This window comes from Paenibacillus sp. LS-5, from assembly GCF_056121505.1.
Map to the genome: position 1 here is coordinate 57,672 of NZ_JBWAVA010000012.1, position 115,343 is coordinate 173,014.

Annotated in this window: 102 protein-coding genes, 1 pseudogene and 2 riboswitches (2 of these 105 cut by a window edge); of the genes and pseudogenes, 67 read left to right on the forward strand and 36 right to left on the reverse strand. The window is 51.4% G+C overall.

All coding sequences use genetic code 11. The annotated features are described in order from the left end of the window. The 3 genes from yicI to AC0MA3_RS17550 all read left to right on the forward strand — a co-directional run. A protein-coding gene (gene yicI / locus AC0MA3_RS17540; protein ID WP_474657138.1) for an alpha-xylosidase crosses the window boundary here: on the forward strand, positions 1–552 show its 3' portion. 1,770 nt of this gene lie to the left of the window's left edge; 552 of the gene's 2,322 nt are visible here — the last part of the coding sequence; its start codon lies beyond the left edge, outside the window; its stop codon occupies positions 550–552. A 225-nt stretch (positions 553–777) separates the two neighbouring features. Next, entirely contained in the window at positions 778–1,944 is a 1,167-nt protein-coding gene (locus AC0MA3_RS17545; RefSeq protein WP_474657139.1) for an SGNH/GDSL hydrolase family protein, read from the forward strand. 72 nt (positions 1,945–2,016) lie between these two features. Continuing rightward, on the forward strand, positions 2,017–2,340 hold the full coding sequence (locus AC0MA3_RS17550) for a hypothetical protein (protein WP_474657140.1): 324 nt from the start codon (positions 2,017–2,019) through the stop codon (positions 2,338–2,340). A gap of 62 nt (positions 2,341–2,402) precedes the next feature. Here AC0MA3_RS17550 and AC0MA3_RS17555 read toward each other — a convergent pair whose 3' ends face one another. From AC0MA3_RS17555 to AC0MA3_RS17565, 3 genes are all read right to left on the reverse strand, one after another. Next, positions 2,403–2,498: a YjcZ family sporulation protein gene (locus AC0MA3_RS17555; protein ID WP_218619217.1), complete on the reverse strand. Its 96-nt coding sequence runs from the start codon at positions 2,496–2,498 to the stop codon at positions 2,403–2,405. A 142-nt stretch (positions 2,499–2,640) separates the two neighbouring features. Then, positions 2,641–4,272 carry a helix-turn-helix domain-containing protein gene (locus AC0MA3_RS17560; protein ID WP_474657141.1) on the reverse strand — a complete coding sequence of 544 codons (1,632 nt, stop codon included), beginning with the start codon at positions 4,270–4,272 and terminating at the stop codon, positions 2,641–2,643. Further along, positions 4,269–6,110 carry a sensor histidine kinase gene (locus AC0MA3_RS17565; RefSeq protein WP_474657142.1) on the reverse strand — a complete coding sequence of 614 codons (1,842 nt, stop codon included), beginning with the start codon at positions 6,108–6,110 and terminating at the stop codon, positions 4,269–4,271. Before AC0MA3_RS17565 ends, AC0MA3_RS17560 begins: the two co-directional genes overlap by 4 nt. A 133-nt stretch (positions 6,111–6,243) precedes the next feature. Here AC0MA3_RS17565 and AC0MA3_RS17570 point away from each other — a divergent pair, with 133 nt between their 5' ends. From AC0MA3_RS17570 to AC0MA3_RS17585, 4 genes are all read left to right on the forward strand, one after another. Continuing rightward, positions 6,244–7,125, forward strand: coding sequence for a carbohydrate ABC transporter permease (locus AC0MA3_RS17570; protein WP_379163604.1), 882 nt, complete (start codon positions 6,244–6,246; stop codon positions 7,123–7,125). Continuing rightward, positions 7,125–7,958, forward strand: a complete 834-nt coding sequence (locus tag AC0MA3_RS17575) for a carbohydrate ABC transporter permease (RefSeq protein WP_379163601.1) — start codon at positions 7,125–7,127, stop codon at positions 7,956–7,958. Before AC0MA3_RS17570 ends, AC0MA3_RS17575 begins: the two co-directional genes overlap by 1 nt. Before the next feature lie 56 nt (positions 7,959–8,014). After that, a complete protein-coding gene (locus tag AC0MA3_RS17580; RefSeq protein ID WP_379163598.1) occupies positions 8,015–9,322 on the forward strand; it encodes an ABC transporter substrate-binding protein in 1,308 nt (435 codons plus the stop codon). A gap of 154 nt (positions 9,323–9,476) precedes the next feature. Beyond that, positions 9,477–11,480 carry a beta-galactosidase gene (locus AC0MA3_RS17585; protein WP_474657143.1) on the forward strand — a complete coding sequence of 668 codons (2,004 nt, stop codon included), beginning with the start codon at positions 9,477–9,479 and terminating at the stop codon, positions 11,478–11,480. Between the two features lie 23 nt (positions 11,481–11,503). Here the strand turns inward: AC0MA3_RS17585 and AC0MA3_RS17590 are convergent, their stop codons facing one another. Continuing rightward, on the reverse strand, positions 11,504–12,340 hold the full coding sequence (locus AC0MA3_RS17590; RefSeq protein WP_474657144.1) for an AraC family transcriptional regulator: 837 nt from the start codon (positions 12,338–12,340) through the stop codon (positions 11,504–11,506). Between the two features lie 119 nt (positions 12,341–12,459). Here AC0MA3_RS17590 and AC0MA3_RS17595 point away from each other — a divergent pair, with 119 nt between their 5' ends. Beyond that, a complete protein-coding gene (locus tag AC0MA3_RS17595) occupies positions 12,460–14,487 on the forward strand; it encodes a beta-galactosidase (protein ID WP_474657145.1) in 2,028 nt (675 codons plus the stop codon). A gap of 164 nt (positions 14,488–14,651) precedes the next feature. Beyond that, positions 14,652–15,209 (forward strand): SLOG family protein, encoded by a 558-nt coding sequence (locus AC0MA3_RS17600; protein WP_379163586.1) that lies wholly within the window; start codon positions 14,652–14,654, stop codon positions 15,207–15,209. Between the two features lie 106 nt (positions 15,210–15,315). On the opposite strand, the gene AC0MA3_RS17605 is transcribed toward AC0MA3_RS17600, so the two are convergent. From AC0MA3_RS17605 to AC0MA3_RS17620, 4 genes are all read right to left on the reverse strand, one after another. Then, positions 15,316–16,773 carry an amidase family protein gene (locus tag AC0MA3_RS17605; RefSeq protein WP_474657146.1) on the reverse strand — a complete coding sequence of 486 codons (1,458 nt, stop codon included), beginning with the start codon at positions 16,771–16,773 and terminating at the stop codon, positions 15,316–15,318. Between the two features lie 198 nt (positions 16,774–16,971). Continuing rightward, the gene (locus tag AC0MA3_RS17610) at positions 16,972–17,460 is read right to left on the reverse strand and encodes a hypothetical protein (RefSeq protein ID WP_379163579.1); all 489 of its coding nucleotides are present in this window, start codon (positions 17,458–17,460) and stop codon (positions 16,972–16,974) included. A gap of 79 nt (positions 17,461–17,539) precedes the next feature. Further along, positions 17,540–18,985: a HAMP domain-containing sensor histidine kinase gene (locus AC0MA3_RS17615; RefSeq protein ID WP_474657147.1), complete on the reverse strand. Its 1,446-nt coding sequence runs from the start codon at positions 18,983–18,985 to the stop codon at positions 17,540–17,542. Then, on the reverse strand, positions 18,973–19,653 hold the full coding sequence (locus AC0MA3_RS17620; protein ID WP_474657215.1) for a response regulator transcription factor: 681 nt from the start codon (positions 19,651–19,653) through the stop codon (positions 18,973–18,975). The genes AC0MA3_RS17615 and AC0MA3_RS17620 overlap by 13 nt, the downstream gene beginning before the upstream one ends. A gap of 164 nt (positions 19,654–19,817) precedes the next feature. Here AC0MA3_RS17620 and AC0MA3_RS17625 point away from each other — a divergent pair, with 164 nt between their 5' ends. The 7 genes from AC0MA3_RS17625 to AC0MA3_RS17655 all read left to right on the forward strand — a co-directional run bounded on the left by AC0MA3_RS17625 (position 19,818) and on the right by AC0MA3_RS17655 (position 24,748). Beyond that, the gene (locus AC0MA3_RS17625; protein WP_379163573.1) at positions 19,818–20,540 is read left to right on the forward strand and encodes a YceI family protein; all 723 of its coding nucleotides are present in this window, start codon (positions 19,818–19,820) and stop codon (positions 20,538–20,540) included. A 147-nt stretch (positions 20,541–20,687) separates the two neighbouring features. After that, positions 20,688–21,074 carry a (deoxy)nucleoside triphosphate pyrophosphohydrolase gene (locus AC0MA3_RS17630; protein WP_474657148.1) on the forward strand — a complete coding sequence of 129 codons (387 nt, stop codon included), beginning with the start codon at positions 20,688–20,690 and terminating at the stop codon, positions 21,072–21,074. A 49-nt stretch (positions 21,075–21,123) separates the two neighbouring features. Continuing rightward, positions 21,124–21,453, forward strand: a complete 330-nt coding sequence (locus tag AC0MA3_RS17635; RefSeq protein WP_474657216.1) for a nucleoside triphosphate pyrophosphohydrolase — start codon at positions 21,124–21,126, stop codon at positions 21,451–21,453. Positions 21,454–21,500: 47 nt separating this feature from the next. Continuing rightward, positions 21,501–21,851, forward strand: a complete 351-nt coding sequence (locus tag AC0MA3_RS17640) for a DUF1648 domain-containing protein (RefSeq protein WP_379163566.1) — start codon at positions 21,501–21,503, stop codon at positions 21,849–21,851. Positions 21,852–21,937: 86 nt separating this feature from the next. Next, a complete protein-coding gene (locus AC0MA3_RS17645) occupies positions 21,938–22,936 on the forward strand; it encodes a Gfo/Idh/MocA family protein (protein WP_474657149.1) in 999 nt (332 codons plus the stop codon). A 103-nt stretch (positions 22,937–23,039) separates the two neighbouring features. After that, complete coding sequence (locus AC0MA3_RS17650; RefSeq protein ID WP_474657150.1) at positions 23,040–23,966, forward strand: ADP-ribosylglycohydrolase family protein; 927 nt, start codon at positions 23,040–23,042, stop codon at positions 23,964–23,966. A gap of 296 nt (positions 23,967–24,262) precedes the next feature. After that, positions 24,263–24,748, forward strand: a complete 486-nt coding sequence (locus AC0MA3_RS17655) for a GNAT family N-acetyltransferase (RefSeq protein WP_474657151.1) — start codon at positions 24,263–24,265, stop codon at positions 24,746–24,748. A gap of 115 nt (positions 24,749–24,863) precedes the next feature. Here the strand turns inward: AC0MA3_RS17655 and AC0MA3_RS17660 are convergent, their stop codons facing one another. The 9 genes from AC0MA3_RS17660 to AC0MA3_RS17700 form a co-directional block, all read right to left on the reverse strand. Further along, complete coding sequence (locus AC0MA3_RS17660; protein ID WP_474657152.1) at positions 24,864–25,673, reverse strand: RnfABCDGE type electron transport complex subunit D; 810 nt, start codon at positions 25,671–25,673, stop codon at positions 24,864–24,866. Continuing rightward, positions 25,660–26,559 (reverse strand): FAD:protein FMN transferase, encoded by a 900-nt coding sequence (locus AC0MA3_RS17665; RefSeq protein ID WP_474657153.1) that lies wholly within the window; start codon positions 26,557–26,559, stop codon positions 25,660–25,662. Before AC0MA3_RS17665 ends, AC0MA3_RS17660 begins: the two co-directional genes overlap by 14 nt. An 11-nt stretch (positions 26,560–26,570) precedes the next feature. Then, positions 26,571–27,116 (reverse strand): FMN-binding protein, encoded by a 546-nt coding sequence (locus tag AC0MA3_RS17670; protein ID WP_474657154.1) that lies wholly within the window; start codon positions 27,114–27,116, stop codon positions 26,571–26,573. A gap of 194 nt (positions 27,117–27,310) precedes the next feature. Next, a complete protein-coding gene (locus tag AC0MA3_RS17675) occupies positions 27,311–28,573 on the reverse strand; it encodes a sensor histidine kinase (RefSeq protein WP_474657155.1) in 1,263 nt (420 codons plus the stop codon). Next, entirely contained in the window at positions 28,563–29,249 is a 687-nt protein-coding gene (locus tag AC0MA3_RS17680; protein ID WP_474657156.1) for a response regulator transcription factor, read from the reverse strand. Before AC0MA3_RS17680 ends, AC0MA3_RS17675 begins: the two co-directional genes overlap by 11 nt. Positions 29,250–29,426: 177 nt before the next feature. Beyond that, positions 29,427–30,179, reverse strand: coding sequence for an SDR family NAD(P)-dependent oxidoreductase (locus AC0MA3_RS17685; protein WP_474657157.1), 753 nt, complete (start codon positions 30,177–30,179; stop codon positions 29,427–29,429). A 173-nt stretch (positions 30,180–30,352) separates the two neighbouring features. Next, entirely contained in the window at positions 30,353–32,047 is a 1,695-nt protein-coding gene (locus AC0MA3_RS17690; protein ID WP_379154270.1) for a type 2 periplasmic-binding domain-containing protein, read from the reverse strand. Positions 32,048–32,151: 104 nt separating this feature from the next. Next, on the reverse strand, positions 32,152–33,762 hold the full coding sequence (locus AC0MA3_RS17695) for a response regulator transcription factor (protein WP_474657158.1): 1,611 nt from the start codon (positions 33,760–33,762) through the stop codon (positions 32,152–32,154). Beyond that, on the reverse strand, positions 33,743–35,578 hold the full coding sequence (locus AC0MA3_RS17700) for a cache domain-containing sensor histidine kinase (RefSeq protein WP_474657159.1): 1,836 nt from the start codon (positions 35,576–35,578) through the stop codon (positions 33,743–33,745). Before AC0MA3_RS17700 ends, AC0MA3_RS17695 begins: the two co-directional genes overlap by 20 nt. A gap of 143 nt (positions 35,579–35,721) precedes the next feature. On the opposite strand from AC0MA3_RS17700, the gene AC0MA3_RS17705 reads away from it, so the two are divergent. Together AC0MA3_RS17705 and AC0MA3_RS17710 are read left to right on the forward strand one after the other, a co-directional pair. Then, positions 35,722–36,672 carry an ABC transporter permease gene (locus AC0MA3_RS17705; RefSeq protein ID WP_379154277.1) on the forward strand — a complete coding sequence of 317 codons (951 nt, stop codon included), beginning with the start codon at positions 35,722–35,724 and terminating at the stop codon, positions 36,670–36,672. Positions 36,673–36,687: 15 nt separating this feature from the next. Then, a complete protein-coding gene (locus tag AC0MA3_RS17710; protein ID WP_474657160.1) occupies positions 36,688–37,560 on the forward strand; it encodes a carbohydrate ABC transporter permease in 873 nt (290 codons plus the stop codon). Between the two features lie 92 nt (positions 37,561–37,652). On the opposite strand, the gene AC0MA3_RS17715 is transcribed toward AC0MA3_RS17710, so the two are convergent. From AC0MA3_RS17715 to AC0MA3_RS17740, 6 genes are all read right to left on the reverse strand, one after another. Continuing rightward, entirely contained in the window at positions 37,653–38,129 is a 477-nt protein-coding gene (locus tag AC0MA3_RS17715) for a DUF2231 domain-containing protein (protein ID WP_379154281.1), read from the reverse strand. A 111-nt stretch (positions 38,130–38,240) separates the two neighbouring features. After that, entirely contained in the window at positions 38,241–39,575 is a 1,335-nt protein-coding gene (locus tag AC0MA3_RS17720) for a sensor histidine kinase (protein ID WP_379154283.1), read from the reverse strand. Continuing rightward, positions 39,565–40,257 (reverse strand): response regulator transcription factor, encoded by a 693-nt coding sequence (locus AC0MA3_RS17725; protein WP_379154285.1) that lies wholly within the window; start codon positions 40,255–40,257, stop codon positions 39,565–39,567. Before AC0MA3_RS17725 ends, AC0MA3_RS17720 begins: the two co-directional genes overlap by 11 nt. Positions 40,258–40,388: 131 nt before the next feature. Then, the gene (locus AC0MA3_RS17730) at positions 40,389–42,164 is read right to left on the reverse strand and encodes a hypothetical protein (protein WP_474657161.1); all 1,776 of its coding nucleotides are present in this window, start codon (positions 42,162–42,164) and stop codon (positions 40,389–40,391) included. Positions 42,165–42,217: 53 nt separating this feature from the next. After that, positions 42,218–43,147 (reverse strand): hypothetical protein, encoded by a 930-nt coding sequence (locus tag AC0MA3_RS17735; protein ID WP_379154289.1) that lies wholly within the window; start codon positions 43,145–43,147, stop codon positions 42,218–42,220. Then, positions 43,134–43,286, reverse strand: a complete 153-nt coding sequence (locus AC0MA3_RS17740; protein ID WP_379154291.1) for a hypothetical protein — start codon at positions 43,284–43,286, stop codon at positions 43,134–43,136. Before AC0MA3_RS17740 ends, AC0MA3_RS17735 begins: the two co-directional genes overlap by 14 nt. 150 nt (positions 43,287–43,436) lie before the next feature. Here AC0MA3_RS17740 and AC0MA3_RS17745 point away from each other — a divergent pair, with 150 nt between their 5' ends. The 13 genes from AC0MA3_RS17745 (at position 43,437) to AC0MA3_RS17805 (ending at position 66,994) form a co-directional block, all read left to right on the forward strand. Further along, positions 43,437–45,254 (forward strand): vWA domain-containing protein, encoded by a 1,818-nt coding sequence (locus AC0MA3_RS17745; RefSeq protein WP_474657162.1) that lies wholly within the window; start codon positions 43,437–43,439, stop codon positions 45,252–45,254. A gap of 12 nt (positions 45,255–45,266) precedes the next feature. After that, positions 45,267–48,656, forward strand: a complete 3,390-nt coding sequence (locus tag AC0MA3_RS17750) for a tubulin-like doman-containing protein (RefSeq protein ID WP_474657163.1) — start codon at positions 45,267–45,269, stop codon at positions 48,654–48,656. A gap of 4 nt (positions 48,657–48,660) precedes the next feature. Beyond that, positions 48,661–51,114, forward strand: a complete 2,454-nt coding sequence (locus tag AC0MA3_RS17755) for an FtsZ/tubulin family protein (protein WP_474657164.1) — start codon at positions 48,661–48,663, stop codon at positions 51,112–51,114. 346 nt (positions 51,115–51,460) lie between these two features. Continuing rightward, complete coding sequence (locus tag AC0MA3_RS17760) at positions 51,461–52,738, forward strand: vWA domain-containing protein (protein WP_474657165.1); 1,278 nt, start codon at positions 51,461–51,463, stop codon at positions 52,736–52,738. A gap of 119 nt (positions 52,739–52,857) precedes the next feature. Next, the gene (locus AC0MA3_RS17765) at positions 52,858–53,493 is read left to right on the forward strand and encodes a beta-mannanase (RefSeq protein WP_474657166.1); all 636 of its coding nucleotides are present in this window, start codon (positions 52,858–52,860) and stop codon (positions 53,491–53,493) included. An 88-nt stretch (positions 53,494–53,581) separates the two neighbouring features. Then, positions 53,582–54,844 carry a hypothetical protein gene (locus tag AC0MA3_RS17770; RefSeq protein ID WP_474657167.1) on the forward strand — a complete coding sequence of 421 codons (1,263 nt, stop codon included), beginning with the start codon at positions 53,582–53,584 and terminating at the stop codon, positions 54,842–54,844. Continuing rightward, on the forward strand, positions 54,841–57,942 hold the full coding sequence (locus AC0MA3_RS17775; protein ID WP_474657168.1) for a GAP1-N2 domain-containing protein: 3,102 nt from the start codon (positions 54,841–54,843) through the stop codon (positions 57,940–57,942). Before AC0MA3_RS17770 ends, AC0MA3_RS17775 begins: the two co-directional genes overlap by 4 nt. 321 nt (positions 57,943–58,263) lie before the next feature. Further along, positions 58,264–58,453, forward strand: a riboswitch (cobalamin riboswitch). A 289-nt stretch (positions 58,454–58,742) separates the two neighbouring features. After that, complete coding sequence (locus AC0MA3_RS17780) at positions 58,743–60,914, forward strand: S-layer homology domain-containing protein (RefSeq protein WP_474657169.1); 2,172 nt, start codon at positions 58,743–58,745, stop codon at positions 60,912–60,914. Between the two features lie 244 nt (positions 60,915–61,158). Beyond that, entirely contained in the window at positions 61,159–62,028 is an 870-nt protein-coding gene (locus tag AC0MA3_RS17785; RefSeq protein WP_474657170.1) for a DUF4430 domain-containing protein, read from the forward strand. Further along, positions 62,025–62,969: an energy-coupling factor transporter transmembrane component T gene (locus AC0MA3_RS17790; protein ID WP_474657171.1), complete on the forward strand. Its 945-nt coding sequence runs from the start codon at positions 62,025–62,027 to the stop codon at positions 62,967–62,969. The genes AC0MA3_RS17785 and AC0MA3_RS17790 overlap by 4 nt, the downstream gene beginning before the upstream one ends. Continuing rightward, positions 62,885–64,552 (forward strand): ABC transporter ATP-binding protein, encoded by a 1,668-nt coding sequence (locus AC0MA3_RS17795; RefSeq protein ID WP_474657172.1) that lies wholly within the window; start codon positions 62,885–62,887, stop codon positions 64,550–64,552. The genes AC0MA3_RS17790 and AC0MA3_RS17795 overlap by 85 nt, the downstream gene beginning before the upstream one ends. After that, entirely contained in the window at positions 64,525–65,211 is a 687-nt protein-coding gene (locus AC0MA3_RS17800; protein ID WP_379154316.1) for an ECF transporter S component, read from the forward strand. The genes AC0MA3_RS17795 and AC0MA3_RS17800 overlap by 28 nt, the downstream gene beginning before the upstream one ends. A gap of 193 nt (positions 65,212–65,404) precedes the next feature. After that, the gene (locus AC0MA3_RS17805) at positions 65,405–66,994 is read left to right on the forward strand and encodes a methyl-accepting chemotaxis protein (RefSeq protein ID WP_474657173.1); all 1,590 of its coding nucleotides are present in this window, start codon (positions 65,405–65,407) and stop codon (positions 66,992–66,994) included. A 140-nt stretch (positions 66,995–67,134) separates the two neighbouring features. Here the strand turns inward: AC0MA3_RS17805 and qoxD are convergent, their stop codons facing one another. From qoxD to qoxA, 4 genes are read right to left on the reverse strand one after another with little or no spacing between them, the layout of a single operon-like run. After that, positions 67,135–67,428, reverse strand: a complete 294-nt coding sequence (gene qoxD, locus AC0MA3_RS17810; protein ID WP_474657174.1) for a cytochrome aa3 quinol oxidase subunit IV — start codon at positions 67,426–67,428, stop codon at positions 67,135–67,137. A 1-nt stretch (position 67,429) separates the two neighbouring features. Then, complete coding sequence (locus tag AC0MA3_RS17815; RefSeq protein WP_474657175.1) at positions 67,430–68,026, reverse strand: cytochrome (ubi)quinol oxidase subunit III; 597 nt, start codon at positions 68,024–68,026, stop codon at positions 67,430–67,432. Beyond that, entirely contained in the window at positions 68,023–69,969 is a 1,947-nt protein-coding gene (gene qoxB / locus AC0MA3_RS17820; protein WP_474657176.1) for a cytochrome aa3 quinol oxidase subunit I, read from the reverse strand. The genes AC0MA3_RS17815 and qoxB overlap by 4 nt, the downstream gene beginning before the upstream one ends. A gap of 39 nt (positions 69,970–70,008) precedes the next feature. After that, positions 70,009–71,028, reverse strand: coding sequence for a cytochrome aa3 quinol oxidase subunit II (gene qoxA, locus AC0MA3_RS17825; RefSeq protein WP_379154326.1), 1,020 nt, complete (start codon positions 71,026–71,028; stop codon positions 70,009–70,011). Between the two features lie 500 nt (positions 71,029–71,528). On the opposite strand from qoxA, the gene AC0MA3_RS17830 reads away from it, so the two are divergent. From AC0MA3_RS17830 to AC0MA3_RS17865, 8 genes are all read left to right on the forward strand, one after another. Further along, positions 71,529–72,665 carry a polysaccharide deacetylase family protein gene (locus AC0MA3_RS17830; RefSeq protein ID WP_474657177.1) on the forward strand — a complete coding sequence of 379 codons (1,137 nt, stop codon included), beginning with the start codon at positions 71,529–71,531 and terminating at the stop codon, positions 72,663–72,665. A gap of 249 nt (positions 72,666–72,914) precedes the next feature. After that, on the forward strand, positions 72,915–73,301 hold the full coding sequence (locus tag AC0MA3_RS17835) for a GntR family transcriptional regulator (protein ID WP_379154330.1): 387 nt from the start codon (positions 72,915–72,917) through the stop codon (positions 73,299–73,301). After that, entirely contained in the window at positions 73,298–74,200 is a 903-nt protein-coding gene (locus AC0MA3_RS17840) for an ABC transporter ATP-binding protein (RefSeq protein WP_474657178.1), read from the forward strand. The genes AC0MA3_RS17835 and AC0MA3_RS17840 overlap by 4 nt, the downstream gene beginning before the upstream one ends. Next, complete coding sequence (locus AC0MA3_RS17845) at positions 74,175–76,238, forward strand: hypothetical protein (protein ID WP_474657179.1); 2,064 nt, start codon at positions 74,175–74,177, stop codon at positions 76,236–76,238. The genes AC0MA3_RS17840 and AC0MA3_RS17845 overlap by 26 nt, the downstream gene beginning before the upstream one ends. 243 nt (positions 76,239–76,481) lie before the next feature. Then, the gene (locus AC0MA3_RS17850; protein ID WP_474657180.1) at positions 76,482–76,622 is read left to right on the forward strand and encodes a hypothetical protein; all 141 of its coding nucleotides are present in this window, start codon (positions 76,482–76,484) and stop codon (positions 76,620–76,622) included. Then, positions 76,622–77,413: a nucleotidyltransferase domain-containing protein gene (locus tag AC0MA3_RS17855; protein WP_474657181.1), complete on the forward strand. Its 792-nt coding sequence runs from the start codon at positions 76,622–76,624 to the stop codon at positions 77,411–77,413. The genes AC0MA3_RS17850 and AC0MA3_RS17855 overlap by 1 nt, the downstream gene beginning before the upstream one ends. Further along, the gene (locus AC0MA3_RS17860; RefSeq protein WP_474657182.1) at positions 77,407–77,964 is read left to right on the forward strand and encodes an RNA 2'-phosphotransferase; all 558 of its coding nucleotides are present in this window, start codon (positions 77,407–77,409) and stop codon (positions 77,962–77,964) included. The genes AC0MA3_RS17855 and AC0MA3_RS17860 overlap by 7 nt, the downstream gene beginning before the upstream one ends. A gap of 40 nt (positions 77,965–78,004) precedes the next feature. Further along, the gene (locus AC0MA3_RS17865; RefSeq protein ID WP_474657183.1) at positions 78,005–78,523 is read left to right on the forward strand and encodes a mismatch-specific DNA-glycosylase; all 519 of its coding nucleotides are present in this window, start codon (positions 78,005–78,007) and stop codon (positions 78,521–78,523) included. A gap of 188 nt (positions 78,524–78,711) precedes the next feature. On the opposite strand, the gene AC0MA3_RS17870 is transcribed toward AC0MA3_RS17865, so the two are convergent. After that, complete coding sequence (locus tag AC0MA3_RS17870) at positions 78,712–79,686, reverse strand: MraY family glycosyltransferase (protein WP_474657184.1); 975 nt, start codon at positions 79,684–79,686, stop codon at positions 78,712–78,714. 89 nt (positions 79,687–79,775) lie between these two features. Here AC0MA3_RS17870 and AC0MA3_RS17875 point away from each other — a divergent pair, with 89 nt between their 5' ends. Beyond that, positions 79,776–80,459 (forward strand): YjjG family noncanonical pyrimidine nucleotidase, encoded by a 684-nt coding sequence (locus tag AC0MA3_RS17875; RefSeq protein ID WP_379155834.1) that lies wholly within the window; start codon positions 79,776–79,778, stop codon positions 80,457–80,459. Positions 80,460–80,564: 105 nt separating this feature from the next. Further along, positions 80,565–81,230 carry a hypothetical protein gene (locus tag AC0MA3_RS17880; protein ID WP_474657185.1) on the forward strand — a complete coding sequence of 222 codons (666 nt, stop codon included), beginning with the start codon at positions 80,565–80,567 and terminating at the stop codon, positions 81,228–81,230. Between the two features lie 64 nt (positions 81,231–81,294). Here the strand turns inward: AC0MA3_RS17880 and AC0MA3_RS17885 are convergent, their stop codons facing one another. Next, positions 81,295–82,278, reverse strand: coding sequence for a ring-cleaving dioxygenase (locus tag AC0MA3_RS17885; RefSeq protein WP_474657186.1), 984 nt, complete (start codon positions 82,276–82,278; stop codon positions 81,295–81,297). A 220-nt stretch (positions 82,279–82,498) separates the two neighbouring features. On the opposite strand from AC0MA3_RS17885, the gene AC0MA3_RS17890 reads away from it, so the two are divergent. From AC0MA3_RS17890 to AC0MA3_RS17925, 8 genes and pseudogenes are all read left to right on the forward strand, one after another. Then, the gene (locus tag AC0MA3_RS17890) at positions 82,499–83,311 is read left to right on the forward strand and encodes an AAC(3) family N-acetyltransferase (RefSeq protein WP_474657187.1); all 813 of its coding nucleotides are present in this window, start codon (positions 82,499–82,501) and stop codon (positions 83,309–83,311) included. A gap of 124 nt (positions 83,312–83,435) precedes the next feature. Then, positions 83,436–84,368, forward strand: a complete 933-nt coding sequence (locus AC0MA3_RS17895; RefSeq protein WP_379154354.1) for a manganese-dependent inorganic pyrophosphatase — start codon at positions 83,436–83,438, stop codon at positions 84,366–84,368. A gap of 183 nt (positions 84,369–84,551) precedes the next feature. Beyond that, positions 84,552–85,124, forward strand: coding sequence for a hypothetical protein (locus tag AC0MA3_RS17900; RefSeq protein ID WP_474657188.1), 573 nt, complete (start codon positions 84,552–84,554; stop codon positions 85,122–85,124). A gap of 96 nt (positions 85,125–85,220) precedes the next feature. Further along, entirely contained in the window at positions 85,221–85,661 is a 441-nt protein-coding gene (locus tag AC0MA3_RS17905; protein ID WP_474657189.1) for an RrF2 family transcriptional regulator, read from the forward strand. Positions 85,662–85,751: 90 nt separating this feature from the next. Continuing rightward, the gene (locus AC0MA3_RS17910; protein ID WP_379154360.1) at positions 85,752–86,399 is read left to right on the forward strand and encodes a nitroreductase family protein; all 648 of its coding nucleotides are present in this window, start codon (positions 85,752–85,754) and stop codon (positions 86,397–86,399) included. Between the two features lie 182 nt (positions 86,400–86,581). Further along, positions 86,582–87,282 (forward strand): annotated as a pseudogene (locus AC0MA3_RS17915) (pirin family protein). A gap of 32 nt (positions 87,283–87,314) precedes the next feature. Further along, the gene (locus tag AC0MA3_RS17920; RefSeq protein WP_474657190.1) at positions 87,315–87,641 is read left to right on the forward strand and encodes a hypothetical protein; all 327 of its coding nucleotides are present in this window, start codon (positions 87,315–87,317) and stop codon (positions 87,639–87,641) included. Positions 87,642–87,826: 185 nt separating this feature from the next. Continuing rightward, complete coding sequence (locus tag AC0MA3_RS17925) at positions 87,827–88,921, forward strand: Glu/Leu/Phe/Val family dehydrogenase (protein ID WP_379155837.1); 1,095 nt, start codon at positions 87,827–87,829, stop codon at positions 88,919–88,921. Positions 88,922–89,020: 99 nt separating this feature from the next. On the opposite strand, the gene AC0MA3_RS17930 is transcribed toward AC0MA3_RS17925, so the two are convergent. Further along, complete coding sequence (locus AC0MA3_RS17930) at positions 89,021–89,710, reverse strand: peptidylprolyl isomerase (RefSeq protein ID WP_379155840.1); 690 nt, start codon at positions 89,708–89,710, stop codon at positions 89,021–89,023. A 211-nt stretch (positions 89,711–89,921) separates the two neighbouring features. Here AC0MA3_RS17930 and AC0MA3_RS17935 point away from each other — a divergent pair, with 211 nt between their 5' ends. Continuing rightward, positions 89,922–91,151 (forward strand): MFS transporter, encoded by a 1,230-nt coding sequence (locus tag AC0MA3_RS17935; protein WP_379154366.1) that lies wholly within the window; start codon positions 89,922–89,924, stop codon positions 91,149–91,151. Positions 91,152–91,203: 52 nt separating this feature from the next. Here the strand turns inward: AC0MA3_RS17935 and AC0MA3_RS17940 are convergent, their stop codons facing one another. From AC0MA3_RS17940 to AC0MA3_RS17950, 3 genes are all read right to left on the reverse strand, one after another. Continuing rightward, positions 91,204–92,538, reverse strand: a complete 1,335-nt coding sequence (locus AC0MA3_RS17940; protein ID WP_474657191.1) for a voltage-gated chloride channel family protein — start codon at positions 92,536–92,538, stop codon at positions 91,204–91,206. A gap of 82 nt (positions 92,539–92,620) precedes the next feature. Further along, positions 92,621–92,683, reverse strand: a riboswitch (Fluoride riboswitch). Positions 92,684–92,737: 54 nt separating this feature from the next. Continuing rightward, entirely contained in the window at positions 92,738–93,253 is a 516-nt protein-coding gene (locus AC0MA3_RS17945; protein WP_474657192.1) for a hypothetical protein, read from the reverse strand. Between the two features lie 6 nt (positions 93,254–93,259). Further along, positions 93,260–93,442: a hypothetical protein gene (locus AC0MA3_RS17950; protein WP_379154372.1), complete on the reverse strand. Its 183-nt coding sequence runs from the start codon at positions 93,440–93,442 to the stop codon at positions 93,260–93,262. A gap of 262 nt (positions 93,443–93,704) precedes the next feature. On the opposite strand from AC0MA3_RS17950, the gene AC0MA3_RS17955 reads away from it, so the two are divergent. Continuing rightward, positions 93,705–95,600: an ATP-binding protein gene (locus AC0MA3_RS17955; protein ID WP_474657193.1), complete on the forward strand. Its 1,896-nt coding sequence runs from the start codon at positions 93,705–93,707 to the stop codon at positions 95,598–95,600. 109 nt (positions 95,601–95,709) lie between these two features. Continuing rightward, a complete protein-coding gene (locus tag AC0MA3_RS17960) occupies positions 95,710–97,644 on the forward strand; it encodes an ATP-binding protein (RefSeq protein WP_474657194.1) in 1,935 nt (644 codons plus the stop codon). A 2-nt stretch (positions 97,645–97,646) separates the two neighbouring features. Here AC0MA3_RS17960 and AC0MA3_RS17965 read toward each other — a convergent pair whose 3' ends face one another. Both AC0MA3_RS17965 and AC0MA3_RS17970 read right to left on the reverse strand, forming a co-directional pair. Continuing rightward, positions 97,647–97,886, reverse strand: coding sequence for an NHLP leader peptide family RiPP precursor (locus tag AC0MA3_RS17965; RefSeq protein WP_379154378.1), 240 nt, complete (start codon positions 97,884–97,886; stop codon positions 97,647–97,649). Between the two features lie 82 nt (positions 97,887–97,968). Beyond that, a complete protein-coding gene (locus tag AC0MA3_RS17970) occupies positions 97,969–98,904 on the reverse strand; it encodes a hypothetical protein (protein WP_474657195.1) in 936 nt (311 codons plus the stop codon). A 130-nt stretch (positions 98,905–99,034) separates the two neighbouring features. On the opposite strand from AC0MA3_RS17970, the gene AC0MA3_RS17975 reads away from it, so the two are divergent. After that, positions 99,035–99,349: a hypothetical protein gene (locus AC0MA3_RS17975; RefSeq protein ID WP_474657196.1), complete on the forward strand. Its 315-nt coding sequence runs from the start codon at positions 99,035–99,037 to the stop codon at positions 99,347–99,349. 46 nt (positions 99,350–99,395) lie between these two features. Further along, entirely contained in the window at positions 99,396–100,472 is a 1,077-nt protein-coding gene (locus tag AC0MA3_RS17980) for a Gfo/Idh/MocA family protein (RefSeq protein WP_474657197.1), read from the forward strand. 122 nt (positions 100,473–100,594) lie between these two features. Here the strand turns inward: AC0MA3_RS17980 and AC0MA3_RS17985 are convergent, their stop codons facing one another. Continuing rightward, the gene (locus AC0MA3_RS17985) at positions 100,595–102,508 is read right to left on the reverse strand and encodes a beta-N-acetylhexosaminidase (protein WP_474657198.1); all 1,914 of its coding nucleotides are present in this window, start codon (positions 102,506–102,508) and stop codon (positions 100,595–100,597) included. A gap of 81 nt (positions 102,509–102,589) precedes the next feature. On the opposite strand from AC0MA3_RS17985, the gene AC0MA3_RS17990 reads away from it, so the two are divergent. From AC0MA3_RS17990 to AC0MA3_RS18050, 13 genes are all read left to right on the forward strand, one after another. After that, positions 102,590–103,447: an AraC family transcriptional regulator gene (locus AC0MA3_RS17990; RefSeq protein WP_474657199.1), complete on the forward strand. Its 858-nt coding sequence runs from the start codon at positions 102,590–102,592 to the stop codon at positions 103,445–103,447. A 145-nt stretch (positions 103,448–103,592) separates the two neighbouring features. Continuing rightward, a complete protein-coding gene (locus AC0MA3_RS17995) occupies positions 103,593–103,763 on the forward strand; it encodes a hypothetical protein (protein WP_379154391.1) in 171 nt (56 codons plus the stop codon). 555 nt (positions 103,764–104,318) lie between these two features. Continuing rightward, the gene (locus AC0MA3_RS18000; protein ID WP_474657200.1) at positions 104,319–105,734 is read left to right on the forward strand and encodes a sensor histidine kinase; all 1,416 of its coding nucleotides are present in this window, start codon (positions 104,319–104,321) and stop codon (positions 105,732–105,734) included. 23 nt (positions 105,735–105,757) lie between these two features. Continuing rightward, the gene (locus tag AC0MA3_RS18005; RefSeq protein WP_379154397.1) at positions 105,758–106,393 is read left to right on the forward strand and encodes a response regulator; all 636 of its coding nucleotides are present in this window, start codon (positions 105,758–105,760) and stop codon (positions 106,391–106,393) included. Between the two features lie 404 nt (positions 106,394–106,797). Further along, entirely contained in the window at positions 106,798–107,538 is a 741-nt protein-coding gene (locus AC0MA3_RS18010) for a YveK family protein (RefSeq protein WP_474657201.1), read from the forward strand. After that, complete coding sequence (locus AC0MA3_RS18015; protein ID WP_474657202.1) at positions 107,522–108,163, forward strand: CpsD/CapB family tyrosine-protein kinase; 642 nt, start codon at positions 107,522–107,524, stop codon at positions 108,161–108,163. Before AC0MA3_RS18010 ends, AC0MA3_RS18015 begins: the two co-directional genes overlap by 17 nt. Before the next feature lie 144 nt (positions 108,164–108,307). Beyond that, on the forward strand, positions 108,308–109,195 hold the full coding sequence (gene galU / locus AC0MA3_RS18020) for a UTP--glucose-1-phosphate uridylyltransferase GalU (RefSeq protein ID WP_379154403.1): 888 nt from the start codon (positions 108,308–108,310) through the stop codon (positions 109,193–109,195). A gap of 54 nt (positions 109,196–109,249) precedes the next feature. Beyond that, complete coding sequence (locus AC0MA3_RS18025) at positions 109,250–109,942, forward strand: sugar transferase (RefSeq protein WP_474657203.1); 693 nt, start codon at positions 109,250–109,252, stop codon at positions 109,940–109,942. A gap of 19 nt (positions 109,943–109,961) precedes the next feature. Next, entirely contained in the window at positions 109,962–110,903 is a 942-nt protein-coding gene (locus tag AC0MA3_RS18030) for a glycosyltransferase (RefSeq protein WP_474657204.1), read from the forward strand. An 8-nt stretch (positions 110,904–110,911) separates the two neighbouring features. Next, positions 110,912–112,258 carry an O-antigen ligase family protein gene (locus tag AC0MA3_RS18035; RefSeq protein WP_474657205.1) on the forward strand — a complete coding sequence of 449 codons (1,347 nt, stop codon included), beginning with the start codon at positions 110,912–110,914 and terminating at the stop codon, positions 112,256–112,258. Then, a complete protein-coding gene (locus AC0MA3_RS18040) occupies positions 112,255–113,028 on the forward strand; it encodes a WecB/TagA/CpsF family glycosyltransferase (RefSeq protein WP_379154412.1) in 774 nt (257 codons plus the stop codon). The genes AC0MA3_RS18035 and AC0MA3_RS18040 overlap by 4 nt, the downstream gene beginning before the upstream one ends. Further along, complete coding sequence (locus AC0MA3_RS18045; protein ID WP_474657206.1) at positions 113,025–114,491, forward strand: O-antigen ligase family protein; 1,467 nt, start codon at positions 113,025–113,027, stop codon at positions 114,489–114,491. The genes AC0MA3_RS18040 and AC0MA3_RS18045 overlap by 4 nt, the downstream gene beginning before the upstream one ends. Continuing rightward, on the forward strand, positions 114,457–115,343 hold the 5' portion of the coding sequence (locus AC0MA3_RS18050) for an oligosaccharide flippase family protein (protein WP_379154418.1). 493 nt of this gene lie beyond the right edge of the window; 887 of the gene's 1,380 nt are visible here — the first part of the coding sequence; its start codon is at positions 114,457–114,459; its stop codon lies beyond the right edge, outside the window. The genes AC0MA3_RS18045 and AC0MA3_RS18050 overlap by 35 nt, the downstream gene beginning before the upstream one ends.

Genomic DNA, 115,343 nt, shown 5'->3' on the forward strand with positions numbered 1-115,343 from the left:
GTAATGGAATTCCCGGAAGATCCTACATGTGAAGTGCTTGACCGTCAATATATGCTCGGCGATAAGCTCCTTGTGGCTCCAATCTTCCAGGAAAACGGCGAAGTGAAATACTACTTGCCGGCTGGACGCTGGACACACCTGCTAAGCGGGGAAACGGTTCAAGGCGGATCTTGGCGCAAAGAAAAACATGATTTCTTCAGCCTGCCGCTGTTCGTACGCCAGAACTCGCTCTTGGCTACAGGCAGTGTGGATACCCGTCCGGATTATGATTTTGCCGATGGCGTGAAATTCGGTCTGTATGCTCTGGAAGACGGGGCAGCAACCACTGCAACTGTCCGTGACATGAGCGGTGCGCCTGAACTGACCGTGAAGGCTGAACGTAAAGGCAGTTCCATCACCGTTACCGCAGAAGGAAGCGGCAAGGCATTCACACTGGCTGTGAAAGACCTGGGTGCTATCGCTTCTGTCGACGGAGCGGAGCAAGCAGACGATACAACAGTGAAAGTGAACGCCGGCGCCAACTCCGTATCGTTCACCATTACCCTGAAATAAGAATAGGATTCTGCACCCTGGCAGAATGACACAGAACCTCTCTGTACGACATGGCTGTGAAGCATCCATGAAGTCAGGGAGGTTTGTGCTGTGAGGGGATCTGCCAGGGGAATCTCATAATCAGAATTGTGTTATAGATCGGCTGTTTCGTATTAGTGTTACGCCGGTAATGTCCGTATACTGTGATTGTTTACAGATTCGTATGAACGAAGGAGCTAATTCACTATGCATAGTCAAGAGAACCAAGCCGGAGTGTTCAGCCAGTCTGAGTATTCCTCGGCCACGGCGCTGTCCACGGCCGCCAATTATATTATGAACTCGCAGGAGCCATTTACTCATACTTACCGGACGTTCATCCGGCTGCGGGAGAATGGAAGCCTGACCCTGAAATTCTGGCACAGCAATGCGGTGGATTCGACCTGGGATATGGGCCTTGAAGCGAGAGGCAGCGAACCGGGAGGTAAGTGGAGTATTGAGGCGGCTTATATTGCCGACGGAGGTCTGGAACCGGATGGTACGGTCGCGGCAGGCACTCAGGTGCCCGTGACCTTCTCGGGAGGAGCAGCGAAGCAGGTTGCCCCAGGCGAAACCTTCTGGAGTGATGAGGCTTCCCTTACACTGCCGGAGGGTCACTATCTTGCTTTTACGTGGACGATTAGAACGGCTTCACCAGGCAAAAGCTTCCCGTACAACGTGGAAGGTATCCTGGTCTCTGCCTACGATGGCCCGGGGAATCTTGCCGCTCAGGAATCAGATGTATCTTTCAGTGTATCGGACAAGCTGCTGGTATTGCCAAGCTACATCGGCTACAAGAAACGAGTATCCAAGAAGCTTGTATTCCTGGGTGATTCCATTACGCAGGGGGTGCGGACGGCAAAGGACGAATATTCCTATTGGGCTGCGCGGATTGCCGAAGGACTGGGAACCGGTTATGGGCTATGGAATCTCGGGTCCGGCTGGGGCAGAGCTTACGATGTGGCAACGAACGGCTCATGGCTGAATAAGGCCAAGCAGGGGGATGAAGTGCTGATTGTGCTGGGTGTGAACGATCTCGATATCGGTAGACGTTCAGCTGCGGAATTGCTTGAAGATCTGGCGCACATTATTGCTTTGATCAGAGAGGCGAATCCCGGAGTGAAGATTATTCTGGGCACTGTGCCGCCGTTTAATTTTGAGGGTGAACGTGAGGAGGCCTGGCGCAGTGTGAATGCACAGATTCTTACGGCTCCCCCTGCAGGGGTCAGCCGCGTATTTGATATCGCGGCCGTACTGTCGATGCCGGCTCCGGCAGACCACCGGGTCCGCGCTGAGTATATGAGCAATAGTGACGACCCGCATCCGAACGGCACAGCCGGCAAGGCGGTGGCGGAGGCTTTTCTGGCGTGGTATTGAGGAAGAAATAAAGAACACCCAAAGCACACTAGGCATACTATGTATTACTTTTATAGGGAGGTAGTGCATACTATGGGTATCCAGATGGGATCACAGCAAAAAGTGTTGTATCAGGCAGATCAACATTATGTCCAAAACTTGAGATCGGTTAGAGATCATTTACACGGCATATGCAGACAACATGTCAATCAGTTTGTTCAAGTGCAAACATTAGACGGTCAAGTGTTCACCGGGAGAATTGTGGGATGTGACAGAGGGTTGTTTTATTTGAAGGTACAGCATCATGAGGGACAGCATCATGGGGGGCAACGCGCTTTTTACGGAAGTAGTATCAATGATACAATATTAACCCTTGTGCTGTATGAAATACTTGTGATCACTCTTTTGTATACTTAAACTTCAAAAAAGAGAACCTACATGTTGGTAGGCTCTCTTTTTTTTGGGGGGTCTGTGGTTGATTAGAATGTCCGGAGAATAATCACCAGCAGAATGTACAGTACCAAGATTGTAGTAGTGGAAGTAACAAGACCTCCAATATTTCCGCAACCGCTCATTGTATTCCCTCCTCCGCAGGATGATCTTACAGATCCATGATATGCACCTTGCCCCATCTCTGTATGGACGTTTGACCAGCATTGGGATGTATATGATCAAAGATGAGGGAAGGTGATGTGCGGGCAACCGGTCCTCTTCGTATCAGGGGGTATTCTGCATCCGGAAATCCTTGGGAGAACTGCCCACCTGTTTTTTGAACACCTTGCTGAAGTATTTAACATCATGAAAGCCGACCATCTCGGAGATCTGCGACAGCTTCAGGTTGGGATTCTGCAGCAGCAGTCTGGCTTTGTCGATTCTGACACTGGTGATATAATCCGAGAAATTAATGCCATACTCCTGCTTGAACTTGCGTGAAATGTATTCGCGGCTAACGTAGAATTTGCCGGCCACCTCCTGCAGTGACAGGTCGGACGGGTAGTTCTGCTCAATATATTTCACAATATCCGTCATTGGATTGCGTTCCTTGACTACTCTGGCGGAAAGCTCCTGCGAGAGCTGCTGCAGCATGGCAAAGGACCAGTCGCGCCAGGCGAACAAGGAGAAGGAATAGCCGCTCGGCAGGGGGGCAGGATTCCGTGTATCCGCCCGCTCAAGCTCTGCCAGTGCACTGTCTGCCTGTCCGCCTAGAACTTCACGTACCAGCCGGGAACGGAAGAGCAGGGCGTCGGCCTTCCATGAATTCAGCATCTCCGGGGTAACCACACCCCGCCGGCTGAGCTCGTGGGTCCAATGCTGTGCTGCGGCTGACAACACCTCAGGGCTGCCGCTGATTACAGCCATTCTCCATTCTTCCTGTACGTCTGCAAAGATCATCGGGGCTCCGTTCCCGGTGTCTACAGCTTCAGAAGGCGAGGAGAAATGGCAGTAATCCTCATGTCTTAACAGATTGCGCCGGAGCAGGGCTTCGGCGGCTTCTGCGCGTTCTGCGGGCAGTCCTCCAGGCAGGCTGCCGACGGAGCTGATGCCAAAGTGCATCCGGAACTGCAGGGTCAGGTAAATTCCCTGGTTGATCCGGTTGACCAGCTCGACAACCGACTCCTGAACATCCCACAGGATCATTGCGATTTCGGGCGGTCCGCCCCAATAACGGAAGGCAATCCCTTTGCCCTGCTGCTGCAGAAATTCATTGCAGATATTGACGATGGCATAATACATCAGCTCGCTGTCTCCGCCAAACCGTTTGATCAGCGGATTGTTGCCGGGATCGGTCTGGACCAGAATCAGCCGTGAGACGGAGGTATTAGGCGGAACCACTCCCTCATCCAAAAGCCTGCGCAGCGTGGCATCCGCATTGAGCGGATCATCGATCAGTGCCGACAGCAGCTTCTCCCCATAGATGGGCTTGATTTCATTCAGTCTTATGCTCTGCTTCTGCCGGTGGCTGCGCTCTTCTTCTTCGGTCCGCCAGGAGGCAACCGCTTTGGATACAGCATTATTGATCATTTCCGGCTCAATGGGTTTGAGAATATAGTCAATCCCGCCGTGACGGACGGTCTGACGGACAAAGTCAAAATCATTATGGCCGCTGACCACAATAAATTTGGTGCCCCCGGCAAATTCATTCACCCAGGTCATGAGCTCGATCCCGTTCCCTGACTCCATCATCATGTCCATAATGACCAGGGCCGGCTTTTCCCTGCGGATCAGCTCTATGGCTTCGTTGCCGTTTCCGGCTTCGAGAATCTCTCCGATCTGATGCGCGTCCCAGTCGACCAGAAGTCTGACCGCCTTGCGTACTCTGGCTTCGTCGTCAACAATCAGCGCCTTCATATCTCTTCACTCTCCACTACAATGTCAAATTCCAATCTGATCACTACTCCGCCTGCTATATGATTATCGGCAGTCATCACAGCACTGTCCCCGCAGACCAGCCTTAGCCGGGCGAGTACGTTGGGCAGGCCGATCCGGGCGCCCGGGGCATCCCTTGTGCTGTCTGCACTGTCTGCGCTGTCCGCATCTTTCAGGGTGTTAATATCCAGCTGGCTGGGATGCTGAAGCTCCTGCTGCAGAGCCTCCAGCCTTGCTGCCGGAATGGAACTGCCGTTGTTATGGATAATGATCTCCATCCGCCCGGAATCCAGCCGGGCGGCCGTAATCTCGATCTGCCCGTCGGTACGGGCGAGATTGAAACCATGCTTGAAGTAATTCTCCACAATGGGCTGGAGGATCATTTTGGGCATCAGCGCCTTCAGCAGCGATTCTTCCATATCGTAGCGGAAAGTGAACTTGTTTTCAAAACGCTCCTTTTGCAGCTCGATGTAGGCTTTGACATGATCCAGCTCATTTTGAACCGTAACAATCTTCTCATCATTGTACATACTATAGCGCATCATCTTGGCGAGTGCGGAGAGCAGGGCGTAGATTTGCGGCACCTTAAGCTCCAAAGCGAGCGTACCGATAATCTGCAGCGTATTGTTCATAAAGTGAGGATTAATCTGCGATTGCAGCGCCCTCAGCTCATTGGTTTTGTTCGACAGCTCCAGCCGGTATTCACGCAGAATCAGATTGTTGATCGTATCCATCATACTGCGGAAGCGCTCAGTGACGAGGCCGATCTCATCCTTGCCGGTTGGTCTGATATCAATCTCCAGATTACCCGTCTGCACCTGATTCATGTACCTTGTCAACTGCTTAATCGGGGCTGTAATCCGGAAGGAGATGAGAATCGTCAGCGCAATAATCATAACCATCAGCAGCACCAGCAGCATGATGTTGATCCGGGCTGATTCGTTGGCTTCACGGTACAGGTAAGAGACCGGAATCTGCTTCACCAGCGTCCAGTTCAGTCCGGAACTTTCTATCCTCTGATAGATAAACACAGCTCCATCCTCTTCAAAATATCCCTGGGACAGCCCGCTTCCCGCGATTTGCTTGTCATACCAAGAGGCATTCAGCGGTTTACCCAAGGTTGCCTCATCATGGCTATATACCACTGTGCCGCTGCCATCCACCAGATAGATATTCTCCTTACCCCGTTCATACAGCTGGTCCATAATATCCGTAAACGCCGTCAGCTTCACATCAATAGAGAGATAGCCAAGCGCATCGGTGGAAGGAATTCTCTCAATCCTTCTGTGCAGGGTGAAGACCGGCTCGGGGCTCAACTGCAGAATCACTGAATTCATACCGTAGCTGTTGCTTATATGTGTGCTCTGAAAAGAGAGGGGATACGGATCCGTGATCCGGGAGTCAGCATAGAGCGGAATTCCCTGCCACCGCTTGGGCGTGGCGTTGTGGGCTACGAGCGTGGCTTTACTGTCTTTGACACGGTATAGATAGACCTGAAAGATGTCAGGCATAGATGTCAAAATATAGTTCAGTGAAGAGTAAATCCGGATGTTGGCCGTCATATCGTCGTAGCCCGCTTCGAGCTGTCTATAGAAGTCCGAGTCCGAGTAGACCGTCAGGGAGAGCCGGTTTACCTCCTGGATCAGGCTGTTGATATTTTTGTAGCCTTGGTATAGCAGATTTTTATTCTCATCCACTGCCCGGGTCCGGAGAGACTTCGTCGTGTAGGAATAGCTGATAAACATCGTCGCCATAATACAAATTAAGGTAGGAAGGAGTAAAAATACAATCAATTTAGTGCGAATACTGTTCCATTTCATCGATTCTTGTCACATCCGATCAATATTTTACACCTTAACGATCACATGAGTAGGTGTAAGCGGTCCTTTGAAAAATAGATAATATGTTTAGATCATAAACAAGTGAGTGAGTAAAAGAAAGGGGGACGGGTGAATGCGCGGTTCGAAGTTGTCCCAATTTGGTCAACAGACTTTTTTTGTGGGTCCGGCTTTATTGTTTTTTACCCTGATTACTATTATTCCATTTCTAATGGGGATGTACTATTCCTTCACGGACTGGAACGGCGTATCGGGTAACGTAAGCTGGGTTGGCATTGATAACTTTAAAGCGATATTTACAAATGATCCGGATTTCTGGTCATCCTTCTGGTTCACCGTGAGATTTACTGTGCTGGGAGTTGTTTTGACCAATGTAGTGGGCTTTTTTCTGGCCTATCTGCTGACAAAACCATTGAAAACACGCAATATGCTCCGTACCATTTTCTTCATGCCGAATGTGATCGGGGGATTGCTGCTCGGGTTTATATGGCAATTTATCTTCATCAAGGGTTTCGCCACGATGGGCGATATCACCGGCTGGTCTTTCTTTAACCTTCCATGGCTGGGTGATGCAACAACCGGTTTCTGGGCCATCGTCATGGTGTTTATCTGGCAGTCTTCCGGTTATCTGATGGTAATCTATATCGCTTCACTCAGTAACGTATCCAAAGAAGTGCTCGAAGCTGCTGAGATTGATGGCGCATCCCGGATGCAGGTGCTTCGCAATATTATCGTTCCTTTAATTATGCCTGCAGTGACCATCGGGCTGTTCCTGGCGATTTCCTGGTCCTTCAAAATGTTCGACCTGAACTTGTCCCTGACCAAAGGCGGACCGTTCAAATCGACGGAGTCTGTGGCCATGAACATCTATAATGAAGCCTTCCTGAACAACCGTTACGGTCTGGGTACGGCCAAAGCGCTGCTCTTCTTCCTGATTGTCGCGATTATCACTATCATTCAGGTCCGTGTGACGAAGAGCAAGGAGGTAGAAGCTTAATGAATGCAAAGTCCAAAAGCAGATGGAATATCGGAATTGAAGTAATCATGATTCTTTTGGCGCTTCTATTCCTCTCGCCTTTCTATTTCCTGCTGGCGAACTCGGTGAAATCCTTCGGGGAGATCCTGAGCGATGCTGCAAGCTGGCCGCAGCACTTCATGTGGTCGAACTACTCGAACGCATGGCGGTTGGCCCGCTTCTCTGAAGCGTTCCGCAACTCGCTGATTGTCACCATCATCAGTGTGGTTCTGATCTCTTTGTTCAGCGCAATGGCTGCTTACCGTATGGTTCGCTCCAATAGCCGGTTCAACCGGGTGCTGCTGCTGCTGTTCGTAGCCGCTATGGTCGTTCCGTTCCAGACCATCATGATTCCAATCCTAAAGGTCGTTAATGTACTAGGAGTGAATAACTCCTTTGTGGGTCTCATTATTTCCAACCTGGGACTCAGTATTCCGATGGCGATCTTCCTGTTCCACGGCTTCATCAAGTCCGTACCTCTTGAGATTGAAGAGGCGGCAACGGTCGACGGCTGTAATCCGATCTCTGCATTCTTCCGGATTGTACTTCCTCTACTGAAGCCGATGCTGATGACCATCATCGTTCTGAATGCTCTGGGAATCTGGAATGACTATCTGCTTCCGTCACTGATTCTACAGGCACCTGGACTGCGGACCATTCCGCTGGCCACCTTCTCGTTCTTCGGCCAATATACGAAGCAATGGGATATGGCGCTCCCGGCACTGACCATCGGGGTTGCTCCAATCGTGATCTTCTATCTGTTCATGCAGCGTTACATTGTTGAGGGAATTGCGGCCGGCTCGGTGAAAGGTTAATACCCGGGCCCCCGTTCCACATATTAATCAGTTAAATTATACAAGGGGGAAATAAAATGTTTAAGAAACGTTCTGCGCTGTTAATGTCATCTGTAATGCTAATGTCAGTAGCACTCGCGGCTTGTGGCGGTAATTCAAATAATGCCGCATCAAATAATGCATCAAGTGGAAACGCTGGCAACAAATCCGGTGAAGTGAAAACGGTTAAAATCTTTCAATTCAAGACTGAAATCGTGGAAGGCCTGAACGAGCTGAAGGTTGAATTCGAGAAAGAATATCCTAACATCAAGCTGGATATCCAGACTGTCGGCGGCGGTGCTGACTATGCGGCAGCCCTGAAGACTAAATTTGCTTCCGGCGATGCTCCTGATATTTTCTCGAACGGCGGTTATGCTGAAATGGCACTATGGGGTGACAAATTGGAAGATCTGTCCGATCAGCCTTGGGTGAAGGATCTGATTCCTTTGGCTGCTGAGCCAATGACCAAAGACGGTAAAACCTACGGAATGCCGATGAACCTTGAAGGTATCGGTTATGTATACAATAAAGACCTGTTTGCCAAAGCAGGCATCAAAGAAACTCCAAAAACCATTTCCGAGCTGGAAGAAGACGCTAAGAAGCTGCAGGCGATCGGTGTAACTCCATTCGGCAATGCCTATCAGGAATGGTGGCTGCTGGGGATTCAGGGGATTAGCGTAGCTTTTGCACAACAGGATAATGTGGATGAGTTCATCAAGGGCCTAAATGCCGGAACTTCCACAATCGTGGGTAACGAGAAGTTCAAGGATTGGAGCAACCTGCTTAATCTGACTGTGAAATACGGACAGAAAAATCCTTTGACTACAGATGCTAATACTCACCTGGCTTTGTTCGCCAAGGGCGAAACAGCTATGATGCAGGAAGGCAACTGGGCACAGACTCTGGTTGACAACATCACTCCTAACATGAACATTGGTATGTTCCCTATGCCAATCAACGACGATGCTGCGATGAACGATAAGCTGTCTGTAGGTGTTCCTGCGAACCTGGTTGTGAACAAGGATTCCGGATCGAAGGAAGAAGCAAAAACCTTCCTGAACTGGCTCGTAACTTCAGACATGGGTAAAGAGTATATCGTGAAAAAATGGAAGTTCATTCCTGCCCTGTCCACCATTCCAGCAACCCCTGAAGATATTGGTCTTCTTGGTGCCGATGTATGGAACTATGTTAAAGAAGGCAAAGTATACGGTTTGCAAGCTTCCAAATTCCCTGATGGTGTAACTCAGGAATTCGCAAGTGTCATCCAAGAGCTGATCGCTGGTAAAACCGACGAAGCCGGCTGGGAAAAAGGCATGCAGGCGGCTTGGGACAAGCTGAAGAAATAATTCGTTAAACAGAGAGTCCGAAGCACGGACCAAATTAGTATTTAGCAGTTGGATAAAGTGGATTAACAAAAGGCGCTCCGTCTATCTCATCTTTGATGTGAGGCGGAGCGCCTTTAATTGTTTTACAATAAGAAAGAAGAAAGGGAGTGGGAGAATGGCCAGAGAAGGTTATGCTAACGTTCAAGTCGGTGTTGATTATTATCCAGAGCACTGGGAGGAATCCATGTGGGAGCCGGATGTTAAGCTAATGAAGGACAGCGGGGTCAAAGTGGTCCGGGTGGCAGAGTTCGCCTGGAGCCGTCTGGAACCGGTGGAAGGGGATTTTCAGTTTGACTGGCTGGACAGGGCGATAGATCTGTTTCACAAGTATGGCCTGCAGGTTGTGATCGGGACGCCCACGGCTACACCGCCGCGCTGGTTGACACAGAACTACCCGGATGTTCTGCCGGTCTTTGCGGACGGGCAGACATTTCATGAAGGGGTGCGGGGGCACCGCTGCTACAACAGTACCTCCCTTCGCCAATTCGGAAACCGTATCATTGAGCGCCTGGCTCATCACTATAGCAGCCATCCGGCTGTAATCGGCTGGCAGACAGATAATGAATTCAGCATGCTGGACTGCTGCTGCGACCGCTGCAATGAAGAATTCCGGGACTGGATACGGGCGAAATATGGGACTCCCCAGCATTTGAACCAGGAATGGGGAACCGTGGTCTGGAGCGGGGAATACAGCAAATGGCAGGAGGTTACGGTACCTTACGGCGGTTCGCCGCATCAGAATCCTTCGCTGCTGCTGGATTACCAGCGGTTCCAGTGGGATTCATGCATCGGCTTCCAGCGATCCCAGGTGGAGATTCTGCGCCGGGTCTGCCCGGAGCATTTCATTACCCATAATTTCCACAGCTATCCGCAGCGGCTGAACATGCATGGGCTGGCCGAGGATCTGGATGTGGCTGCCTTCGATTATTATCCCAATCCGTCCCCGCAGAAGCAGTCAACTGCGCCGTACAGCGGGGCGCTTTCTCTTGATCTGACCCGGGGCATCAAACGCCGGAACTTCTGGATCATGGAGCAGCTTAGCGGGCCTCCGGGCTGCTGGTTCCCGATGTGGCGGACACCGTACCCGGGGCTCATCCGCGCTTATGCCTGGCAGGCGATTGCGCGCGGAGCCGATACGGTCGTGCATTTCCGCTGGCGCAGCGCCGCAGCCGGAGCGGAGCAATTCTGGCACGGGCTGATCGACCACAGCAATGTGCCTGGGCGGAGGTTCGCCGAATTCGCACAGCTGTGCGGTGAGGTGAACCGCTTGTCCCCGGTGCTGGAGGGGACGGAGGTCATCAGCGGGGCTGCTATCCTGTATTCGCATGAGCAGCAGGCAGCGCTGCGCATTCAGCCCCAGGCCGAGGGCATGGACTATTATGAGAACATCAAGCTGTACCACCGTGCGCTGACCAAGCTTGGCATCAGCTGTGATGTCATCGACTGGCGGCAGCCGCTTGAAGGATACAAGCTGGTGATTGCGCCCAGTCTGTACCTGCACGATGAAGAAGCCTCCCGGTCCCTGGAGGCCTGTGCATCAGCCGGGGGGACGGTGATCCTTACGAACCGCAGCGGCGTGAAGAATATGAGCAACATTTGTGTGATGCAGCCTCTTCCCGGATTATTCTCACATGCAGCAGGCTTTACAGTAGAGGAATATGACCCGGTCGGAAGCGAATCTCATTTGCTTCGTGATCGTGAGGGGGTTCTATATGAATGCAGCCAATGGTGCGACATTCTGCGGCCGGAAGGGGCAGAGCCGATTGCCTGGTATGGCGACGATTTCTTCGCCGGAGCTCCTGCAGTTACCGTGAACCGCTTCGGTGCAGGCAGAATTTATTATATCGGAACTCATGCCGGAGAGGACTACTGGCAGAAGCTTCTCCATGATATCGCGCTGGAGGCAGAGCTGGGCCTGTTTCCGGGATTGCCGGACGGCGTGCAGGCCTTCACGCGGACCGGGGAGGCGGGAGATCTGCTGTTCCTGCTGAATCTTACCCGGACGGCACAGACTGTCGGGCTGGACAAGCATTACCGCAGCGCTCTAACCGGTGCCACACGATCCGGACCGGTTGAACTTGCTCCGTACGCCGTTGAGATTCTGAGGAAAGAAAGCTGAACCATCCTCCAGTGTCTGAGGAATCAGTGTAGCCGCCGGAATTGTTCTGGCGTTGTTCCGGACTGTTTGCGGAAGGTGGCTACGAAGTGGCTGACATCGCGGAAGCCGACCCGTTTCGAGATGGCTTTTACGGTAAGATCCGGCTGGCTGACTAGCAGCTCCTTGCTCTTGCGGATACGCAAGCGGACGAAATAGGCATAAGGGGAGAGGCCAAAAGTGTGCAGGAAGAGGCTGTTGAGGTACCGTCCCGATACCTCGAGCTGCATGGCAAGATCGTGGAGACCAATATCGGGATCGCCATAATGGCTGTCCATCCATTTCAGCAAAGGCTGCACTTTGTCCACATTGCGGGAAATGGCGGTATTATTGTGCAAATATCCGTATTTGTTCAACGTAAGAAGGAAACGATAGGCATCGGTAGAAGCGCCAAGGCTGAACAAATCCTCTGCGGCATCATGGCGGTCGAGCATTTCCTTCAGCATTAGGGGCAGTGGAGCCCCGCTCTCCCAGCGGTAAAAGGAGTTGGCGTTCATCCCTAGTGAATCCAGGATATGCCGGGCGGAGCTTCCTCCGAAGGTTAGATAATAAGTGCACCAAGGTTCAGCGGAGAGTGCTTCATAGCGGTGTGGAGTTCCCGGCTGCAGCAGTACGCCGCTGCCTTCGGGTAGCGTAAGCTTTTTATTCTCGAAATGAATCAATCCTTCGCCTTGCGAAGTCTGAAGCCAGTGATAGACATGATAACCCTCCGGCCGTGATACCTTTTCCTGGTCCGGATTATAACCCATACTGTCCAGCGTAATCGGAAGATGATATCCGCCTTCCTGTCCGAATACAATTCTTTGCGGTGCTGCCACGAACATAATGATCGACTCCTGTAAGTTCCATATTATTATATGACACAGCGGTAATATTATATTTAAAGGGGATCGGCAAACGGTTACAATATGAATATACTTATACTATAAAGGATGTGCGATGCTTGATCAACGATAAATTACCGAAAATTTGGTATGGCGGAGATTACAATCCGGAGCAGTGGGACGCGCCTGTATGGGCAGAGGACGAACGGATGTTCAAACTGGCGGGGATTGATGTCGCTACGATTAATGTATTTTCCTGGGCGCTAATTCAGCCGTCTGAGGATATCTACGATTTTTCCGGACTTGATGAATTAATGGACCGCTTATATAACAATGGAACCTATGTCTGCCTGGCTACGAGCACCGGGGCGCATCCAGCCTGGATGGCTCACCGTTATCCCGAAGTAACCCGGGTGGATGTTCAGGGCAGAAAACGCAAATTCGGAGGACGCCACAACTCCAACCCGAACAGTCCGGTTTACCGCAAATTTGCTGCCAAGCTTGCAGGCAAGCTGGCAGAACGCTATAAAGACCATCCGGGACTGGTAGCCTGGCATATTTCCAATGAATATGGCGGTTACGATTATTCCGAGCAATCCGAGGCAGCTTTCAGAGTCTGGCTGAAGAACCGTTACGGCTCGCTGGATGCTCTGAATAAAGCCTGGAATACCCGTTTCTGGGGACATACCTTCTATGACTGGGAAGAAATCGTTGTGCCGAACGAGCTGAGTGAGGAATGGAATGGCAACCGGACCAACTTCCAGGGGATATCGCTCGATTACCGCAGATTTATGTCCTTCAGTCTGCTGGAATGCTACAAGCTGGAGTATGATGCGATCAAGGCGCACAGCAAGAACGTTCCGGTCACCACGAACCTAATGGGCTTCTTTCCGGAGCTCGATTATTTTGAATGGGCCAAGCATATGGATGTCATCTCCTGGGATAACTACCCGTCTCTGGATACACCGGTCAGCCATACGGCCATGACGCATGATCTGATGCGCGGTCTGAAGCAGGGCCAGCCGTTCATGCTGATGGAGCAGACGCCAAGCCAGCAGAACTGGCAGCCGTACAACTCGCTGAAGCGTCCGGGCGTGATGCGTCTGTGGAGCTATCAGGCGGTAGCGCGCGGTGCGGATACTGTGCTGTTCTTCCAGCTCCGCCGTTCCATCGGTGCCTGCGAGAAGTATCATGGTGCAGTCATTGAGCATGTGGGACATGAGCATACCCGGGTATTCCGTGAATGTGCGGAGCTCGGCAAAGAGCTTGAGCTTCTGGGTGATCAGCTTCTGGATGCGCGCAGCGCAGCACAGATTGGTATTATTTACGACTGGGAAAACCGCTGGGCGCTGGATCTGTCGAGCGGACCTTCCGTAGCACTGGATTATGTAAATGAAGTGCATAAATATTACGATGCCTTGTACCAGCAGAATATCGAAGCCGATATGATCGGTGTGGAAGAAAACCTGCTGAAATATAAAATTGTCATTGCTCCGGTGCTGTACATGATTAAGCCTGGGTTTGCCGAAAAGGTTGAAGCCTTCGTGAAGGCAGGCGGCACATTCGTTACGACTTATTTCAGCGGAATCGTAAATGAGAATGATCTGGTTACCGTAGGCGGCTATCCTGGAGAACTGCGCAACGTACTCGGCATCTGGTCTGAGGAAATCGATGCATTGCTGCCGGGGATGAGCAATGAAATCGTGATGAGTAAAGAGTGGGGAGCGCTGAACCGCACCTATCCATGCGCGTTACTGTGCGATCTGATTCACGCTGAAGGCGCAGAAGTTCTGGCAGAGTATGGCACTGACTTTTATAAAGGTATGCCGGCTCTGACGGTGAACAGCTTTGGCGAAGGTAAGGCCTATTATGTGGCAACCAGTCCGGATGCGGCTTTCCTGCAAGGGTTCTTGTCGAACCTGTGTGCAGACAAAGAGATTCAGCCGCTGGTCAGTGCACCGGAAGGCATTGAGTCCGTACAACGCGTTAAGGACGGTGTATCCTATCTGTTCCTGCTGAACCATACAGAAGGTGAACTCAGCGCCGATATCGGTTCTGTGCAGCGTACCGATCTGCTGACAGGTAAGAGCTTCAGCGGTACGGCTGTTGTTCCGGGGCGTGGCGTACTGATTTTGTCAGACAAGTAATCTAGTAATCTAAAAGGACGGTTTTCCAGGCTTCATAGCCTGGAGAATCGTCCTTTTGTATGCTGTGAAACCCGCCGTTATGGTCTCGACCTATAGAGAGGCCAAAATGGTATAATGCAGGATAGAGCGATAAGAAGATTAACGGTTCAGAAGAGAGGCAGCACATGACAACCTTACTGGTAACAGGCTACCGTGCGCATGAGCTCGGGATTTTTGACAGCAAACATCAAGGGATTCCCTATATCAAAAAAGCGCTAAAAAACAGATTGATCCCTCTGATCGAGGATGGAGTGGACTGGATCATCACCCCCGGACAATACGGGGTGGATCTCTGGGCATGCGAGGTAGTGCTGGAGCTGAAGCAGCAGTATCCCGGACTGAAGCTGGGCATTATTACTGCACATGCCGCCCCGGAAGAGAAGTGGAAGGAAGAGAAGCAGAATGAATACCGGCGGATTGTTGCCGGGGCTGATTATTACGGTGCGGTCAGCAATGCTCCGTACGACGGAAGCTGGCAGTTCCGGGCCCGAGATGACCTGCTGCTGCGCAAAAGCGACGGGATTCTGCTGTTCTACGATGAAGATGCAGCGGAAGGAAGTCCGAAATTCTTGAAAGACCGGGTACAGAAGCTGCATGAAGAGGGACACTATAACCTCTATCTAATGCATGCCGAGGAAATCCAGAATATTGCGGATGAGGAAAGTCAACGCGGATATGAATGAGGAGGACAGACCTATGAGTTCTGTTCGGGAATCGCTGAAGAATAGAAAAAGCAGCTTATCCCGCAAATAAAGATACCATCCTTCACAAGGATGGTATCTTTTCTGTTTATATGAAGCTTTGCAGGGAAGGCGCTTTGCGGACCTTGTAATTCTGCTCGTAGGCATACGCCAGGCGGATCAGCACCGGCTCCTGGTAAGCCTGCGCCGAGAAGGTTACCCCAAAGGGGGCACCGGCAGAAGTGTAGCCGGAAGGCACGACGATGGAAGGATAACCTGCTCTGGAGGTGATCCTTGCCCCGAAATCCGCGGGGAACAGCAGTGCATCAAGCTGATGCTCCTTCATGGTAGCGTCAATGCCAAGCTCCTTGCAGAGCCTGAGATCCGTTGCCCGGTCGCGGAGGTATTGCGGTTCCGTTAATGTACCGGAAGAGGTATATTCGGCGTCGAGCAGTGTGGCCTGACCATATTTCAGAGTCTCCATCGGATGGGCATGATTGAAGTCAATAATATCCTTGAGTGTGCGTATCCGGGCTCCCGGTCCAAGGGCAGCCAGATATGCGTTCAGCGAGGTTTTGAATTCATTCAGCACCACGGAGGAATAACGGATCTCGCGTGCGGTTCGGATCTCTGCCGGATCAATGATGGTTGCGCCAAGCTCGCGCATCCGTTCCACCGAAGCGTTGAACAGCGCAAGCTGTTCGTCCGTCAGTTCTTCAAAATAATAATCCCGCGGGATGCCGATCCGCGCGCCTTGCAGCCCGTTCGGGTCAAGGAAAACTGTGTAATCCTCATGCAGACGGCCTGTGCTTGTGCCCATGGCGGCGTCGCTGTCATCCTTGCCCAGCATCGCGTTAAGCAGCAGTACCGCATCGCGGACCGTGCGTGCCATAGGTCCCGCAGTATCCTGTGTATTCGAGAGCGGCAGAATACCCGAACGGCTGATCATCCCCACGGTCGGCTTGATGCCGATGATTGAGCCGAGATTACCGGGGTTCAGAATCGAGCCAGAGGTTTCAGTTCCCACGGATACTGTGCAGAAATTGCAGGCCACAGCTACCGCAGAGCCGGCGCTGGAACCGCCTGTAGGTGTAGATATATTGTAGGGATTCAGCACTTGTCCTCCGCGTGAGCTGTATCCGGACGGCATGCCATTTGTCATGAAGTTGGCGAATTCAGTCATATTGGCTTTACCCATAATGACCGCTCCGGCTTCGCGCAGTTTGGTGACCAAATAAGCATCTTTCCCGGCAAAAGAATCCGCCAACGCCAGCGAACCGGCACTGGTGTGCATTTTATCCCCTGTATTAATATTGTCCTTCAGCAAGACCGGAATTCCGTGCATGGGTCCGCGCGGTCCTTGCAGGGAACGTTCCACATCCAGGGATTCAGCAATGAACAGGGCATCGGGATTGATCTCCAGCACGGAGTTGACTGTCAGTCCGCTTTTGTCATGCTCGGCGATACGTTCAAGATACATGAGAACCAGCTGTTTCGATGTGATATCACCGATATCAAGCAGGGACTGGATCTCCGGAATGGTTGCCTCCACGATTTCAAACTGCATACGGGTTCACGCTTCTTTCCGTTTAGGAGTGGACTTCTTCTCCATCTAACCACAGTTTTCGGTGTCTTGATAGTTATCTTTTCACCGGTTCCGACTAGAGTTACATCTATAGAGGTCAAAAAACCTGCACGCAAGCATTGTCATGCTTCATGCAGGTCTAAGTAACGCAGGGTATCCAAGGTGGTCAGCCAGCTATTATCAGGCTTTCGTGAAGCCTTCTTCCGCGAGGTATTCCTCGGCTTCTTCAAGTGTCTCGAAGGCCATCTCCAGCTGCAGCCCGGCATAGAGATACCATAAATCTTCCTCAAACTTCAGACTGAGAGTATTCCCCTCCGCGTTGTTCCACAGGGATTCGCTTTCTGCAGCAGCCTTCTTCTTGCGTTTGGCGGGAGCAGGGGCTTCCGGGATATACATAGACAAGGAGGTGATGGAAGCATCCAGAAGACTCCGCAGCTCAGCCTCAGAATAGTCGCGGATGTTAACCAGACCCTTGTCATCTGTCTCATAGCCCCGCAGCAGCCCTGCGTAGACAAACCCGTTTCCGTTAGGATGCAGATGAGAGGCAACGGTCTTTTTGTCATGTCTGCTCTGCTCGAAGTGATAGTTCACACGCCCGAGGGATACGTTGCGGCGTTCAAGCTGGTCATAGGAATCAAGGATCGCCAATTTTTGTTCAAAAGTAAGCATAAACAGCCTCCGGTTCACGGTTTCATTAAATCAGGTGTACATGTGATTATATCACGGAGAGGAGCCGCGGCACTACATATTAAGCCGTGCGTATAGAGCTGCTCTGCAGCTGGGCCAGCGGCAGGGTGAGCATAAAGGTGCAGCCCTGTTCCGGCCCTTCGCCGAGCTTCAGACTGCCGCCCATGGCTTCGGCGAGCAGCCGGCTGAAGGTTAATCCAAGCCCCAGCCCTCTCAGCGTGCTTTGCTTATCACTGCTGCGGAAGAAAGCCTCGAAGACTCGCTCGCTGCATTCTTCAGGGATGCCCGGCCCATTATCGCTTACGCTAATCCTGGCATGTCCCTGGTGACTCTCCTCCAGGCGGAGGGTCAACTGGAGGGGGTGTCCCGGCAGCTTGGCTTGTACGCTGTTGTTGAGCAGATTGACGAGAATCTGCTGGATGCGCAGCGGATCGCCCCGAAGGAACAGAGACCGTACCGGCAATTGCAGTATCGGCTCACATACCTCTTCGCTCTGAGTCAGCTTCCACTGGTAGACAACCTCCTCCAGCAGCGGAACAGCATCCAGCCGGTCATGACGGATGGCGACGATGCCAGCAGCCAGGGCGTTGTAATCCAGCAGATCTGCGACCATACGCTGTAGACGCCCCGCCTCCAGCAGAGCGATATCGAGGAATTCATTAGCTTCCCCGCCTTCCACAATACCCTCACGCACGGCATGCACCAGCCCCTTAATGGAGGTAACAGGAGTCTTCAGTTCATGGGATACCCCGGCCAGCATCACTGCCCGGGACTGCTCAAACTGCTGGAGCTTGCCTGCCATCTCCTGGAAGGAGACCAGCAGCTCGTGGATTTCCCTCTCCTTGGCCTCCGTCTTCAAGATGATGTTGTATTCACCGCCGCTGATCTGCGAAGCGGCGGCGGCCACCCGCTGAATCGGCTTGGCCAGCTTAATGGACAAGAGATAGATGGTCAGCCAGCTTAAGATGATCAGGAAGACGATCAGAATCGAGAAGAAGGTAATCTCCTCCCGTGGGATGAACCGCAGAGATCGTACGGACTGCAGCACCACTACCTGTCCGAGTGTCTCGCCGTTTCCTTGAATCCAGGCGCTGGCCGACTTGAACTCCGGGCTGCGCGCGGCATTCAAGTTGTCGTTAAGCTCGTAGCGCATCTCTTTGTCAGTCATAGCCGGCTGTGAGTACAGCAGCTCACCATTCTGTCCGGTGATAATGACGCACATTTCCTGCGTCAATTTGAAGAACCGTTTGCGGTCTTCAATCAGCTGATCCAGGGTTGGGGAAATAATCAGGCTTCCTTCCGCATTCACGCTACGGTCGGCAATCTCCTGCGCGAGCAGACCGGTGGTCTGCATCCGGTTGTTCATCGCTTCCTGCTGAATCCACCAAAAGGTCACCAGCGCGGTGAGCAGGAGACCGGTGCCGATAATCAGCAGATACCGGACCGTCCAGTAGGAGAGGATGGAGGTATGTGTCTTGCGCTGTTTCTTCAACTTCAGGTGGTCCATAGTTGATACCCCGTTCCTCTAAGCGTACGGATTTCGCCTTCTTCAGCAGGCCAGTGGGACAGGGCCTGGCGCAGCCTTTTGATCGACAGATCCACTGCCCGGTCGCTTCCCTCATAATCCATCTCCCATACCTGCTCCAGCAGCTGATCCCGGGTACAGATCTGATTCGGGCGCTCTGCAAGGAAGAGCAGCACCGACATATCACGCGGGCTCAAGGAAACCTCGGCTCCGTTCAGGAATACAGAGTGTGCGCCAAAATCAATAAACAGGCTGCCATAATGGCGTTTGCGGCTGCCGTCTGACCAATGGGAGGGGCGCCGCAGCACCGCATTTACACGGGCCACTACCTCATCGGGGATGAACGGCTTGGACATGTAATCGTCGGCCCCTCCGTCCAGTCCGGCCAGCCGGTCGTGAATAGAGTCTCTGGCGGTCAGCATAATTACGGGACAGCTGCTCCGCTCACGGATCAGACCCAGCAGCTCGAAGCCATCCATATTCGGCAGATTGATATCGAGCAGAACCAGGGAGGGCGGGGCCATCCCGAAGGTCTCCAGCGCGGTGCGTCCGTCTGCGGCGCGTGTGACCTGAAAGCCTGCTTTTTTGAGATAAGCGCCAAGTACGCGGGCAATGGCTTCCTCATCTTCAACAATCAGAATGGATTTCATCATCTATTGGCAGTCTCCTGACAGCTTTAGGATTAGTTAAAATTACGACAATTTTATCATAATACGGATGGGGATGCTTTGACTTATTCCCGACATATGGCTTTGTTACAATGGGAACCAGGTCATATCGGATCACATAGGAAAATAGGGATGGAGGAATCAGGATGAAGAAAAAAACAATCGCTATAGCCGCAGCAGGAGTCGTTATCGTAGGGGCCATCACCGCATTTATCTTTTTGAATAACAGCTTGGGCAATAAGGTTGAAATTGAGTCCGTCATTCCGGCACAGGAGCAGGAAACGGCAAACGGCACGAATACCGCGAATGCGGCTGCCGCTACAGAAGGGGCAGGAGCAACTGTTACAGCGGAGCAGCTTAACGGCGCCTGGAACATCGCCGGCACTTCGAAAGTGTACTGGTCGGTAACGACCTCCAAGGAAACTGTCAATTTCGTGGACCCGTCGGTTACGGGAACCTGGAATGTGAACCTGGACGATGCAGGGGCGATGACCGGCGAGGGCACCGTGGAGATGAGCGCGCTTGATTCCGGCAACGGCCAGAGAGACGAGCATGTGAAGGGAGCGGACTTCCTTTCGGTAACAGAATTCCCGCAGTCCACCTTTGCTGTGAAGTCTTTCTCGGAGCTGCCCGCGGAATGGACGGAAGGCACGGCGGTACCCGTTCAGCTGCAGGGCACGATGACAGTCAAAGGCATCTCAAAGGACGTCACCTTTGACAGTCAGGCCGTATATAGCGGCGGACAGCTAATGCTGTCAGGCACTACTACCGTAACCTTTGAAGATTTCGGCATGATCAATCCTCACTCGATTGTATTAGACACCGAGAATAATCTGGAGGTCCGGCTGGAGCTTGTACTGTCGAAATAACAGGAACACTTCAATAAAATCATGACAAGACTCTTCCCGGCAGCTGCACCTTTTGCGGTTACCGGGAGGAGTTTTTTTTGTTTTACGCTGGATATCCATCCTGCGCAGCGGTATATTTTTACTTATAGCCTGAAGGAGGGAAGCTTCATGATTGAAGTAGCGGCAGCGATTATACATAATGCAGATGGACAGATCCTGATCGCCCGCCGGCGGGAGGGCAAATCGCAGGCTGGATTATGGGAGTTCCCGGGCGGCAAGCTGGAGGCAGGCGAAGAGGTGCCGGAATGCCTGCGCAGAGAGCTGATGGAGGAGATGAGCATCGACATTCTTCCTTATGCAGCTTTTGGAGTGAATGAACATGATTATGACGGATTCCAGATCAGGCTGATCGCTTGGGAGGCCGAATATCTGGCAGGCCCAATCCGACTGAGCGACCATGATGATGCCCGCTGGGTGAGTGTGAATGAGCTGGAAGGGTTTGCTTTTGCCCCTGCGGATGTTCCTTTTGTACACAGACTGCTGGATTCATTATAGTAAGCTGGATAACAGACGATAGAATATACATAGGAAGGGGCTGTTTGTTCTGCCTGAGTATCATAAGCTTGTGCGTGACGGCATACCGGAGCTGATTGCTGCCGGGGGGCATGCCTGCGTGACAAGAGTACTGGAGCAAGAAGAGTACATTACTCAGCTGCGTGCGAAATTGCGTGAGGAAGCCGAAGAGTATCTCCGTGAGGACAACGACAGGCTGGCACTTGAAGAGCTTGCGGATGTGCTGGAGGTCATTCGGGCACTGGCAGAGATACACGGGGCGAGCCCCGAGATGCTGGAGCAGATTCGTGCAGATAAGGCGGGGCGCCGCGGCGGATTTCAGGAGCGTATTTTACTGTTACGGGTAGAAGAAGGCAGCTAGCTGTGTACCGTGTGTTTCTCGTTCAAGCAATAGGAGGTTGACCATTGATGTTCAAAAGCAGACTGACACTGTTCTTATGCAGTGCTGCCGCAATTGTACCGATCGTGCTGTATTTCTATCTCTACCCGCGGATGCCGGATTTTGTGCCGATTCATTATAACGGGACCACGGCTGACCGGTTTGTGGATAAATGGAGTGTGGATGTGACTCTGCTGTGCATGCTCAGCTGGATCGGCTTTGGATTTATGCAGCTGCTTCAATATGTGTTACGAAAAATATTTCTGAAGAGCTATATCCATAATGTGGCGTTCATTCACCGGATCTGGAATGCGGCCACCCTGCTTGTGACGGCCGGGTTCGCTGCAATCAGCGTGTGTGCCTTGCTTGCTATGATATAGCAGACTGGCCTGCGCTGACTGTACTCATAGATTATAGTTTGATAGAATCAAGGGGAAATAAGCCCAATATCAAGGAGGATTCATGAATGACATTCGATAACGCTTACAAGGTGAAGTGGGGAATTCTCAGCACCGGCTGGATTGCGCACCAGTTCGCAACCGATCTGGCCCATGCATCGAACGGGGTTGCCTACGCTGTAGGCTCACGCAATCAGGAGAATGCCGATGAATTCGCCGCAAACCACGGGATTCCTGTAGCCCATGCCTCCTACGAGGATCTGGTCAATGATCCGGAGGTGGATGCGGTCTATATCGGGACGCCGCATCCTTTTCATAAAGACAATGCGCTGCTTGCTCTGCGTGCCGGCAAGGCGGTGCTCTGCGAGAAGCCGTTCACGGTGAACAGCGGTGAGCTTGAAGAGATCGTGTCCTATGCCCGCGAACATAAGCTGTTCCTGATGGAAGCGATGTGGAGCCGCTATATTCCCGCCAACGTCAAAGTCAGGGACTGGGTTGCCGCAGGGCGGATCGGAGATGCTAGGATGGTGAAAGCGGATCTGGGCTTCCGTGCCGACTGGAACCCTGAGGGCCGTCTATTGAACCCGGCACTGGGCGGCGGGGCGCTGCTGGACGTCGGCATTTATCCGATTTCCTTTGCATCCATGATCTTTGGACCCCATCCCGAGAAAGTAACCAGTACGGTATCCATGGGGGAAACGGGGGTAGATGAACATTTCTCGCTGCTGTTGTCCTATGGCGATGGCAAATCGGCTTCTTTGAACGGCGGGATACGCCTGAATATGCTGCAGGAGGCTTATGTGTACGGCACAGAAGGCCATATTGTAGTTAAAGGTTCTTTTGTAAACCCGAAATCGGCCGAGCTGTATGTTGGCGGCGAGCTAGTGGAGACCTTTGAAGATGACCGTGCTTCGATCGGATATGCTTTTGAAGCTGAGGAAGTGGGACGTTGCCTGCAGGCGGGACTTACGGAGAGCCCGGTACTGACGCTGGATGAATCGTTAGCGATTCTCAGGCTTCTGGATCAGGTGCGTGCGGAGTGGGGGCTAGTCTACCCCGGTGAATAAACGCCGGAGGTAGGCGTTAGCATAGTAATTACCTGCTCAGTAGGGTAGATGCTAAGCAATCGGCTATTTACAACGCTCAGGAGAGAAATGCAGGAGGTGTAACATGGCACTGGATATTGACCGTTATCAAGGCTGTCTGCAGGGACTGGCGACGGGTGATGCGCTGGGGACCAGCGCCGAGTTCAAGGCCCCGGGGACCTTTGCGCCGCTGGAGGATATTGTGGGCGGCGGGGTGTTCGGACTGCAGCCGGGACAGTGGACGGACGATACCTCGATGGCACTGTGCCTGGCGGACAGCCTGCTTGCGTCCAGGGGATTTGATCCCGCCGACCAGCTTCGGCGGTATGTCCGGTGGTTCCGTGAAGGCTACCTCAGCAGCACGGGAGAGTGCTTCGACATCGGGAACGCGACACGCTCCGCGCTGATGCATTTCGAGGCCAGCGGCGAAGCCTCCAGCGGATCGGAAGATCCGCGGGCTGCCGGGAACGGCTCGATCATGCGCCTAGCTCCTGTGGTTCTCTATTATGCAGAGGACCCGGCTGCTGCCATAGCGTACGCTGCGCTCAGCTCGCGGACGACCCATGCTGCTGCGGAATGTGTGGATGCCTGCCGCCTGATGGCAGCCTACATCCTAGCCGGACTGCAGGGCTGGAGCAAGCAGGAGATGCTGGCCCCGGATGCCTTCGGCGGCTGGCTGCGGGAGGATATGCTGTCCGGCAGCATCGTGGATATTAAGCGTGGTTCCTACAAGCGCAAGGCTCCGCCGGAGATTCAGGGTTCCGGCTATGTGGTACAATCGCTGGAAGCGGCCCTATGGGCGTTCCACCAGTCAGCCAGCTTCGCCGAAGGTGCGCGGCTGGCTGTGAATCTGGGTGATGATGCCGATACTACCGGCGCCGTCTACGGCCAGATTGCCGGAGCTTACTACGGCATCGGCGGCATTCCTGCGCATTGGTCAGACCTGCTCGCTCTGCGCGGGCTGATTCGTGATTATGCCGGGCGGCTGTATATGGAGCGGGCGGGAAGGTAGCGAATGACAGCGCTGGCTGTCTAAGGATGAGTAGAAGGTAAGGGGAAGTAAGCAGAGATTGGCACGTATGGGGCTCCGCAGCTGCGGGGCTTTTTGGCCTGTTCATTCATTGGAAAAGAGCGGTTGGGATTTACTTTTTAGCCCCTAATTTTTTTCAGGCATTCATGGTATAATTTCCCTTAATTATTTGATTTGGCAGAAGCAGGCGAATAGCTGAACATCCACACTATAAAAGTGAACACGAATGCAGCATATTTTTATATAAGAAAAGAATCCATAGGAAGGAGAGACGCCCGATGATTCGATTGTGTGAGCAGAAAGACGAGGACAACATGTACCGGATTATCAACGATGCTGCCAAGGCATATCAAGGTATTATTCCGGAGGACCGGTACCATGAGCCGTATATGAACAGAACTGAACTTGTTCATGAGATGGAGGATGGGGTCGTTTTTTGGGGATTCGAAGACGGTGGAGAACTGTGCGGTGTGATGGGAGTGCAGGATAAGGGTGAAGTCGCCTTGATCAGACATGCTTATGTCCGAACAGCCCAGCGCCAAGGCGGGATTGGAACGAAACTGCTAACGCACATTACAGAACGTACAGATAAGCCCATCCTCATCGGCACTTGGGAAGCGGCAGACTGGGCCATTTCCTTTTACATGAAGAATGGGTTCAAGCTAGTCCAGGCAGACAAGAAGCGGGATTTGCTGAGTAAATACTGGAATATCCCGGAGCGGCAGATCGAGACATCCGTGGTGCTAAGTAATGAAGACCGCTGAGGGAGCGGGAGCCTATCTTGAAGAAGTGGAAGGATAGCTTCTTAAAGTTACCTCCACTCTTCAACGTATAGCCCGGGCCCCATCGTTCCGGGGAGTGTTATGAGCAAGTTCAACATCACGATAACGAAGCTCTTGAGGCCTGTGTACGATAAGAAGGTCTTGTTCTTGCGTAGTGATACAGGTTCCCGGCAAGCAGCCCCACAAATAAGTAGATCAAACCGCCGAAGTATGCATACACCAGAGCTCCCACAACAGCGCATAGAATACCAAAAATAATTTGATCCTTATACTTGGCCGGTGAGGTAGGCGGGTCCGTAAGCATAAACAGGGCAAAGAACAGGCTGGCATTGATATATGGAATCCGCAGGGCATCCGTGGCGTCACCGAACTGGAATATTCCCATGATCAGCAGCAGGGCGAAATATGTGCCGAGAAAAGAAAAGATCAAAGGGAATTTATTCACACGGTTCGTCACCAGATAACCGCCGATCAAGGGGAAAATCAAGGTCCAGGCCGGGAGGTCGCCGAAAGCCCCCCACCAGCTCTGCCCGGTTTGAAAGAGCAGACTCGATAGCAGCAGGCCGAGACTCGCAGGATTAAAGATGGCTTTTTTCTTATTCACAAACACATATTTCGGTACAATAGCGAGCAGGGAAGTCGCAGCGACAACGATCCACGAAGCGCTAGTGCTTAAGATCAGAGCGATGATAAGTCCTGTAATGACAGCACTATAGGGCGGAGTCCGTTTCTTTTTGACCAGAGATGTACATAGCATATCGGCGGCTACGGATATAATGACAGCAATGCCCGCGTTGATGATGCCTTTGATATCCATGGACCCGGCTGAAGCCAGAAGTACATAGCCAAGCATGCACAGGGTGACATACCCTTTGGGCGTTTTGATCCATTGTTTAACCTTTTTCAATGTGTATCCCTCCAAGCGTAACTGATGTTAAATCGGAAGTGATGAAGAGTCCCTTGAGCTTCACCTGGTCAATGAGCGCCGTCCCGTGCTCCACACCAGACAAGAAGCTGGCTGTCGAGAAGGCGTCCGCCATCATGGCATAAGGGGCAATCACGCTGCAGCTAACCATTTCCTGTGGTGATTCTGTGCTGCCCGGGTCAATAATATGATGAGTCTCCGGGTGGATGGGGCTTCTGCGTTCATAGCTTCCGGAAGTGCAGATGGCCTCATTGGAAAGTTCAATCGTGTAAAGAATTTGTTCCGGATTCACAGGATGCTGAATGCCGATCCGCCACTTGCTCCCGGTTTCATTCAAGCCTCCGGCATACAGATCGCCCCCCGCATTGACGACAAAGCCATCAAAAGCCCGCAGCTCATGTGCGGCTAAATCAATGGCAAATCCTTTGGCAACCGCTCCTAAATCAATGACCAGCGGTTTCTGTAAATATAGCGTATGCTTCTCCTCATCCAGGATAATATCCCGGTAGGAGGCGGAAGAAGAGATAGAGCTGTGCATCGCTTGCCGGGTTAAATAATGCTCATTAAAACCCAAGTTCTCCAGCGCTTGTCCCACGGTGGGATCGAATAAGCCATCTGTCCATTCAGCCATCTCCAGGGCAAACTTCAGAGGTTCGTATAAAAACGGGCTAACCGGTACGGCGGTCTGAATCTGCCGTGCAGCCTGTACCAGCTCACTATCTGGGCTGAACCGGCTGCAGGCCTGCTCAACCTTGTGAAAGGCTTCGAACGCCCGTTCCAACGCTGCAGCAGCAGCTGATTCCTGTATGCTGCCGGTAATAACCTGAATTTCCACAGTGGTATCCATATACAATTTGGTCCGCTTCATGATACCCTCCGTTAAGCGTTCAACGCTTGGTCCAGCGCATTTTGGATAGCGTCTCTGAATGCCCGGGTGCTGTAGGTTGCGCCTGATACATTGTGAACCTTAGCACTTTGATTCTGTATAATCTCTTGGGGTAAGCCGGCTATATAGCCTTGGGAGTAGCGCATTCTGTAATTACTGACTTCTACGTCCGTAATTTTATCATTCTTGATGCTCACCGCTACCTGAATAGATCCCCGCCGGTTGTTTCCTGCGCCGTAGAAAGTTCCACTTTTATATTTGCTTTTGACCATGGGAGCGGGGGAAGCAGTGGCAGCTTTGGGCTTGACCTTAGTGCTGGCCGGATTGCTGGTTGGCTTGCTGACTTTAACACTGACCTGACTGCCGACCGGCTGGCTATCCAGCTTGCTGCTCTGATTCCCGGATGAGCCGCTTACCTGGCTATAGGGTACGGGCTGCTGAATAGCCGCCAGCGTGTCGGTTGAATAATATCCTGCAGTGTAGATCGCCCCAATTGCAGCGGAACACAGGATAACCCATTTGCTGTTCATCTTCGCCATATCGATTAATCCCTCCAATAGAATGCTCGTGTGAATACTCTAAGTATAAGAAGGGATTATTGAGATTTTCTTAAAATATAAGAAAGTATAAGTTTCACCCTATATTTATCCTTATATTTCTCGCTGAAACGGATACCGTCCTTTTGAGGACGGCGCAGCCGGTTCTACTTGAAAAGACACAGCCGGAGAGAACACTACAACTTTTTGGGGAAAATGAGCTGAAATTCTGTGCCGCTCCCCTCCTGTGAGGTGACACGGATTGTCCCGTTATGGGCAAGTACGATCCATTCGGCGATAGACAGGCCAAGGCCGGTTCCGCCTTCGGTGCGGGATCTGCTCTTATCTCCGCGATAGAAGCGTTCAAACACATGCGGAAGATCTTCCGGGCTGATCCCGCAGCCGCTGTCTTTCACGAGGACACGGACAGAGTGGGGAGAAGTGTGGCAGGTCAGGTTGATGAATCCGTCCGGGGGAGTGAACTTCAGCGCATTATCCAATAAAATAATAAACAATTGTCTTAGGCGGTTGTCGTCACCCTCGATTTCGGCAGGCTGGAAATGGGAATGAATCTGAATAGACTTGGTTTCGGCCAAGAGCCCGAACTGCTCGGTGATCTCTTGAAGGAGGAGATGCAGCGGAACCGGGGCAGCGTGAATTTGAAGCTGGTTGGAGTCGGTTCTTGCTAGGGTCAGCAGATCATCAATCAGCCGGCCCATGCGTTTACTTTCTTTTAGGATCAGCGCAATGTTCTGGCTCTCCTCTTCAATAGTATGCTGGGGATGACGGAACAACAGCTCGGTGCGGGTCTGGATCACAGCAGTTGGCGTGCGCAGTTCATGAGAGGCATCCGCAACAAACTGCTGCTGCTTGTTCCAAGACCGCCGGATCGGAACAAGGGCATGCCCTGCCAGGAAGAAGCCGATGAGTATCGAAAAGAGTACGCCTGCGGCGCATCCTATAGCGAGGTCCATACGGAGTGAACCGAGCATTTTGTTCTCCTCTTCCAGATTTCTGACCACAACTACATAAGCGGTATGAAAGGCTGCAGGGGAGCCAGCCGTTACTTCAGAGGGGTTAGCAAAACCCAAAGACAGGTATTCCCGGTCGTCGCCGGTCTCCACAGTCCTGGGTGAACTCCCGGCGGCAGCATCTTTGAATCGCTGGGCCTCTTCACGGGTGAAGCCTTGCTTCGGATATTGAATCATCAGCTTTCCTTGCCGGTCCCAGAAGAAATAGGAGGTTCTCCGGTCGGCATCCGGTTCGGGGTGGTCTTCTTGAAGCATCTGGTCGATGGAAGCCCTTTGCATCGTTTTGGCTGTATTCAGGATCGCTTCATCTGCTTCATGATATAACCGGTAGCGGAGATGGATATACAGGACGAAGCCTGATACAAGTAAAATGAATACAAGAACTGCTGAGTTCAGCAATACTAACTGACGGCGGGTTCTACTGAACATGGGCTTCTCCTTTCAGCAGATACCCCACTCCGCGGATGGTCTTCAGATAGAGATCGCCTCCATACGGAGCCAGCTTCTTGCGCAGATGGTGGACATAGACATCCACGGCAGAAGAAGCCGATTCTGAATCGAAGCCCCATATCCGTTCGAAGATTTGTTCCCGCGATAAAATCTGATCTTTGTTGCACAGCAAAAATTCCAACAGCTCGTATTCTTTGGGGGTGAGCTTCAAAGCTTCCTCACCGGCATAGGCATCTCTCAAAGAGGAGATCAATTGAATCTCGCCGCAGGTCATATTGCCCTCCAGATTCACGTTTCCCCGGCGCCGCAATACGGCCCTTGTTCTGGCGAGCAGCAGGCTTGCAGCAAAGGGTTTTGTCACATAATCATCTGCACCGGCATCCAGTCCCCTCACAGAGTCCTCGACGCTGTCTTTTGCCGTAAGCATAATGATGGGTGTCGCCACCTGCTTCTCCCGCAGCTGCTTGACGATTTGAAGACCGTTCATTCCCGGCAGCATGATATCAAGCACGATAAGATCATAGCTTCCGTTCTCTGCCAAGTAGTAACCTTCATCCCCATTCGAAGCCCCTGTTGCTTCAAAGGATTCATTATCATAGATTTCAATGATCGCTTCGAGCAATGGAAGTTCGTCTTCAACAATTAGTATTTTCATCCGAATCCCCTCTGATTTCATTCTGCTTTCATTCTGCTTTCATAGTATCAGTTGCAGATTAATTTTTTATTAAAGCTGTGCCAGTAACCGCTTGACCTTGCATTATAGTTCATTGATAATCACAAAAAGTGCTCCTTAGCAGAGCACCCTTGTCTTGAGGCTATGAAGATGATTGGTCTAGATAACGTAGGGGGTAGCCTCCATGGCTTCAGCCTTGGTTACGGCCTCCGCGAGGGTCATGCCCGTAAAAGCCTGTGCATGCAGGAAGCGTCCGCTTTTCTTGTCATCCACAAAAGCGCCCACTGCAATCCCGGGAATTACGCTTTCTACCGGGCTGGTGGCGTTCGGTCCGCCGAGATCCGTTCTGCACCAGCCGGGATCGGTTAAGCTAAGGATGACATCAGTTCCATCCAGCCGGGATGCCAGATCTTTGGTGAATTTGTCGAGGGCGGCTTTACTGGCTGCATAACCTGACTGCTCAGGCTCGTTTTTGATGCCACTGGTGGTGTTGATTACCCGCCCGAAACCACGCTCGATCATTTTTGGAATAAAACGGTTACAAATGGTGGCAACGGAAATGAAATTAATCCGGAAGCTTTGTTCATAATCATCAACCGGCGTGTTCCAGTAATCCGCTCTATAGGCAATTTGGACAGCTGCATTGTTAAATACAATATCCACAACCGTACGCTTATCCTCAATTTCATCCAGCATGGCAACCACTTCTTCATGTTTGCCAAGCTCGGCCTGCACACAATAGGCTTCAACCCCTAATGCCTTAACTTCTTGCTCCACTGTTGCGGTATGTGCCAGGTCTCTGCTATGAAGTATAAGATTGCAGCCTTGCTCCGCCATAAATAAAGCGGTCTGATAACCTACACCTCTGCTTGCGCCTGTAATCAATGCCCATTTTCCTTTTACATTTACCAACGAAATCATCTCTCCTTCTGCTGTATGATGACTGCTGTGGTCCATAGGGAGTATCTGCGGCTCCATTCGTCAGTTTAGCATAATCAATTGCTGGTATACAGGGATTCCCCTCAAAAACAGAAGGGGATGACCCAAGCCGATTGCTGGCTTTGGAGTCATCCCCGTGTTTCTAATTATTTGGCTGATACTGATTTGTACCAATCGTTGACTTCCTTCGTGATTTGGTCGCCGCCGTTAGCTTTCCAGTTGGTGACGAATTCATCAAAGGCATCAACCGGCAATTTGCCGTAGATGATTTTGTTGAAGGTTTCCATCTCGGACTGGCGCAGCAGATTCCACTTGGAGACCATAGTCGGCGTGGCTGCTCCTGTGAAATAGTTCTGCTTGCGGATATCCAGTTGCGACATTACGATCTTGGCGGCAGCCCAGTTCTCCGGCTTGCGGAACTCAGCCATTTGTTTCTCATAAGGGGTAACCGGCTTTTCGCCGTTTGCCAGCTTAACAAGTGTTTTCATGTACAGATCAGGAATACGGGCCGGACCAGTCAGGAACGGGAATTCATTGTTGAAGTCTTTAATCTTCTCTTTATCACTGGTAGGCTGGCCATCAATAATATCCCAATCGTAGCCCTTGGCAAAGCCATATTCATATGGGCTGCCTGCGGTCGGATTCGCCACGTTATCGAGCAAATAGTTGTAGTACAGGAAGATCGCTTCCGGGTGCTTGGCATCTTTGTTGATCATAATACTGGCGTTGACACCGGAATTTTGCCATTTGGTGCCGATTTTGCCATCCGGTCCTGCGGGAACTGGATAAGCTTTGTACTTGGAGCCCGGCACATTCTTGAGCAGATCGGGAGCGGGCCAGTCTGGAACCCATTGGGCCCCTGGCAGAATGCCTGCCGTGCCTTTGGTCCAGCTCTCAGCGGATTTTCCTTCATCCCACAGAGCGGAGTCAGCATGGATATATCCTTTATCCATCCATTCTTTCAGCTTCGCCAGGGCTTGCTTGGCACCCGGGTTCACGGAGCCATACTCCAGATTGCCGTCTGCATCCTTGTTCCATTGCTCCTCGATGGTGCCGTAAGCTCCGAACAACCAGTCCAGCGAACCCATCCAGGTATTCGTATTATTTTTCAGTGAAATAGCCAGTGGAAATACTTTATCAGGAGCCAGGCCGTCAGGGTTCTGGTTCTTGAATTTGTCCATGATATTATCTAAGTCGGCAATGGTCTTGGGAGCCTCAAGATTCAGCTTCTCCATCCAGTCCTCGCGGAGCCAGAGAAGGGTATCGTCATTGTCCGTATATTCCATGATCGGCATATTATATTTCTTGCCGTCTCTCATGAAAGGATACCAGAGCTCAGGGTGCGCAGCGGCATGGTCCTTCAGCGTCTTGTTGGCGTATTTGTCAAACAGCTCATCAATCGCAATGAACTGGCCGGAATCAATTAATTGATTAGTCAGTACCGGATTGGTAGGTACCGATACGAAATCGGGAAGCTTCTCGCCTGAGGAGATCGCAAGCTGAAGCTTTTGTCTGTATTGGTCATCATTTGCAGGATACCAGGTATCTTTATGCTTGATTCCCAGGGTCTCCAGCATCCAGCGGTCATGTACATTGTTTTCCTTCGTGTCGCCCTGCACGTACTTCTTCGGCATTAAGACAGAGCTGATCTCAATCGGCGGATCATATTTGCCTTTGGCAAAGGCTGCGTCGGCTTCAGAGGTAGTGGCACTATTGGCGCTATCAGAATTAGAAGCGGCATTGCCTTTTGATGCATTGTCATTGGATGTTCCGCTACAGGCTGTCAATGTGACGAGAGCTGTAACAGCGAGCAACGAGCCAAATTTTTGGAATGTATTCATTCATCATGTCCCCCTACTGTGTATGATGCTTACATGTGTACTGTACCAACTTTGAGGGGAAGGCATCTATATGAGTTTCTTAGTTTCGATAGGACTCTATCATGCTATTTTTTTCCGTCCCTGTATTCCTGCGGTGTTACCCCAAACTGGCGTTTGAATACCTTGATGAAGTAGGCGGGGTCCATGTACCCAATGTCTGTGCTGATCTCATACACCTTTTTGGCGGTAGTCTTCAGCATATGGCAGGCCCGGTCCATACGCAGGCGCGAGATGTATTCACTGATGCCTTCACCTGTTTCGATCTTGTAGATCTTGGACAGATGGGTGGGATGCAGGTTGACATGGTCTGCCAGCACCCGCAAGGACACATCCAGATGCAGATTCTTATCTGTAAACTCCTGGATTTTCTTCACGTAGAGGGAACGGATGTCTTTGATTTCGCTGGAGGTTCCCTCTTTCAGCTTGCCAAGCACGCTCACGGACCATACTCTGAGCTTGTTGATGGAAGAGAAGGCTTCCCCGCTCTGCAGCGCTTCAATATCTGTCCCCAGCAGCTTCCCGAGCGTATGTCCATTCCGGTGTGCGAGGTTCGAGAAGGCCGCCGAGATTAAGAACCCGGCCTCCATGCAGTGCTCCCAGGATTCAGGCCATTTCTCATCCAGTTCTGCACATACATCCATCAGCTTGGTCTCGGCAGCTTCCCAATGTCCGGATTCCAGCAGATGAATCAGGGAAGGCGGTGTGTAGAGGGCATCCAGTGGTCCTTGTTCTGCCTGCTCGCCGGGTTCACTGACCCGCATCACGAATTCCCGCTCATCCCCGACAATCTGGCGGAAGTAGGCTGAAGCTTGGCGGAACCGGTCAGACAGCTGCTCAGGGAACTTGAACCATTCTGTGATGACTATAGACAGTGAACCCTTCAGGAATTGTTTGACCTTATATTGCAGCTGTACAGACAACTGCTCCAGAAGGCCTTCCTTCCCCAGATCTGCTGCCCGCTCCTTCAACTGAAGCAGAAAGACCAGATAGCCATGCTCTTCCTTGACACCCCAGACCTCCATGAATTCGCCAATAATCTCTTCCGCCATATTGATGACTGCATACTCAATGAGGGGCTGCCCGTTATTCTTGTACTGTCCGAATTCTTCTTCCAGCCTGACCAGCATCAAGGCACCGTCCCCGCGGCTGAAGGGAAGACCATAGCTCCCCAGCTTGCGTTCCCATTCGTCGGCTGACATCCGCTGCCCCTGAAGTGCACTCAGAAGCAACTGTCCGCGAAGCAGGGGCAGGTTCTCTCTCAGCGTATATTGGGTACGCTCCAGGGAACTGACCAGCTCCCATTCTGCATTCAATTGATCAATGGCGGTTTGGACGGCACCGAGTAATTCATGGTCTGTCGGAGGCTTAAGCAGGTAGTCCACTGCACTGTGCTGGATGGCTGTTTTGGCGAATTCGAACTCTGAATGCCCGGTTAAGATGATGCACTTGATTTTCTTGTCCCGTTTCCGTATTCGCTCAATTAGTTCAAGTCCCGTCATTTCAGGCATCTGAATATCTGAGATCACAATATCGATAGGGTGCGTTTCGATGATCTGAAGCGCCTCGGTAGCGGAATAGGCCTTGTGTACTTGTTCGATGCCCAGCGTGTGCCAGGGTTTGGTCATGGACAGGTTATCTACCCAGTGGGCTTCGTCGTCAACGATGATCATTTGCATGAAGTGTGGCTCCTTGTAGGTTAGTGTACGGATACTGCTCTTCCAGGGCCGGAATTTCCCAGATAATCTCTGTCCGGAAACCGCCTAGCGGGGATTCCCTGAAATGTAGACGGGAGAGGATGCCGAACTGGTGGATAAGCCGCTGATTCGTATTCCAAAGACCGCAGCCCATTTCCTCGCGCAGCGGCTCCCGCATCTTGCGGTTGAGCGCTTCCTGCTGGTCCTGGCTAAGACCCGGCCCGTCGTCGTCAATATACACCCGGCAGAAGCCTCCGGTACACTCGCCGCTGATCCGGATTTCACCGGAACTGTAAGATTTTCCGACCCCGTGGATGACGGAGTTCTCCACAATGGGCTGTAGCAGAAGACGAGGTATGGTCTGGGCCAGCATCTCCTTGGGGATATCGATATGATACTCAATGCGGCCATTGCGCAGCTTTTGAATATCCAAATAGTTGACCAGCAGTTTGACTTCGTCGTCCAGGGTGGCTGTATCCCGCTCCATGCGGGTGGTATAGCGATAGTAAGCGCTTAAGTTATAGGCCATCGATACCACGGCTTCTTCATCTTTCATTTGGGCCATGTTGATAATATATCCCAGGCAATTGTACAGAAAATGCGGATTGATCTGGGCTTGAAGCTGCTTCAGGGTAGCCTCACGGGCCCGGATTTTTTCGTTGAATACATTTTCTATCAGATCCTGAATCTGATGAGACATATCATTGAACCGGTGGAAGAGAAACGAAAATTCGTTTTGTTCCTCGGAGTGGAGGCGTACCGTGTAGTCTCCCCGCTGCACACGTCTAAGCCCTTTGATGAGCTTTTTGATGGGCTGTTGAACATTCCTGTACAGCAGGATAGAAGCCGAGATTCCAACAACAAACAGCAGAAGCATGGATACATAGAATAAATTGCGGCTGCCGGATATGGGCCCGAGGATACGGTCTAGCGGTACAACGTCAACCAGGTACCAGTCCAGATTGGAGGATTTCACCGAACTGACCAGATAATTTTTATTCTTCATTTTCACTACATGCTGTGTGCTGTTGTCCGGTGAATGCTCGTTCAGATAAGTAATCAGCTCACCCGTCAGTTGCTGGTCTGCACTGCGGTTCAGGATCGGCGCATTCCCTTTGTGATAGAAGAACGGATCACCTTGTCCCCCTGCCTTATACGTATCCAGCATGTTCTGGATATTCTCATAACTGAAGCTGGCTTCAACCACCAGATCACTTCCCGTGAACGTTCCCTGCGGAGCAATAGAATCGCTATAGAACCAGTAAAAGGCCTTGGTCTGCCCCGGATAACCGGATTTGCCGTCGCTGTATGTCCATTTACCGCTCATATTTTGCTTCAAGTAGTGTTCATCATAACCTGTGGGCTTGTCGTAATTGGAAATGACATCCTTATTCTGCTGGGAATATACAGCGTATCTGGAAGGCCAGATATCCGTTAACCCGGACTGGAGCATCATCTTCTCCTGAATGACATAACGGGTCTGCATGTGGTCGTAACGGTCTTCCCACATATTCAGACCATTGAATTTCCTGACATTCGGATCTTTGGAGAATACCAGGCTGAAATCCATCATCTGGTTGATCCGTGAATCAATTTGACTGGACAAAAAAGTCAGCTGTTTGGTGTTGGACTCCTGCAGCTCTTTACTGACTACATCGAAGGTAACGTTATTGGAATACGTATATACGATGATGATCGGAATAAACAGCACAATAATCAGACTGTTCATTTTGGCGAACAAACTAAATCTGCTCCAGGATTTTTCTTTAACGAAATGAATAGCTGTACTTAGACCCATGGTTGTCCCCCCAGACGAAGCCCTAATAAATCCCTATGCGAGCCTAATAAAGTAATATAGTCAAACCTGAGAAATGCTTGCTACTATTTATAGCAGAGATTCATACAACACACAAAATAATTTTTTGAAAGCGGGAGAGAGCGATGGAAGCTAACACTATACAGCAGGTGAATCCTGGAAAAACGCCGCGCTTATCGAGGAAAAAGAGGGTTAAGCAGCCGTGGGTGCTCCACTTTATGGTGCTGCCGGCGGCAGTTATGGTGTTTATTTTTTCTTATATCCCCATGGGCGGGATTCTTATGGCTTTTCAGGATTATAAGCCGGCGCTCGGATTCGCTGATTCTCCTTGGGTAGGACTCAAACATTTCGAATACATGTGGCAGAATGAATATTTCCTGCAGATTACATGGAATACGCTATTCTTTGCCTGCTCCAAGATGATCATGAACCTGGTCATTCCGTTTTTCTTCGCTTTACTGCTGAACGAGGTCAGAAAGATGGCGCTCAAACGAACCATTCAGACGCTGGTCTATCTGCCGCACTTTTTATCCTGGGTTACCCTGTCGGGGATTCTGATTGATATGCTTGCCCAGACGGGCCTGATCAACCAGTTCATCTCCAGTGTGTTCGGTGTTAAGCCGATCTTCTTCCTGGGCGACGGCAACTGGTTCCGGTTCACAATTATTTTCAGTGATGTCTGGAAGGAATTCGGCTTCAATATGATTATCTTCCTGGCCGCGTTATCCGGCATTAATCCTTCGCTGTACGAAGCAGCGGAAGTGGATGGGGCTGGACGCTGGAAGCAGACGATGTATATTACCATTCCGGCGTTGATTCCGATTGCCATCGTAGTGGCCACACTGGCACTGGGCAACGTGCTGAACGCGAACTTTGACCAAGTATTTAACCTGTATAGTCCTTTGATCTATCAGCAGGGCGATATTATTGACACCTTTGTGTACAGAGAAGGCCTGCTCAGCGGACAGTTCAGCTTTGCCACCGCGGTAAATCTGTTCAAATCGGCGATAAGCCTTATCTTGATCGTGATCTCCTATCGTCTGGCCTACCGGTTTGCCGGCTACAGAATCTTTTAGAAAGGATGACATTCTATGTATCACAAAACGGCGTCTTACCGCATATTCAGTATCTTCAATAATGTCTTCCTGACGGTTATTTCCGTGCTGTGCCTGCTTCCGCTGTATCATTTGCTGATGGTATCCCTCAGTTCGACGGCTCCGGCCAACGCAGGTCTGGTAACCTTTTGGCCTATCGGATTTACCCTTGAGGCTTATGCAAAAACATTTAACAACAGCAACTTTCTCTCCTCCTTATGGGTGTCTGTAGAACGGACCGTGCTCGGAACGGCGCTTGCCCTGGTTGTGAATACCATAGCTGCTTACGCGCTCTCCAAGGAAACCCGTGTATTTCGGGCACGGAATATTTATCTCTGGTACTTTGTCGTCACCATGCTGTTCAGCGGCGGCCTGATTCCAGGCTACATTCTGATACTGAAGCTTGGGCTGATGGATTCCCTGATGGCGCTGATCCTTCCGGGACTGGTCGCTGTGTTCAATATTATCCTGCTGCTGAATTTCTTCCGTACGGTGCCAAAGGATCTCGAAGAAGCGTCCTTTATTGACGGGGCTGGGCAATTCCGGACCTTTTATAGCGTGTATCTGCCGGTTTCCCTGCCTGTACTGGCCACAGTCTCCCTGTTTATTATGGTGGGGCATTGGAATTCCTATTTTGACGGGATTATCTATATCAGGGATGCATCCAAGCTCCCGCTGGCGACCTTTATGCAGACCATTATCGTACAGGCCGACATGTCGAAGCTCGATCCGACCGCCGTTGCCAATCTGTCGCAGCGGACGATCCGGGCGTCACAGATATTCATCAGTGCCTTGCCGATTTTGATGGTGTATCCTTTTTTACAGCGGTATTTTGTAACCGGGATTGTGGTCGGTGCTGTTAAAGAATAGCCGTTAAAAGTACAGTTTATCTGATCAGACGGATAACCCAAAGAAGCCGAGTCTCCCTTTTCAGGTGAGCATCGGCTTCTTTCTTGTGTAGATTATTTATGGTTTCCTTGTACAGGGGGATTGACCGCAGCACCGTTAGCGGATACGCCTACACCATCTGTATACACCATTTTCCCGCCGTAATATCCGGTTCCGAGCACGAGGCCGCAAGAGACAAGGGAGAGAACCAAGTACAGCACAAGCGGAACCTTTACAAAAGCACGTTTGCCTTTCCAGAACATCAGCAATCTCCATACAACGATCAGAGAAACGGCCCAAGCAGTCAGGGTGGCGAGTGTCTCGTGGGACTCAAAGAATGAAGTCACGCCGCGGGCGTCATCTTCCGGTCCGGTCGCTATAGCGATCCAGGAGCCCACTGCAGCAAGAAGCCACATCCATAACCCTCCGGCAGGATTCAAAGTGCGTTTTTTCAGGGCGATTACCAGATCATACCCAAAACCAATGATGATGAGCGCGATAGGGAAATGTACGACAATCGGGTGGATGTGGTTAAAAACTTCAGAAAACATAGTAAAACCTCCATTTTATTAAAAGATAAGATTTATATGCTTCGCGCAAACAATTATCCTTATCTTTCTCGCTGAAACGGATACCGTCCTTATCGGTCGGCGTAGCCGTTTCTACTTGAGTGGTTGTCTAAGGATTCGTCTGGCTTCAGGAAGGATCACCGTAAATGTGCTCCCCTGATTCAAAGTGCTGGTTACGACGATTCTGCCGCCGTGCCTGCTGACGATCTCGTACGCAATTGCGAGCCCCAGCCCAGTGCCGCCATGCTCTCTTGTTCGGGCTTGATCTACCCGGTAGAACCGTTCGAACAAGTGGGGAAGATCCTCCGCGGAAATCCCGCAGCCCGTATCCTGAATGATTACATTTACAGTGCTGTTGTCATTCCGGGAAATCCCCAGCGTGACCGTGCCTCCTTCCGCAGAGTATTTGATGGCATTGTCCAAAAGAATATATAGAAGCTGGTCAATCTGTTCGCTGTCACCCATACAGGTAAAGGCATCTTCCGTAGCCGCAATGTGGAGCTGCAGCTTCACATTTTTCTCTTGAGCCATAAGCTGCATTCTTGCGGCTGCAAAAGAAAGGCTATGCTGCAGGTCGAATACCTCCTGTCTCATCTGCTGCAGAGAGGCATCATTTCTGGCCAGGGTAAGCAGTTGTCCGGTTAAACGGGTCATGCGCTGTATTTCTTCTTTCATATCCTGAAGTACCGTCTGATGGACTGGTGAAAGCTTGTGCTGCTCCTCTTCCAGAATATCTACCGACAGCTGAAGTACACTTAAAGGTGTCCTTAGTTCATGAGAGGCGTAAGCCGTGAATTTCTGCTGTCTTGTGAACGCATGGTTAAGGGGGACCATAGCCCGGCCAGCCAGTATATATCCTACGATGGTGGCCACCGCCAGGAGGAGAAGGGTGATCCCGATGAGAAGCAGCCGCATCTCCTTCAATACATGTTCCTGTTTGCTCACCTCTTCCCCGAGCAAGAGAACAGGGTGCTTATTATCACCTGTCATCACACGCAGTATCGCATAATTCGCTCTGCTGTCCCCCGAAGAGATGCTTAAATGAACATAGTTGTTAATTCCTTGGGCATCCAGCAGCCGCTGGAAGGAAGGTTTGAGCAGCTGGTTATTTTCCCCTGGTGAATGAACGAAGATGGTCCATGAAAGATCTGTAATCACAGCAAATTGGTCACTCTGCAGATATTCCCATTCCATCCGTTGGCTGTTTTCCTGGCGCTGTTCCCGTATTTCCTCCTGTTCCTGCGGCTCCAGGGATGGATGGAGCCATTCGTTTACGGCCTTTTGCCCGGCGGACTCCAGATTATGACGCTCATCCCTATGCAGCACATCCGTTAGTACCCAATAGAAGGAAGCCGCCATGAGGAGCAGGATCAGTCCAATCATGGTGCTGTAAAAGATGGTTAATTGCCTGCGGGTATTAGGTATCATGGCTAGCTCCGGTATCTATCAGGCGGTAGCCTCTTCCATGCACACTCTTTATTAACTTCACGGGGAAGGGGTCATCCACTTTTTTGCGCAGCAGCTTGATCACCGCATCCACCGCATTCAGCGTAACATCGGCATTGTTGCCCCAGACATAATTAAGAATCCGCTCTCTGGACAGCACCTCATCGGGATGGCGCGCCAAAAACTCGAGAAGCTGAAACTCGCGGTTGGTCAGGGTAAAAGTGACTCCGGCACGTTCTGCTTCCTGTGTCGCCGGGTTCAGCCGCAGGCCGCTGACCGCATATTGGTTCACATATCCCTGCGTTTGTTTTCTGCGGTCCAAGGAGGTAATGCGGGCCAGTAATTCTTCAAAGGCGAAGGGCTTGATCATATAATCATCCGCCCCGGTGAGCAGTCCGCTGACACGGTCCTCAACCTCGCCGCGTGCGGTCAGCATTAGAATGGCCGTGTTGTCATTCAGACGGCGCTGCTGTCTGCACAGCTCAAGGCCGGTCTTGCCGGGAAGCATCCAGTCCAGAATGTAGAGATCAAATTCTGCGGAAGAGAAGAACACTTCCGCTTCATCCGAGTTGCGGGCCCATTCTGCCAGATGTCCTGCAAGCTGCAGCTTGTATTGGATCATATACCCGAGTTTGGTATCGTCTTCTACTAATAGAATGCGCATGGTTGCCTCCTCAGGAGCTCTATATATGGCTCATTATATCCTGTAATCATGAAAAAATAATGAAATCACTGCAGACACCAAAAAGAGCAGCGTGCATCACTACGCTGCTCCAACAATAGTATTAGAGGTGGTCAGGGAATGGGATTCAGACTCCCGAGCGACTCTACTGCAAATACAGGCACGTACTGCTCTCCTGCATCGGTTCCTGCATAGTCGTAGCCATACTGGAATTGGCCGGTTGCCAAGGCTGGCCCGGTAACCGTGCCCACATTTCCTTGCAGGGCCAGTAAACGTCCATTCGCGCTTGCTACGGGCCGTCCGGTGGAATCGATATAAATATCCACCTTCAGGGTAACGGTCTCCAGGGGATGAAGCTCCAGCTCAGAGGCGTCAATAAGCGGATACTCCTGATAGATTTCGGAGAACTGGTAAGCTCCATTGGTCTGACGGAATATGGCAGTCTGGCCCTCGGAACCGTCACCCATATCTGCATTTGCGACACGGATGGAAGCATCGTCCGGCTGCAACTCGTAGCTGTTACCGGCAAACGAGAACAGCAGGGAGATTCCTTCAGGCTTGACGGCATAGCCCGTGAAGGAGGTCCGCCCGTCTTCACGGCTGCCTGCAGCCACTACCACGGGTACTTCGGAGTAGGCGGACAATGGGTCATCAAAAGTAAGGCTGCTGAGACTTTCGAAGTCCGGCACAGCATCTCCGGTCCGTGTAGAAACGATGCCGTCATTGCTCAAATCCGCATAGTAAATGTGTCCGCTGCTGTCCGTTCCGGCTACAGCAATCCGTGCACCGTAACGCCCGCTGACGGAGACAACATGCGTATATTTACCCGGCTCCTCCCCGCCGGGTAGGAGCCGTACTGGCTCGGCAATGTTCCATGCGAGCTGTGCTGCGGCGATTTCTGCCGTTGTATCCTGAAGGGGAGCCAGGTCGCTATACCGCTGAATGGCCTCCGCGTACCCGCCACTGCGCACCAGCCTCGCGGCGCTTCTGAGCAGCTTGGAGGTGGTGCTGTCGATTAGAGTCATCACTTTGGAGGAAGCAATACCGGCCGAGGCGGCATATTGGCGGTACGCTGCAGCATGAGTGGAGAACGCGGCAATCTGGTCACCATCCACATCTTTGTCCAGAATGATCTTGGCGCTCTTCTCAACCTGGCTGGCTATCCAAGGTGCTGTGTAGCTGTGGCTGCTGTAGGCACTGTTAAGGGACAACGCGAAATCCAGCATGGGAGAGAAGCTGCCTGCTGCTGCTAGAGCCTTGAGCCGGGTAGAGTCATGCACTTGGAATTGTGTATCCAGCAATTCTTCTTTGGCATCAGCTCCGCCTAAATATACATCGGGGATCCGAAGCAGATTCCATTTGAAGCTGTCATCGTCATTACCAGTATTGCTCTGGCTGGCTTGCAGCTCGGCAAGGAACTGTCCCTTGAACTGCTGAAAACCTGTCCCCAGTTGATCCGAAATGCCTGAATCCGCTGACAGCTGGCGATAAAAAGCTTCATAGGGTCCGCCTGGTTTCAAATATTGGCTTTTCAGATTCACCAGAGAGGCATAGCTCTCCATAAAGCCGCCAAAATCCTTGGTCACCAGCTGGTCTTTAATCTTAAGTACCAGAGTGCTCAGTCCACTGCGGATGGCCGTAATCGGAGCCAGCTCCTTAAGCCTTGCGGCAATTAGTCCTTCTTTGTAGAGAATGGAAGCATTCGATGCCGCCAGGCGGTACTGATTCTCTGCGGCAATCTGGTCACCGGCGGCATAGAGTCGCTCCGCTTCCCTCACGGTCTCTATCTTGTTCTGGAGCCTGAGGCCCTTCTGTCCCAGCAGCACCAGCATGAGCATACACAAAATGATCATAATATTCCGCAGGGTTAAGGCTTGTTTGATCGTCATACTATAGCAGCCCCTTTGTAATTCCAGTACTTATCCGGCTTGCAGTACTCTATTTAGAAATCGGGGTCCCAGCGGTATTTGGCTTCACGGACTTCCGCCACCTTGAGGTCGAGCCCGTTCCAGGCCTCGTAGGGACTGGCGGATATCATTCTGCTCAGCCGCAAAAAACGGTCCTTAGGCAGATCCTGTATGTATCTCCCGATCATGCCGGAGTAGAGCAGCGCGTAACGCTTCAGCCGCACTGCCGCTCCAGCTACAGCAGCCAGAATGGCTGCGCCTTTATCCATTTGAAGAATCTGTACTTCGTAGGTTTTGACATAGCGCAGTGTGCGGTCCTTGATAAGCTCCGGACGCACTTTGGCAATCTCGCCGATATATTCAGCGAGTAGCGGTTCGAAGTCCTTAAGCAGCAGCTGCTCTAGCTCCAGATTCATATCCTTGCGCAGCTGGAAACCGTGCAGCAGAGCGACACGCTGGCGGGCGACCCGGTCGCCGCGCAGCAGGACCGAGAGTTCGCGCAGCTTCTCATAGGCCAGCACATCGTTCTCACGCAGTACAGATACCGCCTCCTGGCGGTTGATCTCCAGGCCTTCCCTGATGCTGTCTATGTTACGGCCCAGCAGCTCATTCAGGGCATACAGATTTTCGTTCTGCCGCACTTTCCGCTGCATGAACAAGAGCAGACCGGCCAGAACGATGCCGCCGGCACCGCACAAGGCCATCTGCTGCAGACTTTGGCCGAAATAGACTGATCCCAGGGTGAGCAGCAGAACGAGCAGGAGCCGGGTATGCATTTTGCGTCCCGCAAGAGAAACAGACTGCTTCTCCACCGGGGTCAGCGAGGCATGGCCGCATTTGCTGCACCGTTCTTCACCGAGCGCAGTATAACGGCCGCACCGGCGGCAGATACGCAGCTTGTCAAAGGCATACCTTGGAGTCTTGAAGGGCCGGAACGTCACGGGTTTCTTCTTATTTACCGGCATGGTCGCCTCCGTTCAGCGCAGCGAGCAAGCGCTCCTCAATATCATCACGGGTCAGCGGTTTTCGCTGCCGGAAGGCATAGATAATCATCTGAATAACTGCATAAAGAAACGTAATGCCGAGAATGGCGTATGAAATCATGTAACTCTTCCTTTCTGGTTGGAAGCTGGCCGCCCTAAAGTTGAAGTTTGCAAGGTTTAATTATATCATAATGGCATGCTATTGACAGAATTTAGCTATACCGACAACCCTGCCGTATTTGCCTAATTTAACACAAGAGGAGCCCTATTTATGCTTCGTACACCGATTCATATTTCAAAAACAGCCAAGAACATACTGCGGCATGTTCTCCCGCTGCTGCTGGTATTGTGCATCGCAGCTGCGCCGTTTGCAGCCGGGACAGCCCGCGCGGCATCACCCGCACCTTCCCATATTGATGCTGTACTGCTGATTGATGTCAGCAATTCAATGAATAAGAGTGACAAGAACAAGATTGCAAATGAAGCGATGAAAATGTTCATAGATATGCTATCCGCGCAAGGGGATAAGGTCGGAATTGTGGCCTATACCGACAAGGTGCAGCGGGAGAAGGCCCTTCTGCAAATCGGCTCCGCTGCCGACAAACAGGATTTGAAAGATTTCATTGACGGCCTCGACCGGGGCGCCTATACGGATATTGCCGTCGGGATGGAAGAGGCTGTAAAGGTACTGGAGAACGGCAGCGACCCGGCACATGAGCCGATGATCGTCATGCTGGCTGACGGCAACAATGATCTTAATGAAGCAACAGGCCGCACGCAGAGCCAGTCGGATCAGGAATTGGACGCTGCGGTAGCAACCGCCAAGCAGAAAGGCTACCCGGTCTATACTATAGGTCTTAATGCTGATGGAAAGCTGAATAAGGAGATTCTGGCCGGGCTGTCCAACCAGACAGGCGGCAAGGCGTTCACCACCGATTCGGCGGATGACCTGCCGCAGATTCTTAGCGAAATTTTTGCCGACCATTTGAAACTGAAGGTGGTTCCGGTACAATCCATCACAGCCAACGGCAGCTACCAGGAGGTTACAGTAAATGTTCCCAATGGAAGCGTGCTAGAGGCGAATATCTCCATTATGTCTGCACAGTCGGTTACGGCGAAGCTTAGTGATCCCTCCGGCAAGGAAGTGGCTATTCCGTCTAAAGATGTGCTGCTCTCCAAGTCCAGCTCGTACAGCTTGATCAAGCTGCTGTCCCCGGAGCAAGGGGACTGGAAGCTTCAGGTCAAGGGTGTGCCGAAGGATAAGATCGATATTAATCTTGTATTCAACTATGATCTCGAGCTGAAGCTGGACGCACTTTCATCCAAAACCTACCAGAAAGGCGATACTGTAGATATCTCATCCCATCTGTTCAGCAATGGGACTCAGGTTACGCTCAGCAATTTGTATCAAGATATGAAGGCGGTGCTGCTTGTCACGGATACCGATACGGGTCAAGTGCTGGAGCTTCCGATGGATAACAAAGGTGCGGTGTTCAAGGGTTCTTATAAGATTGCCGAGAACCATAAGTATGAGCTGAAGGTGCGGGCGGAGGAGAGCAGCTTCTACCGCGAAAGTGATGTGCTTGTGATTAATGCCAAGACAGGGACGGTGGCTACCGCCCCGCCAGCAGGAACGGGCAGCACTGAGCCTGCACAGGATAATTCTTCTAATAAAACTCTCTACTACATTATCGGCGGTGTTGTACTGGTACTGGCGGCGGCAGTGGTGCTGTGGATGCTCCGGCAAAAGTCAAACCGCGGATTCGTAGGGCAGATGGTAGTGGAAGTTCTGGACGGCAATACCGGCGAGAAAACCTATCCGCAGTACAAGAAGCTCTCAGCTTTCCGGGGCAGATTCACCCTGCATCAGCTGCTGCAGCTGGCGCCTGAGCTGAAAGAGAGCGAGAAGCTTGTATTTACGCCGGGCAACAATGACCGTCTCATGCTGCGCGGCAGCGAGGGGATTTCGGTCGAAAAATCAGGACGCGCAGCCGATGTGACGCGCGGCCTGGAACTGAAGAGCGGCGACCGTATTTCCGTAGCCCTGGCTACGGTGGACAAGACGATTTTACTGGAGTATTTGATATAAGGGGGAGCACTTATGAAACCGGTAGTTAGAGAACATATTCAGCAGCTTGACGTATCGCTGGGCGGAGGAATCGTCAGCGACAAAATCCGGGTAGATACGATTGATAACCCTATCCTCATTATTGGCCTTGGCGGTACGGGCATTGACGCCCTGCTGCGGCTGAAATATCAGATTAACCGACGCTTCAAGCTGCCGGAGGATCCGTTGTCCAAGAAGAAACGGGATAAGCCCGATAATGTGGAGTTCCTTGCATTCGAGACAAATGAGCAGGATCGGGGGAAGAGGTACAAGGGCATCGGCCTCGACCCGCAGAATGAATTTGTGCTGCTGGCTAATGCAGAAATCGGCGGACTGCTGCAGAACCGCAGTATTTTGGAGCCTTACATTACGGATTGGCTGTCGCCGGAGCTGAGTATTACCGATGGCATGAACGGAGCTGCCGGAGTGCGCCAGGCCGGACGCCTGCTGCTGTTCACGAAGATCAACCAGGTTGTAGCGGCTATCGACAAGAAGATTAAGACGCTGTCTGTCGGCACCAGCAAGAAGCTGATGGTATTCCTGCTGACCGGCTTGTCCGGCGGAACAGGCAGCGGTGCTTTTCTGGATATTGCCTATATCGTACGCGGGATTATTGAACGGGACTATGGCTCAGCCGGTATCGACCGTGTGAATACGCTTGGATATCTGTTTACACCGGATGTGAATCTGGCGAACAAAAGCCTGAGCGAGCATACCCGCGAATATATCCGCAAGAATGGCTATGCGGCGCTCAAAGAGCTGGACTACTGGATGAACGTGGATAGCCGGGGGGAGCGGTTCCGCCAGCAGTACGGCAATATCCTGACCGTGAATTCGCCGCTGCCTCCGTTCAACCTGTGCCATCTGATCTCCGCGACTAATACCGAAGGCAAGCTGCTGGAGAATGCCTATGACTACTGCATGAATGTAACTGCGGAGAATATCACGAACTTCATGGCCAGCGAGGAAAAGCAGTCGGGTGAGGAATTCGCCATCCACGACTATATCAGCAACATCCGCACGAATATTGCGCAGATGAATAAGACCTACCCTGCCAATTATGAATACAACATCATCGGTGCTTCGTCCGCAGTACTGCCGATTGAGGAAATGACAACGTATCTGGCATTCCGCCTGTTTGACAAGATGGACAAAATGTTCCAGCAGGCTCCGGGACAGGAGGATGTGGAGAAGCTTGCGCGCAAGCTTGGGATTGATCTCGACAGCATGATCAAGACCTTCGAATCCCGTGTGCCAGAGCCGCTGCCCGGCTATGAGAATAGTGAACGCCTGAGCCACAGCAATGTCATTAAGCACCAGGTGGTGGACATGGATACGGAGCTGGAGCAGAACTTTCTGGCCCGTGCCCGTGAGGAATATATCAAGTCCAAAAAGCAGCTCCCCGGAGAGATTACCGCACGCTTCGGCGAGGAGCTGGAGCGTATCTTCCTGCATCCCGAGCAAGGCCCGTTCTATGTGTCACGGCTGCTCTATACCGAGAAGGGTTTCTGTATTCTGAAGCTGATTCAGTCCTATATTGAAGCGCTGCGCGAGAGCCTGCTGCGTCTGCCGCGCGATATTGAGACAGCGCAGGACAGCGCGCAGGAGAAGCTGGGCGATGCGCGGAGCGCTTTTGTCTCAAAAGAGAAGAAGAAGAATGCGTATATTGAAGCCAAAATCAATGAGTACTGGCTGCATGCCGACGTGGAACGCACCGAACAGATGATTGAGTTCTATGAAGACCTGTTTGAGCTGCTGAATGAAGAGAATAACCGGATTTACGGTGTATTCACAGAGATCCTCAGTGCGCTCAGCACGATCTTCGAGAAGAATGGGGACATTCTGATTAATGGCGAAGAGCAGGCTGACCAAAAAGGCAACAAAACCTACTATTGGAATATCGTTAACGTGCCGGATATTGCCTCTACCATTTCCAAAGTGATGGATCAAAAGGACGGTGACGACCTGATCCGCGACTTCACACGGGAGATGCTGAAGCATTCCGGGCGCTGGGTCAAGGAGCAGGAAATCGACATCGTACGCTCTATTTCAGAGTTCCTAAGTGATAAATTCGGTGACCTGATTACCCGTTCCATGGAAGAATTCCTGGTGATGAAATATGGCCGTGAAGAGCCGCTGGACAAATTCGTGGAGCGGATTATCGCCGGACGTCTGGATGAGGATGCGGTGCCGATCTTCCACCTCAGTAACAGCTCCGGCAGTTTGCATTTTCCTTCGTGGGGTTTTGTCTCTGTACCGGTTAAGGCACCGGGCATTCTGAAGGGAATCCGGAATTACCAGAACAATGCGCTGGGCAAATCGCAGTTTACAATTAAGGAAAGCGAAGTCAAAAACCGGATATTCTGGCTCAATACGCGCAATGGGGTGCCGCTGTTCGTATATACGCCTCTTCGGGTATTCGAGGAGAATTATGAACGGACGATTCTGGACAAGGAAGGCATCGGCCGCCATCTGGTGATGACTGACAAGGACAACTGGACCTATCTGCCTTCGCCGATTCCGGAGAAATCATGGGGCGATACCTACATTAATACCCGTGTCCGGGATTATAATGCCAGAATCCGGGCTGATTTTGCCAGAGCGCTGGAGATCGGGGTTATTATTGAAAAAGGCCTCGACGAAAATACCAGCAGCCGCTTCTCAGTCGTCTTCACCAAGCCGTTTGATGTGGATAAAATGCTTAGCGGCTACGACCTGCAGCTTGGTATGTCGCGTCCGAATCTTGGCGAAGTGAAAAAGGCGGCCGATGAGCTGAAGTCGCTGCGGGTAAGCGGACTGGAACGCGAAGGGGTTAAAGACATTTTTGGCAGCATCAATAAGGATCTGGCCCAGGAAAATCTCATTCGTTCGCCGCAGCTGATTACGCGGGTCCGGGAGGAATTGGCCAAATATGATGCGCTGGCAGCGAAGGCGGCCGAGCTGGATGGACTGCTCCATCAATATCTCGATGAAGACAAGTGGATCGATCAGTTTATGGAAGCTCTATATACGGATACCATCACCAAAAAGGGTGCCCTCTACGTCTATGACCGTGACGAGGACGAGGATGCCTGGGAGCCATTCGCCAACTTAATGAAGGAACGCAGCTATGTGGAGTATGCCGTCTACCGCCATTTCCGCGGACTGGATGAGAAAAGCCGCAGCGTCTTGCTGCGCAAGGCGGCGCGCCGTGCCGGGGAAATGACTGCTGCGGAGGATGTGACTCCGCTGCTGTATAAGCTGGAAGGACTGTATGTCACCTTCCTGGAAGCACGCGACAGTCTGGAATATGAGCGGGTAGAGTATGCGGACGGCGATGAAATGTACAGCTTCTACAAGAGCCTGACCGGCAAGCTTGGCAGTATCCGCAGAAAGCTGAAGTAGCCCTATGATCAAAGCACAGGCGTTAACCTATTCACAGCAATATGCGGCGCAGGAAGAGGCGCAGCGCAGTAAAGGGGACGGGCGCAGCAGTATTCATTATCCTGCCCTGTTCCTGTTCCTGGGTGACAAGGTGGCTCCGGCCATCGGCCCGGTGCTGGACAGCTGTGAGCGGAAATGGGACAATGCGGGCGGTATTATGGCGCTGCATGCCGCGTCCGGCGTGGACACAAGACAGACTGGCGGTGGCACTGAGGCTCACGGTCAGGTTCAGATTGAAGCCGGAAATGCCCGTTACGGAGATCAGGTGCAGTCTGAAAGCGGCAGAAGAGAGCGTGTTCTGGCCATGGCTCTGCCGGAAACGGCGGGGCGTGATCCCCGCACCGTTCGTCAGGATATCTATCGCGAGTTTCAGGAAGATCGCCGGTTCCTGGCCGGAATGAACCGGATCCTGCGGCGTTTAAGCAACAGCATAGCCGATTATGGACGGCTCTATTCTTCATTTGACGTCATCCATCTCACAATTATTACACGGGTTGATGACCCGCTTAATGTGCTGCTGCCGGAGGTTGCCCTGCTGGCCCGCGCTGTGCTCAGCCAATCGTTCAAGTCGGTGCAGACCGACCTGTACGCGCTGATCAATGAGCGGGAGCAGGGGGACAACTTTGGCTATTCCAGCTCGGTCGGGCTGGCTTTTCTGCGTGAGTTGGACGGGATGCAGCAGCCGGATTATGCCTTCAGTGCTCCATTACTGGTCACAGAGGACGGGTTGTCCATACCGGTGGCCCATAATCCTTCTCCGCTGTTCGATCTCGTCTATCTGCTCTCAGACAAGAATGAGCGGGGCATGATGTCCGCTCACGGTATGGACGACAACTATGCAATCATCGCTCATATCAGCCTGCTCAAGAACCGTGTACGTCCGGCTACAGATACGGCTACGGGACATGGCGGCTACAACAATATGACCTTCAAAAGCGGTATCCGGGGCAGCTCCGGAAGACAGGGGTATGCCTCCGCCGGGTTCTCGGCAGTGCGCAGGCCGAACCGGCAAATCGCTCTCGCGGTGCTGGCTCATGCTTTTCATTATCTGGCCGAAGCCCTGAAGGAAGGCGGATGCGCCAGTCTCCGCGAGCGGCAGGCGTTACTTGGCCTAAGCACCGATTCCCTGCGGGAACGGGCAGCTTCGCTGCTACCGGATGAGGCGGGAATTGAAGAGATGACCGGGCTGATGAGTCACGGCCGGCCCTCTTATAGTGAGCTGAAGCCGCTGTCGCTGCGCGAGGCCGAGGTGTTGCTGTTCGGAGACGGCGGGCAGGCCTATTTCCGCAGCAACTTTGCGGAGGTGGCATCGCGGCGGGCAGCGGCTTTGGACCCTGCCCGCGAGTGGGCCGCTGTACTGGCGGGTCAGGAGCAGGCGGTTCCGCCGCTGACCTTCTACCAGCTGGCGGAATGGACCGCCGAGCAGGGCGGCGGCAGTGTGCTGCATGCGCTGCGCCAGCATATGGCTGGACTCCGGTCGGCGATTCTCTCCGCGCAGGAGGAGCTGGACCAGCTCTACGCGGAGAGTGTGGAGCGCCAGCCGTTCCAGCGTGTGCCGCTGCTGGACAAACGGACGGTGCGCAATTTCATTCATTATTTATTCGCAAGTGTATATGGCAGGAAATATGAGCTGCTGCGCATGGAGAGTGAGCTCACGCTATGCCTGCGCTACGATGAGGCGCTGGAGCAACTGCATGCGGACAGCAAAGCCAAGGTGTCAACCATGGAAGCGCTGGATGAGGAGCTGCGCAGCCTGGCGCTTGCCAGCATCGGCCGCACAAGCGAGACGGTGGAACAGAACATTATGGAGTATTACCGGACCGTCACGGAAGAAGTTATGCGGGATATAGAAGCGCGGCGGGGTCCCGGTGTTTTCTTCAGCGAGCGTTTCCTCGGGAGTGTCTCCGAGCTGCTCCGCCAAGGAGGGGCCGCAGTAGCGGAACGGCTGATTGAGTTGTGCCGCCGCGAGCTGCTGACGGCGGAGCCGTTCGCCTTGCCGTTTGAGGAAGAACTGCTGCGGCGCGCCAATGTCGCGGCGGCTTACGAGAACCGTGAGATTGTCTCCAAGGAGGAGCTGTTCAAACGGCTCTACCGCAGCCTGGAGGAAGAAGCGAGCATCAACGTCCGCTTGTTCGAATATACGCAGGAGCACCGTCATGAGGAGAAATATTTCTTCGGCGACAGCGGCTCCGAATTCCTGCGTTATGCCTTCAGTGCCGATGAGACGACGCGCATATACCGTCTCGGTTTGGTGCATGAACAGCGCAGAAGCGGTGTCGAGAAGCTGAACCTGATGGGCGGCTTCCATCTGGAGGATCTGCTCTACTACCGCAACAGCAAAGTCTACTATGAGACCTACGCGAGCAACGGTTACCGGCTGCACGGAGTAGCCGAGGACCAGTTACCGGAGCTGAGATAGGTGGAGTGGAAGCAGATCGGGATGGACATCTGGATTTAACGGACTGAGGAACACTTATTTCTATCGAAAATCACTTTTTCTCCAGCTAACGGACACCAGAGCCCTTATAGGCGGATATTGAGCCCATTGAATTCCGCTAGAGAGAGGTTAAGTGCGTCACGGTCCGTTAGCCGGTTTAAAGGTCTCTTTTTTGAAAATAAAGGTTTTACGGTCCGTAAGGATCAGACTCACTTTAAGTTATTTCTCTTCATCGAAATACAGAGGGTCTGACCTTACTCACAGATTTAGAACAGAGGTTGAATTCATATCTGCTCAATTCAAGCTTTTCCGGGAAAGGATGGTATCGATGCAGCGAAAAATCAATCTGCTATTGCTCCTCTTCAGTCTGCTGGGCGGTGGGATTGCCTTTGTGCTGGGTGAGCTGCTGCTGGACAGCAGGCCTTATGATCTGCCGTCGATTGTACTGATCGGCATCTATTTTGCCATTGTGGCCCTTGGGGTCGGAGTGGGCAGCTTGCTTGCGGAGATCATTTCGCCCAGACTGAACGGCCTGTCGTGGAAGCAGCGGTATCTGGGGTTATCTTGGAAGCTGCTGCCTTTAACGCTGGTGCTGCTGTTCGGGGTTGGTACGGTAACCGAATTCGTGTACGAGCTGAACTTCGGCGGAGTGCGACCGGTTAAAGATGTAGTCATGGTCATTGATGACTCTGGCAGCATGATGCAGAGCGATCCGGGCAACAGCCGTTACACGGCTGCAGAAACACTGGTACAGCGTATGGATGAAGATAACCGGGTGGCCGTAGTAACGTTCAGTCAGGAGGCCTCCGTGGTTCAGCCGCTGGTCCCGTTGTCCAGCTCAGCGAACCGGGAAAAGGTAACCTCAGTCATCCGCAGTCTGCAGACTACAGAAGGCGGTACGAACTTCAGCGGTGCGCTTGCGGAAGCTTTGAGTGTCATTAACAGTGACAATTCATCCGGGCGTGGAGCTATGGTAATTATGCTGTCCGACGGTTTCAGCCAATTGGATACCTCGAAGGAGCTTGCGGAGTATGTGGACCGCGGGATTAAGGTCAATACCATTGGTCTTGCACTGGATGATCCTTCGGGAGCAGCTTTGCTTCAGGACATCGCAACCACCACCGGCGGGCAGTATTATGATGTTACGAATGCGGAGCTCCTGGGCGGTGTGTTTCAACAAATCTATGACCGGCTGGGCGACCGGACGCTGTTGACGGTGCGCAGTGATTCAACGGCAGACAGCCCGTATTATGCCGGGGTGCGGATTCTGGCGCTGCTGCTTATAGGAACGGCTCTCGGGATCGGACTTGGTATTGTGTTTGACAACCGTCATCTGGCGCGGAGCTTTGGGGTAGGCGGCGCAGTATCCGGCCTGTTCGCCGGGCTGATTCTGGAATTTGGCCTGGACGGCCATGCCTTCGGGGACGCCATGACCCGGCTGTTGGCACTGCTTGTTCTAACGGCTGTGATTGCTTTGTTCACCTATGTGATTCCTGTAGGAGAAGGACGGCTTTCCCGCAAAAGAGGAAGAAGTGCAGAAGGCCCCGGACCAACGCCGAACGGCTTACCATCCCCGCGTAGAAATCGGGGCAGCAAAGGGTTTTGACGCGGTTGCCGGATAATCAGCTCGAATAATCGGGAGAAGAGCTTGGGTAACAATTGTGAAGTCAAAGGGTTGGCAGATTGAAAAAGACGTTGATAGAGACGGCGAAAGGAGCCTACAGCATGAGGTACGCCGAGGTTGTTTCCTCCACATCGGCAATTACGGAGGTGACCTCCCGGGTGGAGGACAGGTTCTGTACGCTGCGTTGGCGGTGGCCGGACAGTGTGCAGGCGGTTTACATTCATAAGGCACCTGCGGAAGCGCCGGATAGCGGAGAGCTTCCGCCTTCCGGCATGAAGCTATACACCCGGGAGGAGTATAAGGCCAATAACGGATACCGCGACCGGCTGGACGACATCGGACTGGTTGCATATACCGTGTATGCCCGGCTTACGGATGGAGGGGACACCCTGCTTGTACGCCAGCGTGATGGTGCGAACCGGACACTGGTCAGTGCGGGCAAAGCGCGAATCTATTACTCCATCCAGCAGAGAAAAAGCTTGTTCAGCAAGCAAAAAACAGTACATATGACGCTTACGGCCGAAGTGCCCGTATCCAAAGACGTACTGTGCTATGTGAAAAAAAGGGGCGGATTTCCGGCATCTAAAGAGGACGGTGTGCTCTTCCCGTTTGTCCAGGATTTCGCCGCCGGACGCAACGTTCTGCCGCCGATTGAAATCGGCAAGGAGGACACTGTCCGCATCTTTTTTACGGATGGCCGCAAATACGGTTTGTATTACGAACTGGTGCCGGAGTGAGCAGGACGGATACTTGGCTTAAGAGGGCTCGCGGGAGCGGGTCGCTGCTCATCAGCAAGTTCAACAAACACATACAGGAGGACAAGAGATGTCTTTTTTCAACCGGTTTAAAAAAAAGAATCAGCCGCAGGCGCGGCCGCTTTTTTATGATATTGTCTGTCCGTATTGCTTCACCCGGTTCCAGCCGGAGGATGTGGTCTTTCGGGCTATGCACAGCCGCGAGGATGACGAGAATTATGCGCTGGGCGAAGACGATGCGCTGAATAAATACCGTGAGCGCTTCGGCCTCGATACGGTTGACGATATGGAAGCCATTCTGAATCCGGCAGATATCCCGGAGGAGTACCACCATTATACGGACCATGTACTGACCGGCATCACCGACCGCTATGGGGTGCTTACGCGCAGACGGCTCTGCCCGTCCTGCCACAATGAGCTGCCCGTGACGGCAGGCAAGGTTCCGAGTAATATCATCTCGATCATCGGCGCTTCCCAGGTCGGGAAGTCGGTGTATATGACCTCGCTGATCCATACGCTCCAGCATACGACGGCGGGGCATTTTGACGCGGCCTGCATGCCGCTGAATGCCGAGATCAGCCGCAAATTCCGTACGTTGTACGAAGAACCGCTGTTTGAGCGGGGCGATCTGCTGGCTTCGACCCAGAAGGAGAAAATGCAGGAGCCGTTTATTTTCCAATTTGTATTCAAGGATGAATCCAAGCCTCCGCTGACACTGGTATTCTTCGATGTTGCCGGTGAAGGGATGGTGGATCAGGATTATCTTGGGCTGCACGGCCAGCATATCAAGAACTCCGCGGGCATCCTGTTCATGGTCGATCCGCTGCAGATCCGCTCGATCCGCGAGAAGATCCGCATCAACTTCGGGGACCGCCCGGGTGAATGGGTCTCGCAGTATGACGAGCCACGGGATGTGGTGCTGACCATGTTCGGCGATTTCATCGCCTATCAGGAGAAGAGCAAAACTGATATTCCTACCGCTGTAGTGCTCGCCAAAAGCGACATGCTGCATTCCCTTAAGGATGAGGACGGCGACTACATCAAGTCCAACAGCAATGTATTCAACAACTATGTGCACCGCAAAACGCTCAATCTGGATGAGTTCCACAACATTGACGGTGAAATCCGCCGCTTCATTGAGAAGGTGGACCGTCCGTTCAAGGATACGATGGATGTGTATTTTGCGAATACGGGGTATTTTGCCGTCTCCGCACTGGGCAGCAATCCCGTGAATCAAAGGATAGAAGGTGTAGTCAGCCCAATCCGTGTGGATGAGCCTTTCATCTGGCTGCTGCACAAACTGAATTATATTGAGGGGAGCGACGGGCCGTGAACAGATTTTCAGGGTCCATGATCACCCAGCAGATGTATACCCGCGAGCGGCGCGGGGTGTACCGGGCGACAGAAGGATTCGATACGGTAGCGAAGTCGGAGAGCCTGGACAATAATTTCGTCAAAAAAATACTGCATCCCTTTTGCCTCTACGATGCTCCTGCAGAGCTAACGGCGCGCGGCGAGAAGGATGAAACGCAGTACCCTGCCGCGCTGCATCTGTTCCATACGGAAACAAATGATACGGTTATCGGGCAGAGCCGGTATGTGGCAGCCGATTTTACCGGGCAGCGGAGCGCTTTTTTTGCCCATAATTTCGTGGTGCCGCCCATCCGCTCAGAGGAGATTCTGGAGGGGTACGGGCAATGGCTGAATGCCGGGTTTGCGCGGAGCTATGACGGAGAGCCAGGCGGGATACTGCCTGAACTGGAAGCTATACCGGTAGAGGGCCGTGTGCATGCTGCGGACCCGCTGATCGTGCTCGGCAGTCTCGGCTTCACCGAGGAGCTGTTCAAAGCCTTGCTGCAGGCGGTCATGCTGTCTGTAGCCGGGAAGAAAAAGATCTATGTGACGCTCGATGTACCGATCAGTGAGTTGTCGCAGCGTGCGGTGGAGCTGACGGAGGTCATCTATGCTTCCCTGCCGTATGACTTCCGCCGCAGGCTGGGAGTGATCACTTATGCCAAAGAGCCGCAAAGCCGCAAATATATTCACCTGACCTTTGTGGAGAAGGGCTCCTTACGCCCGGGTGACCGCAATATTGAGAAGGATTATATCTTCGATCTGGCAAGCGGGCGGGTGCTTAATGCCGATTTCGGCGAGTCCCGGCAGACGTATGCAGACCTTGCGTGGAAGGCGCTTGGGCAAAAGGGCGGCGTTCTCAAAGATTTCGCCAGATTTGCCGATTCCCTGCTGCCTGGCGAGAGTGTGGATCGTAAGTTGTCACTGGCACTCTACAATGAGCTGGCTGTATTCTATGAGATTGAACAGGGCAGTGAAGCCTTATATACAGAGAATAAGAATGCTGTGCTTGGCGGCCTGCTGTCCTACCTGAAGCCGGAAGGGGCGCTGGAATCCCGGGTCCGGCTGAACGACATGTTCCTGGAGCGATTTGACCGCGAATATGATCTGATCCGCAAGAACGGGATTCCATCGCCAGAGATTCTGGAACGGTTCAAGGAGTATTTTGCGCTGCCGGGCCATAACTACCGGGTCAAAATCATCGATTATTTCATTAACGGGATGCTGAATTGCCGGAACGCAGGCCGGGAAGATGTGCTGGCTGCGGCCTACGGTATAATCGAGAGCGATGATGCGCTGAGTGAGGATTTCTTCAAAAGAATACTGCCTCAGACGATCTTCCGCAAAGCGCTGTTTGAACCGTATCTGGAATCCAGACTTGTCGCGGCAGCCGGAACGGCAGATGTGCTGCGTATAGTAGCCCACTTCGGCCGGCTTCTCCCGGAGGTGCTGCAGCAGGTTTTTGTACGTGATACGGTTAAGGAATATTTGCTGGAGAAGCTGCAGCGGGACAATGATCCGGTAGCTGCGGTAGCCATGGTGCATGAGTCGGTTCAGAAGGCGGAGAAGGACCGGCGCAAAGGCGGCGGAATCCATCCTGAGGCCTTGTCGCTGCTGCAGGAGCTGGGAACGGCTGCTGACCGCTTCCTGCTGAACCGGATCTCGCTGGACGAGCTCTCCTTGGAGCAGCTGCTGGAGATTTCTTTCCTGCGCTACCGGGATACGGCAGACTGGCAGCCGCCGCTGGACGCTATAGCGAAGCGTAAAGCTAATGCTCTGCGCGCTGCGTACCGCTGGTTCGGGGAGGAGAAGCCGGATGAGGAGATTTTTGCCGGGTTGTCTCCCCGAGAGCTGGATGATGTGCAGCTGCTCGGACGGCGCTGGTTGAAGGAATCGCACAGTATTGAGCCATTCGAACGTGTGCCATTGGCCTTTTATCATAACAGTGAGCGGCAGGATGGACCGCTGGATTATGAGACGCTGATGGAACTGCTGAAGCGCAAGGCGGGCGGGGACACAGAGACGATCTACCGTTTCCTGGCCTGGTCGCAGGGCAATCCGCTATTTTCTATTTCGAATAAAAAGCTGTGGCCCGGGTATCGCCGGGCCGTTCTGAAATACTTCCTGAACAGTGACCGCGAGGCGTTCAAGAGCCGCGAATTCCGCAAAAGCTATGCCGCCGCCGCAGGCCCGGCGCTACAAAGTGTATACAACGAAGCGCGCTCCCAGCTGGCTTCGCCGCTGGCGCGGTGGGTCAGCCGCAGCCGATTTCAGATCCTGATCTCCGGCAGCATCCTGGGTATCGTACTGATTATTGCCATCATCGCAATGAGCATGCTGCGCGGCAGCGGGGATACCGCTGCGCCGGCTGCGACCCTGAGCCCGGTTCGGGGCACCACCACGAATGCGGGGGGACAAGTTCAAGCCCCGGCCTCTGTACGGCTTGCCGGCAGCGGGAACGAAGGCAGCGGAACAGCAGGCGGCGGAAATGAAAACGCCAAGCTGGTGTTCAGCTTTGCCGATGAGGCGGAATGTGCCGCCTTCAAGCCGGCGCAGATCATTGTGATGTCCGGTAACAACGTTACGGACACTTACAAGGTTGTAGCAACTGCGAGCAGTTGCCTGGCCGCCGGAGCTGACGGCGGGACTGGTGAAGCTGCCGCAGGGAACGGCGGCGGGACTGGTGAAGCAGCCGCAGGGAACAGCGGCGGCACTGGTGAAGCTGCCGCAGGAAAAAGCGGCGGCACTGATGAAGCTGCCGCAGGGAACGGCGGCGGCACGGGTGAAGCAGCCGCAGGGAACAGCAGCGGCGCTGATGAAGCTGCCGCCTCCCCGACAGCGGGAGCTTCGGGCGCGGGAACTCCTGCGCCCGTATATGAGGTGACGGTGGAGCTGGAGCCTGGAGCGAAGCTGGTGGAAGGTGATGTAATCACCGCCGGAGGCTATACGCTGAAGCTGCAGGCTAGTTCGGAGGGTACTCTGGATAGTACTCCAGGTAGTACTCCAGACAGTACGCCAGAGGCTACATCTGGGATCGAGCCTACTCCTTCAGCCAGCCCGAAGCCGGATGGGGAATAAGCAGCAGATTAGATTCTGTTCTGTATAAGAAGCCACGGAAATTTTTATTCTCATTCTGCTGTACAGAATACAACCAACCTGCAAATGCTGGTTCACACCGGCAGCAAAGAATAACTGATTACAATCCTGAACAGCGTGATATGCCGTACTAGCCCGGTATATCACGCTGTTCAGGATTTTTTGAAGTGAATGGATAGGGGCGGCACAGAATTGAAACAGCTTGTCTATAGACATACAGGGAAATAGTAGATATGATTATGAATATTAAAATTTAATAAGCTTTAGAAAAAGGTGCGGATTTTCTTAGAAACGAGCGCTGCCATTATAAGGCGGCAAAGCGGTTTCTTTGTGTGTAATCTGCTTAAAAGGGAAGGCCGGTGTAAGTCCGGCGCGGTCCCGCCACTGTAAATGCGGAGCAACTCTTGAAATGCCACTGTCTGCTGTTAGGATGGGAAGGCAAGGGAAGCAATGAAGCATGAGCCAGGAGACCTGCCTTTTTCGCTGTTGTTTCTATTCTTCGGGGGTAAGAATGCGGAACAGGTGCAATACAAGCAGACGGCTGCTTAAGAGTAATATTGTATAGCCGCCGTGCATTTTGTATCCTTCCCCGGCCGCCCTGTAAAGGGCGGTCTTTTATGTGAATATAAGGATTTATACGCTTCACGCCATTGATTATCCTTATATTTCTCGCAGAAACGGATACCGTCCTTATAAGGACGGCGCAGCCGTGTCTGCTTGTGTTGCCGCGCCTAGCGGAGGACGAAGGCTTCATCCATTTTATCCAAAGAAAGAGGTTAGCTATGAAGAACAATCTATCATCCAGGTTTACACGGCTAGGTTTGATCGTAATCATGCTGTTCGCGGTTCTGGGAGCGGCTGTAGCTCCGGGAGGACAAGCTTTTGCGGAGACGGGTACTGCAGCTGCCGCGAACTCCGGAAGTGCCGCCTCAACTATAACTGCAAAACAGGCAGCCAGCGTAGCTGATGCGGTCTATGCGACTTCTGAGTTTGTGCTGAAGAACGGGGTACAGTCGGATTGGCAGGCTATCGGCCTTGCCCAAGCCGGTTACAAGGTCCCGGACAGCTATCTAAAATCACTTGAAAGCAAAGTAACCGCAGCCAAGGGCGTATTCGCCAGAGCTACGGAATATGCGCGGATTACGCTTGCCGTGAAGGCACTTGGAGGCGATCCGGCTAATGTTGGCGGCTACAACCTGATTGAGAAGCTGTACAATAACGATAAAATCACCGGCCAGACGCTGAACAACGCAGCTTATGTGCTGCTGGCTCTGGATTCCGGAAGCTATAACATTCCTGCTGATGCCAAATGGACACCGGCCAAATTGCTGGCGGAGATTCTGGCTAAGCAGAATACAGACGGCGGCTTCACCCTGACTACGGGTGCAAGTGATCCGGATATGACGGCGATGGTGCTGACGGTGCTGGCTGGACATAAGAATGATCCGGCAGCGAAAACCGCCGGACAGCGGGCAGCAGCCTGGCTCGCTACCGCACAGGATAAGAATGGCGGCTACGGTGACAGCAGTGAAAGTGTTGCTCAGGCGATCATCGGACTGTCTTCCTTTGGTGTAGACCCTACGGGAGCGGAGTATACCCGTGGTAATGTGAATCTGATCGGTAAGCTGCTGAGCTTCAGCACAGCCGGCGGCGGGTTCACCCATACGGCTGGCGGAAGCTACAACCAGCTCTCAACCGAACAGGCGCTGGAAGCGTTGGTAGCTTACAGCCTGTACAGCACAGGCGGCAAACTGTATGATCTCAGCAGTGTGCCTGTGAAGAATCCTCAGGTTCTCGTGTCCGTTGCCATTGAAGGACCGGGTGGAACCCTTGGAGAGGGCACTGTATATGCAGGCAATGTGCTTAATGCGCTGGAGAAAGCAGCAGCGCAGAAGGGTGTGGCCCTGGTTAATGAAGCAGGCAATTACGTGACGGGGATCGGCGGCGTGACTGCCGGTGCTTTTGGCGGCTATGACGGCTGGATGTATGTGGTAGCCCGCGGCGGAGCGTGGATTTATCCAAGCGTAGGCATGGGCGATTTTACCCTGGAGGCGAATGACCGCATACTCGTCTATTATGGCGGGGATAACACACAGGTGGTGGAATCCGTGACGGTATCTCCAGCACAGCCGAAGCCGGGACAGGATCTCACGGTAAAAGTGACTCAAAAACAGTGGGTGTGGAATGAAAAGACCTTCACCTCCGATCCGGTCACATCACCGTCCTCCGGTGTGCAGGTAACCATCGGCGGTAAAACGGCTGTTACGGATGCAGCGGGTAATGCTATTTTTGCCGGCGGCGTGCCAGCGAATAAATATACGATCGTCATTACAGGGTATCTCAAAAACAGCACACCTGCGGTAGTCCGCTATTCGCAGCCGCTGACCGTGGCGTCTGCTGCGGCGGACCGTGCTGCTTTTACCGATGTGAAATCGATCTCCCCTTGGGCCCTGGAGTCCGTGTATACGGCTTATGACCGCAAGCTGATGGACGGTGTCAGTAAGAACAGCCTTATATTTGCTCCGAAGCAGAAGATTACCCGGGCTGAGTTCGCGGCGCTGCTGCTGAGACTGACCGGCAATGAGCCGTCCCCCGCATCTGCTGCCCAAGCTTTCAGTGATGTTAAAGCGAATGCATGGTATTATGGAGCAGTGAATAAAGCGAAGCAATTGGGTATTATTAGCGGAGTAACAGGAACAACCTTCAAACCGGACGGCCTGGTTACCCGCCAGGATATGGCTGTGATGATGATGAGAGCGTTCAAGCTGGATGCTGCTTCTGCCGCGGCCGGAGCCGGTAAATTCACCGATGAAGACCAGATTAGCGGATACGCAGTAACTGCGGTACGCACTGTGACCGGACTTGGGCTTATGACAGGAGCGGGCGGGGAATTCAATCCTTCCGCAGCTGTAACTAGAGAAATGGCTGCAGTTGTGGCTGTCAGATTGCCTTAATGGAGTTGGAAAGCTTACCAGCAGGATGGTATGGGTGAATGGAGAAGCTGATAGATTACGCTGCGGGTGCCTGACCAGCTGATGGAGAATTCCTGCAGGCCCGGGGAAGGGCACGTTCAGCAGCAGGGAGTCTGATGCTCCCAATTCGCTTGTATAGATTTAGAAATCATAAGGTGTATGGACGGAACGGGGAACAGGCTGACTGCCCCCGTTCTTTTCCCTTTTTGTGGAGGTGTAGAAGGTAATGTTCAGTCTATCAAAACCAGGGCGGCGGAAGCTCTATCTGCTGCTTCCGCTCCTGACATCACTGCTGCTTGCCGGCTGCTCCCAGGCGCAGCCAGATTCCGCAGGCGGCGGGCCTGTGCCGCCCGCCGGTTCCCCGGCCGCTGCGTCTGCGCGGCCTGAGGGCACGGCCATACCCTCCGCTCCGGCGGACGGCATGGCCGCTTCAACCTCCGGCGCAGCATCCGCCGGAGCAGAGGCAGGGGCGGCGGATGCCACGCCGCCCGCTGACCCGGACGGCGCGGGCACAGACCGCGCGCCGTCAAATGCTGCGGGCGTAACGGTTACGCCCGCTCCGGCGTCTGCTGCGGCAGGCACGAAGCAGCCTGCCGCAGCAGCGTCATCGGCCGCTGCAACGCGCCCACCGGCCACCGCCGCGTCAGCATCCGCAGGCAAGCCGGCGCCTACTGCGGCAGGCACGAAGCAGCCTGCCGCAGCAGCGCCATCGGCCGCTGCAACGCCCCCGCCGGCTACCGCCGTGCCGGTGAATGCGGTGACGCTCTCCATTGTCGGAGACAAGGAGCACGGGACGATTTTTGCAGCAACCGATGTCGAAGTTAAGGACGGTGAGAGTGCGCTAGAGCTGCTGAAGCGCATCACCCGTAAGAATAAAATTCAGATGGAATATCAGGGAGCCAAAAGCTTCGCGTATGTAGAAGGAATAGATAATCTTTATGAGTTTGACCATGGGCCGGAGAGTGGTTGGATGTACAGGGTCAACGGTGAAATTCCCGGCAAAGGTGCAGGTAGCTACACACTGAAGCCGGGCGATACCGTGGAGTGGCTATATACGCTAGATCTCGGCAAGGATGTGGGAGCGGGTGTGCAATGAACAGCGGCTTTCGTTCGATGCACCCTTCGGTAGCGCTGGTCTATTATGCAGGGCTGCTCTTATTCGCCACCTTGCTGTTCCATCCCTTGTTCCTGGCAACGGAGATTGCCGGAGTAACGCTGTTGCTGGTGCTGCAAGGTCAGGGTCGCGGGCTGCTGCGCGGCCTGCCTTTTTATCTGCTGATGGCCGGTTCGGTGGCGGTACTGAATCCCTTGTTTTCACACAGGGGGGCGTATATTCTGTTTTATTTTATGGATCAGCCGATTACACTGGAGGCCGTGCTGTACGGGCTAATGATGATGATGGTGCTGCTGGCTGTCTTTATTCTGTTCATCTCTTACAATTACACGGTTACCACTGATAAATTCATGTACCTGTTCGCTAAGGCTGCACCCCGGACGACTCTGCTTACGCTCATGACCATGCGTTTCGTGCCATTGTTTCAGCGGCGGTTGCGGCAGATCACCCTGATCCAGGGGATCCGGGGAGTAGATACAGGCAAAGGCAGCGTGCGCTCCAGAATGAGGGATGGAATGACACTGCTGAAGGTGCTGCTGACCTGGTCGCTGGAGGAGGCGCTCCAGACGGCGGATTCCATGAAAGCGCGAGGCTATGGTACGGCCAAACGCAGCACGTACAGCATATTCAAGCTTGATTTGCAGGATAAGCTGGTTCTGCTGGTGCTGACAATCAGCGGCTTCATTACACTGCTCTGCTGGCAGCAGGGTTACGGCACACTGGAGATTTATCCCCGCATGAAGAAGATGGATTATGGCTGGCAGGATGCAGTCATGTATGCCAGCTTCTGCTTGTTCGTGCTGACCCCGTCGGCCCTGGAAGGAAAGGAGAAATGGTTATGGAGATCCTCGCAGCGGAACGGTTATCCTTCAGCTATCCCGAGGAAGACAGGGACTCGCTTCATGAGCTCTCATTTACGGTAGAGGAAGGGGAATTTGTGGTGCTGCTCGGCCCTTCAGGCGGCGGCAAAACCACACTCCTGCGCCATTTGAAGCGCGAGCTTGCTCCGGTGGGCAAGGTTAGCGGGTCAATCGCTTATAGAGGACAGCCTCTCGCGGATCTGCCTGCGGAACTGGCTGCAGGAGAGATCGGGATGGTGTTCCAGAATCCTGATGCCCAGATCGTGATGGACACGGTATGGCATGAGCTGGCTTTTTCGATGGAAAATATGGGCTATCCCCCTGCGGTTATGCGCAGCAGGCTGGCGGAGATCGCTGGCTTGTTCGGGCTGGAGCCGCTGCTGTACCGGCCCACACATGAGCTCTCCGGTGGTCAAAAGCAGCTGCTGAACCTGGCCTCTGTCCTGCTGCTGCAGCCGAAGCTGCTGCTGCTGGACGAGCCGACCTCACAGCTCGATCCGGTGGCTGCACGGGAATTCATCCAGACGATTCACCGGTTGAATGAGGAGCTGTCGGTGACGATAATCATCAGCGAGCACCGCCTGGAGGAAGTGCTGCCGCTGGCTGACCGGGTGCTGCTGTTGGAGGAAGGGGAACTGCGGTTCCAAGGCACGCCCCGTGATTTCGTGCTTCAGGCCGGCAAGGCGCCGGACCCTGCACATATGGCCTATTTACCGGCCGCCTCACGTCTCTTCCTCGCGCTTGAACCGGAGGCGGTATACACATCGCGGGATACGATCCCGCTGACCGTGCGGGAAGGCAAGCGCTGGCTGCATTCTCTGGACGGAATAACGGAAGGCGAAGTTGCGGCTCTATCTGCAGCCTCTATCCAGACTCCCTCGACTGAGCCGTTGCTCAGCTGCCGTGAAGTGACCTTCCGCTATACTAAAGACGGGGCAGAGGTGCTCAAAAAACTCTCCTTATCATTGTACCGGGGAGATCTTCTGGCCGTAATGGGCGGGAATGGGGCCGGAAAATCAACGCTGCTGCATGTCCTGAACGGTCTGCTTAAGCCCCAGCGCGGCAAGGTCACACTGGAGAAAGGCATTACCAGCGGCTTTCTGGCCCAGAACCCGCTGCTATATTTCAGCTATGACACGGTTCAGGAGGAATTGGAGCATATGGCAGCGTATGCCGGGCTGTCCGAGGAAGAGGCAGAACGGGAAATATCCCGGCTCCTCGAAATCTTTCAACTGGAGAATCTTCTGCTCAGCCATCCGCATGATATCAGCGGCGGTCAGCAGCAGAAGCTGGCGCTCGCCATGGTTATGATGCTCGGGCCGGACATTTTGCTGCTGGATGAGCCGACGAAAGGACTTGATCCCGGCGCCAAAGAACGGCTGGCTGCCTTACTTGGGAACTTGCGCAGTCAAGGAGTCAGCATTGTCCTGGTGACACATGATGTTGAATTTGCTGCAGGGTATGCCTCGCGCTGCGCGATGCTGTTCGACGGGGGGATAACCTCTGAGGGAGCCCCGGCGGAGTTTTTCAGCAGTAATTATTTCTATACGACAGTGGTCAACCGAATGGTGCGTGATCTTCTGCCGCAGGCATTAACGATAGAGGATGTGATGACAGCGTGGTCCGCTTTCGCTTCCCGCTCTTAATTGCACTCGGATTGTTTGTGGCTGGGCTGGCGCTTACCTCTGCGCTGAAAGACCGCCATTATATGCTGCTAAGCCTTGTACTGCTGGCGGTGACTCTACTGCCGCTGTTCATTAGACTGGAACGCCGTCCGCTTGAATCCAGAGAGCTTGTGCTGCTGGCAGTACTCTCCGCGATCGCTGCGGTCAGCCGGATTCCTTTTGCTGCGTTGCCCAGTGTGAAGCCTGTATCCGCCATTGTCATTCTGTCAGCATATGTCTTCGGTGCTGAAGCTGGCTTCATCATCGGCGCGGTGGCTGCACTGGTGTCCAATATCTACTTCGGGCAGGGGCCATGGACACCCTGGCAAATGTTCGCCTGGGGGATGGTCGGCCTGACGGCAGGCTGGTTGCGGAATACCTGGTGGATGAAGAAAAAGGGCGGAATGCTCGCCTTTGGTTTCATATGGGGTTTCTTGTTCGGCTGGATTATGAATATCTGGTATCTGATCAGTCTTCCTGACGCATTCAGCTGGGCGTTGGTCACTGCCGCATATGCATCCAGCTTTTATCTGGATCTGGCCCATGCCTTGTCCAATGTTTTTTTCCTGGCCATTCTCGCAGGAGGCTGGACCAAAGTGCTGAAGCGGTTTCGTAAAAAGTACGGGCTGCTCCAGGAATGAAACCGGAGTAACAGATTACGGGTCCTGGATTTCAAGGTGCCCCTGCTTGTGATAGCGGTTTAGTCCTATAGTCACAAGACGTTCTATATTGTTATCTTTTTCGACAAATTTCACACTCGAAATATCATACCTTCGACCTTAATCTCCGATAAAATAGGTACAGCAAGATTGGGAGAAGGCGGGAACAGGAAATATGAAACATCTTAAGGTTAGACATAAAATGGGCTTGCTGGTGACGGTTTTTGTGATCCTGCTCTTTGCAATTGGAGCTAACGGCATGCTTACCACCAATCAGATGGCTGACAGATCGAAGGAAGCTTACATTCAGAATCTGAAGCCGCTCTATCTGATTACAGAAATACGCGGAAACAACCGTGCGATTGAGTCGTTCCTTCTGGAGAATCTGCTTACCAGGAATGATACCCGTAACCAAGAGCTTGCCGCAGCCATCCAAAAGAAGATTAATATAAACAATACGCTGATTAGTCAGTTGAAGGCCATCTCCTTTGGCAATAAAGAAATTTCCAATAAAGTCTACGAATATCTGACGCTGCTACCGGATTACCGGGCACAGCGTGACAATATCATCAAGCTTGCCGGCAAGAACTTTAATAATGAGGGATATCAGATATTTTCGGGTACCAGTTTCAATGAATCACGGAAGACCATGGTAGATCTTCTTGAAGATGCTGCCGCCCTGCTGGTGCAAGAGGCTAAGGACCATAATGAAACGACATTGCAGAATGCCAAAAGCTCCATGGCAAGGAGTATTATTCTGATCATGACAGCGGTGCTTCTGTGTGCAGGCATCAGCTTCATTCTCTTAAGGCTGATTACAAAGCCTCTGGGAGAATTACAAATGCTGATGAAGCGTACAGAGACAGGAGATCTTACCGCAGCAGCCTCCTATGACTCGCGAGACGAGATCGGGCAAATTAATCGATCTTTCAATAGGGTGCTGGAAAGCCTGAAGCTGATGATGCAGGGGGTTTCGGAGAGTGCTGAAATGCTGTCAGCCTCCTCGCAGCAAATGAGCGCCAGTGCAGAGCAGACTGCCCGTGCTTCGCAATTCATCGCTGAAACCTCCAGTGGTATTGCCGCCGGGTTCGAGGTGCAGACGGAGACCATTGAACGTACTGCGCAATCCGTGCAGGTGATGGTGGAGGATGTTGCTGCTGTCGAGCGGAGCAGCAATGAAATTTCCGGACTCCTGCTGGACGCCTCAGCATCCGCCGATCATGGCGCCGGTGCGGTGGAAGCTATTCTTGCACAGATGAAGCAAGCGGATTCCAGTGTCTCTGCCAGCCGGGACATAGTCAGTAATCTGGACAGACTGTCGGCAGAGATCAATAACATTATTACCGCGGAAGCGACGGAAAGAAGCCCGCTGCAGATCACAGATATCCTTACACATATTCAGGGACAGACTGAGGATGCCATACAATCGATGAATTTGGGTTCACGGATGATCTCCAGCAGTGTATTGCAGAGCGAGGCTGTATCCCGGGCATTCATGGAGATTCAGGCATCTCTTAGAACCGCAGCGCATCAGACAGAGGAGACCCTGAGGACTATAGGGCATGTTTCCCTTGAGGCCTTGTCCGTGTCCAGGGCTATGGAGCAGGCAAGTAAAGTCTCGCGTAAGGGTACGGGGGATGTGCAGGCTACCAGCGAAGCCAGTGAAGAACAATTGACTGCTATGGGGGAAATGTCCATGTCAGCCCGGGATCTGGCCAGGCTGGCCGAGAATTTGCATATGGAATTGTCGCGTTTTAAACTTTAGGATGATCAATAGACAGCCCCCCGGGAGCCACTCCCGGGGGGCTGCTTTATTTTGTATGGACGAAAAAGCGGCCTGCCCGGCAGTAAATACCGGAACAGACCGCTTGAAGTGCAGATCTGAAAGAATAGTTAGTTCAGGTCTTAAGAGTACCAGCCCCATACGAAGATGAACAAGGTGCCGAAGATGGTGAACAGACCTACAAACAATGCGTATGCAATATTAATGTACAGCTCTTTCTTGGTATCTTCGGATTCCCCGATGTGCATGAACACGAACAGCTGCAGGGAAGCCTGGATAATCGCTGTAACCAGCAGTACGGCCATATTAGAGCCCTTGGACAGATCACCATAGATAACAATTAGCGCTGCGGCAGAAAGGACCAGAGAGGCCAGATAACCCATCACATGGCGAATTGGAAACAGTTGCTTCATCATGTCACATCAGTCCTTTCAGGTAGACGAAGCTGAAGATAAAGATCCAGACAACGTCCAGGAAATGCCAGAACAGTGAGAAGATAAATGCTTTATTGGCTGTAGCCGGGTTAATGCCCTGACGCCACAGTTGGATCATAATCGCTGTTCCCCATAGGAAGCCGAAGCTCACGTGAGCACCGTGCGTTCCCAGCAGGACGAACAGACTGGAGAGGAAGCCGCTGGTTTGCAGCGTAGCTCCTTCATGTACGTAGGTAACAAATTCACTGATTTCAATACCGATAAAGCCCAGACCCATCAGCAGCGTGAGGGCCATGAAGACCATCATTGCTTTCTTGTAGCCGAGACGCATGGCATGGACTGCAAGACCGATCGTGAACGAGCTGGTCAGCAGAAGGAAGGTTTCGATCAGCACCGGGCCGATTTCAAACAGCTCACTTCCGTTAGGACCGCTGGCGAAGCGGTCCACCATGACGAAGAAGACGGTAAACAAGGTGGCGAACAATGGAATTTCAGCTCCGAGAAACACCCAGAATCCGAAGATTTTGTTGCTGTTCTCTTCTGTTGAGTATTCAAGCGGCTTGGACGCATCTATTTTCATACAGTCTCACCCCGCATCAATTTCTTTTCTGTTGCAATAACTTCTTCCACTGGGATGTAGTAGCCGTGATCCCGGTCAAAGGACATAGCTGCCAGCATAATCAGAATGCCCACTCCGGCAACAATCGCTGGAATCCACATGCTGAAGACCAGGAAGAATCCGGCGAAGAAGAAGATTACACCAAGGATAAATGGCTTGCCAGTATTGCTTGGCATGTGGATCTTGGTAATTTTGTCCTCGAACAATGGCAATTTGTCCTGCTTGGCAGACCAAAAGGCATCGCGTGTCTGTACTTTGGGCACAACCGCAAAGTTGTAGACCGGCATAGGGCTATGCGTAGCCCACTCCAGTGTGCGTCCATCCCAAGGATCGCTTGTAGTATCTCTTGGCATGTAGCGTGTACTCCAGTAGATATTGTAGACCAGCAGTACAAAGCCTATCGCCAATCCTATCGCACCCACAAAGGACAGCATATTGAGCGGACCAAAGCCGGTTTCCTTGGAGTAGGTATACATTCTGCGGGTCATCCCCATCAGACCAAGGAAGAACAACGGGAAGAAGGTGACGTTGAAGGAAATCACGATCCACCAGAAGGAATGCTTGCCCAGACGTTCGTTCAGACGGAAGCCGAATACTTTCGGGAACCAGTAGTGGAACCCGGCGATAACAGCGAAGACGGCACCCGGAATCAGCACATAGTGGAAATGCGCGACCAGGAACATCGTGTTGTGATACTGGTAGTCGGCACTGGCCATCGCCAGCATGACACCCGTTACCCCGCCGATGGTGAAGATCGGGATAAAGGCCAGTGTGTACAGCATTGGTGTTGTGAAGGTAATGCGGCCTTTACGCAGTGTAAACAGCCAGTTGAATATTTTAACCCCTGTCGGAACAGCAATCGCCATGGTCGTAATCGAGAAGAAGCTGTTGACCATTGCGCCTTGACCCATCGTGTAGAAATGGTGGGCCCATACCAGGAAGGACAGAAGCGAGATAATCAGCATACTGAATACCATCGAGGTATAGCCGTACAGGTTCTTTTTGGAGAAGGTGGCGATAATTTCGCTATATATACCGAACGCCGGCAGAATAACGATATAGACTTCCGGATGGCCCCATACCCAGAACAGGTTTGCCCAGAGCATATCCATCCCGCCGTTGGCCATAGTGAAGAATTGGGAACCGAACAGACGGTCGAACATCATCAGTGCCAGTGCCACGGTCAGAACCGGGAAGGCGAAGACGATAATGATGTTAGTGATCAATACGGACCAGGTGAACATCGGCATCTTCATCAGCTTCATGCCTGGTGCGCGCATTTTGAGAATGGTTACGATAAAGTTAACGCCTGTGATTAGTGTTCCGAGACCAGCAATCTGCAGGGACAAGGAGTAATAGTTGTTGCCGACCGTCGGACTGAACTCCAGACTTGCCAGCGGGAAGTAGGCCGACCATCCGGCATCCGGCGATCCGCCGATGACGAATGAAATGTTGAGCAGCATGGCTCCCATAAAGAAGAGCCAGAAACTGACGGCGTTCAGACGCGGGAAAGCCACGTCTCTGGCACCAATCTGCAGCGGTACGATAACATTCATCAGACCGATAATGAACGGCATGGCCATGAATAGAATCATGATTAGGCCGTGGGTGGTAAAGACCTCATTGTAATGCTGGGCATCGAGGAATTTCATTTCCGGCGCTGCTGTCTGCAGACGCATCATCATCGCGTCCACGCCGCCGCGGAACAGCATGAGCAGAGCGGCCAGGATATACATTACGCCGATCTTCTTATGGTCAACTGTTGTCAGCCATTCGCGCCAGAGGTAGCCCCATTTTTTAAAATAGGTAAGTCCGACGAGAATCCCGATGGTAGCGAGTGCGATACTGACCATGGCTCCGTATATCAAGGGTTCGCCGTGAACCTTAAATTTGTCTAAATCCATTAGGGTGGCTCCTTTCAGGTTGTTTCATCGAGCAGTGTATTAAGAATTGCTGTTGTGCGTTTGTTCATCTACAGGTGAGCTTGGCAGTGGCTGTTCGACTTCCGGATTTGGTTTACTGTCGAACTCGGTCTCGCTGGAAGGTTCCGGTGAGGGATGGACATCTTTATTATCCTGATGATCCATATTTCCGTTATCCATATCCATCTCAGAGCCGTTACCGCTCATATGCTCACTGTGGTCTCCTGGAGGAGGGCTGAATTCCAGATGGGTGGAAGAATACGTTTTACGCCCAAGGAAATCGGTAGCAAGCAGGCCCTTGAATTCCTTTTCCGTAAGCTTCGGAGCCGTTTCCTTGACTTCTTTCACCCACTCATCATAATCCTTACTGCTCATAACAAGTGCTTCGAATTCCATGTGGGCGAAGCCTTTACCGCTGAAATTGGCATTCTTACCGATATAAGAGCCTTCTGTATCAGCAGAAAGGTGAAGCGTAGTGAGCATGTCGCTCATTGCATACTTTTGTCCGGCAAGCTGTGGAATCCACAAGCTCGTAATTGTGCCGAAGGAGTACATTCTGAATTCTACCGCCCGGTGAACCGGCATATTGACATAGTTCACAGTCTCAATACCTTCCTCCGGATAGCTGAAATGCCATTTCCAGTTGGAAGATGAGGCATAGATGACCAGTGGAGTCTGGTCCTTATAATCCTCTGCCTGATTCTCGACGGCGTTGGTCGTTTTGACCGTTACGACTGACAGGAAGGCCACGATAATGATCGGGATAATGATCCAGATCGCCTCGAGCACTTTATTGCCCTCCTCATGCTCCGGAATATATCCTTCATTGCTTTTCTTAGCCCGGTATTTCACCAGTACAAAGATATATAAGATGTAGACAACGGCCAGAACACCGAGCATCACGAGAATGGAGAGGATGATGGTGTCAGACAAAGTTCGTGCAGACGGCCCCTTCGGGTTCAGAACAGCGAGTGAACTGCATCCCGGCAGGAGGAGGATGAGGCTGAGAAACAAAGCGTATAACGGTCCCTTTTTTTTCATATAGAACTCCTTCCTTCAATAGTTCTTTTCATTCGCCGAACGTTACGGGCAAACATTAACCTGTATCTATAGTAAGAATTACTTACCCATAATGCAAAATACATATTTTGTAATAAAACCTAGAATCGCCCTTAAAAATGTCCATTCAGTTAAATATGTGTGATCAATTTGTTACAACATCCTTAACGTATGATAAAGATCACAGTAACGGTGCGCCTTAAGGTTATTTTAAGAAAGTTCAAAATTTGTTCACTAATTCACAATTGTTACTATTTTCGTCACATATAATAAAGCCGGAAATGGCTCGTAAAGAGCGGATTTTGCTTGATATAACAGCATTCGACAGAATTTGAGTCTTTTCTGAAAACAATGACGATATGTCATTTATCACAACAGAACGGTTACAAACTTTTCTGCTCCCGGTTACAATCTCTCAAATTACGTTATATCTTTGTATGCTAATGTTATAGATAAATATACATAGATTGGAGATTGTGCCGGTGACTACTAAAAAGGTAATCCTTTTAATGATTTCTTTATTCCTGTGCTTCGGTGTCCTGCAGGCAACAGCGGGTGCAACGGAAGCCAAACATTCTTTGAAGCTGGGAGTGGGCGATACCTTGAGCGGCATCACAGCCGTTGCGCAACATGATACCTATTATGTTCCTCTCCGCGCTTTGGCGGCAGAACTGAAATGGACGCTTACTGGTCTTCCGGAGGGTATTCAGGTCGATGGCGGGGGACGTACGCTCCGGCTGCTGAAGGATAATGGGGGAGCTGAGCTCCAGGATGGAACAGTTGCCAAGGCAGATACCTTTCTTCAGGATGGATCATTAATGGTTCCGCTGAAAATAAGCGCCTACCTTGGATATATCATTTCCTTTGAACCGGAGAAATATTTACTGCGCGTCTATGATGCATCGGCAACACTAGATGACGCCGGGTTCTTAAGCAAATACAAGAGCGAACTGGTGCCGCCTGCCGCCCCAGAAGAACCTGCAAAAGCTCCTGCACCCAAACCGGGTACTACCTTGTATCTGACTTTTGATGATGGACCGTCAGCGACCACTTCAGAGCTACTGGATATTCTGGATAAATACGAGGTCAAGGCTACATTTTTCATGCTTGGACCCCATATGAACAGTTATCCTTCCCAAGTAAAAAGGATTGTTGAGGCGGGCAATGGTCTGGGCCTGCATGGCATGACGCATCGCAAAGAGAAGTTCTATGCATCAGCCTCTGCTGCGCTTGCCGAAATGAACGGGGACAATACAATCCTGAGGAAGATCACCGGCAAAGGTACAACGCTGATTCGTCCGCCATACGGCAGCAAGCCTTATTTCACTAAGGTATTCAGAGACAAGGTGCTCACTGAAGGTTATCATCTGTGGGACTGGAACGTGGATTCGGATGACTGGAAGTACAAAGAGGATAGTGACACCATCTACAACACGGTCATGGACCAGGTGCATAAGCTGCAACAATCCAGAACCAATCCGGTGATCCTGATGCATGACCAGAAAGCCACCCTCAAGGTGCTGCCGCGCCTGCTGGAAACTTTGAAGAAAGAAGGCTATACGTTCGAGATCATTACGAAGGATGTCGAGCCGGTGAATTTCTGGAAGGACAAACGCTAACGATCTCTGGGGTTGGAATTTGGAAGGCAACTGATGGCCTTATTAATTTAATAAAAAAGAGCAAGCTGCAAAGTTGAATTAACTCCGTAGCTTGCTCTTTTATTGTGCCAATGAAGGGGAAATAGACACCGGACGGCCCTGTGGGCCGTTTCTTTGTGTTGACATCAATACCCGACTGTATTAATAATGGTAGTACAGTTAATACACTGAGATGCTTGCCGGAAGACAGCATACGAAAGGAGGACTGTCATGTTCGAATTGGACGTCCGCAGCCGCAAACCGATCTATGAGCAGTTGACCGATAAGGTCAAAGAGATGATCATGCACGGAATTCTGCGGGCCGATGACCAGCTTCCGTCTGTAAGAACCTTATCCTCACAGCTTACTGTGAACCCCAATACGATTCAAAAAGCCTACCGGGAGCTGGAGCGGGAAGGATATATATATTCTCTGCAGGGCAAGGGAAGCTTTGTAGCACCTTCGCAGCAAGGGCAGAACGAGAGTAAAAGAGCGGAGCTTCGGGAGGAATTGCTGCGCCTGATGGCAGAAGCTGTCTACCTCGGATTCACCGAAAGCGAGATAGGAGCGCTGTATCGTCAGGTGCTGGATCAAAGAGAGAGAGGGGAGAAACTATGATCGAGATTCGCGGAGTCAGCAAAAGTTTTCAAGGTGAAAAGGCTGTAGACAGCCTGTCGCTGACGGTACATAAGGCAACCATTTACGGGCTGCTGGGCTCCAATGGTGCTGGTAAAACCACGCTGCTGAAGACACTCGCGGGAATCTACCGGCCTGAAGAGGGAACGGTTCGCATTGGGCGCCAACCCGTGTTTGAGAACCCGGAGGTGAAGCAAAGCCTGATCTTTATGCCGGACAGCCCGTACTTTTTTCCTCAAGCATCAATCATTAACATGGCCACGTTCTACCGCTCGATTTATCCGGGGTGGAGCGACAAGCGTTTTGAGGAGCTGGCTACAGTGTTCCGGTTGGATACGGCACGCAAGCTAAGCCGATTCTCGAAGGGGATGCAGCGCCAGGCAGCGTTCTGGCTTGCGCTAAGCTGTAAGCCGGATGTACTCATCATGGATGAACCGATTGACGGGTTGGACCCGGTTATGCGCCGCCAGATCAAAAACCTGCTGTTCCAGGAGGTCGCCGAGCGGGAGCTGACTGTGCTGATCTCTTCACATAATCTGCGGGAGATTGAGGATTTGTGTGATCATGTCGGTATTATGCACGGCGGCCGGATGCTGGTCGAGAAGGATCTTGATGATCTGAAGGCGGACACGCACAAGGTTCAGGTCGCTTTCCGAGATGAGCGCCATGCGGCGGCTCTGGGGGCCAAGCTGCAGATTCTCCATCAAGAGCGGCGGGGCAGCGTGAATCTGTATATCGTAAAAGGCGAACGGGAGCGGATTTCGCAAGCCTTTCATGTCTATGAGCCGTATGTGTTCGATCTGCTTCCCTTGACGCTTGAGGAAATCTTTATTTATGAAATGGGGGATGCCGGGTATGACGCGCAGCCGATACTTCTTTAACAGCGGTGTTATTCGCCAGAATGTGCGCCAGCACGGTTGGATTGGTATCATCTATACGCTTGGCCTGTTATTTTCGCTCCCGTTGCAGTTGTTCATGAGCGGCTATTCTGGTACGGAGCCCCAGAAGGTGGACGGCTTGTTCAGCGTCGGAGGAGATATGCAGGTGTTGTTCATCATCGTATTTCCTGTAGCTGCAGGCTTATTCGTGTTCCGCTATCTGCAGTCTAAAAGGTCCTCGGATTTGTGGCATAGTCTGCCGCTGCGCCGGGAGCAGCTGCTTACTGCCCATATGGCGAGCGGACTCTGCCTTTTGCTGCTTCCGGTCTGGCTGACGGCAGCGGTCACCGCAATCGTAACTCCGCTGGGCGGCAATATGTATATTTATTCTGGTGCTGATATTTGGAATTGGTGCCTGATCGTCAGTATTATTACTTTGTTTCTTTTTGTATTCAGCACCTTTGTTGGCATATGCACGGGGCAGACGGTGCTCCAGGGAATAATCGTATATATTCTGCTCATTCTTCCAGCAGTATTGTTTCAACTTGTCAATTATCATTTGGGCACGTATTTATATGGTTACCCGGAAGGGTCCGGATCCAGCGACAGTCAGTTAATGTGGTCACCGCTGCTGCGTTTGGTCACGTATACCAATGATGTCTTCAGCGTAGTTGAGCTATGGATTTACTCGGTACTGTCGGTTTTGTTCGTTGCCTTATCCTTTGTGCTGTACCGCAAACGCCATGGAGAAAAGACAGGGCAGGCCATTGCCTTCACCTATTTCAATCCACTGTTCAAAGCGGGTGTCATGCTCTGTGCCATGCTCCTGTCGGGAACCTATTTTACAGCTGTGAAACCTCATCAGATAGGCTGGATGGTCTGCGGCTATATTACCGGGGCCATACTGGGTTATATCGCAGCCGAGATGATTATCCGTAAAACCTGGCAGATCCTAACGCGCAGAGTACCGCTGGAGTTTACGCTGTATGGAATTCTGCTAGGTCTGCTGATCTACATTCCGGTATCCGGATTAACCGGTTATGAGAGCCGGGTGCCAGCGGGGGAACGCGTCACGGGAGTGTATGCGGGAAGTAATTATCGGATGTATACGGATGATTCATTCCCAAGGGAGTATAGCTTCAGTGCAAATGCGGATTTTTCTCATTCCTCTGCGGAACAGGATGCTTCTCCGGCCAAGCCGGATTTCTACACTTCCGATAAACAATACATCGAAGCGGTTCGCAGACTTCACCATACCCTTGTAACGATGCAGCCGATGAACCAGGATTCATCGGGACACTATTCTCCTGGAGCCCATATGTTCACTCTTGCCTATCAACTGGACAACGGGCACAAGCTGGTGCGGCAGTACTGGATCCCGGGTGAGGGCCTTGAGCCTGAAATGAAATCTGTGATGGAAAGTCAGGGCTTCAAACAGAATGAATATACGCTGTATCAGCTAGACGAGGACATAGAAAGCATACGCCTTGGCTCCAATTACACATCTAAGGCCGTTAGCATCTCTGATCCCCAAGAGGTTAAGGAATTTACAGGACTATTAAGAAAAGAAATTCTGAATATGAGCTATGAAGACCAGACGGGTGATCAGAAATCCGTTGCTTCCATTCAGATGAACAGTAAGCCGGACAAAAGAGGTTATGGTTTCAATTATTCATTCGACTGGAAGCCTTCCTTTCATGAACTGGAGAGCTGGCTCGTTCAGAAGGGCTATGCCGATAGGGTCCGTCCTGCAGCACAGGATGTAAAGTCCGCTGAACTGATCAAAGATGATTATGCCGGTAAGCTTCCTGACGGGGCGAGGTTTGATGCTGAACAACATATGAAGCTGGCACGCAGTAAGAACCGCTCTGCTATGGTTAAGGACGCGGTACTGATTAATGATATCTTGAGCCGCCAGCGTAACTTCTCGGGGAAGAATGGCGATTACCTTGTGAAGCTGACCTATAAAGACGGATCGATAGATTATGCTGCGCTCAGCGAAAAAGATGTAACACCGGGTCTTCTAGCTCTGCTTCCATAGGACGTCTTGACAGAGCCTGGAAGCATGGATTATGCTTTTGGAAATATTATGATACCCACAAAACTAAGCGGATGCTTTCGAAGCCAGTTTTGTTGTAGTAACTCGATGAAGCATAGCCCACAAAACTTTTAGGAGGTCAGTACAGATGAATGAACAAGGAAAACTTTCGTACCCGAATCATATTAATTTGTTTCCGATTTATCTGTCTGCCTCGTTCGGTAGGTTAGCCCCAGCAGCGGTGAAATGATAGCCGGCAGCATCACACAATGTGGTGATCCGGTAATCATCTTCCTGAATCTGCATAAGGCTACGGCCTGGCCATGGACGATGGAGTCCATGGCCTTTTTTGTGATTATTTTGGATAAGGAAGGGAGAGATACATAATGTCTGAAATTCATAAATCCATTTCCCGCGAGCTTCGCGCCATCGAATCTGAAGAGAATGTCCGTATCCTGTACGCTTGTGAATCCGGCAGCAGGGCCTGGGGCTTCCCCTCCAAGGACAGCGATTATGATGTGCGGTTCCTTTATCTGCGCCGGCCGGAAGCTTATCTCTCGATCTTCGAGCAACGGGATGTCATCGAGCGTCCGATCAGTGACTTGCTGGATATTAACGGATGGGATCTGAAAAAGGGACTTACCCTTTTCCGCAAATCGAATCCTCCGCTCCTGGAGTGGCTCCAATCAGGGGTCCGTTATGAAGAGAACTATACCGTAGCAGAGAGTATCCGCAGCTTGTCGCCGCTTGGATTCTCGCCCAAATCCTGTATTTATCATTATCTGAATATGGCCCGGGGGAATTACCGGACTTACCTGCAGGGCAGCGAGGTCAAGATCAAGAAGTACTTCTACGTGCTCCGTCCAATGCTTGCGTGTGCCTGGATTGAGAAGTATCAGGAGGTACCGCCTCTGGAATTCACTGTACTGGTGAAAGATCTCATCCCGGAAGGAACGGAGCTAAGAGAAACGGTTGACCGGCTGCTGGTCCGCAAAATGTCAGGAGAGGAACTGAATCTGGAGCCGCGTCTTGAGGTTATTAACGAGTATCTTGAGCAGCAGATCAGCCATTTTGAAGAGGTTGCGGCCCGGTTTGGTTCTGGGAACGGGGTAGAGGACAACGTGCTAGATGAACTGTTCCGTTCCGCACTGCTTGAGGTGTGGGGGAACAAATGTTGAACCAAGCTGCTGAGGTTTCACTCAGCAAATTTATGACCAAGCTGCTTCGGCATACCCCGGCAGAGTATGGACTGCTGCTTGATCCTGAGGATGGCTCTTGTCTGCTGGACGATCTGCTGAGTGTCATCACCGCAGCCCCGAAGTGGACGGGAATCTCTGAAGAGGACATCCGTCAAGTTGTCCGAAATAGCGAGAAGCAGCGTTTCTCCATTGAAGGTGAGCGTATTAAAGCGCGGTACGGCCATAGCCATGCGAAGCTTGCATATGAGCCGGGAACCCCGCCGGAAGTGTTATATCATGGGACACATACAACCGCAATGTCCGCGATCCTAAAAGAAGGACTACAGCCGATGGGGCGGCAGTATGTACACTTGTCAGAGGGGCTCCATTTTGCCAGCTTGGCCGGGAGCCGCAGGGGCAAGCTGGTTCTGCTGACTGTGGATACGGTTAAGGCTGCGCATTTGGGAGTAACCTTTTATTATGCGGGTAATGAAGTGTGGCTGGCGGAGCCGGTTCCACCTGCTTGTATTGCCTTGCGGGAAGAATCGTAGAAGGGTACCACCAGCTTCCAGCTTACAGGAGGGATAACCCATGGAAGAAGTGCCGGATCACCTTGACCACGGCTTGCAGATTGTTTTTATTGGCTTCAATCCCAGCCCCCGTTCCGGTGAGCTGGGGCATCATTACGCCAATCCGCGCAATCATTTCTGGCGCATTTTGGAACGCTCCGGCCTGACACCCCGCCTCTATGATGCTTCAGAGGACGGTGAATTGCTCCGGCTAGGCCTAGGCTTCACCAATATTGTCGCCCGCCCGACACGTGGAGCGGAGGACATTACCCGTGAGGAATATGCAGAGGGACGGCAGATTCTTCGGGACAAGCTTACCCGTTACCGTCCTGAGATCGCCTGCTTTGTAGGCAAGGGAGTCTATACGGAATTCACCCGCAGAGCAAAGGCGCATTGGGGGTTTCAGGAGGAACAGCCCCCGATCGTGGATGGCGTGAGGGAATTCGTCGCTCCTTCGTCCAGCGGCTTGGTACGAATGCCAATGCCAGAGATCGTAGCTATTTACCGCAGGTTGTATGAGTATATTCATGAAAATACGTAATTCCGGCTCTCTGACCGGAAACGGTTAGAATAAAGGTAAAAGTGCTCTTAATTCCGCCCTCCCTGGCGCAGGTCACTTTGTCTACCAGTATGTATTGCTCAGACGGCAGGTTGGTACCTAACACAAAAACACCCTTGAATAAAACATCAAGGGTGTTTTTGCCTTATTACTGTGCCAACCCCCGCGCCTCAGGTCTGGATCAGCAGCAGAATAATTGAGGAGAGCGACAGGCAGACGCTGGCCAGATACAGCACGGCAACGACCTGCTTCTGGTTCAGGCCGGCTTTGAGCAGGCGGTAATGGACCTGGGTCGCATCGGCCTGATAGATCGACTTGCCTTGCACGAACCGTTTGATGACGACAAACAAATTATCGAAGATTGGCACGCCCAGCGCGAGAATCGGGATGAACAGCGACAGGACCGTTGCCTGCTTGAATGCACCGTCCAGCGCAATTACAGCCAGAATATAGCCGAGAAAGGTGGCGCCTGCGTCACCCATGAAAATTTTGGCCGGAGCTTTATTGTAACGAAGATAAGCAATAGTGACGCCCACAAGAGTGATTGCCATCATGGCTGAGGCGGATTGCCCTTTGGCCAATGCAACCACAAATAGGGTTACTGCGGAAATAGCCGTCAGGCCACCGGCCAGACCGTCCATGCCGTCTGAGAAATTAATGACAGTAGTCACGCCGAAGATCCAGAGAATAGTAAGCACAAATTGCAGGATAACCGGCAGCGAGATATAATCCCCGGAGAAGGGATTGAAGAATCCTGTGAAGGCGTTGCCCGACAGAAAGACCAGAATCGCAGCCGCGATCTGAACAATGAACTTTGGCAGCGCAGGGAAATCCTTGCCTTTGGTTTTGTACCAGTCATCGATGGTGCCTATAGTCAGCAGGAGCACACCGCCAATGAACAAGGCGAGTGTACCGAGCGAGAGATCACGGGTAAACAGCAGATAGGTAATGAAAAATCCGATGAATATCGCATAGCTGGCTGTCAGCGGAATGGGCTCCCTATGTATTTTGCGTTCCACATCCTGCCGGGGCTTGTCCACAAAATCAAGCCTGAATGCAAGCTTGCCAAGCGGAGGAATAAGCAAATACACGATGAAAAAGGACACCAGAAACGCTAGAACGTATAAAATGATAATCACCGCCATTACTTTTTTTTGAAAAAGCCTCTCTGAATTATATCGCAGATGGCTGGTGGTTGTCGACGAGACGCGAAACTTGGAGGGAATATGGAAATATGAAATATGATGTTATTTTATTTGATGCCGATGATACCCTGTTTGACTACGGAATGGCTGAGAGCAAGGCACTGTACAATGCTTTTGTCCATTTTGGCCTGCCTACCGGTGCTGAGGATTATGCTGCAAGTTACCAGGAGATTAACAAAGCGCTGTGGAAGGATCTGGAACAAGGACGGACCACATCTGCCGTGCTGCGGGTCGAACGGTTCAACCGGCTGTTTGCCGCACATAAGCTCGAACTCAGTCCTGAGGCATTCAGTGAAGCGTATTTAAAGTTTCTGGGTGAGGGGACATACCTGATTCAGGGGGCAGTGGAGCTGTGTCAGGAACTGGCCGGATGCAGACTTGCGATTATTACCAATGGGATCAAGGATGTACAATTATCTAGAATTCAGGGTTCGCCGCTGAACAATACCTTTGAGCAGATTATTATCTCCGAGGAGACGGGTTACCAGAAGCCGGAAGCGGGAATTTTTGATTATGCTTTTAATAAGCTGGGGATCTCTGACCGGAGCAAAGTGCTGATTGTTGGGGATTCGCTGACCTCTGATATTCAAGGCGGAATGGGATATGGTATCGACACATGCTGGTTCAATCCGCTGGGCAAAGCAGGCGATCCGGGCATACAACCGACCTATGAGATCCGGGAACTGTCTGAGCTTCTGAAGATTATACGTTAATCCCGGATGATGTAGTTCTGAGGTTGAAAACTTTTCCATGTGTTAAATATATTAAGATACAATACTCATACTCTATCGCCAAATCTATACGGGGAGAGGATCTAGATGAACAAAAAATGGCTGATTACCACCGTCGCCGCAGGCATGATGATCACCGGATCGGCAGGTGTCTATGCGGGAGCTAAGCTGGAGTCGATCAAAGCCTATCTGAATCACAGTATTGGAGTTGTGGTGGATGGCACCCCTTACTGGCTGAAGGACGGAAACGGTAAAACCCTGACGCCGATCACTTACCAAGGAATTACGTATTTGCCGATTCGCTCGATCGCCGGTGCCCTGAATGTACCGATAACTTATGATGCTGCGAACTACAAAGTGAGAATTGGCAGCGGCACCGAGACGGGCGGCAACTCTGGAACGGACGGCACGGCTACAACTCCGGTGGAGAGCACCATGCGGCCTCTGAACTTGCCGAAGGATTTCCCGATACCGCCAGATGCTCTGATTGCGACTACACTGGATACGGATGCAGACGGGGTGAAGAAGGTGGCTTTTACCTATTCTACACAGGAGACTCTGGAAATGATGGGGTTTGTATACGGTGAATATGTGCGGATTAAAAGGCTGGAGAATGCTTCCCAGACCGTAAGCGCCACGACGGTCCGAATCTCAGGCAGACTGGGTGGGACAAGCCCGTTGTCCATCACTGGCAAAGCTTCAACCGCGCGTCCGGGCTTCAATATCTTCACCATTACTTTTTCGGAGAGCTGATTAGGAGGACGCTTATTCGCTAAAACAGCTGCGCCTTCTGAAGGGCGCAGCTGTTTCTGTTGAATTATCCCTGCTGCCGTGTATCCAGCGGCTTCAGGTGAGCTTCAATCTGCTCGCGTTTTGGCTCAAGGAAAGGCGGCAGAGCCAGGGATTCGCCCAGATGCTCAATATCCTCATCTGTGGCAAAACCGGGGCCGTCGGTTGCCAGCTCGAACAGGATTCCACTCGGTTCACGGAAGTACAGGGAGCGGAAATAGAAACGGTCCACGAAACCCGAATTCGGGAGCTGGTAGCTGCCGATCCGTTCGATCCACTCTTTCAGCTCTTCAGCGTTGTCTACGCGGAAGGCTACGTGATGAACACCGCCGCGTCCGAGCCGTTCCTGAGGCAGATCCTTGCGTTCTTCCATATGGATCTCCGACCCGGAACCGCCTTCGCCGGTTTCATATACAATGACATCCGGTTGTCCGGCAACTTGGGAAGGATAGCTGCCTTTGCGGCGGAATCCGAGCAGATCCACAAGAACCTTTGCAGAAGGCTCTGCCGTCTCAACGGTCAAATGAACCGGCCCCAGACCGAGAATGGCGTATGCAGCCGGAACCGGACTTTTCGCCCAAGGTTTGCCGCCTGCAACACCCTGATTATGTTCATCCGATACAAGAATCAGGCGCTGTCCCTCGTAATCCCGGAAGGATAGCGTCTGGCGTCCTCCGCGATCTGTGATCTCGTCATGTTCCACCTGGAACTCCTCGAACCTCCGGGTCCAATACACAAGTGACTTATCATCCGGCACCCGGAGCGACAGCGCGGAAATGCTGTTGTTACCGTCGCGGTTGCGTCCTGCGTTCGGAATCTCGAAGAAGGTAACCTCTGTTCCAGGGTTACCCACTTCATCCCCGTAGAACAAATGGTAGACGGAGACGTCATCCTGGTTGACTGTCTTTTTGATCAGACGAAGTCCAAGCACCTCAGTATAGAATTTGAAATTTTCCGGGGCTCTGGCTGTTAGAGCAGATACATGGTGAAGTCCTTTTAGTGTTAAACTCATGATAGTTCCTCCTGTAAGTTATGGAATTTGAAGTACTGATGACATGGGATTTATAAACATGATATAAAGTATATAATTATTTTTAAGTTACTTACATTTTAATAGTAATACGCGTAATTGGCAAGTGTGAATTTATTTGATTCAATTTATGGAGAGCAAGGAAGCTGCCTCGTTCTGGAGACGATGAAGCTGTATCTTCTTATCTGCAAAGGAGAGCAATATGATACATACACCAAAAAGTTTAATGGAGCAGCTAGGGAAAATGGGGATTGATCCGCAGGGAACACTCCACGTCCATTCTTCGCTGAAGAGTATCGGGGAAGTACAGGGAGGGGCAGACACGGTACTGGATATTCTCTCTGAATATATGAGAGAAGGACTATTGGTTCTCCCCACGCATACCTGGTCTTATATTAATGCAGACAATCCGCGGTTCTCCGTCCTGGATTCTCCCTCCTGCGTCGGTATTCTGCCGGAGCTCTTCCGGAGACGCCCGGATGTTGTCCGCTCGTGGCATCCGACCCATTCCGTAGCAGCGCTAGGTAAGGATGCGGCCGCATTCACCGCCGGGGATGAACGCTGGGATACGCCTTGCGCCCGCGGCTCTGTCTATGGCAAACTTCTGGATCGTAAGGCAGACATTATGCTGCTTGGTGTAGATTTGCGGCGGAACACATTTATCCACGGGATCGAAGAATGGCTCGATATTCCCGGTAGAATGACGGACGATCATGAGCAGCTGTTCACGGTTACACCCGGCGGGAAAGAGCTTCCCGTCCCTTCACGCAGGCATTGCGGACTCTCCTGGTCGCAGCATTTCTGGAAGGTAGAGGGGGTGCTTGAGCAAGGCGGGGCACTGCGCAGAGGTAGTTTTGGAGATGCGCCTGTAATGATCTGCGGAACAGTGGAAACAACGGATATTCTAAGCCGTATGCTTCGCAGCAATCCGGATCTGTTCTCGGACAATGAGCCGCTGGACGGATTAGAGGTGCCTGAGCCGCTGCCCAAGACGAGGAAGGGAATTCCGGATTGATGGATTTACGGGACATGAGTATATAAAAAGGGTAATGAATTTCAGGTTCTTGTCCGCAATCTGGCGGGCACCTATCAATGTATGGTATATTATTCTCACAAAAAACATAGTAAGGAGATTGGAAATGGAAAAAACTTTGATCTTTGGACACAAAAATCCGGATACGGATACGATCTGCTCGGCTATCGCTTATGCGGCATTGAAGAAGGAACTGGGCTGGGATGCCGAGGCGGTCCGTCTTGGCGAAGTCAGCGGCGAAACTAAATATGCACTTGACCAATTCGGTGTGCAGGCACCCCGTCTGGTGGAGAATGTGGCCGGCGAAGCTAAACAGGTCATTCTGGTTGACCATAATGAACGCCAGCAAAGTGCGAATGATATCGATCAGGTCCGTGTGGTTGAGGTAATTGACCACCACCGGATCGCTAATTTTGAGACCGCTCATCCGCTCTACTACCGTGCTGAACCGGTAGGTTGCACAGCAACTATTCTTAACAAGCTGTACAAAGAAAACGGAGTAGCTATTCCGAAGGATATCGCCGGTCTCATGCTGTCCGCAATCATTTCCGACTCCCTGCTTTTCAAATCGCCAACCTGCACCGAGCAGGATGTAGCAGCTGCACGCGAGCTGGCTGCCATCGCCGGTGTTGACGCTGACAGCTACGGACTTGCGATGCTCAAGGCGGGTGCCGATCTAAGCGACAAGAGTATCGCCCAACTGATCTCCCTGGATGCCAAGGAATTCAAAATGGGTGAATACAAAGTGGAGATTGCCCAGGTGAACGCAGTGGATGTTAACGATGTGCTCTCCAAGCAAGCTGAGCTCGAAACAGCCCTGACTGCCATCATTGATGACAAAGGACTGGACCTCTTCCTGTTCGTCGTAACGGATATCCTGAACAATGATTCCGTAGGTTTGGCTCTGGGCCGTGTGGCTGGTGCCGTTGAGCAGGCTTACAATGTGAAGCTGGATGACAACAAAGCTGTTCTGAAGGGTGTCGTTTCCCGCAAATCACAGATCGTTCCAGTTCTGACCGAGACCATTGCCAAGCTGTAAAAAAGGCAGGTACGGTAAACGGTTCTATTCCGCAATAAAGTGATCTATGTATGACACAGTCCGGCTGTGTGCCTTCTTTACAGGAGGTGCACAGCCGGTTTTTGTATATATAGGATTTTCCTAGAAACTTATTCCCGTTTGGAAGGTATAATCAGCAGGGAACAAATCAGAGGGGGAGAACGTATGGGGACTATGAAAAAGCTTGTTTTTTCAACACTATGCCTGACGGTGATATCTGGTGGCACCCTGCTGTATGCGGCTTCGGGCAAATCGGATATCGCGGTTTACCTGAACAATGTGCTGCAGAAGCAATCGGGGTTGTTGTCCGAAGGAGAGCCTTATCTGTCCATGGAGCAGCTCCCCGAGAACCTGCATGCGTTGATGTTCTGGGATGAATCCGCCAAAGAGGTGCGAATCTATAAGCCCAATGTGAACATGGTGCTGCTGGATGATCAGGGGAAGATCTTTGGCAAGGTAAGAAGTGAGGAGAGCAGCACCTTTTCCGTCCTCGTGCAGGTAGATCATCTCCGGACAGAAATTTCCGATCTGAAAATTACGATCACAGATCCTCTGAACAAGACTGTTACAATCGATAACCAGGCTATCAAGGAGAAGAAGGAAAGCTTCTGGTTCAAATCTGCGGAATACTCCTATGCGTTTAAGGAGAAAGGGAATTATATGATACAAGTTTACGTCAAAGACAGCTCGTCCAAAAGCTGGTCCATCGTGTCTGAAATGCAGATTTCCACTATTTAACGGGCTGTAATTACAGCAGAAGGTGAATCATTTTGCCAAAAGGAGGCGGACACTCTATACTTAAGTTTACAGCGAAATATAAAGGAGCGGAGGAATATGACTAAAACAAGGAACAGCGGAGCGCTTCAATATAAATCGTTCGGTCTGGTTCTGCAGGCACTGGTGATTATGGCCCGCAAAGAAGGCAGTTCCTGTTCCAGTTGTGAAATCGCCGGGCATCTGTCTTCAGAACCGACAGTTCTACGAAAAGCTCTGGCCAAGCTGACCAAGGAACAGATCCTGGTAACCCGTGAAGGGCGGGATGGCGGATACATGCTGAACCGGTCCCCGGAAGAACTGACGCTGGCGGAAGTCTATAACGCCATGGAGGCCGGGTGCCTGCGCAGCAATACGGTGAATGAGGCGATGTGCGAGAATACTTTTGGGGTGCGGATGAAGAATGTATGCGGAGATATTATGGAAGAGATGGATCAGAGTGCGGTAGCTATTCTGCAAAAGTATACTCTGGCGGAACTGGTACGTCGAACGGAATGTTGACAAACGGATTTTTTATGACTTATACTGTGCTTATTAAGTCACAGTTAAATACTTCACGACAAAATAGAGATAGGAAGAGGAGGAATTAAATTGGCATCAGAACTGAAAGTAGAACAGGAATTCAGCAAGGTCATTCGGGAACGGCGTTCGGTGCGGAAATATGATTCTTCCTGGAAAATATCCGATGAGGAAATCAAGGAGCTTCTTGCCGAGGCAATTCTGGCACCTTCTTCCTCCAATCTTCAGCCATGGCGGTTCATCGTCGTTACGGATCAGGAGCTCAAATCGAAGCTGTTGCCCATCGCCTATAATCAGGCGCAGACCACCGATTCTTCGGCCATGATTGTTGTACTTGGCGATACGGAAGCTTACAGCAATGCGGAAGCGATCTATGGTCATGCTAGTGCTACCGGGCTTATGCCTGAGGATGTTGCCACAGCGATGGCCAAACGCAGTCGTGAAGGCTACTCCAGCATGCCGAAGGATAAGCTGGAGGATATTGCCCTGGTAGACGGCGGACTGGTATCCATGCAGCTGATGCTGGCAGCGAAAGCCAGAGGGTATGACACAGTGCCGATGGGCGGATTTGATCCTGCCGGACTGAAGGAACTGTTCCAGATCTCTGACCGCTATGTGCCGGTGATGCTGATTGCGCTGGGCAAAGCTGCAGTGGAAGGACGCCCAACCGGACGCCTGCCTCTGGAAGAGGTCACTCACTGGAATGGATTCCAGGCATAAGCCGGAATTCCTAGCTCTGGAATATATTTTTTAGGAGAACAGGTATCTTCCTTGAATAAGGAGGGTGCCTGTTTTTGCTGATCAGAAGCTTATGGGTTGTGCTGCTTATTTTTGGTTTCCAGCGCTTTCTGCTACACTAGAATGGACTGGATTAACCCATGAACTTCTCAGGAGGGGATCACATGATTCGAGTATACCCGGCGGAATCCGCCCATCATTTTGACCATGCTGGCTGAAAGGGATGCACAGCTTTTCGTTCGGTGATTATTATGATCCTGCCAATACGGCTTTCGGGCCCATGCGCGTCTGCAATGATGATATCATCGCTCCCGGAAGAGGTTTTGGCGCCCATCCGCATAGCGATATGGAGATTGTCTCCATCGTGCTATCCGGCACCCTCCGTCACGAGGACAACCTTGGCAACGTGGTGGAGACGACTTTTGGCGGCATCCAGAGGATGTCAGCTGGTACGGGGGCTATTCATACAGAACATAATCCTTCGGAATCGGAACCGGTAAGGCTGCTTCAATTATGGTTCATGCCGCGTACCCGCGGTACAGCACCTTCCTACGGTACCAGCCGTTTTGATCCCGCGAAGCTTGAGGGAACACTGCTGCCAGTAGTATCGTCAGTAAGCTCAGAAGAGGTTGCGGAGATCGCCCAAGATATGACAATCTATCTGGGCCGGGTGAAAGCGGGGGAGCAGCTGAATTATCAGCAGGAGCCCGGACGGCGGATGTATGTCTATTTAATAGAGGGACAGCTGGAGCTTGATGGGAATGTCCTGCGTCACTCCGGCGACTCGGCGCGGATCGAAGAGGTCAGCGAACTGAGCCTTGTGGCTGGGGAAGATGCTTTTGTAATGCTGATTGACCTGCCCTAATATCTGCATATTCGCATAAGGAGGGAATGCTAATGGAACAGGAAAGAGTACTTGTTAAACATTCCGTAACCGGGCGTATGCTGGTCAGCAGCACTGAAGGAGTGTCCTACACCTTTGATCAGCAGGGCAGCCTGACCCTAATCACCCTGTGTGGGGTATCTGCCGAGAAAGGGAAGGCGGTTGTGGATCTGAAGAGCGAGCTGAATGTTTTCCGTTTCGAAGAACCGGAAGATGGTCCTACCATCAAACATTGGTATTATGTCGGGGACAATCCGGTGAACTATGACAGCTCTTCCGGGTGTCTGAAGATAGCCGTGCAGTCGAAAATCGAATATCGTCCGGATCAGTACTGGGTATAAGCTCATTCTAAGAGTAAAGTCCGCTTGTGCCTGACATTTGAAGTGAAGTCAATGTCGGATGTGAACGGTATTTGGGGGCTTTTTGAGATGAATAAGATAAAATATATTGACATTATTCTCTAAAAGTACTAGCTTTGTTATGAAACATAACATGAAGAAAAGTGGAGATAGGAGAAATGAGACCAATGGAATTGTTTGCAGCAATGGAGCGGGACGATTACGAGGAACTATTGTTTTGTCAGGACAAGGCGTCGGGACTAAAAGCCATTATCGCCATTCATGACACCACACTGGGTCCCGCACTGGGTGGAACAAGAATGTGGACCTATGCTTCGGAGGAGGACGCAATTGTAGATGCGCTCCGGCTGTCCAAAGGCATGACCTACAAGAATGCTGTAGCCGGGCTCAATCTGGGCGGCGGCAAGACAGTAATCATCGGTGACCCCAAAAAAGACAAAAACGAGGCGATGTTCCGTGCCTTCGGCAGATACATACAAGGGTTGAACGGCCGCTATATTACAGCCGAGGATGTGGGCACTACAGAAGCGGACATGGACATCATTCATCAGGAAACGGATTATGTGACTGGGATTTCAGCAACTTACGGTTCTTCGGGCAATCCGTCCCCGGCTACAGCCTTTGGCGTGTACCAAGGGATGAAGGCGGCGGCGAAGGCAGCCTTTGGCAGCGATTCTCTGGAAGGCAAGATCATTGCAGTGCAAGGTGTCGGCAATGTATCCTTCACGCTGTGTAAGTATTTGCATGAGGAAGGTGCGCAGCTGATTGTAACCGATATTAACAAGGAAGCGGTGAACCGGGCGGTAGAGGCTTATGGGGCCAAAGCGGTTGATCCTGCCGACATTATCTCTATCAAAAGCGATATATATGCGCCTTGCGCACTCGGCGCAACGATCAATGATGACTCGATTCCGCTTCTTCAGGCAAAGGTTGTCGCGGGTGCTGCCAACAATCAGCTGAAGGAACCGCGTCATGGGGATGCCTTGCATGCCATGGGGATCGTGTACGCTCCTGACTATGTCATTAATGCGGGCGGTGTAATTAATGTGGCGGATGAGCTGAACGGATATAACAAGGAACGTGCCTTCAAGCAGATTGCCAAAATCTATGACAGTATAACCCGGGTACTGGAGATATCCTCTACCAGTGGAATACCTGCTTATGCGGCCGCAGATCATCTGGCACAGGAGCGCATCAACCTGCTGCGGAATAGCCGCAGTACCTTCCTGCGTGACAGCCACCATGTTCTCAGCAGAAGATAGCAGCTATAGATATATTAAAAAGCCTCTTTTCCGTCATGGGAAAAGAGGCTTTTTGCCTGTGTGGCCGGATGACGTGGGTAGATACAGCCGGGAAAATGTCTACTGAACCTTTTGCGGTTCCGGATAAGTCACGCCAAGTGTATCAACGGTGACTTTCTTCATGACCGGTGGTTGTTCCGGACGGTCTGAGCTGTCCCGTGGTAAATTCACAATGGCATCTACGACATCCTGACCTTCGGTAACCTTGCCGAAAGCGGCATATTGGCCGTCCAGACTTGGATATGCTGCAGCCATAATGAAGAACTGCGAGCCGCCGGAGTTCATATCCTGGCTTCTTGCCATGGACAATACGCCCTGCGTGTGCGCCAGATTGTTGGTGAAGCCGTTCGCTGTGAATTCACCTGCGATGCCGTAGCCTGGCCCGCCCATGCCTGTGCCATCTGGATCTCCGCCCTGAATCATGAAGCCTGGAATGACGCGGTGAAAGATCGTTCCGTCATAGAAGCCCTTTTGAATCAAAGAGATGAAGTTGTTGACGGTATTCGGAGCAACCTCAGGGTACAGTTCGGCCTTAATGATGCCGCCGTTATCCATCTCTATCGTGACCACCGGATGGCTGGCTGTTGCCGAAGGCACACCCTCAGTCGGTGCCGCAGCGCTCTCTTGGGGAGCTGGGCTCGCTGTATTACTCGATGTATTACCTGATGCATTGCTGCTATTTGCCGTACCGTTATTATTTGTTGGTTTGTTACCGCAGCCTGCGGCAATCACCAGCAGTAGGCTCATCATCAGCAGCAGGATGACGGGATTTCTTCTTGTACGCTTCACGTTCTCAATCGCTCCTTTGATCTATAAATATCGTAGTTCATCTATTCTATCATACCCCGATTATCCTGCTTCTTGCAAAGTGATGGGACGGCTTTGGTTGGCACATCTCTGACAGGAGAGTTACAATGTATGGATGATGCTTCCAAGAATACTCAGAAGGGACGTGTGCAGCATGCATTTTTCATGGAAGCGGAACCTGATCGTGCTTTGGGTAGGAGTGTTTTTTTGCAGTACAGCATATTCGATCTCGATTCCGTTCCTCTCGATCTTTTTGAGCGACCAGCTGGGTGTTACAAATCATCTGGAGATCTGGTCAGGGGTCAGCTTTGGAATTACCTTTCTCGCCAGTGCACTGATTTCACCTTACTGGGGGTCGCTCGCCGACAAATACGGGCGCAAGCCGATGCTGATCCGGTCGGGCTTCAGCCTGGCGGCGCTGTATTTGATTAATTTCTTCGTGCATGATCCATATGTGTTTATTATTGTGCGTATATTTCAGGGACTCTTGGCGGGTTTTGTTCCGGCAGCCATTGCGATGGTCGCCACCAATACACCGGAAGACAAGACAGGTTATGCGCTCAGTATTATGTCTACAGCCGGGGCTACCGGGAGCATTATTGGCCCGCTTATCGGCGGCGTAGTCAGCTATTATTCCAGCAACCGCAGCGCATTTCTGTTCTCGGCGGTGATTGTGCTGGTATCGGCGCTAATCGCCACCTTTTTTGCGAAGGAAGAGAATTATGACCGGTCGGCACCGAGATCACATGTGCGTGATGATATCCGGGAGGCGCGGGCGAATCCCGCGTTTATGACGCTGCTGCTGTTGGCAGGGCTGGCGACCTTTTCTGTGATGATCCTGGAACCGTTGCTGCCGATCTATCTGCTCGACATGGGGGTTTCAAGGAATAGCGCCTCCCTAAGCTCGGGCATCGTCTTCTCTGCTGTAGGGATTGCCACGGTAATTATGGCTCCGCAGTGGGGGCGTATCGGCAGCCGGAAGGGCTTTGGATTCATTCTGTTCATCGGCCTGGTCGGCGGAGGCGTCGGCAATATTCTGCAGTATTTTGTATCAGGTTATGTAGAGTTTGCCATCCTGCGATTTGCTTACGGCTTGTTCTATGCCGGTGTACTTCCTTCAGTGAACGCGATGATTGTGCAGGTAATTGACCCTGGCTTCCGCGGCCGGGCCTTCGGTCTGAATCAGGCAGCTACCCAGCTGGCAACCATGGCCGGACCGATAATCGGCGGACTGCTGGGGGCATTTCTTCCAATCCGCTGGATATTTGTCATTAACGGTGTAATGCTCCTCTTGGCGGCGGTGCTTGTCAAAACCCGCAAGCTGGAGGCGAAAGTCGCAGCCACCCATGGCACCGGACAAATGGCGGTACTGGACAATGGATAAGACAAGCAGTTGACAGACCGTCTGCCTGAAGGCAACTCTTCAGCGTGAAGTCTTAAGGACCATCGTGGCCGTTTTTACTTGCCTTGCGCAGCTGCTTGACGGTTCCCAATGTGGTGCCTTCGGGAATGCGGACCCACTCACTTTTGGATATTCCAATCTGCTGAGAGGTATAGATGCCGGAATGTCCGGAGAACAGGAAGCTCACCAGGCAAGCAATGAACATATAGACCGCTCCGCCCGAACCGAACAGCTCAATTCCCATAAGGAAGCAGGCAATCGGCGTATTGGTTGCTCCGCAGAAGACTGCGATGAACCCGAGTGAGGCCAAAAAAGGCGCATATAGATGAAGGAACCCGGCCAAGCTGTTGCCCAGGGTGGCCCCTATGGCAAAGAGCGGAGTGACTTCTCCCCCCTGAAATCCGGTTCCCAAGGTGAATGAGGTGAAAATCAGCTTCCATAGAAAGGCGAAGGGAGCAACATCCGTCTGGAACGAATCCTGAATCAAGGGAATCCCCAGACCAAGGTAATCTCTCGTGCCGGCTATATAGACCAGGGCAATGATGATGAACCCGCCAAGCGCACTTTTGAGCATAGGATTTTTCACTAGCAGGGTGAAGGTTCTTTTCAGATAATGAGTCAGCTCGCTGAACGCAATGCTGGCAAGTCCGAACAGAACGGAGGCCAGGATGACCTTGAGCAGTACAACCAAGGAAAGCGCGGGAAAAACATCCACCTGATAATGAATGTGATGAACGTTCCACAGACGGGTAGTCACAATATCTCCGACAAAGCTTGCTGTGAAGCAGGGGAGAAGGGCCTTATGACTGATTAGGCCGATGGCGATAACCTCCAGACCAAACAGTGTTCCCGCCAAAGGTGTTCCAAAAATAGAGCCAAACCCCCCGCTGATCCCGCACATGAGCAGAATCTGCCGGTCAAGGGAATTGATTCGAATCAGCTTGCCGAAGGCTTCTGCCAGACTTCCGCCCATCTGCACAGCTGTTCCTTCCCGTCCCGCAGAACCCCCAAACAGGTGGGTAACGAGTGTTCCGAACAGGACTAAGGGAGCCATCCGCAGTGGAATCGCCTCATTTCCTTGCTGAATCTGCTCCAGGATCAGATTATTACCTTTACTGCTATTTTTACCATAACGCATGTACAGATAGCTTACCAGAGCTCCGCCCAGCGGCAGCAAATACAGCAGCCAGGCATGATTCAAGCGTATCTCTGTCACTGCATCCAGACTTTTCAGGAAAAAGGCTGAGGCTGTACCGGACAGTATACCGACAATGCCGCCAAGTACAATCCATTTCATAAAGGTCCCCCAAAGGGCCAGATAACTGCTCCTCTCTATAAGCTTCTGCCACCGCAAATACACTTCTCTCATCTTACTAGCCCCCATTAAATGATGATGCCACGACTATAATATGGATTCCCTAAAATCAAACAGACTCCTACCAGCGAAGTGACCGCTGGTAGGAGTCATTAGTCTCTAGAGACGGTTAATGGCGAACTCCATCGCCGTATAGAATTACAACCAATATTAAGGACATCATGTTTAAAAGTCAATGCGAAAAATAACAAGGTTATTCTTCTTCACCATTGGAGCCATTCAGAACATCTGTACCTGGCATAACATCGATTGGCGGGGAGACCGGATCGATGGCTGTCCCAGGCTCGATATCATCGGCATCGGGGACATCCTCCAGCGGCAGTTCTTCTTCCTCGTCATCCATAAGCTCTTCATCGTCCGCATAGTCAATGGCAGTTCCGGATAATCCGGCTGCTTCAGCAGCGAGTACGGCATCTGATTCCAGAACTTCATCCCGCTCGGAGGGTGGCGGAGAAGTTAGGCTGGTGACTCTGTCCGCCCTGCGGCCTAGTGCCGGTTCCGGAGTATTAAGGTCAATATCGGCAGCTAGAAGCGGATCACCGACAAGAGCCGGATCGGAGCCGTCGTCTACAACTCCATCCCAATCGACAGGTTTCTCCTGGATCGGCAGTTCCTCCAGTGGAATGTCCTGTTCTGCGGATACTTCTCTCATTTTATTATAACGTTCATATACAAAATCGGCTTCAGTCTTATTAAATTCATTACCCATAGCCGTTCAGCTCCTTTTGGCGTGATTGTTCTTGGCTTCATTAACGGCAGCTTCCTGATCTTCTTCAGGCAGAGCGTCCGGATAGCTTCCTTCCTGGAACAGGCCGGATTCATTATCAATATCCCGTTCAGTTACCAAGTCCTCATCAGCGGGTGGTCTGCTGGCGGAGGGTTTTTCCTTGTGGTCCATGGCATTTCCTCCTCCTTATAGTATTTCTATACCCCAATCTACGGCTGCGAATCTCTATGCCTTAAGCAGCCTATGCTTAATATAATCAATCTGAAGCAGAATTAACCATCATAGTTCTTGAGCATTCCGCTTAGTAAGGTGTAATTTATCGTCTTTTTTCGATGTTTTTTTGCAATATTAGGCAGGGATGCTGCGAACGTTGTCGAAAATAAGAATCGAATGTACTGTATAAATCCAACTAAAGATTTATTGAGGTGCCATAATGAAGTTGCCATCAACCAAGGCAGGGGCAGCTATTCTCACACTGCTGCTGCTGATTGCTATAGTGCCTATGGGCATCGCCTCTCAGTGGAGCGGCCGGCCGGACCCCCTCTTGTCCGGCTGGCAGCTGAAATGGGAATCCTCAACGGTGTCTAATCCTGCCGAAGCAGCGGCATCCCCTGACAGTGAGTGGATCTCCATAGCTGGCCCATCCGTAAGACCCGCAGCCCCTGCGGGGGCGTCAGCTGTCTGGCTTCGTTTTTCTCTCCCGGAGACAGGGGCGAATCCGGCCCTTTTGATTGATAAAGTATATGGAAGTAACCTCAAAGCTTATATGGATAATAAGCTAATCTATGATTCCCAGAATTTAGTGGACTTTAGCGGGAGTAAGGTACTGATCCCTTTGTCTGGTGCAGAGGGAACTTCCCGGATCTATCTGTGGAGTAGCGGTCACGGTCAGGATTTTGGGTTCGAAGGGGAAATTAGAGCAGGGAGCTACAGCAAGCTGCTGGCTTTTTATGTGAAGCAGGATTTGGCAGATCTCGTGATAGGTGTTGCCTTTTTATTTATGGGGGCAGCCCTGCTGGTTTGTCTGATGTTTTTGAAGCTGGATTTCTTCAAGGGCGGTTTCTTTCTGGTTCTGGTCATTGTTTGTTTTGGCATACTGTTCATTACCTATTCGCCTTTTCTGCCAGTCATATTACACACTCCGGGCCATTGGCTGGATCATTGCTTCGATGTGGCGTTATTGACACTGCTGCCGTCTTTTACATTTTATTTTGAGCAGATTTTCGGATCAGGCCGGCGTGGCTTGACTAAGCGGCTGCGTCAATTTCAGATAGGTTATTCCTTATTTGGACTACTGTTTCTGTGTGTCAACGCTCTGCTGGATTACCGGCTGGACGGAATCTATAGAGTGTTCACCGTAGATATCCTGGGCCTGATAATGATGATACAAGTTGTCTATTTGCTGTACGTTGCAGTCCGGGCTGCATTCCAAGGGAACAGCGATGCGGTTATCTTCTCGATCGGTTTCTCTGTGTTTGCTCTTTTGTCTGTGATGGAGCTGGTTATGTACTATGTTAAAGGCAGCTATCATCTGCAATGGTGGAAGTGGGGCGTTATTGTTTTTATTCTTTCGCTTATTGTCATTCTGGGCAGAAGGTTCGCCAGGAATCATGAACAGGTGCTGGAATATTCCCGGGAGATGGAGCGATTCAATGATGATCTGCAGCGGTCGGAGAAAATGGAGATCATCAGCGAACTTGCGGCTTCGGTGGCCCATGAGGTAAGGAACCCCCTCCAGGTTACCCGTGGATTTTTGCAGATACTGGGGGAACGTTCCGGCAAGAAGGAGAAGGAGTATCTGCAGTTGGCTGTGGAAGAGCTGGACAGGGCTTCGCTCATCATTACTGACTTTCTGACCTTTGCCAAGCCTGGGCCTGACACCTTGGACCGCTTTGAGGTAGCCGAGGCACTTCGCCATATCTCGGGCATTCTGTTACCGCTGGCTAACCTGCAAGGGGGAGCTATCGAGCTGCAGCTTCAGAATGGACTTCAGGTGCTAGGTAGCACTTCCAAGTTCAAACAAGCTTTTATCAATCTGATCAAAAACGCCATTGAATCCCTTGAGGAGAATGGACTGATTACTATTGCTGCCTGGAGGTCCGGAGAGAATATCATCATCAGTGTGCAGGATAACGGGGAAGGGATGAAGGTGAGCGAGCTGGCTCATCTGGGCGAACCGTATTATTCCAATAAGAAGAAGGGGACCGGGCTTGGATTGATGGTGACATTCCGGATTATTGAAGCCATGAACGGTTCCATTCAGTTTCAGAGTAGGAAAGGTGAAGGCACCCGAGTGATTGTTAAATTACCATCGTCTATAGAAAAATAGGAATTATTTTGGTGAATTCCGATTATTTTGAAGGGATGGGCTGTGGATGGGGCGAAGTACTAACAATAACAGAACAATAGTTTCTGAAATTTACTTCTGAGGTGCTCGCATGCGCTTGCTCACTAGAATTCTACATCTATCGGTAGTTCTATTCGTACTTTGTATGGCTTGTAGTGTGCTTCAGGCATCGGCAGAAGGTCATTACAGCTCCACAGAAATCACCAGCTGGCAGATGAAATGGGGAAGCCCGGATGGGGAGTCAGGCCGGGAGGTTCCGCTTGCGGACGGACAAGGATGGATCGAGGTCCATGCACTGCAAGGTACACCAGAGCTTCCCAGTGGTATTTCCTCCGCATGGACGCGTATAGCATTGCCGGCGAATCAATATACTTCACCTGCGGTCTACATTGATACATTATACGCGCTGCATGTAAAGGTGTATGTTGGGGAACGTCTTGTCTTCGAGGGCGACCGCAACTACATTCATGACAATTATTCATTGCTTATCCCTCTCAGTGCCTCAGATAACGGCAAAACCTTATACATATGGACAGAGACCCTGCAGGATCGTATCGGAATTAAAGACAAGGCGCTGCTGGGTGAGCACAGTATCCTAATTAAGGACTATTCAAAAAATGGATTGGTCGACATAGTCTTGGGCGGCGCTTTTTTATTCGTGGCTATCGTTCTTTTTGTCTGCGCGTTTTACTTGAACAAGGAATATTTCCCTATTGCCGCTGCGCTGTCTATAGTTATTGCCTCTACCGGGGTTCTATCGATCACATATTCTCCTTTTACGTACACCTTCTTCAGGTATTTAGGCCCGCTTAGCGTCGTGTTCTTCGATCTGGCACTGCTGTCGCTGCTGCCTGCATTGACCTTTTTATTTGAGAAAATTTTTGGCAGCGGCAAGCATGGTATCATCCGCCGATTCCGTAAATTCCAGGTGGTCTATTCCATATTCTGCATTGCCTGCATGATTGCTAATTATCTGTCGGGCAACCGGCTGGTGGAGTTTTATTATTTTGTATCGGCCACCCTCATCGGTATTATCATGATTCTGCAATTCATCCTGCTGATCGCCTGCGTTATCCTGTTCTCTCTGAGGGGTAACAAGGATGCAATCACCTTCGCCATTGGATTTGGTGTTGCTGCCTTAACCGGGGCGGGTGAGCTGATCTGGTACTATATCCAGCAAGGCAATTATGATCTATTCTATTGGAAGTGGGCGCTGGTGGTGTTCATTCTCTCTTTGATCATCATCCTGGGGCGCCGTCTCGCTTTGAACCATCAGCAGGTTGTCAAATATTCACGGGAGCTGGAGCTGTTCAACAACGAATTGCAGAGGTCCGAAAAAATGGAGATTATCAGCGAGTTGGCTGCATCGGTGGCCCATGAGGTGCGCAACCCCCTGCAGGTGACAAGAGGGTTTCTGCAGCTTCTAAGTGAAAAGTCGAGCGGTGACGAGCGAAGATATTTATTCATGGCCCTTAGCGAGCTGGACCGCGCGTCCAATATCATTACGGATTTTCTCACCTTTGCCAAACCGGAATTCGAGAAGATCTCACTGCTCAGTGTCCGGGATGAATGTAAGCATATCGAGAGCATTCTACTGCCGCTATGTCATTTGAACGGTGGCAAGATGCTGCTTGAGGTCGCCGACCATTTATGGGTAAAGGGCAACTCCTCCAAGTTCAAGCAGGCATTCATCAATATTATCAAGAACAGTATTGAGTCGCTGGGCGAAGATGGTAGCATTCATATTATGGCCTATGCCAAAGAGGATAAAGTATTCATTCATATCAAGGATAACGGGTCGGGGATGGATCCATGGGTTCTGAGCCGGTTGGGAGAGCCTTATTTCTCTTCTAACAAGACTAAGGGAACAGGACTAGGACTCATGGTGACGTTCCGGATTATTGAGGCGATGGGGGGCGAGGTCCGCTTCATAAGCACAAAAGGAGCCGGAACCGAATCCATTACTATTCTGCCCTTGGCAGAAGCGCCGGATGGTTCTGGCTCCTATGAAACTGAGCTTGTATAGGATTACCAGGTGCTAAGTGTGGTGAAGTCCGTTTTCATTACGCCGGATGCCGGGCTTGGTGGGATAACCAGATAGAATTCGTTGGATCCTTCTTCAACGGTCTTGAGAGTAATATCATCGGGAAGTTGAATGCCTAGCGCTTCTTGGAGGGCTGCTTTCGGATCAGTGAGTAATCTTTGCTTGAAACCCGGATCTTCCCATGCCTTTTGAATCACTTGATTTCGGAGAACTGCTTCTGACAAAATAATCACCCTTCCAAAATGGTTATATTTTCCTGATTAGTATAGCATAGCCCAGTCTATTATTCTATATCCTATTTCCTATTTACAGATTTATATGTTTGGATAACCAATAGGAGAGACCCCCTTGTTGTAAAAGCTTTTTCTCCGCCTCAATGGTTGCTGTGATGTGTTGTAGATTCTTGACCATCATCTGGTGGAAGGATAGGAGATGGGGGACGTTCAGTCGGCATTGTTCAAGCTTCCTGTGATTGGACACTGCTGTCCCGGCATATTCGGCCAGTCCCCCTGTGGTGAAGATATATTCTTTGACTTGCTCTTTTGTAAGCGCTCCCCTCTGTAGTTTGAAATGTCCGCTTGCCAGTGACAACAGGCAGTTGTAGCTTCCGCCGTCAAGATCCTGCTCCCAATCCTCGTAGTCGTCCAGCATTTGCAGAGTAAGCAGCGCCGTGTGGAGCACCTCCTCCGCTTCTGTAATCAAAGGGGCATTACCGGAATACAGCAGAATCGCTGTGCTGGTAAGCTTCAGAGGGCTGGCCTTGTGAGAAATCTTCAGGCGGTCATTCCGGAAATAATCTCCATGCGCCTCACCGGCCATGCTCTCCGCCCACTCCAGGATATACCGGTTGAAGCAGAGCCAGAAGAGCGAGTCCGCCGGGAATAAGGGCCTGTATCTGTTGAGGAATTCAACATACAGCAGATTCGCAAGCGGCAGCTTCCCGGCTGCACGGTCCAGGCTGCTGTCGATCAAATCATCCTGAATGAAGAAATACAGCATGCAGAAAACATTGCCGGCCGACAGCTGCCGGACTTCGTCATCGGTAAGACCGTAGCCGTCCCTTAGCCAGAAGGGCAGCAGATAACAGATATAATTTTTGTGACTTCCTGCACTGAAAACGTTAAACTGATCGAGATAGGACAATCCTTGTGTTCGAAGTGGTTCAGGGAAGCCTGAAATAATGTTGCTGCAGTCTTGAAACACTAAACGGAGATCTTCATCGAAATCATGCAGCCAATCCATAATTGGTCTCCTTTTATCAGTTTTGTGTGTGTAAATCTATGTATTAACCATAGGTAAAAAATGGTTTTCGAGATGATTATAGTCTTCCCGTCAGGTGTTTTCAATTAAAATTCGAGGGGGGAATTATAATATGGCATGGTACACGTTTGGGCAAATGCTAATGCATATCCGCCTTGGACAAAAAGCAGCTACTCCAGATGGACGTACGGTGCTTCGCACCTCTGCCGGATTACTCTGGCAAGGCGGGAGGATGGACGGGATCATCGTAGAAGTTAAAGATTATCTGTTCTCTGATCTCTGGCGGATCTACGAGGACGAAGCAAGCCTTAGGGAGAGCCATAACCGGGATTTATTGGAGCGGCGAGAGCGGGAAATGCTGGAGAATCAATATGAAGAACTACGTTGGAACGATATGGAGGAACATAGAGGGAGAAGGGAAGAATAGTTGTACTGCGCACGAACAGAATTATGAAGTGGAAGGGGAATAGGGTATGGATAAAATTGTATTTGGACTGGTGGGCGGGGGCTGGCGTGCGGAGTTTTATTTGCGGATCGCCAGAGCACTGCCGGAGCGGTTTGCGGTCGGGGCTATGTTTGTCCGGAATAAGGAAAAGGCTGCAGCTCTTAGCAGAGCTTGGGGCGTAAGCGTATATACCACCATTGAGGAATATATCGCGTCTGGAGCTTACTCATTTACTGTTGTGAGCTTGAAAAAGGATATCAGCACAGCATATGTGATCCGATTGGCGGAGGCTGGAATTCCAGTGCTCGCTGAGACGCCTCCCGCTTCTGATCTGGAGCAGCTCTGGGAACTGTGGAACCGTGTTGGCAGCTCTGCAAAGATCCAGATTGCCGAGCAATATTTGTTCCAGCCGATGCATGCGGCAAGAATTAGACTGGCTGCATCGGGAAGGCTAGGAACCATCAGCCAGGCTCAGGTATCCGCGGCGCATGGTTACCATGGAATCAGTCTAATCCGGCACTTGCTCGGTATCGGCTTTGAGGATGTCAGCATCCGTGCGCAGAATTTCCGATCCCCGATTATTCAAGGACCGCAGCGCAGCGGCCCTCCTTCCGCGGAAGTGCTGGTGCAGACTGTCCAGACTCTGGGAACGCTGGACTATGGAGACAAGCTGGGCGTATTCGATTTCACCGGTGACCAGTATTTTTCCTGGATTCGCGGTAACCGTGTACTGGTTCGCGGGGATCGTGGTGAAATAAGGGATCAGGACATATCCTGGCTGCAGGACTATGATACACCGCTGTACAGCACACTGCGCAGGATCGATGCGGGACATGGCGGCAATCTGGAGGGCTTTTATCTCAAGGGGATTATGGCAGATGGAGAATGGGTGTATAAAAATCCCTTTGGACCTGCACGCCTGTCGGACGATGAGCTTGCCATCGCTGAGAGTCTTGCCCGGATGCAGCATTACATCCAAGGCGGGCCATCCTTCTATAGCCTGGCCGAAGGAAGCCAGGACCAATATTTGGCGCTACTGCTGGAACAGGCCGCCGATAGCGGCGAGACGGTAGTGTCGCAGCGTCAGCCCTGGGCGGCGGAATAAGGCTGCGCGGCCGAGCGGGATGAAGAACCAACAACAGCAGAAATGCCGTTGTTTATTAAAAAGGCTGCCCGTTCGATATTGACATGCAAACGGGCAGCTTTTGGCTTTTTACCAGTTGAATTTTAAAGCTCTTCAGCCAGTGTTATATAATCGGAGCGCAGCCGGATCAGCTTCGAGACACTCTGCTCTAAGCCGCCGGGCCGGTTGCGCTGGATCCACAGCTGGCGGTAGTGGTGAAGCAGGAGGTCGAGGTCTTTGATCTGCCGCTGGATCAGCGCCGGGTCCAAGAGCTTATCCCCCTTTGCCAGTTGTTTCTTAATCCGGGCCAGCTGTACCGCATGCTGTACAAAATGAATACCATTCTGAAGCTCCTCCAGAACAAGACGGGCATCGCCGCATCCCAGCTCCAACTGGTCGAGCTGTAAGTCGATTCCTTCTATATATTGCTCCAACTGATCAAGGTGTTCATCCGTTAACTTGCTGACAAGCTGTACCTGATGCAGTGGGGAGCGCAACAGCATGGACATTTCCGTATCATTTGGACGGACTACGCCAGACTCATACTTGTAATAGTTGCCCAGATCGAGCAGCAGCCGCCCGATTGTGCCCGAACGGTCATGAAACACGGCTGTGTTCAGGTAAGCTGCAACATCGGCTTCCAGATTGTTCTCTACATTCCAGGCTACTGCTGCACCGTAGGCAAATCCGGCATAGCTGACCGGCAGGTGCTGCCAATGTCCAAAATCTCCCCAGTCGGTAATCAGGTAGCCGATAGCTCCGTTATTCTTGCCATGCACCGCGGCGCTGCGCAGATTGGCCAGCATATTATCGCTGCGGCCTGTGAGTGAATTCCAGGAGCTGGTTCCGGGGCATACATAGAATGGGATTCCGGCTTCCCGGAATTTCAGCGTATCTTCTTCAAACGGATGAGCTGCGCTGTAGCCCCATTCCATGGCAATGATATCTTTGGGCAGCTGGGGAATGAGCTCAGGGTGCTGGATGATAATATCTCCCCAAAATTGCATGGTTTTGCCGCGCTTCTGGACAAGTTGATGAATTTTCAGCAGGAAAGATAAATAGAGCTGACCTTTGCCTATGGCCTCGGCCGATGCTTTGCTTTTGCCAAGACCTAGTTCATACGTCTCATCACAGCCTACATTAAAGTGCTCCGATGAGAAGTAGGGGAGGAGATCATCATACATGGTGCCAAGCAGTTCAAGGACTTCAGGATCCTCAGTATGGAAGGTACCCGGGTGCATAAACAGCCCCTCAGGGTACATTTCACTATCATACATATGCTCTGGAAGCATGAAGCCTTCAGGGGTTTCGGCAAGGGCGTTGAACTCCGGACGGGTCAGCCAACCCTCCATGTGCCCGAAGCTGTTTTGATTCGGAACCAGCTCGATATAACGTTCCTTGCAATAGGCATCCAGCAGCAGAATTTCCTCGCCGGTGATGGGGGTCTCGAGCTCCCAGACGTGTGGAAAAGACTCATAGGCAAATGGAGAACCTTCTATATATAACTGCAGCTGGTTCAGCTTCACATCCGCCATGAAATCTATGATGTGGTAAAGGGTTTCGAGCCTCGGGATTTTGTTGCGGCTGATATCGATCATCAGTCCCCGGGCGGCAAAGTCCGGCTGGTCGGTAATCTGCAAGTAAGGGATGCTCCTACCGCAATGCTGCAAAATTTGTTTTAGCGTGGCTGTAGCATAAAAGGCTCCTTGAGGAGAACCATAGATGACAGCAATTCCACTCTCATCGACGCGGATTTCATAGCCCTGTGCAGGCAGCAGGGGACTATAACTAAAGTGATAGACCGAACATGTGGCTGAATGTGTGCCTACAGACAGGGAAAGGCTGATCTGAAGAGTCTGCGACACGATGTGCTGAAGCCGGCGCGCGGCAGGGAGGACGGAATCTTTTGCTTCAGCCGCTAGAACTATGCTTCCTGCGGGAGGATGCTTGAAACGGCCGTCTGACACGTTCAACACCTGTGGCTTCGGAAACAGCAGCAATGGATGATTTTCAGACATAGCGTGAACACCTCTTGTTCATGTAGAATATGATCATCTTCAGAATAACCATATCACTCCTGGATACAGGGAGGAATGCACATGATGTTCGAGGTCATGGATTATATGATCAGTCCATACCCCATAAGGATTATTGATCCCAGAGTAGAGTCTTCCAGGCTTAGGCTGAAGACGATACAGATAGGCCAAACGGGTCATCTGCCGGGAAGGATATTGTTTCGTTCAAACGCAGTATTCGAGCATTGGGCACTTGTATATATATTATCCGGGAACGGAACCTTTATGGAGAACGATGGCAAGATACAGCAGGTACGTGCCGGCAGCCTGTTCTTCTTCCGTCCTGGCTGTAATTACTGCTTCGGGCCTCAGGCGGGAGGAAGCTGGGATGAATATTATATTAATTTCACGGGTACACGTGTGACTGAATGGCTGGAGGCAGGACTTATCGAGGGGGGGAGAGTATTTGAGGCGGCTGCGTTCTCGGGGCTTTCTTCCATTTTTGAACAGGTGCTCAGACTGATGGAGGGCGGTGTTCCGGCGGATGCCGACAGGGCGGCAGCCATGCTGGAAGGGATATTGCTGGAGTGCTCCCTAATCACTCAAGGTTTTTCCTGGACACGGGAGGCTGACATTATGCCCCAAATCCGCGAAGAGTTGAACTCCTGCATCTACGGTAAGCCAGATCTTCGGGACATTGCCGCCAGACACCATATTTCGATGTCCACACTTCGCCGGCTTGTGCGGCGAAGCAGCGGGTACCCTCTGCATGAGTATATTCACCGGCTCAAAATGGCCGAAGCGAAGCATCTGCTGCTTAACACCTCCCTCCAGGTCAAAGCGATAGCCGGGATGCTGCATTATGGCGATTGTTTTTATTTTTCAAGGTTATTTAAGAAATATATGGGAGTGTCCCCACTCATTTGCCGCAAAAGTCTATAATTACCGACAAAATTCTACTTTAATTGATCTAAGTGTGTCGGAATTTGCGGTTTTTTCATTGACACCGGCAAAAATAGGATGTTATTATTTAGGTGAAATTAGCAGAATCACGATAGTTCTTATAGACTATGCCGGAGATGAAGCCATGAGAGAATTTTACTGCATCAGTTGCCGCAGTCTCCATAAGGTGGATACACCAAACCACACTGTACGTATTTTGTCCACCGGGTATCATATCGTTGGCGAACAACGCTATCAGATTTGCATTTGTAATTCATCCAAGTTGCCCAAAGCCTTGCCAGCGGTAGCCGAATAGACTGCGAATGCCTGGAAAGATTACGACAACCATAGATTTTTGCTTCCGAAACAGCCAGTCCCTTTTTAGGGGCAGGCTGTTTTATTTGGTCTGCGGAGATTCAGGAGGAGTCTGGTAATTATTGTAATCGCTATCATTAGAAAAGAAGGATGGGATTTGATAATCCTATGAAAAAAAAAGCCCTATTTTACGCAAAAATCCCCAATTGTAAACGTTATCAGCAAAAAGGGGAACTTGTTATTGTGATTTTTCTCATGTATGATGCTTTTAAACAAAGCTTAAATAAGCTCGCATTTTCCACAAACTGGAGAATAGGGTGGTGGGATGAAAATTAAAGCAACCGCGGAAGACAGAATGATTGCACTTTACAGAACGATTTCTTTGTCCCTCACATCACTGATGTACCTCCTTGACCATACGGGGCCTTCCGTCTTTTCTAAATCCCTATTAATCATCTTGTTATTATTATTTGCCCAAATATTCACTGTTTATTATCGGAGGCTTCGTAAATGGCCGCGCGTTCTTATGCTTGCAGTGAGCATAGAGATCGCTGGAATGATTGTACTGACGTTGTTTACTGGCGGGTATGACAGTCCTTTTAAACTATACGTTCTTAATCCGGTTCTCATCGCTGCAGGTTCTCTATCTTTTTATTTCAGTTGGAGCCTGTTGCTTGGTTATTTTGGCATATTTGCCGCATTTTGTTACTTTTTTATGAACACTTCCGGCAAAACTTTTGCAGAAGCAGTGCTTGATAACGGCAACCTGTTTCTAGTCATGGTACTTACGGTTATAATTATGCAAATGGTCAATCGGATGAAGCGGCAGCGGGAAGCGGCAAACGCACGGACGAACGAAACCATGGAGCACATTAAATCGCTCTATCACATTGTGGAGACTTCAAGTCAGCATGATTTCATGAACATCGGGCAAGTCATTACGGATTATGTGGTAAAGCTTACTAAGCTGGACAAAGCCTTGTTTTGGTTTGCAAAAAAGAGTGGGGAGCCTGCCCCTGAGAGCCGCCAGACCGGCTGGCAGCAGGAGGAAGAATGGTACCTGTTCGCAGAGCTGGAGAAGCACGAACATGAATGGAGACTGCAGCGCGAACCGGTATTCAAAAGCCTACCCGGACTCGGAGACTTTCTGCTTATGCCCGTGAGAATGAGTACACGTTTTGTGGGCATGATTGGCGTCAAGCTGGAAGCATCGGAGGGCCTGGAAGGCCGCAGATGGTATATCCAGCAGCTAATGTTCCTCTCGGAGCTGAGCGCCATTATTCTTGAACGCCATGAGCTGGGCGTGATTGAGAACCGGCTGATCATCACCAATGAGCAGAACCGGATTGCCGATGAAATGCATGATAGTGTATCGCAGAGCCTTTTTGGCATTGTCTATGCCACTCATTCTCTGAAGCAGACGTGGCGGAAGATGTCCGAATCCGAGCTGGAGGAGCAAATTGAACTGATCCATGATTCGGCAACCAAGGTTGCCAAGGAGCTGCGCATTACGATCTACAGCCTCAGCTCCAAAAAGAGCGGCGGTCCCACATGGCTGGGCATGGTCAGATCACATTTAAAAAACTTATCCAGGCTGAATGATGTGGAAATTGAATTAAAAATAACGGGGGATGATTTCAGTCTTCCTTATCCTTACCACAAGGCGCTCTTCCGGATTATATCCGAAGCGACAGGCAATGCCATACGTCATGGTGCAGCCAGCCGGGTGGATGTCGAACTGTCACTGAAGCCGAAATGGATCAGACTATCGATAAGCGACGATGGCGTTGGTTTCGATACTGATCTGCTCTGGACCGAATCCGAGGATAATACCGGCGGATTAGGCATGAAGAATATGCAGTATCTGGCACAGTCCCTAGGCGGTGACTTCCAGTTATCCAGCAGTGAGAATGCAGGCACCAGAATTTTAATTTCGATACCTGTCGGCGTGGCTGAACTGAAAAATGCATAAACTTTAGGCAGGAGGTCGTTCAAGTGAAAATCGTCATTGTTGATGATCATCCATTGGTTAGAAGAGGACTTGCGGCGGTCATTTCTATGCAGGCGAATCTGCATTTTGCCGGTGAAGCAACGAATGGCCAAGAAGCGCTTCTGATCATAGAAGAGACACAGCCTGATCTTGTGCTTATTGATCTTAAGCTGGCCGATGAATCAGGTCTGGATGTCATCAAAGCAGCGCGTTCACGCGGGATGAGCAGCAAATTCATCCTGTTAACCTCTTCGGCAAGCCGGGAGGATTTCCTGAAGGCGGAAGAAGTGCTGGTTGACGGGTACGTGCTCAAAGAAGCTTTGCCTGAGGAACTGCTGTTTGCCATTCAGCTGGTTCATAAAGGCCGAAAGTATTATGACCCCGGACTGATGGAAGATAAGATGCGGATGAACGGCAACAGTCCGACAGATGAATTAACTCCCAAAGAAAAAGAAGTGCTCATTGAGCTTGGCCAGGGTGCCAGCAACCGGGAGATCGCTTCCAGGCTGTTCATCAGTGAGTTCACGGTGAAGAAGCATGTTAGCCAGATTCTGGCGAAGCTTCAAGTAGCTGACCGGACACAAGCAGCATTGTATGCAAACGCGGTGGGGCTCACCAAATATGAAATGTCATACGATTAACTTCCATTTTATTAAAAATATGTTAGATACACGGACATCCTTGTCCGTGTTTTTTTGTTTTCTTTTGGAAGGGTTTTCACAAATTTTGCATTCCTTTTACATTAGCAGAGCCGCCTGAACATTACCTGAATATAACCTGGACAGGATGTTACCTGCCCAGAAGTCTGCTAAACGCCTGCATACGTAGCTATTAGTGCCACGGCTTGTAAGGATTTTCAAGTCATATACTACTAAAGTCTACCATGCGCCCCCTCTTTTGTAGCAAAGCCTCTCACACGAAAGTGAAGATTAAAGTGATGGTATGACCCATGTGGGGATTCCCTAGGATTGATAGAATAAAAGCAAGATATCTGAAACTTTCATGATTGCTTTCAGAATGTAACGAATGCGGAAGGAGGGTTACTGTGGAAAAGACGATTTTGGATTACATTAACCTGATTAAGAAAAGGTTATGGTTGATCACGCTGTTTGTACTCATCTCATGCGCTACTACCTATTATGTCAGCCAGAACTTCGTCGTGCCTGTCTACTCAGCCTCCGGACAGCTGCTCGTCAACAACGCCGCGAATGTCCCCGAGAGCAACAACCTTAATAATCTGAACTTCAGTCTCAACCTCATCGAGAGCTATAAGGAAATTATGAAGTCGCCCACGATTATGAAGAGTGTAGTAGCAGAACATCCGGAATTCAATCTGACAGAACAGCAATTGGCTGGCAAGCTGCAGATCAAATCTTCGGAAAAGAGCCAGGTGATCAACCTGAGCGTGCAGGATGAGAACTACGCCAAAGCCGCTATGATCGTTAACGCGGTTTCGCAGACATTCATCCGCAATTTGCCGGCACTGATGAATCTGGACAACGTAACATTCCTGACTCCGGCTGATCCGGCAGATGTTCCTGGACCTGTTAATGGTGGAGCGACAATGAACATCATCATCAGTTTTGTAGTTTCACTGATGGCAGCTATCGGAATTATTCTGCTGATGGAGACTCTCAACAGCACACTCCGGACAGAGAAGGAAGCAGAGTTCGATCTCGGACTTCCGGTTATCGCCAGCATTCCTGTGATCCGCAAACGCGATTTAGGAAAGTCAGCAAATGCTAAAGCAAGAGTAGGGGAGGGTGCTTATGTTACGGCTGAATAAGAGTCTGATTGCAGACATCAATCCTTCCTCACATATCTCTGAATCCTTCCGCTCGCTGCGCACGTACATCCGCCAGCTTGGTCTTCTGAAAGGCAACGGAGGGCAAGTGCTGCTCTTTACCTCTGCCGAAGGCGGGGAAGGAAAAACAACGATATTGTCGAACCTTGCAGTTTCTTTTGTACAAGACGGCAAGAAAGTGGCTGTGGTTGATTGCAACCTGAGACATCCGGGACTGCACAACGTGTTTGAGGTAGAGGGCAGCCAAGGGCTTGCCGCATACCTTGGAGGCAAGGAAGAAGCAAAGGATATTGCCGTTTATGGCAATCTGGCTAATCTGGCTGTAATTCCTGCCGGTATTACCAGTGTGAGTCCGCCGGATCTGCTGGGCAGTGAGCGAATGGCAGCTCTGCTAGAGGATTTGAAGGCAAGCTTTGATCTGGTGCTGCTGGATTCGCCGCAGGCGGTAGAATACAGTGATGCGCGTATCCTGGCTCCCCTGGCAGATGGATTGATTATCGTCGCCAGACACGGCAAGAGCAAACGCGAGTCGCTTAAGAAGCTGAAAGTCCTAATGGAGCAGACAGGCGTGAAGATTCTCGGAATTGCTATGAATCAGACCAGATAGTACTTCCAAGCGGGTTTTGTTCTAAAGAGAAAATGAGTGGAGCTAATACTTACAAAACCTGGTGTATGCTTCCGAAGCAAGTTTTGTACGAAGAATATTCGGATGAGGCATATGCTTACAAAACTTTTTAGGAGGTAAGTGCGGATGAAGAAGGTAAAGAAAGTAATTATCCCTGCAGCAGGACTAGGAACGCGCTTCCTTCCTGCGACGAAAGCAATGCCTAAGGAAATGCTACCGATCATTAACAAACCCACTATTCAGTACATTGTGGAAGAAGCGATTGCTTCCGGTATCGAAGACATCATTATTGTTACAGGTAAGGGAAAACGCGCGATTGAGGATCACTTCGATAACGCTTTTGAACTGGAGTCCAGACTGCTGGAAGACGGCAAGCTGGAGCTGCTGAAAGAAGTTCAGCGTTCATCCAAAGTGGAAATTCACTACATTCGCCAAAAAGAACCTAAAGGCCTGGGCCATGCAGTATGGTGCGCCAGACGGTTTATCGGAGACGAGCCCTTCGGAGTCATGCTTGGTGACGACATCGTAACCGGCAAAGTACCCTGCTTGAAGCAACTCATCGATCAATACGAGGAAACGCAGAATTCCGTAATCGGGGTTCAGGAGATTCCTGATGAATTCACCAACCGTTACGGCATTATTGAACCCGATTTGCAGGACGGACGATTGTACCGGGTTAATAATTTTGTCGAAAAACCTGCGCTTGGCACCGCACCTTCCAATCTGGCGATTATGGGACGTTATGTGTTCACTCCAAAGATCTTTAAATACCTGGATCTTCAGGAAAAAGGTGCAGGCGGCGAAATTCAGCTGACAGATGCTATTCAGAAGCTGAATCAGAGCGAGCGCGTATACGCTTATAACTTTGATGGTACGAGATACGATGTCGGCGAACGACTGGGATATATTTTGACTACCCTTGAATTTGCACTGCAAAGCGAGGATCTGCGGTATCCGGTGATGGATGCAATGGCAGAATGGCTCAGTAAAGAGGGATTAACGCTGAATAGCTAAAAACCAGGTTTATACTTTTTGAAAAGAGCAAACTTTTAGGAGGAATGAGGAGAAATGAGCATGCAAAAACTGCCGGAAGACTATGAGGCCGTCCTGCCGAAACTTTACATGCTACATGCCAAAGAAGGAAGTAAAGAAATGGATTCCTATCTGGTGATGAAGCGGATTATTGACATTTTTTTCTCCGCTCTTGGCCTTCTCGTGCTGCTGCCGCTATTCATAGTGGTAGCAATCCTGATTAAGCTGGAAGACCCGAAAGGAAAAGTATTCTTCCGTCAGAACCGGGTTGGCAAGGACGAGAAGCTGTTTCCAATGTATAAGTTCAGATCCATGGTCTCCAATGCCGAGGAACTGAAAGCAAATCTGATGGCCTATAACGAGGTCAGCGGTGCAATGTTCAAGATCAAGAACGATCCCCGTATCACCCGTATAGGAAGATTCCTGCGCAAGACCAGCATTGATGAATTGCCTCAACTCTGGAATGTGCTGATGGGACATATGAGCCTCGTCGGCCCCCGTCCTCCACTAGTGGAAGAGGTTGCCCAGTACACGGAATATGATAAGCAGCGGTTGATGGTTACGCCAGGCTGCACAGGTTATTGGCAGGTAAATGCGAGAAACAGCGTTGGATTTGATGAAATGGTTCAGCTGGATCTGACCTATATCCATATCCGCAGCACCATGCTGGATCTCAAAATAATCTTCAAGACTGGCCTGATGCTGCTCGGCTCCAAAGATGCGTATTAATAAAATGGAAATTGGGTGAATGCCGATGCTTGTATACGGAGACGTTCCTAAGATTTCCATAATCATCTGTACCTACAACAGATCCGCTTTACTGCTTAAGACGCTTCAGTCGCTATTACCGCTGGAGAATCTGGACCAGGCCGAAGTCATTGTGGTGGATAACAGCTCCAAGGATGATACGGCAACTGTAGTCAGGCGGTTTATGGATACAGAAGGTACAGATATGGATATCCGTTACATTCTGGAGCCGGTACAAGGATTATCGGCGGCCCGGAATACAGGGATTCTGGCTTCCAAATCGTCGCTCATCGCTTTTCTGGATGATGATGCGATTCCTTGCCGGAATTGGATAACGACAATTGAAAGTACGTTTGCACAAAAGCCCGAGGTCATGGCCATGGGTGGCAAGATTGCTCCCATCTTTGAAAGTAAGCGTCCGGATTGGCTGATCAAGCCGTTCGAGCTGCCTTACACTATCGTTGATTTGGGCAACCGCATTAAGGAATATCCGAAACGGCTGCATCCCTGCGGCGCCAATATGGCGATGCGCAAGGTGGCCTTCGACATTAGCCTGTTTCCTCTGGAGCTCGGAAGAAAAGGAGATTCACTTCTTTCCGGTGAAGAGACCTGGTTGTTCAATCAGATTGAAAGTCAAGGACATTCGATTCTTTATCATCCGGAGATGGCTGTCGATCATTTCGTACCAGCCAACCGTTTGACTGAAGATTGGATTATGAAAAGATATTACAGCCAAGGCATATCCAACGCGATGAAAAGCGATGGTGTGAAAGGAAATCTGCTCCTGCTGGGTAAGACGGCCGCCAAAGTCATCTATGTGATGGCTGATTCGATCCTCTCCAGAAGCCAGGGAAGAAGACTCCTGAACAAATGCCGGCTGGAGAGTATTCGCGGAACTCTTCATATGATCTGGAACCGGAAGAGGGAATCCGCAGCGGGGTGAGGGAGACAATGACGAATTTTGAGTGGGGCTCCAAAATAAATGCTGTACCATACGGAATGCTCTATCTCATGTCCGCCCTGTTCTTAGGAACAGCGGTCATCTATCAGCCAGTAATAGCGATAGCAGCCGTTCTCCTGATTATATTGCTGGTTGTCTCGATCTCTCGTCCTGAACTCATCAGCTATTTCGTCCTGCTGACGACAGCGGTCTCCATCAACTTTCTGTATCCCGGCAGCATGTTCGGCGTAGAAATCCTCTCGCTTTACAAGCTGGTGATCCTGATGCTGCTGGTACCCTGCATTCTGGTGAACGGACTGAAGTTCCGTCTCAGCCCGCCCCTTTGGGCGATGGTAGGACTGCTCTTCATCACCTTTGGCACCTCCATTTGGCTGCCTGAGATGAGCGGATCCATTGCGGTGAAGGCATTTATCGGCTTATCCCTTCCTTTTGTTTTTCTCTTGATTAACTGGAAGAAGGAAGTGGCCGAACGGCAAATCCGCATTATTGCTTCGCTTCCACTAATCAGCGTGCTGGCTGGAATCGTACTGCAAGTTGCACATCTTCATGCATTCCTTGATGTGGAGTTCACCGGTGCTGTACGGATTCAGGGAGCGAACATCCCTGCACATCTTGCGATGCTGGCCTTCATAGGCGTGGGAATTGCCTTCATTGAGATCAAACGGAGTCCGCAGCATGCACGCTTTTTCTATACCATGCTGGCATTGAACTTCCTGATTCTCATTGGCACCGGGACACGCGGACCGATATTGGCACTAGTGTTAATGGCTCTGTATTATTTCTACGATATTTCGAAGCAGTACCTGAAGGGCAGAACACAATTTCTGATTCCGCTCCTGTGCTCGGTTATTCTGATCTTCTCAGCAGTATATCTGCAACTCGACAACATCAAGAAGCGTTCCTTCGAACGCTCGACGGAGACGACGGTTGACTTATCGGGACGCGCAGAAGCCTGGGAATACTTCCTGAACAAGGCGGCAGATTCTCCGTGGTCGGGCAGAGGACTTGGAGCCGTTACAGTGGCGAATGACGGAACACTGTACAAAGGATTCGTGGTTCCCCACAACGAATATATCCGCTTTTACTTTGATGGAGGGTATATCGGAGCCATACTGCTCCTCATTTCATTGTTGGCTGTATTTACTCTGGTGTACAGAGCTTTGGCACGGCCAGTCAAACCATATTATCTGTTCTTCATAGCAGGGTTTATGATTTATTCGTTTTCTGATAACACGCTGTCGACGGTCCAATCGATTATTCCATTCTGTTGGTACCTGAACTGCCTGTATCGATCTTCACAGCCAACCGATTCCCCACAAAAAGAAGTGATACGATGAACCAAGTGAACATGTTCGATGTCAATTTCGATAACTATGATTTCATGGATCTGCTTGATTACATTGATAAGACTATTCAGGAACGGTCACAATCGTACATCCTGACCTGCAACGTCGATCATGTCATCAAGCTTCGCAAAGACAAAGAGTTCCAGACAGTATATTCCGAAGCAGGTGCTGTAGTAGCAGACGGAATGCCGCTTATCTGGGCCTCAAAAATGCTGGGCAAGCCGCTGAAGCAAAAGGTATCGGGAGCAGACCTTTTCAGCCGCCTCGGCAATGCCTTTGAACAAAGGAAGTACCGGCTGTTCTTCCTGGGTTCAGCGCAAGGCGTTCCGGAGCAGGCAACCAAGAATCTAAAAGCGGCCTATCCTGACATGAATATTGTCGGCTGCTATTCTCCTTCCTACGGCTTTGAGCACAACGATGAAGAGAACCAACGTATTATCGAAATGCTGACGGAAAGTCAGCCGGATATTGTGTTCGTAGGCGTGGGAGCGCCGAAGCAGGAGAAATGGATTTACCGGCATTACAATTCTTACCGGGCGCCGATCTCTATTGGCGTAGGAGCCACCTTTGACTTCCTGTCAGGATCAGTGAAGAGGGCGCCGGATTTCATGCAGAAAACAGGGCTCGAGTGGTTCTGGAGACTTAGCCAGGAACCGGGGCGGCTCTGGAAAAGATATCTTGTCGATGATGCCCAATTCCTGGTTCTGCTGCTCAAAGAGCTGCGTAAACGGGACAAAGCAAAGGGAGGCAGGCTCGAATGAACTTAAGTCTTCCGTCCATGAAGTCAGCAGGAATGCTGCTGCTGATCTGCGGTATATGTCTTGGGCTTCCGCTGATGATCGGGTTTGCCAGTGCGAAGCTCAGTTCTTCCAATAGTCTTCAGGGGATTATCCTGGCGGGAATCCTGTTTCCGGCCTTCCTGCTGGCATTGTTGAAGCCGAAGGCGCTTATCGCCTATACCTTGCTGGTCTGGGCGGTAGCTCCAGAGCTGCGGCGGATCGCTGATTGGTCGGAAGGAGTCTACCATTCTGTATCACTGCTCAGTCTGGCGCCGCTGCTGACGGGTGCTACCCTGGCGATTCCGGTGCTGGGAGAGATTCACCGCATGCGCAAATCCTCCACCCGGATCATCCTGTTATTCTCGGTGGCACTGGCTTACGGAGCGCTGATTGGCCTCGCGAAGAACGGTATAGGCTCGGTGTACGACCTTGCGAATTATATCGTGCCCTTGCTGCTGATTCCGTTCTTCGCCGTAACCCGCTTTAGCCCGAAGGATATTGACCGGTTGCTGTATGCTTTTGCCAACCTTGCAGTTCTTGTAGCCATATACGGAATCGTCCAGTATTTGACCGTTCCGCCATGGGATGCCTTCTGGATGAAACATGCCGACATGATGTCCATTGGTACACCGTATCCTTTGGAAATCCGGGTTTTCTCCACACTGAATTCTCCCGGACCTGCGGCGACCTTCCTGGTATTTGCCCTGGTACCGATGATTCTGGAGAAAAGATGGCAGGGAACGTTGCGCTGGATCGGCGTTATGCTTGTTGTCATCTGCCTTCTCACCACGCTGGTGCGTTCCGCCTGGCTGGTGATGCTGGTTATGCTGCTGGTATACATCGCTTCCTCCCCGTCAAAGGGCAAGTGGAAGGCGTTACTCCAACTGGTCTTCGTCGCTGCCGCATTGTTCTGGATTGTCCCTAAGCTTCCAGGTGCAGAAGGACTGGTCGCCCGTATGGAGACATTGACCTCTGTGCAGGAAGACCACTCCTATAATGAACGCCTGAGTCTATGGCAGAACATGCTTCCGATGGTAGCGTCCAATCCGGTCGGCCAAGGCATAGGCAGTGTAGGCCAGGGCACCAAGATTGGCAACGGCGGAGAGCTGGGGGAATACGGGAACATGGATAACGGTGTGATCGCCTTGCTGCTTACCTTCGGAGTTCTGGGTGCCTTATTCTTCTTCGGTGCGCTAGGCGCAGTGATTAAACAAATTGTAGTCAGAGTGACCAGCAGAGACAGTCTTCAGCCTTATGCCCGGTTATCGTTGGCAGCATGGATGGGGGCAGTGGTCAGTCTGGTATCGGACAACGGTTTTCCCGGACTCAAGGGCTACCTGATCTGGATGTTGATCGGGCTCGGACTTGGGGCCAAAGAGATTATTGATAGCAGAAAGAAGGGAACACCACATGCAGCCATTGAACGCAAAATCACTTCCCACTAGCACGGTCTGGTCCTCGCTTCGGCGGTTTACCAAGAGCAAGGACAATAGCTCTGCTGCTGTAAAGACCATGTTCGTCAGCGTACTGATCCTGCTGGTTAATATGCTGACTGGTGTGCTGACCGCCCGCTACCTTGGGCCGACAGGACGCGGCGAACAGACTGCTATGGTGAACTGGTCACAGTTTCTGGCGTTCAGCATGAGCTTCGGTATTCCATCGGCACTGATCTATAACGCCAAAAAGAATCCGGATGAGGCGGGGGTACTCTATCGGGTGGCCCTGCTAATCGCTCTAGCATTCGGCACATTAGCCATGATTGTCGGCATCATTATTCTTCCATACTGGCTGAAATCCTTCAGCCCGAATGTCGTACTGTTTGCACAATGGTCGATGATCCTGTGTCCGCTGATCGTAGTCTCACAGATCAACAATGCAGCCTTTCAGTTCAGAGGAGATTACAAGACCTTCAACTGGATGCGGTATCTGCTTCCGCTGCTGACACTGGTGGCCATCGGAATTCTGATTCTCACCCATTCGATGAATCCTTTTACAACGGCTTTGGCGTATCTGTTGCCTTCGGTGCCAGTCTTCATCTACATGACGATTACACTGCTCCGTACCTACAGGGTGAAGATGAAGGATGCTTACAAGAATTTCAAAAGATTGTTTACTTACGGGCTGGGTTCCTACGGCAATGATTTGCTCGGACAGTTCTCCTTCTATATCGACCAGATCATTATCGCCGGGCTGCTACGGCCAGCCGATCTGGGGTTGTATGCGGTAGCGGTAAGCCTCTCCCGGATGGTCAACTTCTTCTCGAACTCGATCACCGTGGTGCTCTTTCCAAAAGCTTC

Coding starts and splice junctions, on each gene's coding strand:
- AC0MA3_RS17675 (WP_474657155.1), bottom strand. CDS start 28,573: ATGTTCAGTAGAACCCGCCGTCAGTTAGTATTGCTGAACTCAGCAGTT.
- AC0MA3_RS17785 (WP_474657170.1), top strand. CDS start 61,159: ATGTTCAGTCTATCAAAACCAGGGCGGCGGAAGCTCTATCTGCTGCTT.
- AC0MA3_RS17980 (WP_474657197.1), top strand. CDS start 99,396: ATGGATAAAATTGTATTTGGACTGGTGGGCGGGGGCTGGCGTGCGGAG.
- AC0MA3_RS17610 (WP_379163579.1), bottom strand. CDS start 17,460: ATGCTTACTTTTGAACAAAAATTGGCGATCCTTGATTCCTATGACCAG.
- AC0MA3_RS17840 (WP_474657178.1), top strand. CDS start 73,298: ATGATCGAGATTCGCGGAGTCAGCAAAAGTTTTCAAGGTGAAAAGGCT.
- AC0MA3_RS17750 (WP_474657163.1), top strand. CDS start 45,267: ATGAAACCGGTAGTTAGAGAACATATTCAGCAGCTTGACGTATCGCTG.
- AC0MA3_RS18015 (WP_474657202.1), top strand. CDS start 107,522: ATGTTACGGCTGAATAAGAGTCTGATTGCAGACATCAATCCTTCCTCA.
- AC0MA3_RS17670 (WP_474657154.1), bottom strand. CDS start 27,116: ATGGCGAAGATGAACAGCAAATGGGTTATCCTGTGTTCCGCTGCAATT.
- AC0MA3_RS17740 (WP_379154291.1), bottom strand. CDS start 43,286: ATGATTTCATACGCCATTCTCGGCATTACGTTTCTTTATGCAGTTATT.
- AC0MA3_RS17730 (WP_474657161.1), bottom strand. CDS start 42,164: ATGACGATCAAACAAGCCTTAACCCTGCGGAATATTATGATCATTTTG.
- AC0MA3_RS17545 (WP_474657139.1), top strand. CDS start 778: ATGCATAGTCAAGAGAACCAAGCCGGAGTGTTCAGCCAGTCTGAGTAT.
- AC0MA3_RS17755 (WP_474657164.1), top strand. CDS start 48,661: ATGATCAAAGCACAGGCGTTAACCTATTCACAGCAATATGCGGCGCAG.
- AC0MA3_RS17795 (WP_474657172.1), top strand. CDS start 62,885: ATGGAGATCCTCGCAGCGGAACGGTTATCCTTCAGCTATCCCGAGGAA.
- AC0MA3_RS17960 (WP_474657194.1), top strand. CDS start 95,710: ATGCGCTTGCTCACTAGAATTCTACATCTATCGGTAGTTCTATTCGTA.
- AC0MA3_RS17900 (WP_474657188.1), top strand. CDS start 84,552: ATGGGGACTATGAAAAAGCTTGTTTTTTCAACACTATGCCTGACGGTG.
- AC0MA3_RS17935 (WP_379154366.1), top strand. CDS start 89,922: ATGCATTTTTCATGGAAGCGGAACCTGATCGTGCTTTGGGTAGGAGTG.
- AC0MA3_RS17655 (WP_474657151.1), top strand. CDS start 24,263: ATGATTCGATTGTGTGAGCAGAAAGACGAGGACAACATGTACCGGATT.
- AC0MA3_RS17855 (WP_474657181.1), top strand. CDS start 76,622: ATGTCTGAAATTCATAAATCCATTTCCCGCGAGCTTCGCGCCATCGAA.
- AC0MA3_RS17640 (WP_379163566.1), top strand. CDS start 21,501: ATGTTCAAAAGCAGACTGACACTGTTCTTATGCAGTGCTGCCGCAATT.
- AC0MA3_RS17565 (WP_474657142.1), bottom strand. CDS start 6,110: ATGAAATGGAACAGTATTCGCACTAAATTGATTGTATTTTTACTCCTT.
- AC0MA3_RS17815 (WP_474657175.1), bottom strand. CDS start 68,026: ATGAAAATAGATGCGTCCAAGCCGCTTGAATACTCAACAGAAGAGAAC.
- AC0MA3_RS17990 (WP_474657199.1), top strand. CDS start 102,590: ATGATGTTCGAGGTCATGGATTATATGATCAGTCCATACCCCATAAGG.
- AC0MA3_RS17955 (WP_474657193.1), top strand. CDS start 93,705: ATGAAGTTGCCATCAACCAAGGCAGGGGCAGCTATTCTCACACTGCTG.
- AC0MA3_RS17580 (WP_379163598.1), top strand. CDS start 8,015: ATGTTTAAGAAACGTTCTGCGCTGTTAATGTCATCTGTAATGCTAATG.
- AC0MA3_RS17760 (WP_474657165.1), top strand. CDS start 51,461: ATGCAGCGAAAAATCAATCTGCTATTGCTCCTCTTCAGTCTGCTGGGC.
- qoxD (WP_474657174.1), bottom strand. CDS start 67,428: ATGATGAAGCAACTGTTTCCAATTCGCCATGTGATGGGTTATCTGGCC.
- AC0MA3_RS17550 (WP_474657140.1), top strand. CDS start 2,017: ATGGGTATCCAGATGGGATCACAGCAAAAAGTGTTGTATCAGGCAGAT.
- AC0MA3_RS17940 (WP_474657191.1), bottom strand. CDS start 92,538: ATGAGAGAAGTGTATTTGCGGTGGCAGAAGCTTATAGAGAGGAGCAGT.
- AC0MA3_RS17805 (WP_474657173.1), top strand. CDS start 65,405: ATGAAACATCTTAAGGTTAGACATAAAATGGGCTTGCTGGTGACGGTT.
- AC0MA3_RS17945 (WP_474657192.1), bottom strand. CDS start 93,253: ATGGGTAATGAATTTAATAAGACTGAAGCCGATTTTGTATATGAACGT.
- AC0MA3_RS17735 (WP_379154289.1), bottom strand. CDS start 43,147: ATGCCGGTAAATAAGAAGAAACCCGTGACGTTCCGGCCCTTCAAGACT.
- AC0MA3_RS17695 (WP_474657158.1), bottom strand. CDS start 33,762: ATGCAAATGATCATCGTTGACGACGAAGCCCACTGGGTAGATAACCTG.
- AC0MA3_RS17790 (WP_474657171.1), top strand. CDS start 62,025: ATGAACAGCGGCTTTCGTTCGATGCACCCTTCGGTAGCGCTGGTCTAT.
- AC0MA3_RS17650 (WP_474657150.1), top strand. CDS start 23,040: ATGGCACTGGATATTGACCGTTATCAAGGCTGTCTGCAGGGACTGGCG.
- AC0MA3_RS17995 (WP_379154391.1), top strand. CDS start 103,593: ATGAGAGAATTTTACTGCATCAGTTGCCGCAGTCTCCATAAGGTGGAT.
- AC0MA3_RS18000 (WP_474657200.1), top strand. CDS start 104,319: ATGATTGTACTGACGTTGTTTACTGGCGGGTATGACAGTCCTTTTAAA.
- AC0MA3_RS17600 (WP_379163586.1), top strand. CDS start 14,652: ATGACAACCTTACTGGTAACAGGCTACCGTGCGCATGAGCTCGGGATT.
- AC0MA3_RS17585 (WP_474657143.1), top strand. CDS start 9,477: ATGGCCAGAGAAGGTTATGCTAACGTTCAAGTCGGTGTTGATTATTAT.
- AC0MA3_RS17690 (WP_379154270.1), bottom strand. CDS start 32,047: ATGAATACATTCCAAAAATTTGGCTCGTTGCTCGCTGTTACAGCTCTC.
- AC0MA3_RS17715 (WP_379154281.1), bottom strand. CDS start 38,129: ATGTTTTCTGAAGTTTTTAACCACATCCACCCGATTGTCGTACATTTC.
- AC0MA3_RS17765 (WP_474657166.1), top strand. CDS start 52,858: ATGAGGTACGCCGAGGTTGTTTCCTCCACATCGGCAATTACGGAGGTG.
- AC0MA3_RS18030 (WP_474657204.1), top strand. CDS start 109,962: ATGCCGATGCTTGTATACGGAGACGTTCCTAAGATTTCCATAATCATC.
- AC0MA3_RS17590 (WP_474657144.1), bottom strand. CDS start 12,340: ATGTTCGTGGCAGCACCGCAAAGAATTGTATTCGGACAGGAAGGCGGA.
- AC0MA3_RS18040 (WP_379154412.1), top strand. CDS start 112,255: ATGAACCAAGTGAACATGTTCGATGTCAATTTCGATAACTATGATTTC.
- AC0MA3_RS17630 (WP_474657148.1), top strand. CDS start 20,688: ATGATTGAAGTAGCGGCAGCGATTATACATAATGCAGATGGACAGATC.
- qoxB (WP_474657176.1), bottom strand. CDS start 69,969: ATGGATTTAGACAAATTTAAGGTTCACGGCGAACCCTTGATATACGGA.
- AC0MA3_RS17850 (WP_474657180.1), top strand. CDS start 76,482: ATGATAGCCGGCAGCATCACACAATGTGGTGATCCGGTAATCATCTTC.
- AC0MA3_RS17905 (WP_474657189.1), top strand. CDS start 85,221: ATGACTAAAACAAGGAACAGCGGAGCGCTTCAATATAAATCGTTCGGT.
- AC0MA3_RS18045 (WP_474657206.1), top strand. CDS start 113,025: ATGAACTTAAGTCTTCCGTCCATGAAGTCAGCAGGAATGCTGCTGCTG.
- AC0MA3_RS18025 (WP_474657203.1), top strand. CDS start 109,250: ATGAGCATGCAAAAACTGCCGGAAGACTATGAGGCCGTCCTGCCGAAA.
- AC0MA3_RS17950 (WP_379154372.1), bottom strand. CDS start 93,442: ATGGACCACAAGGAAAAACCCTCCGCCAGCAGACCACCCGCTGATGAG.
- galU (WP_379154403.1), top strand. CDS start 108,308: ATGAAGAAGGTAAAGAAAGTAATTATCCCTGCAGCAGGACTAGGAACG.
- AC0MA3_RS18035 (WP_474657205.1), top strand. CDS start 110,912: ATGACGAATTTTGAGTGGGGCTCCAAAATAAATGCTGTACCATACGGA.
- AC0MA3_RS17920 (WP_474657190.1), top strand. CDS start 87,315: ATGGAACAGGAAAGAGTACTTGTTAAACATTCCGTAACCGGGCGTATG.
- AC0MA3_RS17925 (WP_379155837.1), top strand. CDS start 87,827: ATGGAATTGTTTGCAGCAATGGAGCGGGACGATTACGAGGAACTATTG.
- AC0MA3_RS17860 (WP_474657182.1), top strand. CDS start 77,407: ATGTTGAACCAAGCTGCTGAGGTTTCACTCAGCAAATTTATGACCAAG.
- AC0MA3_RS17710 (WP_474657160.1), top strand. CDS start 36,688: ATGTATCACAAAACGGCGTCTTACCGCATATTCAGTATCTTCAATAAT.
- AC0MA3_RS17865 (WP_474657183.1), top strand. CDS start 78,005: ATGGAAGAAGTGCCGGATCACCTTGACCACGGCTTGCAGATTGTTTTT.
- AC0MA3_RS17890 (WP_474657187.1), top strand. CDS start 82,499: ATGATACATACACCAAAAAGTTTAATGGAGCAGCTAGGGAAAATGGGG.
- AC0MA3_RS17880 (WP_474657185.1), top strand. CDS start 80,565: ATGAACAAAAAATGGCTGATTACCACCGTCGCCGCAGGCATGATGATC.
- AC0MA3_RS17875 (WP_379155834.1), top strand. CDS start 79,776: ATGAAATATGATGTTATTTTATTTGATGCCGATGATACCCTGTTTGAC.
- AC0MA3_RS17665 (WP_474657153.1), bottom strand. CDS start 26,559: ATGAAGCGGACCAAATTGTATATGGATACCACTGTGGAAATTCAGGTT.
- AC0MA3_RS17575 (WP_379163601.1), top strand. CDS start 7,125: ATGAATGCAAAGTCCAAAAGCAGATGGAATATCGGAATTGAAGTAATC.
- qoxA (WP_379154326.1), bottom strand. CDS start 71,028: ATGAAAAAAAAGGGACCGTTATACGCTTTGTTTCTCAGCCTCATCCTC.
- AC0MA3_RS17885 (WP_474657186.1), bottom strand. CDS start 82,278: ATGAGTTTAACACTAAAAGGACTTCACCATGTATCTGCTCTAACAGCC.
- AC0MA3_RS17970 (WP_474657195.1), bottom strand. CDS start 98,904: ATGGATTGGCTGCATGATTTCGATGAAGATCTCCGTTTAGTGTTTCAA.
- AC0MA3_RS17720 (WP_379154283.1), bottom strand. CDS start 39,575: ATGATACCTAATACCCGCAGGCAATTAACCATCTTTTACAGCACCATG.
- AC0MA3_RS17560 (WP_474657141.1), bottom strand. CDS start 4,272: ATGAAGGCGCTGATTGTTGACGACGAAGCCAGAGTACGCAAGGCGGTC.
- AC0MA3_RS17605 (WP_474657146.1), bottom strand. CDS start 16,773: ATGCAGTTTGAAATCGTGGAGGCAACCATTCCGGAGATCCAGTCCCTG.
- AC0MA3_RS17725 (WP_379154285.1), bottom strand. CDS start 40,257: ATGCGCATTCTATTAGTAGAAGACGATACCAAACTCGGGTATATGATC.
- AC0MA3_RS17700 (WP_474657159.1), bottom strand. CDS start 35,578: ATGGGTCTAAGTACAGCTATTCATTTCGTTAAAGAAAAATCCTGGAGC.
- AC0MA3_RS17625 (WP_379163573.1), top strand. CDS start 19,818: ATGAAGAAAAAAACAATCGCTATAGCCGCAGCAGGAGTCGTTATCGTA.
- AC0MA3_RS17705 (WP_379154277.1), top strand. CDS start 35,722: ATGGAAGCTAACACTATACAGCAGGTGAATCCTGGAAAAACGCCGCGC.
- AC0MA3_RS17975 (WP_474657196.1), top strand. CDS start 99,035: ATGGCATGGTACACGTTTGGGCAAATGCTAATGCATATCCGCCTTGGA.
- AC0MA3_RS17680 (WP_474657156.1), bottom strand. CDS start 29,249: ATGAAAATACTAATTGTTGAAGACGAACTTCCATTGCTCGAAGCGATC.
- AC0MA3_RS17930 (WP_379155840.1), bottom strand. CDS start 89,710: ATGATGAGCCTACTGCTGGTGATTGCCGCAGGCTGCGGTAACAAACCA.
- AC0MA3_RS17570 (WP_379163604.1), top strand. CDS start 6,244: ATGCGCGGTTCGAAGTTGTCCCAATTTGGTCAACAGACTTTTTTTGTG.
- AC0MA3_RS17895 (WP_379154354.1), top strand. CDS start 83,436: ATGGAAAAAACTTTGATCTTTGGACACAAAAATCCGGATACGGATACG.
- AC0MA3_RS17620 (WP_474657215.1), bottom strand. CDS start 19,653: ATGAAATCCATTCTGATTGTTGAAGATGAGGAAGCCATTGCCCGCGTA.
- AC0MA3_RS17780 (WP_474657169.1), top strand. CDS start 58,743: ATGAAGAACAATCTATCATCCAGGTTTACACGGCTAGGTTTGATCGTA.
- AC0MA3_RS17645 (WP_474657149.1), top strand. CDS start 21,938: ATGACATTCGATAACGCTTACAAGGTGAAGTGGGGAATTCTCAGCACC.
- AC0MA3_RS17615 (WP_474657147.1), bottom strand. CDS start 18,985: ATGGACCACCTGAAGTTGAAGAAACAGCGCAAGACACATACCTCCATC.
- AC0MA3_RS17555 (WP_218619217.1), bottom strand. CDS start 2,498: ATGAGCGGTTGCGGAAATATTGGAGGTCTTGTTACTTCCACTACTACA.
- AC0MA3_RS17985 (WP_474657198.1), bottom strand. CDS start 102,508: ATGTCTGAAAATCATCCATTGCTGCTGTTTCCGAAGCCACAGGTGTTG.
- AC0MA3_RS17770 (WP_474657167.1), top strand. CDS start 53,582: ATGTCTTTTTTCAACCGGTTTAAAAAAAAGAATCAGCCGCAGGCGCGG.
- AC0MA3_RS17845 (WP_474657179.1), top strand. CDS start 74,175: ATGACGCGCAGCCGATACTTCTTTAACAGCGGTGTTATTCGCCAGAAT.
- AC0MA3_RS17835 (WP_379154330.1), top strand. CDS start 72,915: ATGTTCGAATTGGACGTCCGCAGCCGCAAACCGATCTATGAGCAGTTG.
- AC0MA3_RS17745 (WP_474657162.1), top strand. CDS start 43,437: ATGCTTCGTACACCGATTCATATTTCAAAAACAGCCAAGAACATACTG.
- AC0MA3_RS17870 (WP_474657184.1), bottom strand. CDS start 79,686: ATGGCGGTGATTATCATTTTATACGTTCTAGCGTTTCTGGTGTCCTTT.